Source organism: Streptomyces sp. NBC_00414, assembly GCF_036038375.1.
GTDB lineage: Bacteria > Actinomycetota > Actinomycetes > Streptomycetales > Streptomycetaceae > Streptomyces.
Map to the genome: position 1 here is coordinate 4,363,535 of NZ_CP107935.1, position 115,343 is coordinate 4,478,877.

A 115,343-nucleotide genomic window follows, 5' to 3' on the forward strand; every position below is an offset into this window, starting at 1 on the left:
TCGACGCCGAAGCGCTGCTCCTCGTCGACGACGACGAGTCCCAGGTCCTTGAACTTGGTCTCCGAGGAGAAGAGCCGGTGGGTGCCGATGACGACGTCCACCGAGCCCTCCCGCAGGCCCTCCAGGGTGGCCTTCGCCTCGGTGTCGGACTGGAAGCGCGACAGGGCCCGTACGTTGACGGGGAACTGCGAGTAGCGCTCGCTGAACGTCCCGAAGTGCTGCTGCACCAGCAGCGTGGTGGGCACGAGGACGGCGACCTGCTTGCCGTCCTGGACGGCCTTGAAGGCCGCGCGGACCGCGATCTCCGTCTTGCCGTAACCGACGTCGCCGCAGATCAGCCGGTCCATCGGAACCGTCTTCTCCATGTCGTCCTTGACCTCGGCGATGGTCGTGAGCTGGTCGGGCGTCTCGGTGTACGGGAACGCGTCCTCCAGCTCGCGCTGCCAGGGCGTGTCGGCTCCGAAGGCGTGCCCGGGGGCCGCCATCCGCGCCGAGTACAGCCTGATCAGGTCCGCCGCGATCTCCTTGACGGCCTTCTTGGCGCGCGCCTTGGTCTTCGTCCAGTCGGCGCCGCCGAGGCGGTGCATGGTCGGGGCCTCGCCGCCCACGTACTTGGTGATCTGCTCCAGCTGGTCCGTGGGGATGTAGAGGCGGTCGCCGGGCTGGCCGCGCTTGGCCGGCGCGTACTCGACGACGAGGTACTCGCGGGTCGCGCTCTGCACGGTCCGCTGGACCATCTCGATGTAGCGGCCCACGCCGTGCTGCTCGTGGACGATGTAGTCGCCCGTCTCCAGGGTCAGCGGGTCGATGGTCTTGCGGCGGCGGGCCGGCATCCGGGCGCCGTCCTTGCCCGCGGCCTTCTGCCCGGTGAGGTCGGTCTCGGTGAGCACGGCGAGTCTGAGCGCCGGGTCGACGAACCCGTAGTCGATGGAGCCGCACGCCACCTGCACGACCGAGGGCGCCAGCGCGCCGAGGTCCGACTCCAGGCGGGCCGCGATGCCCTCGCCGCCGAGCACCTCGACCGTACGGGCCGCCGGGCCGTGGGCCTCGGTGACGAACACCGTGCGCCAGCCGTCCGCGAGCCAGCCCTTGGTGTCCGCGAGGGCCTTCGCGGTGTCGCCGCGGTAGGTCTCGGGCGCGTGCATCCCGAGCTTCAGGGTGTCCGCGTCCAGCTCTTCGTCCGCCGCGAACTGCGACACCGACCACCACATCATGTCCAGCTCGCGGGCCCGCTCCCGGACGCCCGCGATGGACCACAGGGACGCCGCGTCGACGTCGATCGGGGCCTCGCCGCCGCCCGCCGTCGCCGCCCAGGACGCCTGCAGGAACTCCTGCGAGGTCGCCACCAGGTCCGCCGCGCGCGTACGCACCCGCTCCGGGTCGCACACCAGGGCCATGGACCCCTTGGGCAGTACGTCGATGAGCAGCTCCATGTCGTCGACGAGCACCGGCGCGAGGGACTCCATGCCCTCGACCGCGATGCCCTCGGCGATCTTGCCGAGCAGCTCGCCCAGCTCGGGGTGCTCCTCGGCGAGGGCGGCGGCCTTCGCCCGTACCTCGTCCGTGAGCAGCAGTTCCCGGCAGGGCGGCGCCCACAGTCCGTGCTCGGCGACCTCCAGGGAGCGCTGGTCGGCGACCTTGAAGTAGCGGATCTCCTCGACGTCGTCGCCCCAGAACTCCACACGCAGCGGATGCTCCTCGGTGGGCGGGAAGACGTCCAGGATCCCGCCGCGTACGGCGAACTCGCCGCGCTTCTCGACCAGCTCCACCCGGGCGTACGCCGCTGCCGACAGGCCCTTCACGATGTCGCCGAGGTCGACGCTCTGGCCGGACCGCAGGGCGACGGGCTCCAGGTCGCCGAGGCCCTTGACCTGGGGCTGGAGGACCGATCGCACGGGGGCGACCACCACGGAGACCGGGCCGGTCTCCGGGTCGTCGGGGCGCGGGTGGGCGAGCCTGCGCAGGACGGCGATGCGGCGGCCCACGGTGTCGCTGCGCGGGGACAGCCGCTCGTGCGGCAGCGTCTCCCAGGACGGGTACTCCACGACGGTGTCGGGCGGCAGGAGTGAGCGCAGGGCCGCCGCGAGGTCCTCGGCCTCTCGGCCGGTGGCCGTGACCGCGAGTACCGTGCGGCCCGCCTCCCTGGCCAGGGCCGCCACCGCGAAGGGCCTGGCGGCGGGCGGGCCGACCAGGTCGACGTGCATGCGGTTGCCGTCGCCGGCGGCCTTCACCGCTTCGGTGAGTGCGGCGTCCTTGACGACGGCGTCGAGCAGACCGTGCAGGCTCATGAAGGGTTTCCGTCCGAGGAGCTGGGGGCTTGGGGGGGTGGGATGGGCAACGCGAGCCGCCCGACACGTCTGACGGGCCGGGGGTGTCCAGGGTACGACGCCGGGGTCCTCCCCGCCCGCCCCTGTGGACAGCGGGGCCTTTTCCCGCCCCCGCCGCCCCTACCCTCCCCGTCACTGCATGAGGGCTCCGCCCCCTCGCCCCCGATTGCGCGGTTCCCCGCGCCCCCAAGGACCTGGGCACTTAGGGGCGCGGGGAACCGCGCAGTCTTTTGCGCCCGCCCTCACCGGCCCGCAGACGCCGAACAGCCCGGTGCCGCCGAGTCCGAAGACTCGGCGGCACCGGGCTCCCCCGTTTCCCCCGGCCCGCGCAGCTACTCCGTCGCGATCGCGTTCAGGACGTTCATCCGCCCCGCCCGGAACGCCGGCACCAGCGCCGCGAACAGTCCCACGAAGGCCGAGCCGATGAAGACCCCGATGATCGTCGGCCACGGGATGTCGAGGACCTTCAGGCCCTCCAGGGCGAGGAGCTTCTGGGCGGTGGCGCCCCAGCCCATGCCGAGGCCCAGGCCCAGCAGCGCTCCGAAGAGCGCGATGACGACCGACTCCAGGCGGATCATGCGGCGCAGCTGGCGGCGGGAGAGGCCGATGGCGCGCATCAGGCCGATCTCGCGGGTCCGCTCGACGACCGAGAGGGCCAGGGTGTTCACGACGCCCAGCACCGCCACGATGATCGCGAGGGCCAGCAGGCCGTAGACCATGTTCAGGAGCTGGCCGATCTGGTCCTTGAGCTCCTGCTTGTAGTCGGTCTGGTCACGGACCTGGTACTGCGGGTAGGCGTCCAGGGACTTCTTCAGCGACGCGTACGCCGTCTTCTCCTGGCCCTCCTTGGCGGTGGCGAACATCATGTCGTTCGGCGGCATCCTGTCGGCCGGGACGTACTGCTCCAGCGTGGTGATGTTCAGGTAGCGCGAGCCCTTGTCGAGGGCCGTGTCGTCGTTCGTGATCGCCGCGACCTTCAGCTTCGCGCTCTGCCCGCCCTTGAAGGCGACGGTCATCGTGTCGCCGACCTTCACACCGTGCTTCTCGGCGTAGAGGGAGCCGATCGACATCGCGTTCCTGCCGTACGCCGCCGACAGGTCACCGGCGATCGTCTCGCGGCGCAGGTCACTGGCGTACGTCGGGTCGGCGGCCGTGACGTCGCTGTCCTCGGTCTTGCCGTCGGGCGAGGTGAGCTTCGCCTCGACGATCTTGTAGCTGGTGACGTGCTCCAGGCCGGGCGTGTCCTCGATGGCCTTCTGGGCCTGCGGGACGATCCGCTGGTTGCCCTGGACGATGAAGTCCGTGCCGACCGACTTGTCGAGTTCCTCCGTCGCGGAGGCGACCATCGAGGAGCCGACCACGGAGAGGCAGGCGACCAGTGCGAGGCCGATCATCAGGGCCGCGCCGGTGGCGCCGGTGCGGCGCGGGTTGCGCAGGGCGTTGCGTTCGGCGAGGCGTCCGACGGGGCCGAAGCCGCGCAGCAGGAACGCGCTGAGGAACCGGACCACACCGCCCGCGAGCAGCGGGCCGATGATGACGAACCCGATGAGCGAGAGCACCACACCGATGCCCAGCATCGACGCGCCGTCGCTCGCCTTGTCGGCGCCGGCCGCCGTGAAGAGGGCCGCGCCTCCGGCACCCGTGAGGGCCAGGCCGATCAGTCCGCGGATCCAGCCGGCCTTGCCGTCGGCCGGCGTACCGGCGTCGCGCAGTGCGGCCATCGGGGAGACCTTGCCTGCGCGGCGGGCCGGCAGGTAGGCGGCGAGGACGGTGACGACGACGCCGAGGACCAGTCCGATGACCGGGGTCGTGGCCTTCACGGTGAGGTCGTCCGTGGAGAGGTTCATGCCCGCCATCGACATGAGCTTCATGAGGCCGATCGCGATGCCGACGCCGGCGGCGACGCCCAGGATCGAGCCCACGACGCCGAGGAACAGTGCCTCGATGAGTACGGACCGGTTGACCTGCTTGCGGGAGGAGCCGATGGCCCGCATCAGGCCGATCTCCCGGGTGCGCTGGGCGACCAGCATCGAGAAGGTGTTGATGATGAGGAAGATGCCGACGAGGAAGGCGATTCCGGCGAAGCCGAGCATGGCGTACTTGATGACGTTCATGAACTCGCCGACGCCCTCGCGGCTCTCGTCCGAGAACTCCTTCTGCGTCTGGACCTTGAACGTCCCGTCGGCGGAGGTGAGCTGCGCGGACACGTTCTGCTTGAGCTGCGTGTCGGTCACGCCGGCGGCGGCCGAGACGTTGATCTGCGTGAACCGGCCGGTGGAGCCGAGCAGTTCGCGCTGTGCGGTGGCCGTGTCGAAGTAGACGACGGCGGCACCGGGGTTGGTGATCTTGAAGGTGGCGATACCGACGATCTTCGCCGTGAAGTCACCGGTGACGGCGATCGTGCGCAGCTCGTCACCCATCTTGAGGTGGTGCTTGTCCGCGGTGTCGGCGTCGACCATCACCTCGGTGGGACCGCGCGGGGCGTGCCCGGAGGTGATCTCCATCGAACGCAGGTCGTTCTTCGTCCAGTTGCCCGCGATGGTCGGGGCGCCGGTGCTGGACCCCATGTTCTTGTTGTCGCTGTTGACGACGGTCACGTTCATCGAACTGACCGCGCCCTCGGCGGACTTGACACCCTCCGCCTTCCGCGCCCGCTCGACGACCGAGGCGGGCAGCGACTCCGGCTTGCCGTTCTGCGGGGTGTCGTCGGCCTTGGCCGCCTTGGGCGAGACCGTGACGTCGGACGAGGTCGTCGCGAAGAGCTTGTCGAAGGTCGTGTTCATCGTGTCGGTGAAGACGAGCGTGCCGCACACGAAGGCCACCGACAGCAGGACCGCCACGGCCGACAGGGCCATCCGTCCCTTGTGCGCGAAGAAGTTGCGCATCGAGGTCTTGAAGACGGTCATGACGTGCGCCCCCGGGCGTCGAAGTCCTTCATGCGGTCGAGAACGGCGTCGGCCGTCGGCCGGTGCATCTCGTCGACGATCCGGCCGTCGGCCAGGTACAGCACGCGGTCCGCGTAGGAGGCGGCTACCGGGTCGTGCGTCACCATCACGATGGTCTGGCCCAGCTCGTCGACCGAGCGGCGCAGGAAGCCCAGTACCTCGGCGCCGGCCCGGGAGTCGAGGTTCCCGGTCGGCTCGTCACCGAAGATGATCTCGGGCCGGGCGGCCAGGGCGCGGGCCACGGCGACGCGCTGCTGCTGGCCGCCGGAGAGCTGGTTCGGCCGGTGCTTCAGACGGGAGGACAGGCCGACGGTCTCGACGACCTGCGCCAGCCACGCCTTGTCCGGCTTGCGGCCCGCGATGTCCATCGGGAGCGTGATGTTCTCCAGGGCGCTCAGCGTCGGCAACAGGTTGAACGCCTGGAATATGAAGCCGATGCGGTCCCGGCGGAGCTTGGTGAGCTTCTTGTCCTTGAGCCCGGTGATCTCGGTCTCGTCCAGGTAGATCTTTCCGGCGGAGACGGTGTCGAGACCGGCGAGGCAGTGCATCAGTGTGGACTTGCCGGATCCCGAGGGGCCCATGATCGCGGTGAAGCGGCCCCGCGCGATGTCCACGTCGACCTGGTCCAGGGCGACGACACGGGTCTCACCGGACCCGTACGCCTTGACGACCTGCCGCGCCCGCGCGGCAACGGCCGTACGCTCTCCAGTGCCCCCGTGCCTGGGAATGGTTACAGCCGATGTCACGGTATGTCTCCTAAGTCGGCCACTGTCAGGACAGTGACGGTCTGCGGTACGTGGTCTGCGGTACTGGTCTGCGGTTGCCCGCGTCGAGCGGTCGAGCCCTGCTGGTACGTCGTGCGGTCGAGCCCTGCGAGTTCGTCGTGCGGTGCGGCGGTGCGGTCACGCCGCCCGGTCACAGCACCAAGTCTGGTGGCGGAGGGCGGCCCCCGCGCTGGTGCCCAGCGCAGTCTTCTGCTGGGGAAAACCCCACCCCCGAAGGTGCGGGACACCGCCCCCGAAGGTGTGGACCACCGCCCCCGCACCGCCCTCAGCGGCATAAAGCCAGGTTAAGTTCCGCCCCCGTACCGTCTCGTCCTCCGCCGGTACGAACCCTCCCCGAGCCGAACTACGGATCTCCCCCTAGGGGCTGTCCACCCGTCGGTGGAGTCCCTCTCGGGGACGCCTCCACCCTCGGGCGCACCCAGCGTCCACCCTCCCGCGACGTGAGGCTCAAGTGGGAGAGTGGCCACGGCAGATAGATGCAAGGGGAAGGAATCCTGTGGGCCAGGGGGACACCGAGATACCGGCCGTCACGGAGGACGGGCCCGCCGCGGCGCGGGCCGGGGCCCGCAGGCGCCGGGCCGTCGTCGCCTCGCTCATGCTCTGCATGGGTCTGGCCGCGCTCGACTCCACGATCGTGTCGACCGCCGTCCCGCAGATCGTCGGCGACCTCGGCGGCTTCTCCGTCTTCTCCTGGCTGTTCTCCGGCTATCTGCTCGCCGTGACCGTCACGCTGCCCGTCTACGGCAAGCTCTCCGACACCTTCGGCCGCAAGCCGGTCCTGATCGCCGGTTCGATCCTCTTCCTCCTGGGCTCCCTGCTCTGCGCGCTCGCCTGGAACATGGCCGCGCTGATCGCGTTCCGGATCGTCCAGGGCCTCGGTGGCGGCGCCCTCCAGGGGACGGTCCAGACCCTCGCCGCCGACCTCTACCCGCTCAAAGAACGGCCCAAGATCCAGGCGAAGTTGTCCACGGTGTGGGCGACCGCGGCGATCGCGGGGCCGGCGCTCGGCGGAGTGCTCGCCGCGTACGCCGACTGGCGCTGGATCTTCCTCATCAACCTGCCGCTCGGCGCGGTCGCCCTCTGGCTGCTGATCCGCCACCTCCACGAGCCCGAGCGGGCCGCCCCCGCGCGCCGCCCGCGCATCGACTGGGCGGGCGCGCTCACCGTCTTCGCCTGCGGCGGCGTACTCCTGACGGCCCTGGTGCAGGGCGGAGTGGCCTGGCCCTGGCTCTCGGCACCCTCGATTGCCTTGTTCTGTACGGGACTCGGCCTCATAGCCGTTCTCGTACTCGTCGAACGCCGGGCGGCCGAACCGATCATCCCCGGCTGGGTCTGGCGCCGCCGCACCATCGCCGCCGTGAACCTGGCGCTCGGCGCCCTGGGTCTGCTCATGGTCGCCCCGACGGTCTTCCTGCCCACGTACGCGCAGTCCGTGCTGGGCCTCGCCCCCATCGCCGCCGGATTCGTGCTCTCCGTCTGGACGTTGAGCTGGCCGGTGTCGGCGGCCCTCAGCCAGCACGTCTACCGGCGTATCGGTTTCCGCAACACGGCGATGCTCGGCATCGGCACAGCCACGCTGATCCTGTTCGCGTTCCCCTTCCTGCCCTACCCCGGCGAGGCCTGGCAGCCCACCGTGCTGATGCTCCTGCTCGGCGGGGCGCTCGGGCTCTTCCAGCTGCCGCTGCTCATCGGGGTCCAGTCGACCGTCGACTGGGCGGAGCGCGGTACGACCACCGCGTCCGTCCTCTTCTGCCGTCAGACCGGCCAGACGGTCGGCGCCGCCCTCTTCGGCGCGGTCGCCAACGGCGTACTGGCCTCCCGGCTGGGCGGCGCGGGCGACCTGGACTCGGTGACCACGTCCCTGGAGTCGGGCGCGCCGGCGGAACACGTACGCCGGGCACTCGCGGAGGCGGTCCACGCCGTCTACTTCGGCGCGGCCTGCGCCGCCGCGCTCGCCTTCCTGGTCCTGCTGTTCGTGGCCCCGCGCCGCTTCCCGGTACTGAAGAGCCCCGGGGACTGAGGGGCGTCACTTCTCCCGGTCGAACCAGGCCGTGGTCTCCGGCAGGAACAGCAGCACCAGCACGGGCACTCCCAGCGCGATACGCGGAGCGGCGTCCAGGAAATCCTCGGGCTCCGTGGCCCCGAAGGCCTGACCGGCCGCCCCCACGACGACGAACAGCATCACCACGAACGTCGTGAGCCGCGTGCCGTTGCGCGCACCACCTTCGTACGTCAGGGCGAGCAGCGCGCACACCCAGACCAGGAGCCACGGGCCCATCAGGTTGCCCATCCCGTAGTACGTCAGCCCCTCGGACCGCGCGAGCATGACGACCAGCCCTACGAACGCGAGTGCGAACAAGAGCAGTTGGGCCGCACGGACCTGAACGGGCAGCACGGATTCACGTACGCCACTCACCGGTTCCCCCCTGTTGAACTTGTCAAAAAGACGCCGCCGTACAAGTTAACGCGGGTAACACCCCAGGTCACAGAAGTAAGCGCATACCGACCAGCCAGTTTGGCGAAACCCTCGCTTTGCTTGCTACCTACGAGTAACGTGCGTCCCCGCTCACCCCCCGCTCCCTGCGGCCCACACCGGGCCCGAGCCACGCAAGGAGAACCGGGATGTCATACGACACGTCCCCGTCGTACCCCGTTCCACCGCACCAACCGCCACATCAGCCATACCAGTCACACCAGCAACCACACAGTTCATCCCAGTCCTATTCCACCTACCCCTGGGCGCCGCAGCAGCCGGAGCCCGGACCCGCGGGGCCGCCCCGCCCCCGGCACGCCCCGCTCGGACAGCACAGCGACATCCGTGTCCTGCGCTCCGCGTACCGCCTGCAGCGGCGCGTGGCGACCCTGGCGGCGCTCGGCTACTTCACCCTGTTCCTCGTGCTGTCGGCGTCCGCGCCCACGCTGATGGCGGGCGAGGTGACCGGCGGCCTGACCGTCGGCCTGCTCCTCGGCCTGCTCCAGGTCCCCGTCACCTGCGGGGCGATCGGACTGTACGAGTACACCGCCCGCGGGTCCGTCGACCCGATCGCCGAACGCCTCAGGAAGCAGGCCGATCTGGACACCAAGAGGGCGGAGGCGCACCGGTGACCGGCTTCAGCAGTTCCGCCCAGGCGATGTCCCTGGTGGCGTTCACCGTCGTGGCCACCATCACCCTGCTGCTCTGTGTGATGACCGGCCCCGACCGGGACGACCTCGACGAGTTCTACACCGGCTACGGCAGCCTCTCCCCGATGCGCAACGGCCTCGCCATCGCCGGTGACTACATCTCCGCCGCGACGGTCCTCGGCACCGGCGGCGTCATCGCGCTCTTCGGGTACGACGGCGTCGTACTCGCCCTGAGCACCGCCCTGTCCCTCATGCTCCTGATGTTCCTGCTGGCCGAACCCCTGCGGAACGCGGGCCGGTTCACCATGGGCGACGCCCTGGCACGGCGGATGCCGGGCCGGGCGGTACGGATCACGGCGTGCGCGGCGACCCTGACCGCGCTGCTCCCGCTGATGCTCGTCCAACTGGCGGGCACCGGCGACCTGCTGGCGTTCATCCTCGGCTTCTCCAACGAGGGGCTGAAGACGGGCTGCATCATCGGCCTCGGCCTCCTGATGATCAGCTACGCGGCGATCGGCGGCATGAAGGGCACCGCGCTGATCCAGATCCTGAAGATCGTGATGCTGCTCGGCTCCGGCGCCGTCGTCGCCCTGCTCATCCTGAACAGGTTCGACTGGAGCCTCGGCAACCTGTTCGACCAGGCGGCCCAGAACAGCGGGGCGGGATCCGCGTTCCTCAGCTCCGGCCTGCAGTTCTCGGCCGGGCCCAGCCCGCGCCTGGACATGATCACCTCGCAGCTGACGGTGGTGCTCGGCGGGGCCTGCCTGCCGCACATCACCATGCGCATGTACACGGCGGGCAGTGCCCGTCAGGTGCGCCGGTCGATGTCCTGGGCGGTGCCGGCCGTGGCCCTGTTCGTCCTCGTCATCACGGTCGTCGGCTTCGGCGCGACGGCCCTGATCGGGCGGGAGACGATCGCGGGCGCGGACCCGCAGGGCAACACGGCGTATCTGCTGGGCTCCCGGGCCGCGTTCGGGACGGACGTCTCCACCGCGGAGACGTTCCTCTTCACCACCGTCACCGCCGCGCTCTTCCTGACACTGCTCGCCTCCGTCGCCGGCATGATCCTCGCCTGCGCCAACTCCCTCGCCCATGACGTCTTCGCCCACCGCAAGGAGCAGCTCTCGCCGCGCCGCGAGATGACGCTGGCCCGGGCGTCCGCGGCGGCGGTCGGCATCCCGGCGATCGTGCTGGCCACCCTGGTCCAGCACCACAGCCTGCAGCCGCTGGTCACGCTGTCGTTCTGCCTGGGCGCCTCGGCCATCGCCCCCGCGCTGGTCTACAGCCTCTTCTGGCGCCGGTACACCAAGGCCGGGCTCCTGTGCACGCTCATCGGCGGCTCACTCGGCACGCTCATCCTGATGACCGGCACGAACCTCGTCTCCGGCTCCCCCATCTCCGCGTTCCCCGACCACGACTTCACCTGGTTCCCGTTCACCACGACCGGCCTCGTCTCCATCCCGCTGGGCTTCGCGCTCGGCTGGCTCGGCACGGTGGCCTCCGGCCGGCGGAAGGCGGAGGAACACCGGAAGCAGTACGAGGCCGTGGAGGGGTGGATCCTGGCGGGGGCCGTCCGCGAGGACTGAACGCCGCGCCGGGGCCTCCGGGTGCCGGGCACGCTGTGGGCCGGTGGGGGCTGAGCGCGCAGTTCCCACCGGCCCGCAGAGGGACTACTCCGCCGCCGCCCGACCCGTCAACGCCGCGAGGCTGCTGCGCACATGGTCCATATGCGCCTGCACCTCGTCCCACTCCTCGCCGTGTTCGCGCAGCACCCGTTCCGTCTCGCGGGCGACGCGCTCCTCCCGGACCCGGGCCTCGGCGAGGAGTTCGGCGGCGCGGGCGTCCGCGTCCTCCTGGAGGTGGCGGGTCGTCTCCCGCGCCTCGGCCAGGTCCCGCCCCGCTTCCGCAAGGCTCTCCTCGGCGCGCGCGACGAGATCCTCGTGGCGCGTGTCGAGGGCGGCCTCCCGCTCGGCGGCCTCGCGCCCGGCCCGTTCCCAGCGCTCGGCGTGCTCCTTCTCCTGCTCGGCCAGCAGGTTCTCGCCGCGCCGCCGCGTCTCGCGCAACGCCGCCAGCGACTCCCCGCGGCCCTCCTTCACCTCGCGCCGCGCGGAGATCCGCATCTCGTCGGCCTCGGCCTGCGCGGCGAGCAGCCGGTGCCGGGCCCGTTCGTCGGCCTCGCCCCGCACCTCGTCGGCGTCCGCCCGCGCGGCCTCGCCCACCCGTTCGGCCGCCGCCCGCGCCTCCTCCACGACCCGGCGCGCCTCGTCCAGCGCGTCCTGGCGCAGCGCCGCGGCCTCCTCCTCGCCCAGCTCGAAGAGCCGCCGGGCCCGGTCGCCGAGCGTCTCGTACGTCTGGGGGGCGAGCCCCGCCACGACCTCGCGCAGCCGCAGCGCCTCGCTCTCCATCTCCCTGGCCAGCACGGTCAGCCGCGCGGCCCGCTCCCAGGCGGCGTCACGCCCTTCCGAGAGCGCCGCGGCGTACGCGTCGACCTGTTCGGGGCGGTAACCACGCCCCCGTACGGCCTCGAAGCCCTGAGACGACACCGGTGAGCTGCTCATGCCGCACATCTTGGTGGATCAGACGGAAGTGTTCATAACGCGACACTCCGCGCATTCAGCCGACCGGATCCGGACACCTGAATCCAAACGAACCCGGACTGACCCAGAAGAATCCGAATGAACCCGGGGGAATCCGGACCGACGAGAGGGCCGGGCCCGGTCGGTCGACCGGGCCCGGCCCTCTCGCTCCGCTCCGCGTCAGTGCCGCGCCGTCAGAGCAGGCCGTCCCACATCTGCTCAAGCAGCACCGACCACCAGCTCTCCGGCGACCCGAGGGCCGCCGGGTCGGTCGCGGCCAACTGCGCCTGGAAATCGACGGTCCAGCGCCCCGCCTGCTCCTGGTTGAGCCCGAAGCGAAGACGCCACATCCGGCCCAGCAGCGCGAGGCTGCGCGCGAACTCGGGCAGCCCCGTGTTCACGAACTGCGGCGGTACGGGAGCACCGCCGGGACCCGATTCCACCGGCACGGCCACGATGTTCGCGGTGCCGTACTGGACACAGATCGCCTTGCCGAAGTCACTGCCCATGACGAGGTACGAGCCCGCGTCCGCGCTCGGCTGCACCCCGCGCTCCTGCGCCAGTTCGGCGAGCGTGGGCACCGGACGGCCCGGCTGGGCCTGCGCCCAGAAGAACGGGTTCATGTCCACGGGCAGCCCGGCCACCACCAGGGTGTGCGCCACGATCGGCGGTACGCCCTGCCGGGACACCGCCGCCTGGTCGAACCGGAACAGGCCGGGGCCGAACGCGGCGGCCAGCTCCTGCCCGATCGCCTCCGGCGGGATCGGCGGCGCGGACTGCACCGGCGGCAGCGGCGCCCGTACGGGTGCGGGCCGCGCCGGACCGTCGGCGACCTGGTGCAACTCGCCCTGATGGGCGAGCAGTTGCGCCATGCCCTGCTGACGGCTCGCGTGGTCGGTGCCGTACGAGGCGATGCTCGTGATCCGCGCCTGCGGCCAGCTCTCCCGGATCATCCGCGCGCAGTACGCGCCCGGCAGCTCACAGGACTCCAGTTCCGTGTGCAGTTCGAGGACCTGCTGCGGCGGCACGTTCATCGCGCGCAGCTCGTGCAGGATCTGCCACTCCGGGTGCGGGGTGCCCGGCGCGGACCGCCGGATCAGCTGCTGCTCGCTGCCGTCCTGGGCCCGGTAGCGCAACACCGCCTGGTAGCCGGGTCCGACCGTGGGCTGGGCGTGCTGCGGATAGCCGTAGGCCGGCGGCTGCTGACCGGGCATCGGCTGCCCCGGGAAGGGCGGCTGTCCCTGCTGGCCGGGGAAGGGCGGCCGGCCGCCCATGTGCGGTGCGGGCGGCGGCATCCCGGGGGCCCCGGGAGGCGTTCCGGGCGGGCCGGGGGCGGGCGGCGGCGGAGCCGTACCCGGACCACCGACCGCGGGACCGGCCAGCATGGTGGCGGCATGGTGCACACCACCGGGCGGCGTACCCCCCGGAGTACCGGACCCACCGGGAGCACCGGGAGCTCCAGGAGCACCCGGGGCGCCGGGCGCACCAGGGGGCTGCGGAGCGCCGGGGCCGCCGACCGCAGGACCGGCGAGCATGGTCGCCGCATGGTGGACACCACCGGCGGGCGCACCACCGGGAGCACCAGGGGTGCCAGGAGCACCGGGAGGCTGGGGAGCGCCAGGACCAGCCGCCCCACCGGCTCCACCCGGCGCGCCGGGCCGGCCCGGCGTCTCCGGCCCGTCGGGGCCGAGCTGCGAGACGAACTGCGTCGGTACGTATCCGGCGGCGGGGGCGCCCGGAGCACCGGGGCCGGACGCCGGAGCGGGACCACCCGGAGCCGGACCGCCCGGCCGCGCACCCGGCGTACCGGGCGCCCCGGGAGGCGGCGGTGTACCGGGCGCACCCGCACCCCGCGCGCCACGCGGCGGAGCCTGCGCCTTGCTGGTCGCCGCGTCCGCGATGTCACCGGCGTTGGGCGGCAGCGGCCGGCCGGGCGCACCCGAGGCGGGCGGCTGCGGCGCGGCGGGGGCGGGCGGCTGCGGAGCACCCTGCGGATAGCCGTACGACGGCGCGCCCGGCGGAGGCGTCCCGGGGCCGGCGTTCTGCGGATGGCCGTACGAGGAGGGCGCGGCCGGTGCCGCACCGGGCGCACCCGGACCCTGTGGGGACGCGGGCGGCGCCGGCTCGCTCAGCGCGGGCGCGACACTCGTCCGCGGCAACTGGCTGCCGCCCGAGATCAGCTTGGTCCTGGCCTCGGGCTCCGTCCCGGGCGGGGGCGGCGGTGTGGCACCGGGCCCGACATCCCGTATCTGCGGCGCGTACACCGTCGCGGGCAGGGGCACGGAACGGTCGTCCCCCGCCTCGGCGTTGGTGTCGGTACCGGCCCACGGAGTCGCGTCGGCGGGCACGGCGGCGCCACCGGGCGCGCTCCCGCCCGCGGCGGGCCACGCCGTACCCCCACCAGGGGCGCCGGGCGCCGGCGAACCGGCGGGCGGCCCCGGCAGAGTCTCGGGCAGCGAACCCCCGGGGCTCCCGGAACCGCCGTGGGCGGCGGGGGCGGCAGGGACCGCGTCGGCCGGCGGAACCGCGTCGACCGGGGAAGCTGCACCCGCCGAAGGAACCGCGTCGCTGACCGCGGCGGCGGGGCGGGACCCGGCACCGTCCGACGGCCGGCCCGGAGCCCCGCCGGACGTGCTGTCCCGGCGGTCCGGGATCCCCATCCGGTCCGCCGCCTCCTGCAGCCACTCCGGCGGAGTGAGCAGGAACGACGTCTGGTTGAGATCGACGCGCGCGGGAGGCGGCGGAGGCGCGTCGTCCACCGCGTCGACGAGCCCGTACTCCTCCTCGTACCGGCGGATCACCTCGCCCACCGGCAGCGAGGGCCACAGCGTGGCCTCCCCGCTGTCGCGCGCGATGACGAGCCGCTGGGCACCGCCGTCGGACCGCGGACCGTCGGCCCGGTCCTCCGCCCACACCACGAAGCCGAGTTCGAACTCCCGGACCCGCACCTCACGGTGCTGATAACCGGGCACGTCCCCGTTGATCCACTCTTCCGCGCGCTCCTGCGCCTGCGCGAAGGTCACCATCGGACGCTCACTCCCCCACCGAAGACACGGCGGACACCGGCACCGCCCGCGCGAAACCGCCGTCCACCATCAGGTTCGCCACCGTCTCCAGCTCGGGCGGATTGCCCGCGAGCCGGGACAGGAACTGATCGAAGTCGTCACCACAGGGCAGCAGCAGCCGCTGTACGCGCTCGGCGGGCGGCCACTCGTCCTGGTCACGGGCGTCGTCGAACGCGCAGAACCACACCGAGCCGATGCGGTCGCCCTTCACCTTCACCGCGAGCAACCCGCCCTGCACGAACCCGACGCCCAGGTAGTCCTTGGTGAGATGGTCCCGCAGGCACTTGTTGACATAGACGAGGTCGTTGACGGCCGCCTCGTCCCGCACGGTGAAGAACGGCTGGTCGACCAGCAGCCCCAACTCCGCGTCCAGCGCGGCCCCGAGCGGCGCACACCCGCCGGCGGCCTTCAGGAAGGACCGGTACGCCCCGGGCAGCCGGTACCCGAGATCCTCCTCGACCCCCTGCACCTGCTGCTCGGTCACGGCGACCGACGCCTTCGGCAGTACGAAGTGCGCGGGCCTGGTCTCCTGCAACGGCCGCGTGCCCCGCTTGTCCTGGTCGACCACCGCGGTGGCGAGACCGCCGTGATGCCGCAGCAACGCCTTCACCTCGACCGGCACCAGCTCCAGCCGGCGCGAGCGCGGCACGTGGTGCCACGTCCAGCCGTGCGGGGTCGCCACCGCCGGGATGGTGTCCCACAGATCATGTCCGGAAGCCGCCATGGCGGCGTTCGCCGACACGTAGTCCGTCAGCCGCAGCTCGTCGACGCCGAACCCCTCGGGCGGCTCGGCGATCTCGGCGGCCGCACGCGCATAGAACGAGAAGTCGGGATAGCCGCCCTCGTCCACGCGTACCCCTCTCGGGTGACGTGCCGCCCGAACCGGATCCGGGAAGTGCACGACCTGCCCGGCATAGGCCGCGTTCGGCGGCGCGGCTTGTTGCCCGAGCCGACCTGTCGTCATGGCGGTTGCCCCCTGCGGCGTAATGAAGGATCGCGGATGTCGACAGCCTATGCGGTGGAACGACACCGGTCACCGGGCCTCCTGTTCCATACCGGCCAAGGGTCCTCCGGTTCCGTGACCTGCCGTCATCGAGCCGTGACGGTACGACGAAGACCGCGCGTGTCGCACCGCCCCAGCTTCCGCACGGGCCACGGAGTTTGGCACTCTGTCGGAGCACCGGGGGATGCAGTAAGGGGAGGAAACAGGACGATGAGCGCGACACAGACAGGTACGTCCGGAGATCCGCGGGTCGGCTGGAGCAGCACCGAGGTGCCCGCCGCCCCGGTCCTCCTCCACCGCCGCGACGGCATACTCCCGACCATCGCCGCCGCCCTCTCCGTACGGGGCGCGACCCTCACCGGCACAGCGGGCCGCGGCGACCAGCCGCCGCCCCTGCACCCCCTCGTGCGGGACTTCCTCGACACGCTCACCAGCGGCCAGCGCGACCGCTTCACCGGCCGCTGCGCCGAGGCGATCCTCATCTCCCGCCACCTCGCCGCGGCCGACACCGCCCGCTCCAAACGGGCCACACGGAAACCCATGACCAACGGCGAGGCCAGGAAATCCCTCAAGCAGGCCAAACTCACCGCCCGCCGCATCCGCGAGGACGGCGACCCGCTGCACGGCAGCTTCGCGCCGCCCTGCCGCGCCTGCACCGCACTCAGCGCCCACTTCGGCGTACGCATCGTCGACCCGACCGCACCGGAGAACTGACAGGGACCTCCCACCCGCACGAAGGCGCCACCGACGCCACCAGAAGCCGCCGGCCGGGAATCCGCACGGCGGCTCAGACCGATCGCGAAGGGCAGATGCACACCGACCGCACCGCCACCTCCACCACCCGCTTCTCCGTCCAGGTCGACGCCTCGCTGCGCGACGCCGGATGGCAACCGGGCCGCTGGGACATAAAGCAGGCCGAGTTCTGGGCCGACGCCCTGCGCGGCCACGAGTCCCCCGCAGGGCACCGCCACGCCGTGTTCCCGGCGGCGGTGGAGGCATGGGCGGAGTTCGGCGGGCTCCACATCAGCACGGCCGAGGCCGGCCGGCAGATCGCCTCGTCCCCGCTGCACCTGGACCCCCTGCACGGCCTCCACATGGCCCGTACCCTCGCCGACCTCGGCAGGGCCCTGGACACCGAAGTCGCCCCCCTCGGCGAGGAGACCGACAGCCGGGCCCTGCTCGCCATCGACACGGAGGGCCGCGTCTACACCCTGGACCACACCGGCGACTGGTACCTCGGCCCGGACATCGACCAAGCCCTGGCGACCCTCATCGCGGGCCGGGAGCCGGTACGCCTGACAGCGGGCTGAGCCGGCCGGACCGATCGATCCGGCTGAGCCGACAGCGCCGGGCCGCCGACACCGGCGCCGTCACGGGCACAGGTACCGACGCCGTCACGGGCACGGGTGCCGAGGCCGTCACGGTCGCCGACAGCGATGTCATGGCAGGCACCGGCACCGTGAACGCCGGCTCATCCCCCGGCCGGGATGACCGCCGACACCCGGAACCCGCCCGCGTCCGTCGGCCCGGACACGAACACCCCGCCGAGGCCGACGACCCGCTCCTTCATCCCCAGCAGGCCGTTCCCCCCACTGGGCAGCCTGGCGTCGGACGCGGCACCCGGCTCGGGCGGCGGCCCGTTCTCCACCTGCATCGCGATCTCGGCCCCCCGGTGTGCCAGCCGCACCCGGGTCTTCGCCCCCGCAGCGTGCTTGTGGACGTTCGTCAACGCCTCCTGCACCACGCGGTAGGCGGTCTGCTCCACCATCGCCGCGTACACCCGCGCCTCCCCCTCCACGGAGAGGTCGACGACCATCCCCGCGGCGGCGGACTGCCCCACCAGCTCGTCGAGGTCGTCCAGGCAGGGGCCGTCCCCCGCCTCCTCGTCGGCGGCCCGGGACGCGGCGGCAGCGGCGGCGGCAGCCGCACCCACCGCCGCCAGCGGTACGGACTGCACCGGAGCGGACCCGTACCCCACCCCCCGCGCCGACCCGTCACCCGTACGCAGAACCCCCAGCATCTCCCGCAGCTCGGTCAGCGCCTGCCGTCCCATGTCGCCCACCAGCGACGCGTTCTTCACGGCCTTCTCGGGATCCTTGCGGGCCACCGCCTGCAACGCGGCGGCGTGCACGACCATCAGACTCACCCGGTGCGCGACCACGTCGTGCATCTCCCGGGCGATCCGGGTCCGCTCCTCGTTGCGCGCCCACTCCGCCCGCTCCTCGGCCCGCTCCGCCAGCAGCTGCAACTCCCGCTCCAGGGAGTCGGCCCGCTCCCGCAGGCTCTCCATCAGCCGGCGCCTGGCTCCCACGTACAGGCCGAGCAGCACCGGCGGGGCCGTCATCCCGAGCGAGGTCGTGATCGACACGAAGGGCACGAACCAGTCCCCCAGCGTCACATCCCCCTGCACCATCCCCTGGTGCGCCCGCACATAGGTGACGATGAGCATCCCCACCATCGACATCCCGGCCAGCGCCCCGATGATCCGCCTCGGCAGCTCGGACGCCGCCAGCGTGTACAGCCCGACGAGTCCCATGAGGAACCCCATCTGGGCCGGCGTGATGGCGATGGACACCAGCACGACGGCGATCGGCCACCGCCGCCGGAAGAGCAGTACGGACCCGGCGGCGGCCCCGAAGAGCATCGCCACGGGCACCGGCACCCCCGCCGCCCCCGCGAACGGAAATCCCTCTATCGCGCACTCCACCGACGACACCAGCGCGAGGCTCCCGTCGAGCACCGCGCTGCGCCACCTCGCCCACCACCACGGCCCCGTCAAGGCCTCGGTGTGGTCTTCCCCCGTCGTGGTCATGACTCCAGCCTACGGTCGCGCGCCGCCCCTTTTCCGGTGAGTTTCCGGGACTGGCCTACACCACTCCCCGTAATCGAACAGAAGCGAAACGGCCCGTTATCCCTCGAACTGCTGAATCGCTGACCGTTCGACACCGGACCTCCACATTCCGCCGACCCGGGACGCCACCCGGACGCCACTCGGGACGCCTCCCGGGGAGGCCCCGTGATCCAAGTCCTTCGGAGTGCCGATCTGTACCGTCGCGTCGAAGGGGCTCGGTGCGGCATAGTGTTGGGTGCCAACTCGACGGCCGACCGAATGTCCGGCTTTATTCGGGTTCCATCCCCCGTGGTGTAATTGGCAGCACTGTGGCTTTTGGTGCCATCTGTCCGGGTTCAAGTCCTGGCGGGGGAGCCCTCCACGTCCGGGCCCTGACAGCGCTGTCAGGGCCCGCTCCCATGTCGCTCCTGAAACGCCCCGGTATCCTGCGGATGTCCGCACCCCAGACACCAGTAGCCGAAGGGCATATCCGTGAGCGCCAACCTTCCCCAAGCTCTCGGCTCCGGAGCAGGGGAGACCCCACCCGCAGCCGTCGTCGTTCTCGCAGCGGGTGAGGGCACCCGTATGAAGTCGGCCACACCCAAGGTCCTGCACGATCTCTGCGGCCGTTCCCTCGTCGGCCATGTGCTCGCCGCCGCGGGCGAGTTGGATCCCGAGAACCTGGTCGTCGTCGTGGGTCACGCCCGCGAGAAGGTCACCGCGCACCTCGCCGGAACCGCTCCGGGTGTCAGGACCGCCGTGCAGGCCGAGCAGAACGGCACGGGGCACGCCGTGCGGATGGGCCTGGAGGAGCTGGGCGGCGTCGTCGACGGCACCGTCGTGGTCGTCTGCGGCGACACCCCCCTCCTCACCGGCGAGACCCTCCGGAAGCTCGCCGCGACGCACACCGGCGACGGCAACGCGGTCACCGTGCTGACCGCCGAGGTGCCGGACGCCACCGGCTACGGCCGCATCGTCCGGGACAGCGCCTCGGGCGCCGTGACGGCGATCGTCGAGCACAAGGACGCCTCCGACTCCCAGCGCGCGATCCGTGAGATCAACTCCGGCGTCTTCGCGTTCGACGGACAGCTCCTCACGGACGCCCTCGGCAAGGTCCGCACCGACAACAGCCAGGGCGAGGAGTACCTGACCGACGTCCTCGGCATCCTCCGGGAGGCCGGGCACCGCGTCGGCGCCGCCGTGGCGGGCGACCACCGCGAGATCGCCGGCATCAACAACCGGGTGCAGCTCGCGGAAGCGCGCCGCATCCTCAACGACCGCCTGCTGCGGGACGCGATGCTCGCCGGTGTGAGCGTCATCGACCCGGCCTCGACCTGGATCGACGTCACGGTCACCTTCGAGCAGGACGCGATCGTGCACCCGGGCACCCAGCTCCAGGGCGCCACCCACCTGGGCGAGGGCGCCGAGGTGGGCCCCAACTCCCGCCTGAGCGACACCACGGTGGGCGCGGGCGCGCGGGTCGACAACACGGTCGCGAACGGCGCGGAGATCGGCCCCCAGGCGAACGTGGGCCCCTACGCGTATCTCCGTCCCGGCACCCGCCTCGGCCTGAAGGTCAAGGTGGGTACGTACGTGGAGACGAAGAACGCCTCGATCGGCGAGGGCACCAAGGTCCCGCACCTGTCGTACGTGGGCGACGCGACCATCGGCGAGTACACGAACATCGGCGCCGCGAGCGTCTTCGTGAACTACGACGGCGAGGCCAAGCACCACACGACCGTGGGGTCGCACTGCAAGACGGGTGCGGACAACATGTTTGTGGCTCCCGTCACCATCGGGGACGGCGCGTACACCGCGGCCGGCTCCGTGATCACGAAGGACGTACCGCCCGGTTCACTGGCCGTGGCCCGTGGCCAGCAAAGGAATATCGAGGGCTGGGTGGCCCGCAAGCGTCCCGGCGGCGCGGCCGCGAAGGCCGCGGAGGCGACATCCCGGGAGGCCGGCGGCGAAAGCTGACCGGAAAAGGTCGGGTCTGACTCGGCGTACCGTGATAGATGCACACACCCGCACATCCAGCTGAGACCGCAACTGAGAACTCAACTCATCTCGACATCCAGCTGAGACACCTCTGAGGAGACAGTGCTGTGACCGGGATCAAGACGACCGGCGAGAAGAAGATGATGTTCTTCTCCGGCCGCGCCCACCCCGAGCTTGCCGAGGAGGTCGCCCACCAGCTGGGTGTCGGGGTCGTTCCGACGAAGGCCTTCGACTTCGCCAACGGTGAGATCTACGTCCGCTACGAGGAGTCGGCCCGCGGCGCCGACTGCTTCCTGATCCAGAGCCACACGGCTCCGATCAACAAATGGATCATGGAACAGCTGATCATGATCGACGCTCTGAAGCGGGCCTCCGCCCGGAGCATCACGGTGATCATGCCGTTCTACGGTTACGCGCGTCAGGACAAGAAGCACCGTGGGCGTGAACCGATCTCGGCGCGCCTGATCGCCGACATGCTGCAGACGGCGGGCGCAGACCGCCTCCTGACGGTCGATCTGCACACCGACCAGATCCAGGGCTTCTTCGACGGCCCCGTGGATCATCTGTTCGCCCTCCCGCTGCTCGCGGACTACGTGGGCCACAAGGTGGACCGCTCGAAGCTCACGGTCGTGTCCCCGGACGCCGGCCGCGTGCGGGTGGCCGACCGCTGGTGCGACCGCCTCGGCGCGCCGCTGGCGATCGTCCACAAGCGCCGCGACAAGGACGTCGCGAACCAGGTGACCGTGCACGAGGTCGTGGGTGACGTCGAGGGCCGGGTCTGTGTCCTGGTCGACGACATGATCGACACCGGTGGCACGATCTGCGCCGCGGCGGACGCGCTGTTCGCGCACGGCGCGGAGGACGTCATCGTGACGGCGACGCACGGTGTGCTGTCGGGTCCGGCGGCGGACCGTCTGAAGAACTCGAAGGTCAGCGAGTTCGTCTTCACGGACACCCTGCCCACTCCGGGCGAGCTGGAGCTCGACAAGATCACGGTCCTGTCGATCGCGCCGACGATCGCGAACGCGGTCCGTGAGGTCTTCGAGGACGGTTCCGTGACCAGCCTCTTCGACGAGTAGCACGCGTAACGGATCCCGCGGCTCCGCACCGGGGCCCGCGTAGATCGATTTCTTGTACGGCCTCCCCGCCGCGTAAGCTGTCACAGTTGCTCGGCGAGGGAGGCCGCACTCTTTGGTGCGGCGGTCCGTTATCGACGCGCTCTTCGTAGCAGGCCGATGGTTCGGCCGGGTGACTCTCTTTCCCTGGCTTCCCTGTTCTACGAGGAGTGACCATGTCCGAGGTCAAGATCGCCGCTGAGACCCGCACCGAGTTCGGCAAGGGTGCGGCGCGCCGCATCCGCCGTGAGAGCAAGGTCCCCGCCGTCGTGTACGGCCACGGTGGCGACCCGGTCCACATCACGCTGCCGGGCCACGAGCTCCAGCTCGCCCTGCGTACCGCCAACGTCCTGCTGACCCTGGACATCGAGGGCAAGACCCAGCTCGCCATCCCGAAGGCCGTCCAGCGCGACGCCATCAAGGGCTTCCTGGAGCACGTCGACCTGCTCCTCGTGAAGAGCGGCGAGAAGGTCAACGTCGAGGTCTACGTGCACACCGAGGGCGACCTGGCCCCGGGCGCCTTCCTCCTTGAGCACGTGCTCAGCACGCTGACGGTCGAGGCCGAGGCCACGCACATCCCCGAGTCGGTCACCGTCTCCATCGAGGGCCTGGAGGCCGGCGCCTCCATCCTCGCCAAGGACATCCCGCTGCCCGAGGGCACCACGCTGGCCATCGACGAGGACGCGGTCGTGCTGCAGGTCCTGGCCGCCCAGTCGGAGGAGCCCGCGGAGGACGCCGGCGAAGAGTCCGCCGAGGCCTGATCCCGCACCGCATCACGTGTTCCACCGGCCGCCGCTCCTTCGGGGGCGGCGGTCGGCGCGTATCCGCTGAACGCCGGTAAGCCAATACGCCAGTACAGCCGGTCGAGGACCCATGGGAGTGACGGACGTGACCACGGAACCAGGCGCCCCCTGGCTGATCGTAGGGCTCGGTAACCCCGGCCCCGACTACGCCATGAACCGCCACAACGTGGGCTTCATGGTGGCCGACCTCCTCGCGGGGCGGATCGGCGGCAAGTTCAAGCGGGCGGGCAAGGCGCAGGCCCAGGTGATCGAGGGGCGTATCGGCCCGCCCGGTCCGCTGAACCGCCGGGTGGTCCTGGTGAAGCCGATGTCGTACATGAACCTGTCGGGCGGTCCGGTGACGGCTCTGCGGGACTTCTTCAAGGTGCCGACGGCGAACATCGTGGCCGTGCACGACGAGCTGGACATCGACCACGGGGTGCTGCGGCTGAAGCTGGGCGGCGGCGACAACGGCCACAACGGCCTGAAGTCGATGACGAAGGCGATGGGCCCGGACTATCACCGGGTGCGGTTCGGGATCGGCCGCCCGCCGGGCCGTATGCAGGTCGCGGACTTCGTCCTGAAGGACTTCTCCTCGGCGGAGCGCAAGGAGCTGGACTACTTCGTGGACCGGGCCGCGGACGCGGTGGAGGCTCTGATCATCGAGGGCCTGGAGCGGGCGCAGTCGACGTACAACTCCTGACGGGCGGAAAGGTCCGCACAACACGGGACTTGTCCCCCGCCGGAGTTGACCGACCGCATGGCCATGGCCAAGGATCGCCGCCATGCCCGCCCACGCCCATTCCCGCGCCTCCCGCCCGAAAGCGGCCGCGGCGCTGCGGTTCGGGCAGCTCGCGGCGATGGGTACGGTCGCGGCGCTGATCCTGATCGCGGGCGTCTGGGCCTCCTGGGGAACCGCGCAGCACGTGATGCTCACCAAGGGCCGTGAGCGCGGCACGATGACGGTCACCAAGTGCGCGGAGGACCACTGCACGGGCCCGTACCGGCCGACGTCGGCGGGTTCCACCGCCCGGGACCGCGTCGTACTCGACAGCGAGGTGGCCGTGGAGAAGGGCCGCACGTACACGGTCGTGGTGAAGCCCGGCAGCGACGAGGTCGTCCGCGCGGGCACCGGTGGCCTGCTCTACGCCTGGGTGCCGCTGGGCGGCGCGCTGATGCTCGCCTCCGTGGTGGTGGCGGGCGGCCTGGGCAGGACCCGGCTGGGCTGGGTGCTCGGCGGCGCGGGCCTGACGCTGGTCACGGCCGCGTTCCTGGCGCTCTAGTACGCGGCCGTGGTACGGGGAAGGGGGCCGGGCGGTCGTACGACCGCCCGGCCCCCTTCCCCGTACCGCTTGCCGGTCAGCCGGTGTTGCGCAGGCCCGCCGCCACGCCGTTGACCGTCAGGAGCAGCGCGCGGGACAGCAGCGGGTCGGGCTCGGAGCCGGCCGCCGCGGCGTCGCGCTGCCGCTTGAGGAGAGCCACCTGGAGGTACGAGATCGGGTCCAGGTAGGCGTCGCGGACGGTGAAGGTCTGCTTGAGCACCGGGTGGGCGTCGAGGAGTTCGGCCTCACCGGTGATGCGCAGCACCTCGCGGACGGTCAGTTCGTGCTCGGCCTCGATGGTGGCGAAGACGTGCTGGAGCTCCTCGGGGACGAGGGTCTCGACGTAGTGGCGGGCGATCCTGAGATCGGTCTTGGCGAGCGTCATCTCGACGTTGGAGATGAAGTTGCGGAAGAAGTGCCACTGCTCGTGCATCTCGTCCAGGACGCTGTCGAGACCGGCCTCGCGCAGCGCCTTGAGGCCGGCGCCGACGCCGAACCAGCCGGGCACGATCTGCCGGGACTGGGTCCAGCCGAACACCCAAGGGATGGCACGCAGGCCGTCGAGCGAGACGCCCGAGCCGGGACGGCGGGAGGGCCGCGAGCCCAGGTGCAGGTCGGCGAGCTGGTCGACCGGCGTGGAGGCGAGGAAGTACGTCGGCAGGTCCGGGTCCTCGACCAGCCGGCGGTAGGCGGCCTCGGCGGCCTCCGAGACGACGTCCATGGCGGCGTCCCAGCGGGCGAGCGCCTCGTCGGACTGGCGGGGCGAGGTGTGCAGCGCGGACGCCTGGAGGGTGGCCGCGACGGTCAGTTCGAGGTTCTCCCGGGCCAGCGACGGCACGAGGTACTTGTCGGAGATGACCTCGCCCTGCTCGGTCACCTTGATCTCACCCTCCAGCGTGCCCCAGGGCTGGGCGAGAATGGCGTCGTGCGACGGGCCGCCACCACGCCCGACGGTGCCACCACGGCCGTGGAAGAGCCGCAGCCGCACGCCGTACCGGTGCGCGACGTCGCGCAGTCGCCGCTGCGCCCGGTGGATCTCCCACTGGCTCGTCGTGATGCCGCCGAACTTCGACGAGTCGGAGTACCCGAGCATGACCTCCTGGACATCGCCGCGCAGGGCCACGAGCCGCCGGTAGGACGGGTCGGACAGCATGTCCTCAAGGATGGTGTCGGCGGCCTTGAGCTCGTCGGTCGTCTCAAGGAGCGGCACGATGCCGATCTTCGCCCAGCCGGCGTGCAGGTCGAGGAGTCCGGCCTCGCGGGCCAGCACGGCGGCGGCGAACACGTCGTCGGCGCCCTGGCACATCGAGATGATGTACGACTCGATGACCTCGGGTCCGAAGACCTTGAGCGCCCTCTTGACGGTCTCGAAGACGCCGAGGGTCTTCGAACCGGCGGCGTCGAGCGGGGCCGGGGTCGGTCCGAGCGGCCGACGCGAGCGCAGTTCCTTCGCGAGCAGCTTGTGCCGGTACTCGCGCGGCATGTCCTCGTAGCGCCAGGACTCCTCGCCGAGCCGGTCGAAGAGCTGCCCGAGCGCGTGGTGGTGGGCGTCGGCGTGCTCGCGTACGTCCATGGTGGCGAGCTGGAGGCCGAAGGCGGCGAGCGTGCGGATCGTACGGTTCATGCGGCCGTCGGCGAAGAGGGCGCCGCGGTGCTCGCGCAGGGAGGTCTGGATGAGGGTGAGGTCCTGCAGCAGCTCGGCGGTGCCGAGGTAGTCGTGGCCGTCCTCGTGCGGGATGCCCTTGGCCAGGCGCTGCTTGGTGTTCTCCAGCTTCTGCCGGATGCAGGTGGCCTTGAGCCGGTAGGGCTCCTCGGCGTTGAGTCGCTTGTAGCGGGGACTGATCTCGGGCAGCCGCTCCAGATCGGTCTGCAGCGAGGAGAGCAGTTCCTCGGTGGCGCCGGTGTAACGGATGGAGTTCGACAGGAAGCCGCGCAGCTCGTCGATCAGTTCCAGCGCGTCGTTGATGCCGTGCTCGTGCTGGAGGATGAGGACGTCCCAGGTGACCTGCGGGGTCACGTTCGGGTTGCCGTCGCGGTCGCCGCCGATCCAGGTGCCGAAGGTGAGGGGACGGGTCTCCTCGGGCAGCTGGACGCCGACGCGCTCCAGTTCCGCGGTCAGATCCTCCAGGACGTCCCCGACGGCGCCGGCGTGCAGCTCGTCCAGGTAGTAGATGGCGTTGCGGGCCTCGTCGGCCGGTTCGGGGCGCACGACCCTGAGCTCGTCCGTCTGCCAGACCAGGTCGATGTTCTCGGCCAGACGGGTGTCGTAGCGGCGCCGGTCGGCTTCGATGACCGGGGTCTCCAGCAGGGCGGCGATGCGACGCAGCTTGTTGAGGACCGAGCGTCTGGCCGCCTCGGTGGGGTGCGCGGTGAAGACGGGACGGACGTTGAGGTTCTTCACGCTGGCGCGCAGGTGCTCGGGGTCGGCGTCCTTGAGCCGGTCGGCCGTACGGGCGAGGAGGCCGCCCTCGGCGGCGCGCCTGGCACGCAGTTCGCGGCCGCGGTGCACCTGCTCGGTGACGTTCGCCAGGTGGAAGTAGGTGGAGAAGGCGCGGACCAGCTTGGCCGCGGTCTCCAGTTCGGTGCCGCGCAGCAGTTCGGCGGCGGCTTCACCGTCCTCCCGGGTGAGGCGGCGAACCTTCTCGACCAGTTCGAGGAGCTCGGGTCCCTCTTGCCGTACGAGGGTCTCGCCCAGCAGATCGCCCAGGCGTCGGATGTCGGCGCGCAGCTCACTGCCGGTTGTCGTGTTCTGGTCGTCGGCACTGCTCACAGGTGCGGCTCCTTGCAGTGTTGAAGCTCGTCTGGAGGGGAACCCGTCGGCCCGAGGCGGCTAGTGCCGCATCAGCGGCTGGGCATCCGGGAATGAAACAGAGCGGACCGCGCTGTCCGACCGAGACCAAGGATAGGTGTCCATCCGGACGCACAGTCTCTCGGGCTCTTGCCCCACGGCGACGCGCTGCCATACTTACGACGCCGTAGGTTACGGAACCGTAAGCGCTGTTTCCGGCTACGCACAGACACGCTTACCGGCCACACCCACACTCCTCGACCCCCCAGGGGACGCCCCATGCCCACAAGTCCCGATGTGATCGACGACGCCCCGAAGGCGCGCGACAACGATCCCGCAGCCCCCTCCGCCACCGTCCCCTCAGCCACGCTGGGCGGCGAGAAGAAGCGCTCGATCGAGCAGATCACCCTCCTGCTCTTCATCACGGTCCCGTTCCTGGCCGTCCTCGGGGCGGTCCCGCTGGCCTGGGGCTGGGGTGTGAGCTGGCTGGACCTCGGCCTGCTGGTGTTCTTCTACTACCTGGGCTGCCACGGGATCACGATCGGATTCCACCGCTACTTCACGCACGGGGCCTTCAAGGCGAAGCGCCCGCTGCGTATCGCGCTCGCCATCGCCGGCTCCATGGCCGTCGAGGGGCCGCTGGTGCGCTGGGTGGCCGACCACCGCAAGCACCACAAGTTCTCCGACGCCGAGGGCGACCCCCATTCGCCGTGGCGCTTCGGCGAGACGGTCCCGGCCCTGATGAAGGGCCTGTGGTGGGCGCACATCGCCTGGATGTTCGACGAGGAGCAGACCCCGCAGGAGAAGTACGCACCGGACCTGATCAGGGACAACGCACTCCGCGCGATCTCCCGCCAGTTCCTCCTCTGGGCGGGCCTGTCCATCGCGCTCCCGGCGCTGATCGGCGGCCTGGTGACGATGTCCTGGTGGGGCGCGTTCACCGGCTTCTTCTGGGGATCGCTGGTCCGGGTGGCGCTGCTGCACCACGTGACCTGGTCGATCAACTCGATCTGCCACGCGGTGGGCAAGCGCCCCTTCAAGTCGCGTGACCGCTCGGGGAACGTCTGGTGGCTGGCCGTCCTCTCCTGCGGCGAGTCCTGGCACAACCTCCACCACGCGGACCCGACGTCGGCCCGGCACGGTGTGGAGCGCGGCCAGGTGGACTCCTCGGCCCGCCTGATCCGCTGGTTCGAGCGGTTCGGCTGGGCCTACGACGTGCGCTGGCCGTCACGCTCACGTATCGATTCCCGCCGTAACCCGGACGGGAAGGGCGCCCGACGCAAGGCGGAGACGGCCGAGGCGGCATGATTGACGGCGTGGCCGACTCCAGCACTCCCAGCAATGAAAAGCCGCGGCGCGCCCGCCGCACCCGGATGACCGGGGCGGAACGGCGGGCCCAGTTGCTGGAGATCGGCCGCACCCTCTTCGCCCAGAAGGGCTTCGAGGCGACGTCGGTGGAGGAGATCGCGGCGAAGGCCGGCGTCTCCAAGCCGGTCGTCTACGAGCACTTCGGCGGCAAGGAGGGCCTGTACGCGGTGGTGGTGGACCGCGAGATGCGCCGCCTCCTCGACGGCGTGACCAGCTCCCTCACCGCAGGCCACCCCCGCGAACTCTGCGAACAGGCGGCCTTCGCGCTCCTCGACTACATCGAGGAGTACACGGACGGCTTCCGCATCCTGGTCCGCGACTCCCCGATCCCCCAGTCGACGGGCAGCTTCGCGTCCCTGATCTCGGACATCGCCACGCAGGTGGAGGACATCCTGGGCCGCGAGTTCAAGCGCCGGGGCTTCGACCCCAAACTGGCCCCCCTCTACGCCCAGGCCCTGGTGGGCATGGTCGCCCTCACGGGCCAGTGGTGGCTGGACGTCCGCCGCCCCAAGAAGGCGGAGGTGGCCGCCCACCTGGTCAACCTGGCCTGGCACGGCCTGGACGGCCTGGAGGCGAAGCCTCGCCTGATAGGGCGCCGAAAGAGTTAATACATAGCCCACAAGATGAACCTTGTGGTACCAATGCACCCATGACTGAGATCGCGATCAGCGCCGCCCGTTCCCAGCTCGGTGACCTCGTCCGGCGCGCGGCCCACGGCCGCGAGACCATCGCCCTCACCGACCACGGTCACGTGGCGGCGCTACTCGTCTCGCCGCAGGTCATAGAGGACTTGGAGGACGCGCTCGCAGCCGCCGACTACCAGCGCCGCAAGGCGGAGGGGACGCTGGGAGAGGGCGTAAGCCACGAGGAAGTCGGGCGCATGCTGGGGCTGCGGCCATGAACTACCGAATCACCTGGGAACCGAGCGCCACGAACGCGGCCGTGCGGTTCCTCAAGGACGATCCCGCGGGGCTCGCCGCCGTCTACGAAGCCGTCGACACCCTCGCCAAGGAACCGCGCCCCACCGGCTCCACCGCCTACGGCCCGAACATCCGCCGCCTACGCGTCGGCGACTACCGCGTCCTCTACGTGCTCGACGAGGACGTGATCCGGATCCTCGTCACCCACCTGGGCCGGACGCCTTGAGGCGCCCTCCCTCAACGGCCGTGGTGTACGGGATCCACACACTCGGCCTGAAGGGAATATGAAGGTCCCGATGGAGACGGTCTGCCGTGTCTGCGGGCTGGACGACGGGGTGACACCCCTCTGGAACGAGTACGGCGTGCCGCAGTACGTCATCTGTGCCTGTTGTGCCACGGAGTCGGGGATCGGCGACGACAACCTGCCCCAGGTGCGGGAGATCCGCGGGTACTGGGTGGCGCGCGGCGCCGAGTGGGACGATCCGCGACTTAAGCCGAAGGACTGGGACCTGCTGAAACAGCTCGCCAACATTCCGCCCGAGTGGCGCTGACGCACGACAGAGCTGTGGCGGGCCCGCGTCACCGCACACGGGCCCGCCACGGAAGCGGCCGGGTACGCCCTCGTGTGTCTCAGAAGGTCGGTAGCGGCTCCAAGAACTCCAGCCGGTTGCCCACCGGGTCCTCCGAGTAGAAACGACGGTGTCCGGGAAGCAGGTCGTCCCAGCCGACCGGTGCGCCCAAGGCGGCGAGCCGGTCCGCGTACGCCTCGATGCCCGTCACCCGCAGCCCTGGATGGGCCTTCCTCGCAGGACGGAAGTCCGCCTCGATCCCCAGATGCAGCTGAACCGCCCCGGCCCGGAACCAGCAGCCCCCGCGCGCGGCGAGCGCGGGCGGCTTGGGGATCTCCGTCATCCCGAGGACGCCGACGTAGTAGTCGCGCAGGACCGCCTCGGCCCCCGGCGGCGCGGCGAGCTGCACATGATCCACAGCGGTCAGCACCGGCTCAGCCGACCTTCCTCGCCACCACGAACAGCCGCCGGAACGGCAGAACCGTGCCGTACGGGGCCGTCGGATAAGCGTCCCGGAGCAGGTCCCGGTACTCGGCGGTGAAGGCGTCCCTGGCGTCCGGGTCGTCGGCGAGAGCCGTGAGAGCCGGCCGCATCCCGGTCCCCTTGGACCAGTCGAGAACGGCGTCCTCGCCCTGCAGAAGCTGCATGTAGGTCGTCTCCCACACATCCACCTCGCACCCGAGCCGCGCCAGCCGGTCCAGATAGACGAGCGGGTCGTGCACCGAGTCCGCGCCCCGGAGAACTCCGGCCAGCCGCCCCTTCCACCGCGGGGAGGCGGCGAGTTCGCGCATCAGGGTGTGCAGGGGCGCGTCGATGTTGTTCGGCACTTGGAAGGCGAAGGTGCCGCCCGGTGCCAGCGCGTCGAGCCACGGCCCGAACGCCTCCAGATGCCCCGGCACCCACTGCAGCGCGGCGTTCGAGACGATCAGGTCGTACGTCTCCGCCGGCGCCCACTCCGTGAGGTCCGCGTGGCCGAAGTCCAGGCGACCGCCACCGGCTGTCGGCCCCGCATGCTCCTCGGCCCGGGCCAGCATCTCCGGGGAGTTGTCGAACCCGGTGACGTACGCGGCAGGCCAGCGCTCGGCGAGCTGGGTGGTGACATTGCCGGGGCCGCAGCCCAGGTCGGCGATACGGGCCGGTTCGCCGGGCAGGGCGGGGACGCGGCCGAGCAGCTCCGCGAAGGGACGGGCGCGGTGCCCGGCGTGACGCAGGTACTGCCCCGGATCCCAGGTGGGAGTGGTGGTGGCGGACATCGGGAGCCTCCTAGGAGTCAGGACGAGCCGACCTCCACCCTCACATCCCCACTATCTCGCCGTCAAGATACTTGACATCAAGAGACTTCACATCGACACAACCACTACACTGATCGCCATGGAGGACGAGGTCGATCGGTTGGTCGCAGCATGGCGCCGGGAGCGCCCCGACCTCGACGTGGAACCGCTCGAAGTGCTCAGCCGCGTGAGCAGGCTCGCCCGGCATCTGGACCGCGCGCGGCGGATCGCGTTCGCCGAGCACGCCCTGGAGCCCTGGGAGTTCGACGTGCTCACCTCGCTGAGGCGGGCGGGAGCCCCGTACCAGCTCTCCCCCGGGCAGTTGCTCACCCAGACCCTCGTCACCTCGGGCACGATGACGAACCGTATCGACCGGCTCGCGAAGAAGGACCTGGTCGAGCGCCTCCCGGACCCCAGCGACCGCCGGGGCGTACTCGTCCGGCTCACCGAGGAGGGCCGCGACCGCGCCGACCAGGCACTCGCCGGACTCCTCGACCAGGAGCGGGCGATCCTCGCGGAACTCAGCCGGGCCCAGCGCGGTGAACTGGCCGGGCTGCTACGCCAGCTGACCGCCCCGTTCGACAACATCCCCGGCTAGGTCCACCGGACCGACCCCGGCCCGGCGGGCGAGCGCCACGGCCGCGAGGGTCGAGTGCACGCCCAGCTTCCCCAGCACGTTCTGCATATGGGTGCGGACGGTGTGCGGGGAGAGGAACAGCCGCTCGGCGACGGCCTTCCGCCCCAGCCCGGCCACCATGCAGCGCAGCACCTCGCGCTCGCGCGGCGTCAACGACTCCACCAGCCGCTCGCTCTCGGTGCGGTGCTTGCGGGCGGCGGTCAGCTCACGCAGGACGCCGGTGAGCAGAGCCGGCGGCAGATGCGTCTCGTCCCGCAGCACACCCCGGATGACCGTCAGCAGCCGGGACAACGAGCAGTCCTTGGCCACCCAGCCCGAGGCGCCCGCCTGCAGGGCGAGAGCCGCACGACGCGGATCGTCCTTCTCGGCGAGCACGACGGTACGGACACTGGGCTGGCCCGAACGGACGCCGGCCACCAGCGAGATGCCGTCGACCAGGCCTTCTTCGTTGTTGTCGTGCACGGGCACGGCCGGGCGGACACCCGGCACGTTGCCGCCGAGGTCGGCGTCGACGAGCAGCACGTCGAACCTCCGGCCTTCCGCGACCGCCCGTTCGAGGCAGCGCAGCGCGGCCGGGCCACTGCCCGCCGCGGATACGTCGACGTCGGGCTCGGCAGCCAGGGCGGCAGCGAGCGACTCGGCGAAGATACGGTGGTCGTCGACGACCAGAACACGGATGCGAACCACTGAAACCCCCACTGGTCGGGGGACGGACCGGCGCAGGTACGGCGCCCGAGGTGATCCCGGGCCTCCTGTCGGCCCGGAAAACGGGGTGCCGCAATCGCACGGCCGCCGCCGTGCTGGAACTGCTACCCCCACTTCGGGCGTCGTACCCGACTGTCTCGCCCCCTGATCAGCACCGGCCCCCACCGGTGCTGCTCATCAGAGTAAGGCCGTGCGGCAGGAGCGGAAGGTGATTTGCAGAACTGATTGGCCGACGCGTTTATGGTGAGCCGTATGTTTCGTATTGAGACAGAAGTCGACAAAGAGCGTAGCCAATTTCTACGGTCTCGGCTGCGGGAGGCCAATGTCGCGGCCTCACCGATGCTGCGCTCTCTGCGCGGAACGCCTGGTGAACGGGAAGTTCCGCTCCATGTCTGGGCATTGGAGGCGGACGGCTCGGTCGTGGGCGGGCTGGTCGGGCACACCTGGGCGACATGGCTGCATGTCGCCTATCTCTGGGTCGACGAGCGGTGTCGCGGGGGCGGACTCGGATCGCATCTGCTGTCCCGGGCGGAACATCTGGCTCGTACGTCCCGCGGGTGCCGCAGTTCCCGGCTGGAGACGTGGGACTTCCAGGCTCCCGGCTTCTACCTGAAGCAGGGGTACGAGGTGGTGTGCGTGATCCCCGACTACCCCCCGGGCATCACGGAGTACACCCTGACCAAGCACCTGCCCTGACGGACCTTTTCTCGCCCCCGCCGCCCCTACCCTCCCCCAGTCTCGGCTTCGCTCGACCGGGGGGACCCCATCGTCACTGCATGGGGGCAGCGCCCCCTCGCCCCCCTGTCGCGCTGCGCGCTCGTCCTCAAACGCCGGACGGGCTGGAGAGTCCGCGGCCGAGCCTCGATCTCCCAGCCCGCCCGGGGCATCTTCAGCCCGTCCGGCGTTCGAGGACCGGGGGTTCGGGGGCAGCGCCCCCGAGTACGTGACGATGGGGGAGGGTAGGGGCGGTGGGGCAAAAAAGGCCTGTCAGGCCACCCGGCGGGCGCCCTCCGACGGCACCGCCGGGAACACCCGCGGCGCGGTGTACCCCGCAGCAACGAACGCTTCCTCCACAGCCTTCGTGACCGTGTCGACGTCCGCCGCCTCGACCAGCACGACCGCCGATCCGCCGAAACCGCCGCCCGTCATACGGGCCCCCAGCGCACCGGCCTGGTTCGCCGTCGCGACGACGAGGTCCAGCTCCGCGCAGGAGATGCGGAGGTCGTCGCGGAGAGAAGCGTGGCCGGCCGTCAGGATGGGGCCGATCCCCCGGATGTCGCCCGCGTCGAGCAGGGCGATGACCTCCTCGACCCGGTGGTCGTCCGACACCACATGGCGTACGTAGCGACGCACCCGCTCGTCCGAGAGGCGGGCCAGCGCCGCGTCCAGGTCCTCGTACGCCAGGTCGCGCAGGAACGGGACGCCCAGCTGCCGCGCACCCTCCTCGCAGCCCTCCCGCCGCTCCGCGTACGCCCCGTCGCCCAGCGCGTGCTTGACGCGGCTGTCGACGACCAGGAGTTGCAGGCCCTGGGCCGGGAGGTCGAAGGGGACCTGCCGGATAGACAGGTCGCGGCAGTCGAGGTGGAGGGCGTGGCCCTCCGTGCAGCAGGCGGACGCCGTCTGGTCCATGACCCCGCAGGGCACGCCCACGAAGTCGTTCTCCGCGCGCTGGGAGACGCGGGCCAGCTCGGGCCCGGTGAGGCCGAGTTCGTACAGGTCGTTCAAGGCCAGGGCCGTCACCACTTCGAGCGCCGCCGACGAGGACAGACCCGCGCCCGTCGGGACCGTCGAGGCGAGGTGGATGTCCGCGCCCGTGATGGCGTGCCCTGCCGTGCGCAGGACCCAGACGACACCCGCGGGGTAGGCCGCCCAGCTGGTGTTCGTCAGCGGGGCGAGGTCGTCGACGTGCAGTTCTACGACCGGGCCCTCGATGTCGGCCGAGTGCAGGCGCAGTACTCCGTCGTCGCGGCGCGAGACCGCCGCCACCGCCGTGTGCGGCAGCGCGAGCGGCATGACGAAGCCCTCGTTGAAGTCGGTGTACTCACCGATCAGGTTGACCCGGCCGGGCGCCGCCCAGATCCCCTCGGGAGCGGTCCCGTACAGCTTCTCGAAGCCGCCGCGGACCTGCTGAACCGCTACCTGTGCCCCCACTAGTGCCCCTCCGCCTTCACATCGTTCCGCTGTGCGAACTCCCACGCGTCCGCGACGATTCCCGCGAGATCCGCGCGGGACGGGTTCCAGCCGAGCCGTTCGCGGGCCGTGGCGGCCGAGGCGACGAGGATCGCCGGGTCGCCCGCCCGGCGCGGGGCCGCGACCTCGGGGATCGGGTGTCCGGTCACCTCGCGGACGGTCTCGATCACCTCGCGGACCGAGAAGCCGTTGCCGTTGCCGAGGTTGCAGATCAGGTGCTCGCCGGGCTGCGCGGCGGCGACGGCCAGCAGATGCGCCTCCGCGAGGTCGGCCACATGGATGTAATCGCGGACGCAGGTGCCGTCCGGCGTCGGGTAGTCGTCGCCGTAGACCGAGATGGCGTCGCGGCGGCCCTGGGCGACCTGGAGGACGAGCGGGATGAGGTGCGACTCGGGGTCGTGCCGCTCACCGCTGCTGCCGTACGCGCCGGCCACGTTGAAGTAGCGCAGCGATACGGCGGCCAGCCCGTGCGCGGCGGCCTCGCCCGTGATCATGTGGTCGACGGCCAGCTTCGAGGCACCGTACGGGTTCGTGGGGGACGTCGGCGCGGACTCGGTGATCGGGGTCGTCTCCGGCTCGCCGTACGTCGCCGCGGTGGAGGAGAAGACCAGCTTGCGGACGCCCGCCTCGCGCATCGCGGCGAGCAGGGCCATCGTGCCGCCGACGTTGTTGTCCCAGTACTTCTCGGGCTTCACGACCGACTCGCCGACCTGCGAGAACGCGGCGAAGTGCAGCACGGCGTCGAAGGAGGGGTCCAGCCACTTCGCGGCGTCGCGGATGTCGCCCTCGATGAAGGCGGCCCCGGCCGGGACACCCTCGCGGAAGCCGGTGGAGAGGTTGTCGAGGACGGTCACCTCGTGGCCCGCCTCCAGCAGGTGCTGCGCGACCACGCTTCCCACATAGCCCGCACCGCCGGTGACCAGGTACTTCCCACTCATGAACTCGCTACCTCTCGCAGTCGCTGGGCCGCGGTCTCCGGCGGCACGTCGTTGATGAACACGTTCATGCCGGACTCGGAACCCGCGAGGAACTTCAGCTTGCCGGAAGTGCGGCGGATGGTGAAAAGCTCAAGGTGGAGCGCGAAGTCCTCACGCACCACTCCGTCGAACTCCTCCAGCGTGCCGAACGGCGCCTGGTGCCAGGCCGAGATGTACGGCGTCGGAGGCTCACCTTCGCCGAAGATCCGGTCGAAGCGCCTCAACAGTTCCAGATAGACCTTGGGGAACTCTGTGCGGGCACCCTCGTCCAGGCCCAGCAGGTCGGGCACGCGGCGGCGCGGGTACAGGTGCACCTCGTACGGCCAGTGCGCCGAGAACGGCACGAAGGCCACCCAGTGCTCGGTCTCCAGGACGACCCGCTCGTCGGCGAGCTCGCGCTCCAGCACGGCGTCGAAGAGGTTCTCCCCGCCGGTCGCCTCCTTGTGCGCCGCCAGCGAGCGGAGCATCAGAGCCGTCCGGGGGGTAGTGAAGGGGTACGCGTAGATCTGCCCGTGCGGGTGTCCGAGGGTCACACCGATCTCGGCGCCGCGGTTCTCGAAACAGAACACCTGCTCCACGGCGGGGAGATGGGACAGCTCCGCCGTGCGGTCGGTCCACGCCTCCAGGACGAGACCCGCCTGCTCCTCGGTCAGGTCGGCGAAGGACGCGTCGTGGTTCGAGGTGAAGCAGACGACCTCGCACCGCCCGGAGTCCCCGGCCAGCGACGGGAAGCGGTTCTCGAACACCGCGACGTCGTACGAGGAGTCGGGGATCTCGCTCAGCCGGTCGCCCTCGGAGGGGCACAGCGGACATTCGTCGGCCGGCGGGTGGTAGATGCGGCCCTGTCGGTGCGAGGCGATGGCCACCGCGTCACCGAGCAGCGGGTCCCGCCGTACCTCCGAAGTGGTGACCGTCCGGTCCAGCGGGCGCCGGTCCACCGCGTCGCGCACCGTGTCGTCGCGCGAGTCGTAGTAGATGAGCTCACGACCGTCGGCCAGCCGGGTCGAGGTCTTCTTCACGCCGGACTCCCCATCACTACCCGATCAAGGCAACAAATCAAGGCAACAAACAGAACCAAACACATCAAACCACAAATCCCCACGTCCGTCACCACCACAACCAAACAAAGAACACCAAAACTGAAGTGAGTGCCGCATGCAGACCCCCACATACCTGGCCGCGGAGCTGCGGCTCCCCACCAACTGGCTCGACTACACGATCCTGGCGATCTACTTCGTCGTCGTGCTCGGCATCGGCTTCGCCGCCCGGCGCTCGGTGAAGACCAGCCTCGACTTCTTCCTGTCCGGGCGTTCACTGCCCGCCTGGGTGACCGGGCTGGCCTTCGTCGCCGCCAACCTCGGCGCGACCGAGATCCTGGGCATGGCCGCGAACAGCGCCCAGTACGGCGTCTACACCGTGCACTGGTACTGGATCGGCGCGATCCCCGCCATGGTCTTCCTGGGCCTGGTGATGATGCCCTTCTACTACGGCTCGAAGGTCAGGTCCGTACCCGAGTTCCTGCTGCTGCGCTTCGACCGGGGCGCGCATCTGCTCAGTTCCGTGCTGTTCGCCTTCGCGGCGGTCCTCATCGCGGGCGTGAACCTCTACGCGCTCGCCATCGTCGTCGAGGCGCTGCTCGGCTGGCCGGAGTGGGTGTCGATCGTCGTCGCGGGCGCCTTCGTGCTCGCGTACATCACCCTCGGCGGTCTGTCGTCGGCGATCTACAACGAGGTGCTGCAGTTCTTCGTCATCCTCGCCGCGCTCATCCCGCTCACGCTGCTGGGCCTGAAGAAGGTCGGCGGCTGGGACGGTCTGACCGACTCCCTCACGGCGAGCCACGGCAGCGACTTCACCACCGCGTGGGGCGGCACCGGCATCGGCAGCGACAACCCGCTCGGCGCCAACTGGCTGACCATCGTCCTGGGCCTCGGCTTCGTGCTCTCCTTCGGCTACTGGACGACGAACTTCGCCGAGGTGCAGCGCGCCCTGTCCGCGAAGAACCTGTCGGCGGCCCAGCGCACCCCGCTCATCGCCGCGTTCCCGAAGATCTTCATCGTCTTCCTGGTGATGATCCCCGGCCTCGTCGCGGCCGTGCTCGTACCGAAGATCGGGACCTCCGCCTCCGACCTCCAGTACAACGACGCGATCCCGTACCTGATGGAGGACCTGCTCCCCAACGGAGTCCTCGGCATCGCGGTGACGGGCCTGCTGGCGGCCTTCATGGCGGGCATGGCGGCCAACATCTCGTCCTTCAACACCGTCTTCACCAACGACATCTGGGGCAAGTACGTGAAGCGGGACGAGGAGGACGCGTACTACGTGCGCTTCGGCCGTCTCATCACGGTGGTCGGCGTGGTGGCGTCGATCGGCACGGCGTTCCTGGCGTCGTCCTTCTCGAACATCATGAGTTACCTCCAGACGCTGTTCTCCTTCTTCAACGTGCCGATGTTCGTCGTCTTCATCGTCGGCATGTTCTGGAAGCGGGCGTCCATGAAGTCCGGGTTCTGGGGGCTGCTCGCGGGCACCACGGCCGCGATGGTCAACTACTTCGTCCTCTACAAGCAGGACATCATCGGCATCCCCTCCGACCAGGGCGCCAACTTCGTCTCCGCGATCGCCGGGTTCGTGGCCGGCGCGGTCGTCATGTTCGCGGTCTCCCTCTTCACCGCCCCGAAGCCGGCGGAGGAGCTGCGGGGGCTGGTGTACGGAACCAGCTCCCCCGGCATGGAGGAACCGGCCGGCGCGGGCGACGACGCCTGGTACCGCAGCCCCGCCCTGCTCGGCTGGGGTGCCATCGTCCTGGCCGCCGCCTGCTACATCCCGTTCTCGTTCTGACCACTGGAGGATCGACAGCCATGAGCGAGCACTCCGAGCGGGACCTCCAGCGCGAGGTCACCGAACTGCAGGGCAAGTCGGCCACCGCGGCCAGGCTCTTCGACATCCGCCGCATCATCGGCGGTCTCTTCGTGGTCTACGGGATCATCGTGACGATCGCCGGGATCACCGCGTCCGACGCCGACATCGACAAGGCGGAGGGCGTCAACATCAACCTCTGGACGGGCCTGGGCATGCTGGCCCTCGGCCTGTTCTTCCTGGCCTGGCTGCGGCTGCGGCCGGTGGCACCGCCGACCACGGCCGACGACGCGACCGAGTAGCCGGCCGGCCCGGGAGCCCGGGCCCTGGGCCCTGTCGTCGAATCCCCGCGTGCCGGGCGACTCCTGGCACGCACTCCGGGCGGACGTCGGCAATTTGGCGACAGGCCCTAGGCCTCCTGCCCCCCGCCCGGTACCGAGTGCTGCGACACCGGGCCCGCGCGGTCCAGGAGGCCCGTACGGGCCGCCAGGGCGGCCGCCTCAAGGCGGGAGCCCACGCCCAGCTTCATCAGGACCCGCTGCACATGCGTGCGGGCGGTGCTCGGCGCTATGCCCATGCCGGCCGCGATGAGCCGGGTGTCCTCGCCGTCGGCCACCCGCACCAGCACCTCGACCTCGCGGGGCGTCAGCATCTGGAGCAGCCGCTGCCCCTCGTCGTCGGGCTGCGCGGCCGGATTGAGAAGCTCGCTGAAGGCTCCCTGGAGGAGCTGCGGCGCCACCGCCGCCTCTCCCGCACGGGCCTTCATGATGGCGCGTTCGACACCCTCTATCCGCTCGTCGTGCCGTACGTATCCCGAGGCGCCGGCGGCGAACGCGGCGGCGATACCGCGCGGGTTGGGCACCGGTCCGAGGACCAGCACCGCGACCTGCGGCCGCTCCCGCTTGATCTTCACCACCGGGTCGAAGATGCCCGGTTCGGCAGGCGTGGCCGTACCGATCAGGCACACCTCCGGCGCCCTTGTGATCACCAGCTCCGCCGCTCCCGCGGCGGGTGCGGCCGCGGCCAGCACGCGGTGTCCGCGCAGTTTCAAGGCCGAGGCGAGCGCCTCGGCGAGCAGTCGGTGGTCGTCGACCACCATGAGCCGCACTCCCATCGAGCCCAACCCCCCAGTCCCCCCAGGTTCCCTACTGGTACCCCATGGATAGGAGCCCCCCGGCTCTCCATCCCCCGGAAGCTACACGCTTGTTCGACGTTGCGCTCCCCCCAGTGAAGAGAAGTGCCCCGGAATGCCTACATTCATCTCTTTCGCGGAACGGCGCATGGGAGACAACCTCCCTGGGCCAATACACGGGTATACACCCGGAGTTTCCATTGATCATGGGTCTCCGTCGAGCACGGCGGGGCAACTTGCCACACTCCGCAGCGAACACGCCTGACCCGGATCGCCGTTTGACCACCCTGTATCGACCTTGGACCATTTCCCGTTGTTCGCCGACAGCATCGCCGACGCCCCTGCCACCCGGGAAGCGGGCGGCAGGGGCGTTCTGTCGACACAGGGGCGTTCTGTTGACTTCAAGGGTCTTGAAGTGGTCTTCACGGGTGCCGCGTGGACCACCGGGTCGTGGGCCGTCGGGCACCGGCCCGTGGGCTATTCGGCGCCGAATCCGATCGCCACGTAGTCCTTCTCGTCCTTGGAGTACGGCGCGCTGACCAGATCCTCGGCCATGAAGAGCCGACCGCCGGTGTAGAGCATCTCCGAGGTCTTGGGCACCATGCCGCTGATCGCGCTGCGGACCTGGTCGGTGGCCGGGGTCTCCAGGAGCTTGGTCTCCTTGAAGGACTTGCCGTCGATGGAGACGACCTGGGAACCCTTGTCGTAGGGGCCGCTCTTGTACGCGAGGACGTTGGTGCCGTCCATCCGGATCGGGAAGATCTCGTAGCCCTCGCCGGCGTCGGCCCGGTCGCTCGTGGACTTGCCCGTGGCCAGCGAGAAGGACACGATCTCGTTGACCCGGCTGTACTGCTCTGCACCCTCGTGCTGCTTGGTCGGCACGTACAGCTTGTCGTTGCCGACCGCGATCGACTTGCAGTTGTGGACCTTGTTCACACCGCAGTCGTGCTCGTACTTGCCGTCCTCCAGCGTGATCTTCGCGCGCAGCTTGCCGCTGTCGTCCAGCGAGAAGACGTCGGTCGCGCCGGACGCGGTGATCTCGCCGGAGTCCACGCCGAAGACGACCGGCTTGGTGGAGATGACCTTGGCGTTGTCGATGCCGGAGGGGAGCTTGTAGCTCCACTTGACGGTGCCCGACTTCGGGTCGAGCAGCTGGACCTCGTACTTCTCGTTGCCGTAGTCACCGCACTTGCGGACCGCGACCAGCTGCTCGCCGCCCGCGTAACCGACGTCCTCGCACGTGCCGACCTTCGGCTGCCACAGGACCTTGCCGTCGGCGATGTCGAAGGCGGCACCGCCGTCGAGGCCGGAGCCCGCCGCGACCGTGGTGCCGGTGATGCTGACCTCCTTGAACTTGGCCTTCTCACCGCCGCCCGGAGCCACGGACTTCGTCCAGAGCGCCTTGCCGGTGTTCACGTCGAAGGCCGTGACCTCGGTGCACTGCGGGTACGGGTCGGCCTTGGTGCGCTTGGCGGCCTCCGCGACCACCACGGCGACGCCGTCCTTGGTGACCTCGGGCGAACCGGCACAGGTCAGGCCCGTCAACGGCAGGGACCAGGACTCCTTGCCGGTGTCCGGGTCGTGGCCGACGATCTCGCGGACGCCCGCCTTGGCGTACACCTTGTCCGTCAGCCAGGAACCCTCCACGCTCCAGACGTCCTTCTTGGGGACCTCGGGCGCGGGCAGCTGGAAGAGGAGCTTCGCGCCGGTGCTCGACGGCACCTTCTCCGAGCCGCCGCCACCACCCGCGTCGTCGCCGCTGCCGTCGTCCTTGCCGCCGTCGGTGCCGCCGGGGCCCGCGGAGGTGTCCTTGTCGTCGTCCTTGCCGGACGAGCTCGCGTACCAGACACCGCCGCCGACGATCAGCGCGATCGCCACCACGGCCGCGACGATGATCGCCGCCTGGGCGCCGAACTTCCTGCCACCCTGCGGGACCTGCGGCTGCATCGGCAGGGTGCCCGGCTGCGGATAGCCGTACTGGGGCTGCTGCCCCGGGTAGCCGTAGCCCTGCGGCGGCTGCTGGCCCGGATACCCGTAGCCGGGCACGGTCGGCGGCTGCGGGGCGCCCTGGGGGGCGCCGGGGGCCTGCGGGTAGCCGTACGGCTGCTGCGGCGGTCCCTGCGGCGCGGCGGGCGGGCCGGCCGGGGGCGGGGTCTGGGGTGCCTGCGGGTAGCCGTAGCCCGGCTGCGGGGGCCCGGCGGGCGGACCGGCCGGCGGCGGTGTGGGCGGGCCGAACCCGCCCGGAGGCGGGTCCTGCGGGGCGCCGAAACCGCCACCCTGGGGCGGCTGGTTCGGCGGCGGGGGCGGGGGCGGCTGGCTCATGGCGTGAGTACCTCGGATGCGAAGGGGACGAGGATCGGGCGTACGCACACAAGACGGACGTACGCGGGGCGGGCACGGGGGCCGGGAGCAAAACCGGCCGGGTGGAGGGCTGGGAGGAGGAGCGGAGCCGGCCCGGTCACTTGCCGTAGGCCAGCATCAGCTTCTCCTTCGACTCGTCGTTGCCGGTCAGCCGGGTGGTGGAGAGGTAGAAGCGCCCGTCCACCCAGTCGACGGCCTTCGAGAAGAAACCGTTCTCCACGTCCGCCGCGCCCTGCGGGTTCTGCAGCAGCGTCTTCGGCGTGTGCGAACCGCCGCCGGTCGGGATCGAGACGATCCGCCCGCCCGCGTCGTACGAGGGCCCCACGTACGCGACGAGGTCCGTGCCGTCGGTCTTCAGCGGCACCATCGAGTCGTCCGCCGGGGACTTGACGCGCCACTTCTCCTTGCCGCTCTCCAGGCTGATCGCGACGATCTCGTTGGCGCCGCTCTTCGCCTCGGTCGGCAGGTAGAGGGTGTTGGCGTCGGCCGCCACGCCCTCGCAGCCCTGGAGGTCACGCGAGAGGATCGCCCAGCCGCACTCCGGCGCGAACGACTCGTCGACGTCGACCTGCGAACGGGCCGTGCCGTCGTTCTTCAGCGCGGTGACGTTCCACTGCTTCTTGTCCGCGTTGGTGAGGTAGAGGACGACGGGATCGACGGAGTACGCGCGCTCGACGCGCCAGCCCTTGGGGATCTTCCTGGTCCACTTGGCCTTGCCGGTCGACGGGTCGAGCTCCTGCACCTCGTCGTGCTCGTCGTCGCCGCCCGCACCGCAGGAGGACACGGAGAGCAGCTTGGCGCCGCCGGCGAACGCCGACGGGAAGCAGGCGCTGCCGTACTTCTTCTTGTCGAAGAGCTTCTCGCCGCTGCCGGTGTCGTAGCCGACGCCGGACATGGAGCGGCCGACCAGCAGCGTGTCCCCGGAGATGTTCAGGCTGAGGGTGAGGGAGCTGTCGAACAGGTCACCCTTCGGGATCTCCTTCGTCCAGCCCTTCTTGCCGGTGGCGAGGTCGATCTCCACGACCTGATTGCACTCGGCGGTGTCCTTGGTGCCTTCCTTGTACGCCACGAAGACCTTGTCGTCGGACGTCTTCTGGCCGGAAGCGGCACAGATCGGCTGCGGGAAAGTGATCGCGGGCCAGCTGACCTTGCCGTCGCCCACGTTGTAGCCGAGGACCTGCTTGTACGCGGCCTTCACGGCGACCTTGTCCGTGATCCACATGCCGGGGGCGTCGGCGCCGGAACCGGGCGCGTCGGGCGCCTCCTTGTACCAGAGCACCTTCGACTCGCCGGCCTGGCGGCCCTCGTTGAGGTCCTCGGAGCCGTCGTTGCCGTCACCGTTGCCGTCGCCGGGGTTGACCGGCGCGTCGGATCCCGAGGGCTTGGCGTCCTGGCTCTTGTCCGCGACGGGCTTCTTCTTGCCACCGTCGTCGTCACCGCTGGTGAGGGCGAACACGGTGCCGCCGACGACGAGCACGGCCGCCAGCGCCGCCCCGATGATCACGAGGGGCTTCCCCTTGAAGGGACCGCCCGAGCCGCCGCCGGGCGGAGTGCCGGGCCCGCCCGGGAACTGCGGCTGCGCCGGGTAGCCGTAGCCGGGCTGCTGACCGTAGGGCCCCGGCTGCTGCTGACCGTAGGGACCGGGCTGCGCGTACGGACCCGGCTGCTGCGGGTAGCCGTACGGCCCCGGCTGCTGCGGCTGCCCGTACGGGCCGGGCTGCTGCGGGTAGCCGTAACCGGGCGCGGGCGGCGGCGGGGTTCCCGGCGCGCCCTGCGGCGGAGGCGGTGTCTGCGGAGCGCCCTGCGGGGGCGGCGGGGCCGCCGGCGGCTGGGCGGGCGGTGGCGGAGTGGCTCCTCGCGGGTCCTGCGGAGGTCCGAAGCCGCCCTGCGGCGGCTGGTCCTGCGGCGCTCCGAACCCGCCCTGCTGCGACGGCTTTTCAGGCGGCTGAGTCATCAGCGCGTTCCCCCTCTTCACTGATTTTTAGCCATGCCCTGCAGTACGCACCGCAGCAGGCGATGCACTCACAGTGGTTGTCATGCGGCCTGAGAGTGTTCCCAGAAGCCTCTTTGTATCACCCTGGAGTGCTCGAACACCGGGCCGGTTCTCCCCTGTTTCCAAGGGAGGACCGGCCCGTGATGCCCCCGTTACGCTCCTTCACGCGCTCTTCACGCGTCTTCTGCGAGCTCCAGCCAGCGCATTTCCAACTCCTCGCGCTCGGTGGCCAGTTCACGCAGGTCGCCGTCCAGTTTCGCCACTTTCCCGAAGTCCGTGGCGTTATCGGCGATTTGGGTGTGGAGCTTCTTCTCCTTCTCGGAGATCTTGTCCAGCTGGCGCTCGATCTTCTGGAGTTCCTTCTTCGCGGCGCGGTCCTCCTTGGCGGACGCGGCGGCCGGGGAGGCGCCCCTGTCCGCGGCGGGAACCGCGGCCGCGGCGGCCTCCTCCATCTTGTGGCGCCGCTCCAGGTACTCGTCGATTCCGCGCGGCAGCATCCGCAGGGTCGCGTCGCCGAGAAGCGCGAACACCCGGTCGGTCGTGCGCTCGATGAAGAACCGGTCGTGGGAGATCACGATCATGGAGCCCGGCCAGCCGTCGAGGAGGTCCTCCAGCTGGGTGAGGGTCTCGATGTCGAGATCGTTCGTCGGCTCGTCGAGGAAGAGGACGTTCGGCTCGTCCATCAGGAGCCGCAGGATCTGCAGCCGCCGCCGCTCACCACCGGACAGGTCGCCGACGGGCGTCCACTGCTTCTCCTTGTTGAACCCGAAGGTCTCGCAGAGCTGGCCCGCGGTCATCTCACGGCCCTTGCCGAGGTCGACCCGGTCGCGGACCGCCTGGACGGCCTGCAGCACCCGCAGTGTCGGGTCGAGTTCGGCGACCTCCTGGGAGAGGTAGGCGAGCTTGACGGTCCGGCCGGTGACGACCCGGCCCGCGGCGGGCTGCGTCTCACCCTCGGAGCGGGCGGCCTCCGCCATGGCCCGCAGGAGGGAGGTCTTGCCCGCGCCGTTCACACCGACCAGGCCGATCCGGTCGCCCGGACCGAGCTGCCAGGTCAGGTGCTTGAGGAGCACCTTCGGCCCGGCCTGCACGGTGACGTCCTCCAGGTCGAAGACCGTCTTGCCCAGCCGGGACGAGGCGAACTTCATCAGCTCGCTGCTGTCCCGGGGCGGCGGCACGTCCGCGATCAGCTCGTTGGCGGCCTCGACACGGAACCGCGGCTTGGACGTACGGGCCGGGGCGCCGCGTCGCAGCCAGGCCAGCTCCTTGCGGACCAGGTTCTGCCGCTTGACCTCCTCGGTGGCGGCGATGCGCTCCCGCTCGGCGCGCGCGAAGACGTAGTCGGTGTAGCCGCCCTCGTAGTCGTAGACGGCACCCTTCTGCACGTCCCACATGCGGGTGCAGACCTGGTCGAGGAACCACCGGTCGTGGGTGACGCAGACGAGCGCGGACCGGCGCTCGCGCAGATGCCGGGCGAGCCAGGCGATGCCTTCCACGTCCAGGTGGTTGGTGGGCTCGTCGAGGACGATCAGGTCCTGCTCCTCGATGAGCAGCTTGGCGAGCGCGATGCGCCGCCGCTCGCCGCCGGAGAGCGGTCCGATCACGGTGTCGAGGCCCTGCGGGAAGCCGGGCAGGTCGAGCCCGCCGAACAGGCCCGTCAGTACGTCCCTGATCTTGGCGTTGCCCGCCCACTCGTGGTCGGCCATGTCCCGGATGACCTCGTGCCGGACGGTGGCCGCGGGGTCCAGGGAGTCGTGCTGGGTGAGCACGCCGACGTTCAGCCCGCCCGAGTGCGTGACGCGCCCGGTGTCGGCCTCTTCGAGTTTCGCGAGCATCCGGATGAGCGTGGTCTTGCCGTCACCGTTGCGGCCGACCACCCCGATCCGGTCCCCTTCGGACACACCGAGGGAGACTCCGTCGAGCAGCGCACGGGTTCCGTACACCTTGCTGACCTGCTCGACATTGACCAGATTGACGGCCATTGCACTCCTGACAAGGGGGATCGGTCGACCTTCCAGGGTAGTCGCCCGGAAGAGTGATCCTTCCGCACGCCCGGACAGGAACAGCGGCACAGCTTTTCGCCCCGAGGGGCGCGGGGAACGGCGCAGTCCTTCGCCCTTCAGGGGCGCGGGGAACGGCGCAGTCTTTCGTCTTCGAGGGGCGCGGGGAACGGCGCAGTCCTTCGCCCTTCAGGGGCGCGGGGAACGGCGCAGTCCTTTAGGGGCGCGGGGAACGGCGCAGTCTTTCGTCTTCAGGGGCGCGGGGGAACGGCGCGACCAGCCCCCACCGGACCCGCACCCGCCCCCCACCCGCCGACCGCCGAGGTCACAGCACAACAGCCCCAGCCACCGGCCCCACAGCCACGCGCGCAGCGCGACACGTCCCAGAAGCCACAAGCCCCGCCGCGACCTTCCCCGCCGACTCCCCGTCCGGGACAAGGAACGCCGTGGTCGGCCCGGACCCGGAAACGATCGCGGCCAACGCCCCACCCTCGACCCCGGCGGCCAGCGTCGACGCCAAGGACGGCCGCAACGACAACGCGGCCCCTTGCAGATCATTGGACACGGCCCCGGCAAGCGCCGAAACGTCTCCCGAGGCCAACGCCTCAAGAAGCCCCTCGGAGGCAACCGGCTCAGGCACCGCGACCCCCGCGTGGAGCCGGTCGAACTCCCCGTACACCGCAGGCGTCGACAACCCCCCGTCGGCGACGGCGAACACCCAGTGGAAGCTCCCCCCGACCGGCAGGACCCGCAGCTGCTCCCCCCGCCCGGTCCCGAGGGCCGCCCCGCCCACCAGGCTGAACGGCACGTCGCTGCCCAGCTCGGCGCAGATCTCCAGCAGCTCGTCCCGCGAGGCCCCCGTACCCCAGAGCGCGTCGCAGGCGACCAGCGCGCCCGCGCCGTCGGCGGAGCCGCCCGCCATGCCCCCGGCGACCGGGATGTCCTTCGCGATGTGGATGTGCACATCGGCCCGGCGCCCGTACCGCGCGGCCAGCTTCTCCGCCGCCCTGGCCGCCAGGTTCGTACGGTCCAGGGGCACCTGGTCCGCGTCGGGCCCCTCGCAGGTCACCCGGAGGGTGTCGGCGGGGGTCACCGTCACCTCGTCGTACAGCCCGACTGCGAGGAAGACGTTGGCGAGGTCGTGGAACCCGTCGGCCCGGGCGCCGCCCACGGCCAGCTGGACATTGACCTTCGCGGGAACCCGTACCGTCACACTTCCCGTCACGCTCACTGCTTGTTCTCCGCGATCCGTGCGAACTCCTCCACCGTCAGGGACTCCCCGCGCGCCTGCGGTGAGACCCCCGCGGCGACGAGGGCGGCCTCGGCCGCCGGCGCCGAACCGGCCCAGCCGGCCAGCGCGGCCCGCAGCGTCTTGCGGCGCTGGGCGAAGGCGGCGTCCACGACGGCGAAGACCTCGCGCTTGGAGGCTGTCGTCTTCACCGGCTCCGCGCGGCGGACCAGCGAGACGAGCCCGCTGTCCACGTTCGGCGCGGGCCAGAAGACATTGCGGCCGATCGATCCGGCGCGCTTGACCTCGGCGTGCCAGTTCGCCTTCACGGAGGGCACGCCGTAGACCTTCGAGCCGGGCGGCGCGGCCAGCCGGTCGGCGACCTCCGCCTGCACCATCACGAGCGTGCGCTCAATGGTGGGGAAGGCGTCGAGCATGTGCAGCAGGACCGGCACGGCGACGTTGTACGGGAGGTTCGCGACCAGGGCCGTCGGGGCGGGGCCCGGCAGCTCGGTCACCTGCATGGCGTCACGGTGGACGAGCGAGAAGCGCTCGGCGCGGTCCGGCATGCGGGCGGCGATCGTGGCGGGCAGGGCGCCCGCGAGGGCGTCGTCGATCTCGACGGCGACCACCCGGTCGGCCGCCTCCAGGAGCCCCAGGGTCAGGGACCCGAGGCCCGGTCCGACCTCGACGACCACGTCCTCGGGACGGACGTCGGCGGTCCGGACGATGCGCCGCACGGTGTTGGCGTCGATGACGAAGTTCTGACCGCGCTGCTTGGTGGGCCGTACGCCGAGGGCTGCCGCGAGTTCGCGGATGTCGGCGGGGCCCAGGAGGGCGTCGGAGGCGGGGCTGGTCACCCCCCAAGCCTACGGTGAGCCGACCACAGGCCTGTCCCGTGCCCCGCCCTGAGGGCTCCGCCCCCAGCCCCCCCGTCGTGCTGAACGCGCTCGTCCTCAAACGCCGGGCGGGCTGAAAGAAGAAAAGGTGGGACGCAGCCACAGCCGGCCCGCACCCGACGGCGCACCCCCCTACAACCGCCCACCACAGTGCGGCCACGGACTGGCCCCCCGCCGCACGTACAACTTCTTCGCCCGGAACGTCTGCTCCCCGGCGGAAGCCTCCTGCGGTCGCCCCACCCCGCCGAGGCTCTGCCAGGTCTGCGTGTCGAACTGGTAGAGCCCCCCGTACGTCCCGGACGGATCGACCGCCCCCGGCCGCCCACCGGACTCACAGTGCGCGAGCCCCTGCCAGTTCAGCTGGTCCGCCCCCCGCACGGACGTGGGAAGCGGCTTCGTGCCCACCCTCACCACCTGCGTCCGCGGCTCGTGCACCACCTCGGACCGCAGCCGCCGCGGCTTCTGCTTGACGCCGTTGACCGTCCGCAGGGAGTACGTGACGCGCCGCAGCCCGGGCCGCCCCGCCCGCTCCACGACCTCGGTGCCCCGGAACAGCTCGGGGTCCTGGGTCCGCTGCACCGCGAAGGGGAGCGGCTCCTCACGGACCTCCTTCATGCCGGTGATCCGCATGACCGTCACCGTCTGCCCGTCGCGCGGGAAACTCTCGGGCGGCACGGAGGTGGTGTCCTGTCCGCGCAGCGTGATCCCGGCCTCCTCGACGGTCTCGATGACCGTCGCCGCGTTCGTGCGGACCGTCCGTGCCTGCCCGTCGGCCATGACGGTCACGGTCCGTTCGGTACGGACGTCGAGCGCGAGCCCGGCCCGCCCGATCTGCCGGGCGCGCGGCACCGAGACGTACGCGCCCTCCGCGCGCACCCCGATCTCCCGCAGTGCCTCCTCCACCGTGCGCGCGGTCGTCCACACATGGCTCCGCTGCCCGTCGAGAGTGAGGCGCAGGGGCCGCCCGTACTCCACGGCGATCTCTTCACCGCTGGTCAGAGCGGTTCCGGGGGCGGGGGCCACCACGTCGTGGGCGCCCACCCGGACGCCCTCGTCGGCGAGCAGTTCGCGCACGTCGTCCGCGAAGGTGTGCAGGGTGCGCGGCTTGCCGTCGACGGTCAGTTCGATCGCCTTGTCGTCGGCGACGAACGCGGAGGTGCCACCCGCGAGGAAGGCCACGACCAGCGCCTGCGGCAGCAGTTTCCGTACATCGGGCCGCTCCGCGCTCCTGCGGCGCCGGGCGGCCTTCCGGGCTTCGGCGCGTCCGCCGGGCCGGGGCGATTCGGCGGGCGGCTCGACGGGCAGTTCGGCGGTCGGGGTGAGGGGCATCGCCTGCCGCGGGAGCGTCGGCGCGTCGGGGGACCAGGCCTCGCCGACGTACCCGTACCCGTGGCCGTGCGCGTGACCGTGTCCGTACTCGCGTTCGCGCTCGTACGCGGGCTCGCGCTCCGGCTCGTACGCGTACGCGGGTTCGTGTTCGCGCTCGTACGCGGGCCGGTACGTGTCGGGGTGTCCGTATCCGTGGCCGTACGGCTCGGAGTTCCCGTAGGCGGAGTGCCCGTGTGCCGGGTCATACGTCTCGTACTGCGAACTGCTCACGACGACACGCTCCAGAAAGACCGGTGGAGAGAGGTACGCCCGCAGGGCTCGTTCAGGGTGAGAGGGGCGGGTGGGGCGGCGAGTGGGAGGCGGGTGGGCGGACAGAACCTAGCGGAGCGTTCGTCACTCTCCAAAGCAGCGCGACCACACGGTGTCGCGAAGTGCCCCCGGCCGGTCCCCGGGAGCGCGATGTCCGTTATGCCTCAGTAATCGAACGCGCGGGCAGTGTTCGCCGAGACCGCCGTCGCCAGCGCGTCCTCGTCCAGGCCCCGCACGGCGGCCATGGCGCGGACCGTGACCGGAATGAGATACGGGGCGTTGGGCCGTCCGCGGTACGGCATGGGCGTCAGGAAGGGCGCGTCGGTCTCGACGAGGACGAGTTCCAGCGGTGCCACGGCGAGGGCGTCCCGGAGCGGCTGGGCGTTCTTGAAGGTCATGTTCCCGGCGAAGGACATGTAGTAGCCGGCGCGGGCGCAGATCTCCGCCATCGCCGCGTCACCGGAGTAGCAGTGGAAGACGGTCCGCTCGGGCGCGCCCTCCTCCTTCAGGATCCGCAACACGTCGGTGTGGGCGTCCCGGTCGTGGATGACCAGCGCCTTGCCGTGCCGCTTGGCGATCTCGATGTGGGCGCGGAAGGACCGCTCCTGGGCCGCCATGCCCTCGGGGCCGGTACGGAAGTGATCGAGGCCGGTCTCACCGACCCCCTTGACCTGGGGAAGCGCGGCGAGCCGGTCGATCTCGGCGAGCGCCTCGTCCAGCGCGCCCGCGCCACCGCCCGCCCTGGCCCCCTGCCGCGACCAGCCGTCGGGGTCACCGTGCACGATGCGCGGCGCCTCGTTGGGGTGCAGCGCGACGGTCGCGTGGACGGCGTCGTACGCGGCTGCCGTCTCGGCCGCCCAGCGCGAGCCCTTCAGGTCGCAGCCCACCTGCACCACCGTCGTCACGCCGACCGACGCGGCCTTGGCGAGACCCTCCTCGACCGTGCCGGACTGCATGTCGAGATGGGTGTGCGAGTCGGCCACCGGCACCCGCAGGGGGTCCGGCAGCGGCGGGGCTTCGGCTTTGGAAGGCATACCCCGATCCTACGAAGGGCCCCCCGGGGCAGCGGAACGCCGGGTCCCGCCTCACGGGGGAGCGGTCCGCGAGGCGGGACCCGGAGGGCCGGAAGGTCAGCCCGCCTTGCGGTGGTGGAACGGGTGCAGCAGATCGGACAGGTGCCAGTGGTGGCCGTGCCTGGGCAGCGCCGCCGCCTCCGACAGCTGGGCCGTCTCCGGCAGTTGTGCGGGCTCCGGCAGCCGCGCCGCCTCCGGAGACTGGGCCTTCTCCGCCACCGCGGGGGCCGCGGCACGCTTCATCGGCGGTACGGACAGCTGGCGGCGCATCGAGTTCTGCGCCGACGACACCTGGCCCGCCCGCATGATGCGTACGACGTGCCCGTCGCAGTTCACGCAGCTCGGCCGGCTCAGCGGCGACGGCACGACCAGGCCGTCGGCCACGTACGTCACGAACTCCGCTCCCTCGGCGTCGATGTGGTGCTCGATCTCGTACGACTGCTCCCAGCCGTGCCCGCAGCGCATGCAGGCGAAGGAATACGACTCGTGGACGGTGTCGGTGGCCGTGACGCGGTGTGCGGGCCCTCCGGTGATCCGACCGGTCTGCCCTGCGATCTCACTCATGCCAGCTCCTCTTGTCCGCTGGACGAGGACGGGTGTGTCCTTCCTCCAGTGGACGCCTCCGCCGACGTGAACGCACCGGACCTGTCGAGTGTTGGAAGCGTCTTGGCCGTTCCTTGTCGGAGGGCCCTCGATACCCGGTCCGGGCTTTGCCTTGGACGGCGGTCCTTTGCTCGCGCATGGGCCCGTGCGCTCCCCTGTGAAATCGTGCGCTCCCCTGAGAGCCGTACGCTCCCTCAGCCGGGCGGGTTACGCACTCGCGCAGCAGGTCAGGCCGTCACGCAGGGGGTCGCGCGTGCAACTTTCAGGGGTCGCACACGCGGCAGTCACACGCGGCGTTCACGGGGTCGCGCGTGCGGCATTCACGGGGTCGCGCGTGCGGCGTTCTTCGCCGCGACGACCGCGTCGAAGACCTCCCGCTTGGGCAGCCCCGCGTCGGCGGCGACGGCGGCGATCGCCTCCTTGCGCCGCTCCCCCGCCTCCTCGCGCACCTGCACCCTGCGCACCAGTTCCTCGGCGTCGAGCGACTCGGTGACGTCCGGGGCGCCTTCCACGACGACGGTGATCTCGCCGCGCACGCCCTCGGCGGCCCAGACGGCGAGCTCTCCGAGAGGGCCCCGCTTGACCTCCTCGTACGTCTTCGTCAGCTCGCGGCAGACGGCGGCCCGCCGCTCGGCGCCGAACACCTCGGCCATCGCGGCGAGGGTGTCGTCGAGCCGGTGCGGCGCCTCGAAGAACACGAGCGTGCGGCGCTCGTCCCCGACCTCCCGCAGCCGCGAAAGACGCTCGCCGGCCTTGCGCGGCAGGAATCCCTCGAAGCAGAACCGGTCGACGGGCAGCCCGGACAGGGCGAGCGCGGTGAGCACGGCGGAAGGCCCGGGTACGGCCGTGACCTTGATGTCCTTCTCCACGGCGGCGGCGACGAGCCGGTATCCGGGGTCGGACACGGACGGCATCCCGGCGTCCGTCACGAGCAGCACGCGCGCGCCGCCGACCAGCGCCTCGACCAGCTCGGGCGTACGCGCCGTCTCGTTGCCCTCGAAGTACGAGACGACCCGTCCGGTCGGCTGTACGTCGAGGCCCTGGGTCAGCCGCCGCAGCCGCCGGGTGTCCTCGGCGGCGATGACGTCGGCCCCCGCCAGCTCCGCCGCGAGCCGGGGCGGTGCGTCCGCGATGTCCCCGATGGGCGTGCCTGCGAGTACGAGGGTTCCTGCCGCGGTTCCATCGGTTCCTGTCACGGTTCCATCCTCGCAGGGGCGGCCCGCGGGACTCACACAGACCTGTTCCCTACGATGGCGCGGTGACAAGTACCGCGTCCTCCACGGACACCCGGCAGGGACAGGGCGTCGAAGAGCAGCGGCCGTCGTGGCAGCAGCGGCTGCGCAGGTTCGGCTACACGGCCGGATCCAGAGACGACGTCCGCGACCGCCTCGTGCCCGCGTACACCGAGCCCGGCCCACGTCTGTGGGCTGCCGTCGGGCTCCGCCAGGAGGCCGCCGAACGCATCGTCCGCTGGTCGGCGTGGGGCGGCCCGCTGCTCATCACGCTGATGGCGGGCCTGATGCGGTTCTGGAACCTGGGCAGCCCCAAGGCGGTGATATTCGACGAGACGTACTACGCCAAGGACGCCTGGGCGCTCATCCACCGCGGGTTCGAGGTCAACTGGGCCAAGGACGCCAACGACCTGATCCTGCAGAGCGGCGGGAACGTCAAGATCCCGACGGACGCCGCCTATGTGGTGCATCCGCCGGTCGGCAAGTACGTCATCGGGCTCGGCGAGTGGATGTTCGGGTTCACGCCGTTCGGCTGGCGGTTCATGACGGCCCTGCTCGGCACGCTGTCGGTGCTGATGCTGTGCCGGATCGGCCGCCGCCTGTTCCGCTCGACGTTCCTCGGCTGCCTGGCCGGCGCGCTGATGGCCGTGGACGGCCTGCACTTCGTGATGAGCCGCACCGCGCTGCTCGACCAGGTGCTGATGTTCTTCGTCCTCGCGGCCTTCGGCTGCCTGGTCGTCGACCGCGACAAGGCCCGCGAACGCCTGGCCGCCGCACTCCCGCGGGACACCGACGGAACCGTGCGCCCGAACGCGGAAGCAGCCCAGAACACGCTCCTGGGCCGCCGCCCCTGGCGCCTTCTCGCGGGCCTGATGCTCGGCCTCGCCATCGGCACCAAGTGGAACGGCCTCTACGTCCTCGTCGCGTTCGGCCTGATGACGGTCCTGTGGGACGTCGGCTCACGCCGGGTGGCGGGGGCCCGCCGCCCCTACCGCGCCGTCCTCAAGCACGACGTGGGCTGGGCGTTCCTCTCCACGGTCCCGGTGGCGATCGCCACCTACCTCCTCTCCTGGACGGGCTGGTTCCTGTCGGCCACCGACGGCAAGGGCGGCTACTACCGCAACTGGGCCACGGCCGACGGCCGCACCAGCGACTGGTCCTGGCTGTTCCCCGACTGGTGGCGCAGCCTGTGGCACTACGAGACCCAGGTGTACGACTTCCATGTCGGCCTGCACTCCCCGCACACGTACCAGTCGAACCCGTGGAGCTGGATCGTCACCGGCCGCCCCGTCTCGTACTTCTACGAGTCGCCGCTGCCCGGCAAGGACGGCTGTCCGACGGACGCGGGCGAGAAGTGCGCCCGCGAGGTCCTGGCCCTCGGCACCCCGCTCCTGTGGTGGGCCGCGGCCTTCGCGGTCGCCTACGTCCTGTGGCGCTGGCTCTTCCGCCGGGACTGGCGCGCGGGCGCGATCGCCTGCGGCATCGCGGCGGGCTACCTCCCGTGGTTCCTCTACCAGGAACGCACGATCTTCTTCTTCTACGCGGTCGTCTTCCTCCCCTTCCTTTGCCTGGCGGTGGCGATGATGGTCGGCGCGATGCTCGGCCCCCCGGGCGCCACGGAACGCCGCCGAGTGGTCGGCGCGGCGGCCACCGGCGTCCTGGTCCTCCTGATCGCCTGGAACTTCATCTACTTCTGGCCGATCTACACGGGCCAGGCGATCCCGATCGACAACTGGCGGGCCCGCATGTGGCTCGACACCTGGGTCTAGCCGGGCGGACGTACCGGGAGGGCGCGGCAATATGCCGCGCCCTCTCGGCCGTTGTCGGCCGTCAGTCGCGAGGCGCTGTACCCGGGCGCCCGGGTACCGGGGAGGGCCCAGGTATCCGGGCGCCCGGATAGCTGGGCCCTCCCCGCCATTACCCCCGACGTAATCGACCGCTCCCCCGCCCCCCGGCAGGATCAGGCGCATCGGCGGAAAGCCCCGCCGGGATCCGGTCGCGGTAGTGAGGAGAGCGTCATGTCTGTCAGGGCCAGTGCGGAAACGGTCGTCGACGGTGAAGCCACCCGGGGTGTCGTGCGGGAGTTTCTCGCCGCCCGGGCCGCCGGGGACACCGGGCGGCTCGTCGAACTCTTCGCCGATCGGGTCGACTGGGTGCTCGCCGAGAATCCGGGCGTTCCGTGGATCCGGCCGCGGTCCACCGGCGCCGAGTGTGCGGCCCAGTTCACGGAGTTGAGCGAACTCACCGTGCCCGAGGACGCGCGTGTCTCTGTCACGGCCGTCCTGGTCGACGGCACCGACGCCGTGCTGACGGGGCACCTGTCCGGGACCGTGCGGGCGACGGGAAAGTCCTTCGAGGGGCCGTTCGCGCTGCGTCTCACCGTCGAGGGCGGGCGGATCACCCGGCACCACCTCTACGAGAACAGCCTGTCGATCGCCGAGGCCTGCGCTGTCTGAGAGCCGCCTAACAATCGGGGAACAGCACCCCCATCCGTCACTCTCCCCGCATACAGTGCGACGCAGGGACACCGTTCTGAACGCGTTCAGAACGGTGCACGGGGAGGATCGGGAGGGGACGCGGGATGCGGAGCGGCGTCAAGGTCGGCATCGTCGGTGGGGTGTTCGCCGTGATGGTGGGGGGCGCCGGGTACGGCGCGTACAACATCGTGAGCGCGGTCAGCGGGGACGGGGGCTCGGCGGGGGCCGGGACGAAGAAGACCGGGCCGCCGTCGGGCGACGAGGTCCGGGAGACGTCGAAGAAGTTCTTCGCCGCCTGGGAGCAGGGTGACGCCGCCACGGCCGGGAACCTGACCGACAACTCGGTGGTCGCCAAGGACCTGCTGGTCGCCTACGGAGGGCAGGCGCACATCGGGAAGGTGAAGATCACTCCCGGCGCGGCGTCGGGCGCGACCGTACCGTTCGAGGTGTCGGCCACCGTGTCGTACGAGGGGAAGAGCAAGCCGCTGACGTACAAGAGCGAGCTGGCCGTCGTGCGGGGGAAGACCACGGGCCGGGCGCTGGTCGACTGGCAGCCGTCCGTTCTGCACCCGGATCTCAAGACCGGCGACACGCTCGTCACGGGTGAGTCGGCGAGCCCGCCCATCGAGGCGGTGGACCGCAACGGCGTGGTCCTGACCAAAGGCAAGTACCCCTCGCTGGGGCCCGTGCTCGACGCCCTGCGCGAGCGGTACGGCAACAAGGCGGGCGGCACTCCCGGCGTCGAGCTCGCGATCCACCACGAGAACGAGAACGCGGGCGACAGCACGCTCGTGACCCTCGCCAAGGGTGAGACCGGCAAGCTGCGCACGACGCTCAGCGCGGGCGCGCAGGCCGCCGCGGAGAAGGCGGTCACGCGGTACGCGGAGTCGTCCGTGGTCGCCGTGAAGCCGAGCACCGGGGAGGTGCTGGCGGTCGCCAACCACCGCGAGGACGGGTTCAACGCGGCGTTCCAGGGCAAGGCCGCCCCCGGCTCCACAATGAAGATCGTCACCGCGGCGATGCTCATCGACAACGGCGTGACCGCGATGAACAGCCCGGCGCCGTGCCCGGCGACCGCCGTCTGGCAGAGCCGGACCTTCAACAACCTCACGGGCATGGAGCCCAACGAGAAGGCGACACTCGCCAACAGCTTCATGCGCTCGTGCAACACGGCGTTCATCAAGCTCATCGACGGCTCCGACGAGCGGCCGCTCACCGACGAGTCGCTCACCACCGAGGCGCAGGAGCGGTTCGGTATCGGCAAGGACTGGAAGACGGGCATCGTCTCCTTCGACGGGAGCGTCCCCGCGTCCGGCGGTCCGAACCGCGCCGCCAACGCGATCGGCCAGGGCGAGGTCCAGATGAACCCGCTGAACATCGCGTCGGTCACGGCGACCGCGATCACGGGCGCGTTCCGTCAGCCCTACCTCGTATCGCCGAAGCTCGACGACCGGCAGCTGGCCACCGCCCGCGGTCTGCCGTCCGGCACCTCCGCCCAGCTGAAGCAGATGATGCGGCTCACCGCGACGAGCGGCACCGGCGCCCAGGCCATGTCCGGGCTCGGCGGTGACATCGGCGCGAAGACCGGCTCCGCCGAGGTCGACGGCCAGGAGACGTCCAACAGCTGGTTCACCGGTTTCCGGGGCGACATCGCGGCCGCGGCCATGACGGAGGCGGGCGGCCACGGAGGGGACGCGGCGGGTCCGATTGTCGCAGCTGTGCTACGGACAGGTGGCTGAACTCACCCTCACAGGGCGGGACTCTAGGGTGGTCACTCTCGTTCTATGAGAGCCAGCAGGGACTCGGGGGCTGAGCTAAGGATTCGGAGACCGGGCAGGGGCTCGGAGAGCGAGCAGGGACTCGTGGAGCCGGCCCGGACTCGTGGAGAGCCGTTGAGGGCGTCGGGGAAGCAGCGAAGGAACGGAAGCCGTGGGGAACAGAAGGCGCGCACCTGAGCGCAGCAGGACGAAGACGAAGCCCGCCGTCATCGGCGGGATGATCGCCGTTGTCGTCGGCGGTGCGGGGTTCGGCGTGTACGCCCTGTACGGCGGCGGAGCGGTGGCCGACGCGGGCTCCGCCTCCGGCGGGAAGGCCGTGAAAAGCGGCCCGCTGTCGGCGGCCGAGGTGAGGTCCACGGCCACGGCGTTCCTCAAGGCCTGGCAGAGCGGTGACGTGGAGAAGGCCGCGGCGGCGACGAACGACTCCACCGCGGCGCGCACCCTGCTCACGGGGTACGGCAAGGAGGCGTACATCGAGGATGTGACGCTCACCGCCAAGAAGCGCTCCGGGGACGCCGTGCCGTTCTCCGTCAAGGGCACGGTCACGTACAAGACCCTGACCAAGCCCCTCGCGTACGAGTCCGAGCTGAGCGTCGTGCGTCGCGTCAAGGACGGGAAACCGCTGGTCGACTGGCATGCGGCGGTCGTGCACCCGGAGCTGGAGGACGGCGACAAGCTGGTCACCGGCGAGGCGGGGACGCCCCCGGTCAAGGCCCTGGACCGGGACGGCGGCGAGCTGACCACCGCCAAGTACCCCTCCCTCGGGACGGTCCTGGACGGCCTGCGGGAGAAGTACGGCAAGAAGGCCGGCGGCAAGGCGGGCGTCGAGCTGCGGGTGGTCCGCGCCGGCTCCGAGGGCGCCGACGACAAGAGCAAGAAGGACACGAAGAAGACCGGGTCCTCCGACAAGAACCCCGACAAGACGCTGCTGGAGCTGAGCGAGGGCACGCCGGGCACGGTCCGTACGACGCTCAGCCCGGCCCTCCAGGCGACCGCCGAGCAGCAGGTGGCCGCGAAGTCCAAGGCGTCGGCGGTCATGATCAAGCCGTCGACCGGCGAGATCCTGGCCGTCGCGAACTCGGGGCACGGCTTCAACACCGCGTTCCAGGGCTCGCTGGCCCCCGGCTCGACGATGAAGATCGTCACGGCCTCGCTGCTCATCGACAAGGGGCTCGCGTCGGTGAACAAGGTGCACCCCTGCCCCAAGTACTCGACGTACGGCGGCTGGAAGTTCCAGAACGACGACAAGTTCCAGATCAAGGGCGGCACCTTCAAGGCGAGCTTCGCGCGCTCCTGCAACACGGCCTTCATCAGCCAGGCGAAGGAGCTGAGTGACGACGATCTGACCAAGCAGGCTCAGCAGGTGTTCGGCCTCGGCATGGACAACTGGGCGATCGGGGTGCCCACCTTCGACGGCTCGGTGCCGGTGCAGTCGCAGGCCCAGATGGCGGCCTCGCTGATCGGCCAGGGCGGGGTGCGGATGAACCCGCTGAACATGGCGTCGGTCGTCGCCACGGCCAAGACGGGCACGTTCCACCAGCCCTACCTGGTGGCTCCGACGGTCGACGACCGGACGCTCGCGAAGGCGACCCGTTCCCTGTCGGCCTCGACGCAGTCGCAGCTCAAGGAGCTCCTCCAGTACACGGCCGCGGCCGGTACGGCGGCCGAGGCCATGGCGGGGCTCGGCCCCGACTTCGGCGCCAAGACCGGTTCCGCGGAGGTCGACAACCAGAAGAAGCCCAACGGCTGGTTCACCGCCTGGAAGGGCGATCTGGCCGCCGCGGGCGTGGTCCAGCAGGGCGGCCACGGTGGCGAGACGGCGGGTCCGATCGTGGCGGCGCTGCTGAAGGCGGGCAGCTGACGGTGCGGGCGGGCGGCTGAACCGGTCGGCCCGGCCGGCCCGGTCAGGTCGGCCCGGTCAGGTCGGCCCGGCCCGCTCAGTTGGCCACGGGGGTGGCCGTGTACGTCCGGCGCAGGAAGCGGATCAGCGTCTTCGCGTCGAACTGCACGACCGCCACTCCCTTCGCCGAGTGGAACTCCATGACGGCCTGGACCCGGCCGCAGGGCCAGATGCGTACGTCACCGGCGGCGGCCGGCGCCCGGAGCCCCTGTTCGAGCAGGTCACGGGCGAAGACCCACTCGTGATGACCGGGCAGCATGATGTGCACCTGTCGAGGGTCGGCCTCGGGGTCGTATCGAAGGGCCACCGGCACGGCGGGCGGATCCTGCGCCTCGTCCGTCACGATATGGGCGCGCGCGTACTGCTCAACGGCGGACATCGATCGCTCCCTCTTTGTGCTTGTTCTCCTCTAATGTCGCATATTTCCCGATATGCGCTCCCAGGCGAGTCGTAGTCGTATTCGAGGACACCTCGCTCTTGCAAGCTGTTCGCATTAAGCGCCTATCATCGAACGGTTAGAGCCAGCCGGCCTGCCCCCGGAAGCGGAGCCCTCCATGCACGTGCCCGACGGATTCATCAACGCGCCCGTCTCCGTCGCCGCCGGCGTCGTGGCCGCCACGGCGGTCGCGGTGAGCCTGCGCGGCGCCCGCCGTGAACTGGACGAGCGCACGGCCCCGCTCGCGGGCCTGGTGGCCGCGTTCATCTTCGCCGTGCAGATGCTGAACTTCCCGGTCGCGGCCGGGACCAGCGGACATCTGCTCGGAGGCGCGCTCGCCGCGATACTCGTGGGCCCCTTCACCGGGGTCCTCTGCGTCTCGGTCGTGCTCCTCATGCAGGGCATCCTCTTCGCGGACGGCGGCCTCACCGCGCTGGGCGTGAACATCACGGTCATGGCGGTGGTCACCACGGTCGTGGCCTACGCCGTCTTCCGCGGCCTCGTAAAACTCCTGCCCAGGAAGCGTCGGTCCATTACCGTCTCGGCCTTCGTCGCCGCTGTGATCTCCGTCCCGGCCGCCGCCGTGGCCTTCACACTGATCTACGCGATCGGCGGCACCACGGACGTCCCGATCGGTCAGGTCTTCACCGCCATGGTCGGCGTCCACGTCCTCATCGGCATCGGCGAGGCCGCGATCACCGCCCTCACGGTCGGCTCCGTCATCGCCGTACGACCGGACCTCGTGTACGGGGCCCGCGGTCTGACCACGCCCCTGAAGCTGCGGGTCAACGGCGAACTGGTCGACACCCCCGCCGCCGAGCCCGTCCCGGTCGCGGCCCGGTCCCACCGCAAGGTGTGGCTGGCGGGGCTCGCCACCTCCCTCGTCCTCGCCGGCTTCGTCAGCTTCTACGCCTCGGCGAACCCCGACGGCCTGGAGAAGGTCGCCTCCGACAAGGGCATCGACGCCAAGGTCGAGGACCACGCCGCCGCCGACTCGCCGCTCGCCGACTACGGCGTCGAGGGGCTCACCGACAGCCGGCTCTCCGGCGGCCTCGCGGGCGTGATCGGCGTGGGCGTCACGATCGTCGCGGGCACGGGCGTCTTCTGGGCCGTCCGCAGGCGTCGTACGCCCGAGACCCAGGGCGGGCCCGCCCAGAGCGGGCCGTCCCAGGTCGGGGAATCCGTCTGACATGGGTTCCGGCCACGCGCACAAGCTCTACCGGCACGGGCACTCGCCCGTGCACGCCCTGCCGCCGCACACCAAACTCGCCGCCGTCTTCGCCTTCGTGCTCGTCGTCGTCTCGACGCCGCGCGAGGCGATGTGGGCGTTCGGTCTGTACGCGCTGCTGCTGGCGACCGTGGCGTACGCGGCCCGGATCCCCGCCGGCTTCGTACTGAAGCGCCTGTTGATCGAGGTGCCGTTCGTGGCCTTCGCCGTGCTGATGCCGTTCGTGGCGCAGGGCGAGCGGGTGGACGTGCTCGGCCTGTCCCTGAGCGTGAACGGCCTGTGGGGCGCCTGGAACGTACTGGCCAAGGGCACCCTCGGCGTCGCCGCGTCCGTCCTGCTCGCCTCGACGACCGAACTGCGCGAACTCCTCCTGGGACTCCAGCGCCTGCGGCTGCCACCTCTCCTCGTGCAGATCGCGTCCTTCATGATCCGGTACGGGGACGTCATCGCGGACGAGATGCGGCGGATGCGGATCGCGCGGGAGTCGCGCGGCTTCGAGGCCCGTGGCGTCCGCTCCTGGGGCGTCCTCGCCAAGTCCGCAGGCGCTCTGTTCATCCGCTCCTACGAGCGCGGGGAACGGGTGCACCTCGCCATGGTCAGCCGGGGTTACACCGGTTCGATGCCGGTCATCGACGAGGTGACCGCGTCGCGCGCGCAGTGGTCGTACGCCTTCGCCCTGCCGTGCGCCGCACTCGTCGTTTGTCTGCTGGGATGGACCCTGTGACCTCGCCCTCTCCCGTGCCCCTGTCCCCCGCCCCCTCGCTTGAGGTGGCCGGGCTGGCCTTCGCCTACCCGGACGGCCATCAGGCCCTGTTCGGCGTGGACTTCACCGTCGCCCGCGGCGAGCGCGTGGCCCTGCTCGGTCCGAACGGCGCCGGCAAGACGACCCTCGTCCTCCACCTCAACGGCATCCTGACCGGCGGCGCCGGGACCGTGACGGTCGCCGGGCTGCCCGTCGGCAAGAAGCACATGGCGGAGATCCGGCGGAAGGTCGGCATCGTCTTCCAGGACCCGGACGACCAGCTCTTCATGCCGAGCGTGCGCGAGGACGTGGCCTTCGGGCCCGCGTCCGCCGGTCTGAAGGGGCCCGAGCTGGAGGCCCGGGTGCGTACGGCGCTGGAGCGGGTCGGCATGGAGGACTTCGCCGACCGCCCGCCGCACCACCTCTCCTACGGCCAGCGGCGCCGGGTGGCCGTCGCGACCGTGCTGGCGATGGAGCCGGAGATCCTCGTCCTCGACGAGCCGTCGTCCAACCTCGACCCCGCCTCACGGCGTGAACTGGCCGACATCCTGCGCTCGTTGGACGTGACCGTGCTCATGGTCACGCACGACCTGCCGTACGCCCTCGAACTGTGCCCCCGCGCCCTGATCCTCAGCGAGGGCGTGATCGCGGCGGACGGCAGGACCGGGGAACTGCTCTCGGACGACGAGCTGATGCGCGAGCACCGCCTGGAGCTGCCGTTCGGCTTCGATCCGCGCTCGGTGACAATGGGCGCGTGACGCTCGCGCGGCGAAGGGTACGGACGTGGTGAAGGTGAACGGCACAGTGGCCGAGGGCTTCGAGCCGGTCAGGACGGCGTTCGTACGGAACTTCGAGACGCTCGGGGACCGGGGCGCGGCGGTCGCCGTGTACCGCGACGGCCGCAAGGTCGTAGACCTGTGGGCGGGCACGAAGGACATCGACGGTACGGATGTCGTGGATGCCACGGATGCCACGCATGCCTGGACGGCCGGTACCGCGCAGATCGTGCGCTCGGCGACCAAGGGCGTAGCGGCGGCGGCTCTGCTCCTCCTCCACCAGCGGGGGCTGCTGGACCTGGACGCGCCGGTGGGCGAGTACTGGCCGGAGTTCAAGGCGGCGGGCAAGGAGCGGGTGCTGGTCCGGCACGTGCTCTCGCACCGCGCCGGGCTGCCGGTCCTGGACCACCCGCTCACCCCGGAGGAGTCGCTGGACCCGCTGCGGGGCGCCGAGGCCGTCGCCCGCCAGGCCCCCGTGTGGGAGCCCGGCACGGACCACGGGTACCACGCGCTGACGTACGGCTGGCTGGTCGGCGAGCTGCTGCGGCGCGTCACGGGCAAGGGCATCGGCGACTGGATAGCCGAGGAGATCGCCGGGCCGCTGGGCGCGGACCTGTGGGTCGGACTGCCGGACCGGGAGGCGTCCCGGGTGGGTCGGGTGGGCCGCGTGGAGACTCCGGAGAACGGTGGCGGGGGCCTGCGGGCGCGCCCGAAACGATCGGTCACGGAGGCTTACGAGGACCCGGACTCCCTCACCCGGCGGGCCTTCGCCGCGATCACCCCGTTCCCGGACCAGAACGACCCGGCGTACCGGGCGGCGGCGCTCCCCGCGACGAACGGCATCGCGACGGCGGACGGGCTGGCCCGCTTCTACGCGTCCCTGATGGGCGAAGTCGACGGCGGTACGCGCCTGTTCACCCCGACGACTCTGGCGGTGGCCCGCGCCGAGGAGTCCGCGGGCCCGGACCGCGTCCTGGTGATCAACACCCGCTTCGGCCTCGGTTACATGCTGCACGGCTCGGCCTCACCGTTCCTGGCCGCCGGTTCCTTCGGCCACCCGGGCCGCGGCGGCTCCCTGGGCTTCGCCGACCCGGAGTCGGGCATCGCGTTCGGCTACGTGACGAACGGCTTCCGCAAGACGGTCACGGCGGATCCACGGGCGCAGGCGCTGGTACGGGCGGTACGGGCGGCGTTGGCATCCTGACCGAACTCAGGGGCCTTGTCGGTGCCCCGTCAGCTACCGTCTGCGTATGACGGTCGAACGGGTGGGGGGCGTGTTCTTCGCGTCGATCACGGGCATCCTGTGCCTGCTCTTCGCATCCGCGACGCTGGTCCGCTGCCTGCTGAGGCGGCGCGGTGTCAGCACGACGGCGGAGCTGGTGAGGTTCCGCACGAAGGTGGCGGAGGACGGCGAGTTGCTGTACTTCCCCGTGGTGACCTTCACGCTCCCGAACGGCGAGAAGGTCAGGGCGGAGGGGGAGCGCATGTCACATCCGCCCCGCGGCACGGGGGAAGGGGACCACACCGAGGTGGTGTACGACCCGGCGGTCCCGAACAGCGTGACCCTGCCCTCCCTCCAACCGGGCAGGCTCAAGACGACCGAGATCCTCTCGCATGGCCTCGCGTCGATCGCCTTCGCGTACATCACGTACCGGATCCCCGCCGACACGTTCTGACGAGGGCCGCCGGTTCACGCGCGCCGCCAACGGAGCTTGTCACCCCGCGGAGCGCCGCGCGCCAGAGACCGTCGCCTCGGGGCGCCCTACGGTTCCGTGTGGCGCGTGGGAGAACCCGGGTTCTTCGCCCCCTCGATGACGACCTCCCGCTTCATCCGGTGAGCCACCCGAAGATCCACCTCGCTGTCGGGGAACTCCGGATTCACGTAGGCGAAGAGAGCCCGGGCGTAGTCCTCGGTCCGGAACAGTCCCGGCACATGAGTGACTGCCGCGCCGCGGGTGCTGTGGGCGGCGGGTGTGCTGCGGATCGGGGCCTGGGATGCCGATCCGGAGCCGCCCGGGCCGCCGCCGTCCGAGCCGCGACCCGCCCATCGGCGCACCTCACGACCGGCGTGGCGAAGGCGCACCAGGACACCCCCGCGACCCTGGCACGCCTTCGTCCCACCCGTCCCGAAGTTCCCCCCTCGGGCCCGCGTCTGTCGCGGTGGTCACAAGGATGCTCGGCGGGCGCCCGTCTGTCGTTGGCCCACGGTCCACGCCTACTTGGCGGAGCGTCCACGGCCCCGCGGATCCGCCTCCGCGCCCGCGGACAGCGCCTGTCTGCGGAACTCACCCGGCGGGAGGCCGTACGCGGCGCGGAAGGCCCGCGTGAACTCCGGAGCGCGGGGGAAACCCCAGCGGGCCCCGACGGCATGGACCGGCATCGGGCTCAGGGCCGGGTCGGCGAGATCCCGGCGGGCGTTCGCCAGTCGCCGGTCGCGGACGTACGCGGCCACGGAGACGTTCTCGGCCCGGAAGACGCGGTAGAGGTGACTGCGCGAGACGTGGTGCGCGGCGGCGATCCGGGCGGGGGTCAACTCCGGGTCCGCCAGGTGCCGGTTGACGAACGCCTTGACGCGCAGGACCAGCGTCCGGTCATGGGTCTCGGGCGGCAGCCGGAGGTCGTCGTCCACCGCGTGCGCGAAGACGGCGGTGACGAGGTCGGCGACGACCGTCCCGAGGCGGGGCGCGTCGGAGGGCCGGTACGGGTTGGTGTCCGCCGCCAGTTGGACGAGGAACTGGGCGAGCAGCGCGCCCGTTCCCTCACGGCCCGATATCCGGCGCCCGATCGCCTGGTCGGCCCGCCCCGTGGGCAGCGCCACCAGCGCCCGCGGGATCTCGACCCCGACGATGGTGACCGGGTCGGGGCCGGTGGTTATCTCGTACGACCGCGAGGAGCAGTTGATGTGGAAGTCGCGAATCCCGTACGCGGCCTGCTGTCGGCCCCAGGCGGCTTCGCCCTCGCCCCGCAGCAGCAGGGAGAGGTGGAAGGCCTCGGGGTCGGACTGGCGGACGAGTTTCGGTGTCCGCCGGAAGACGAGGTGGTCGAAGGTCGCCGGCCACACGCTCACGCCGCCCAGCCCGATCACGCGCTGGTGCCCGCGGTAGTCCGCCGCGCGGTCGCTGGCCAGCTGCATGGGGGCGTGCGTGTGCCCCAACTGCTGTGTCCACGCCTCGAACCGGTCGGCCACCGGCAGATCCAGAGTTCGCAGGACCGACTCGTGTAGCACGCAGGTAGTCAATCACACGGGTTCCGCGGGGCCGGGGCTGAGTTTTCCGACCGCACGCGGTCCGGGCTCCCCGGGGGGACGGTCGCGTGTCGGGTGCCGGTCCGGTGGGGGCTGGTCACGCAGTTCCCCGCCCCCTGAGGGGCCCGCCCTGTACGCCTAACCGGCGTGCAGCATCAGGCCTATCCCGACCACCAACAACCCCGCCGCCGCGATCCGCGGCGCCCCGAACCGTTCCTTGAAGAACACTGCTCCTATGGCCGCGCCGACGATGATCGATGTCATACCGGGCTCGTACCGTGTTCGGCATGAGCCGACCCAAGTTAGGCAAGGCCACCATCACACCGGGTGAGCCTGCCGCGATCTACTGCCGCTTCTCCCATACCCGCGACGAGGACCAGACCGGGGTGGACCGCCAGGAGCGCATCTGCCGGGACATCGCCGAACGGCTGCAACTCCGCGTCGAGTCGACACACGTCTACGTGGACAACAACCGCTCGGCATGGCAGCGCATCCGCAAGCGGCCGGGCTGGGAGGAGATGCTACGGGCGATGACGGCTGACGAGATCCGGCACGTCATCGTCTACCACCCCGACCGTCTCATGAGGCAGCCCAAGGATCTCGAAGAGCTGCTTTCCATAGCCGACGACAAGCGCGTCCTGCTGCACGGCGAGGCGAACCGACGCGATCTGTCGGACCCCGACGACCGGTTCATCCTCCGTATCGAGGTGGCCCACGCGTGCCGTTCCTCCGACGACTCATCACGCCGACTCAAGGACGCTTTGAAGGACAAGGCCCGCGAGGGCAACCCGCATGTGGGCAACCGTCCTTACGGCTACACCAGGGACGGCCGCGCGATCGTCGAGGAGGAGGCGAAGATCGTTCGAGAGGTCTACCGCAGGTATCTGGACGGCGAGTCGCCGAACCACCTGGCACAAGATCTCGTCGCACGCGCCATCCCCACGTCCAAGGGCAAGGCCTGGAACCCCGAGAACGTCCGCCATCTCCTGTCGTCCCACTTCGTGGCTGGTTTGCGATTCCACCTCGGTGAAGAAGTGGCCGTTGGGACGTGGCCCGCCATCATCGATCGAGGGCAGTGGGACGAGGTCCAGCGGCTCCGGGAGTATCGCGCCCAGGCACACCAGGACACGAAGCAGCGCCCTATTCGGACCTACCTCCTGCGCGGAGTCGCCACCTGCTCGTGCGGCGCACGCATGGGCGGCACGAACAGCGGCCGATACGCCTACTACCGGTGCACCCGCTCCGACAACACCGACCAGCAGAAGTGCAACCGCGCCATCTCCGCCGGACCGCTCGAAGAGTTCGTACGGGACGTGGCGATCAAGGTTCTGACCAAGCTGGACACCTCTGGTTACGAGCCCGCCGCCACCACACGCCCCGAAGCCGATGTCGTTGCCGATGAGAAGGACCGGACGAAGCTGGAGGAACTGAAGGAACTGTGGCTCCACGATGACGATTTCACGACGGCCGACTTCCAGTCGATGCGCGCACCCATCCTCAGGCGGCTCAAGGAACGACAGCGGAGGACCGTCAAACGGCCGGTCGTGGTCCTGGAAGGAATCGCCGGCCCGGACGCCGAAGCGAGTTGGGAACGCCTGGAGTCAGCGGAGGACTACGCGCGCATGAACGCGATCTATCGGTTCCTGTTCGCCGCCGTGATCATTGGCCCGCCGAGGCGCAAGGGTGGCCCGGGGTTCGACACCGGCCGGGTGGAGATCGAGCCGAATCCGCTGGACTAAGGAGCATCGTGTGATGCTCAGTGCCTGCCAGTGAGGCGGAGCCCTTCCCCTACCCATGTGATCAACACGCTTGGCTGGAGCCGACGGACGCATCAGGGAACTCCAAACGTGTCTTAAGCTGCCGAGCCATGGATGCTGGAGTTGCGGCGCTGCTTGGTGCAACCGTTGGAGCCGTGGGGACCAGCGTTGCCGCTGCCGTGAACGGGTTCTTGAGTCGTAACCAAACTCGAATGCAACTTCGCGCTGAGCACGCACGATTACTACGCGAGCCACGGCGGGCTGCGTACGTGGCGTTCGCTCAGTGCTTCCAAGAGACGCACACCCTTCACGCTGAGGCAGCTAAATCCGCAGCGGAGGCAGTTCCGGAGGATCCGGTCCGAGGCGGTCTCCTGCGCGATGCCCACGAGGCCTACGACCAGGCTGGAGAGCGGCTGCACGGTGAGCTTCAGCAACGGCAATCAGCTGTGGCCGTCGAAGGTCCACCGAACGTCACGGCTGCCGCGCTGGAGGCACAGGATGCACTGCTTGCCTCGCGTATCGAGTTGTACCGCTGGATCCAGCACTTGGAGCGCGGAGAACCTGCGGATGAGCGGGAGCACGCAGCGGACAGTGCGCTGTTAGCCGTTCACCCACCGTTGGTGCGGTTTCTCAACGCGGCGTCTGGTGCTCTGGCGGACAACGGCTTCAACCCGTAACGACAGAACCGTCCCGTCACCCTCTGGTAGGAAGGCACGCTAAGGATCGTGTAACGAGCTCCAAGGACGAGCCGGTGCCTTGTGCCGCCCGAACGTAGATGGGAAACAACGACGTGACCGAACAAGCCGGAACGACAGGACGGACCGATGGTGAGGTTCCGCCCTCGGCCCACCCCACAGAGGTTGCAGCAGATCACCCGTTGTCCCAGTCGGACGTCGAAATTCTGCGCTTGATGGCTGCGGGGTGGTCGATCCGCGAGACCTCGGAACGGATGTGCCTCTCTTATCGGACCGCTATGCGGCGCATCCAGCAGCTCATGACCTTGCTAGACGCTCACAGCACCAAGGAGTTGGCGGCGAAGGCCTTACAGAAGGGGCTGATCTAAACGTGTTTGATAGCGTCTTGTTGTCGGCTCGTGAGCGAGCAACTCCCAACGCGTCCTAGGAACCTCGCGCAGGGCCGAGGAGCCTCGCGAGTCGCGCAGCCTTTTTATGCCCTACTCGTGTCGGAAACTTGGCTGCTTGGCGCTCGACAGCCCGAACCCACTGCTCGTTGCGGTTTCTCGTCACCGGGATGCCTCACGCTCTTCGCGCACGATCTCGCGGTTCTTGGCGAGGTCTTCGAAGACTCCAAAAGCCATGAGCGCGGCACCGGGGGTGTGACCGGAGCCCACGTAGTGCCACTGCCGATCGGTGACGGCATCAGGAAACTTGGTCTCTCCGACGTAGTCAGCGCGTTCGGCGCGTAGCGCCGCGTACGTGGTCGAGTAGGCGCGAGACTTGGTGAGGATGTGGCCCCGGTAGCCGAGGGTGTGTGTCCAGACACGAAGATGCAGAGGCTCGTACTCAGGCAGACCACCGAGGCGCCAGCAGACGCGCATGAGGCTGCGAACGTGGTCGGTGACCGGAGCCGTAGCTATATCAGCCCAGTTGGTCAGCTTGTGGTCCGTGCCAGCGCCGGTCTCGCTCGCTCCCTTGGCCACGTACTTGGCGACGTACGCGGCCACGGCGTCGTCATCCGGTCCGAGACCGTCGGCGCGGAGTGGTCGCGTGTCGACCTGAGTCCCCCAACGCAGAGCGAGTTCCCCAACTGCTGGGCTGTGGAGCGTGCGGACGACGACCCGACTCGCAGAGGCGCGCACCGCGTCGGTCAGTCGGGCGATCGTGCCCCAAGCCGGAGGTTCGTCGGTCGGTCCGTCCGGGCCGTCGAGGCGGACGACGGCATGAACGTGGACGGCACCGCGCCTCTGATACTCGGCGACGCGGGCGAAGGACAGCCGGGCGCGCTCGGCGAAACGGGACTGTACGAGACCCGCGGAGGAGGCGAGGTGTCGGCGGACGCCGATGACGAAGCGGTCCCACAGCATGCCCGCGTGCGCGTGCCAGAGCGCGTGAGCTGTGTAGTCGTAGCAGTCGGGGCAGAGGGGCTGGCCGACGAGGGATCCGTCTGTGTCATGGACCGCGCCGCAGCCGAAGGGACGGCCGTGTTCGCAGCTGGTCCGATCCCGTCGGGGTTGGCAGCGGTCGTCTCCGGCACGGTGCACCGGACCGAAGGACGGCGCGGTCAGCGTAACGAAGAGTCGGGGCCGATGGCGGACCGCGTCGGGGACGTTCTTGCCACCGATCAGGCCAGCGCGGACGAGGTGGAAGGTGTCGCCTGCGTGGAGGCGTGAGCATGGGGCGCAGACGGTGGCCCGTCTGTTGCGGCAGCGGACGGAGAGCCGCTCCCCCGGTTCGTCGCGAGTGTCGTAGTGGCGCAGGATCTCGCCGGTCGTCGCGTCCAGGGTGGTCGTCGAGCCGGACAGGTGCACAGGGTGAGCGCATCCGCCCGTGGCCATGAGCTGTCCGAGCCAGCGCGCGAACTGGGGATCTTGGGCGATGCGGATTGCGTCGCGGTCTGCTTCGGGAAGCTGACGCAGGCGCGCCGCGCGGTCGAGTGTGGCGCGCCTGTCAGCCGAGGTGTTCTCGGGTGTGATGGTGGTGACCTTCCGGGGTGGGCCGCCGTAGCGGCACGGGTGGTGGTGGGTGGCGCGCAGTCGGTCATGTGGATCACTCCTGTGGCTGGTCGGGGGTGGTTCGTGGGTTCAGCGGATGGTTCCGGCGCCCCGGCAGACGCGGCAGCGGCGCAGTCGTCCGGTCCAGGTCCTGCGGGCCCCGTCGCCCTTGCAGTAGGGGCACCTCACGCGAGGCATGGGCATGGCGTCGTGTCCTTTCTGATCAGGTGTGGGAGAAGCCGGTGACGAACCAGGTGACGAGTCCGTGGACGGTGAAGATCACGGGGGTCTGGCCGAGGTAGATGCCGAAGAGGCCGACGCAGACCGCTTCCCAGGCGCGTACGTCGCGGGAGCGGACGAGGAGGACGGTGATGATCCCGAAGATCACCGCGAACGTGAACGCTGTTCCTTCGCTGATCACTTGTCGTCTCCTTCCAGGGCCGCGAGAGCGCGGCGGACAAATGACATTTCCGGGGCCAGCGCGGAGTGCCGCTGTGCTGCCGCGATGGCCTCTTCGGTGGTGGTCAGGTGCGAGCGGGCCCGGCTCCAGCCGCCGTCCGGTCCGGTACACACGGCCACGCCCCGTTCCTGGGCGGTGATCGACTGAGCGACGGTCACCGCGTCCTTGTTGAGGTCGCCCAAGGTCATCTCTGCCGTGCCGGGGTCGTTGACGCGGTGGCAGATCCGGCCGCCGAGCTGGGCACGCAGTGCGGTGACGCCGGGGCCGAGGTCGGAACCGACGCGTTGGCCGGCGACGACCAAGTGCAGGCCGAGCGCGGCACCGAGCTGAGCCAGCCGCAGGAGGAGGACGGAGCACTGTTCGGCTTCCGCCTTGCTCTCCCGTCTGCCGTCCGACAGATACAGCTCCGCGATCTCGTCGACGATCACGACGACCGGCACCGGCCGCAGCGTCTCGGGGAGCTCCCAGATGGAGCGCGCTCCGGCCGAGCGGCACGCGTTCATCCGGTCCTGCATGTCGACCACCAGCGCGCCCAGGACCGCGACCGCTTCCCGTCGGCAGGTCGCGAGCACGCTCAAGCGGCTGGTGAACAGGCCCAGTTCCATGCCGCCCTTGCAGTCGATGCCGATCAGGGCGACGGGTTGCGGGGCGAGCTGGGTGATGAGCCGGGCCAGCAGGGTGGATTTGCCGGAGCGGGTGGCGCCCGCGATGAGCCAGTGCGGGATGAGCCGCAGATCCATCACCCATGCGCCGCCGCTCTCCAGGACGCCGACGAGCGCGGACAGCAGCGCGGCGGGAGCCGTCGCGAGCCCCGGCCGCAGGAGCGGATCCGTGGCGGTCGCCGTCAGCAGGACGAGTCCGCGTTCCGGCGAGGTGACCCGTACCGCGTGGACCTTCCAGGCGTGCACGAAGGCGTCAGCCGCCTTCAGGTACGTGGCCGGGGTCTGGCCCGCGTGCAGGCGCACCACCACGGTCAGGCCCAGGCGGGTGGCGCGCGGGAAGGAGATCCGCGGAGCCACCGGCCGCAGCGGGTCGCCCTTGACCACCAGGTCCCCGAGCAGCCCGCGGGGCGGGCGGCGGGAGACGGAGAGGTCGTTGAGCAGGGCGACCTTGCGCCAGGTGAACAGCACCCGGCAGGTGGTGGCCGGGTATCCGGTGAGGTACCAGTGCCAGGCCGGACGGTGCCGCCGCAGCAGGTCACCGACGACGAGCACCCACGCCAGTACGGCGAGTGCGAGGGCGAGCGCGATCGAACCGTTCATCACGCACCACCGGCCTTTAAGACGGTGCCGTGCACGGGCGTGATGGCGTCCGCGCGGAAGCTGATCCCGTGCCGGTCACCCATCGCCCAGGCGAACGCCACCAGCCCGGTGACCTTGAGGATCTGTCCTTCCTCGATGCCTTTCGGCTCGCCGCTCACCGCGATCTCGATCACGGAGATACGCCGCCGGTCCTGACGCACCGTGACGGCCACGGTGTAGACGGTCTGGCCGTCGCGGTCCTTCTTCACCTCCTGTGTCTCGGAGTTGCTGATCTTCGCTTCGGGCGCGATGGCGCACCGCAGTACGCCGAGCCGCGCCGTGTCCACGGGTATGGACTGCATTGCATGGCCTCCCTGGCCAGTCGGGACGTCCGACATATTCAGACGTCACTTGTCCTTACGAGTTACGACTATGGAGTTCTGTACAGCGGGGGTGCAACTACTTATGCTGACGAGTGATGTCGCGCGTGCGACGTGCCTACGACACCGACCCGAAGGTGCCCAGATGACGGAGATCCAACGCCCCGGAGCCCTCTATCAGCAGGTCGCCGCCGCCATCCGGGAGGCGATCCTGTCGGGCGAGTTCACTCCGGACTCCCTGTTGCCGTCCGAGGCTCAGCTCATGGCCCGCTACCAGGTCTCGCGTCCCACGGTCCGCAACGCCGTTGCCGCCCTGCGCGCGGAAGGCCTGATCGATGTCCGCCACGGCAAGGGCAGCTTCGTACGCTCCGACAGCCAACCCGCGCTCACGATCGAGCGCCGCATCAGCCGCACGTCCGATGGGCAGTTCGTCATGCCCAACGGCGACGTCTGGACCGAAGCCGAGAAGCCGAGCACCTACCGCACGCGCACGACCAAGACCACGGGCCACTTCCTCGCGCTGGACAAGGAGGAAGCGCTGTTCGGATGCGACCGCCTGCTCACCGACCCTGAGACCGGCACCCGTGCGATGCACCGCACGCTGATCCCCTTCGAGGTCACCGAGGGCGCCCCGGCGCTCGCGGAGGAGCCGGGCAAGACGCCGACCGAGGTCTACCGGACACTCACCCAGGCCGGGCACAAGCTGTGGTGGTCGGAGACCGTCCGCGCCCACATGCCGATGCCCGACGAGCGCACCACGCTCCAGCTCCCGGACGCGACCCCGATCCTGCACCTGTCCCGCGTCACGCACGGCGCCAACGACCGCCCGCTGATTCTCGAAGAGTTCCGCGTCGGTGCGGACCGCGCCGAACTCGCCTACCGGATCACCGCCGACAAGCAGACCACCCGACGCCGCCCGGCATGATCGGCAACGGCCATCGGTCAAAACCGTCTTCACTTCCTCAAGGGCGCGCCTGCGGCGCGCCGGGCAGCCCGGCCGCCCCGGCCGGGCGTGCGGCGTGACCGCCGATCCCGTCCGGTCGCCCGACTGCCCGCACCGCAGCACGCCAGAGGTTGTAAGACGTCGACTCACCGAGCCGGGCCGGGGCCCGCGTGGCTGGGGGTCGACGGCCTCCGAGACTTTAGGCAGCTCCCATGGGGCGAGCCTCGAAGACCAGGGGGCCGATCGGGCACACCAGCGGGCAGGTCCAGTACCTGCCCGATCCGCCGGGCGAGCGTAAGGCCCCCTGGTCACTCGCCCCATGGCAGCTACCGCCCAAAGTCTCTGCGGCCGGCGACGTGCCCACGCGCGCCGCCCATCCAGGAAAAAGCGGATCATGCGGCACCACCGTCGCCGCCCACGAGCGTCTCCAGGAAACCGGCGAGTCTCTCCACCGCATCCGGCCAACCAGCGACCCGTACGACCCCGCGACCGCCCCCGTCCGTCGAGGCCACAGCCCGGACGTCCGACAGTTCGAATCCGGAGCGCAGGAGCGCCCGATTCAGCCTGTCAGAGGCCTCCCGTGCCTCACGCCAGCCCGCCATGTAGTCGACGCCCGGCACCCACAGACCACAGTCCTCGCCTGCGATGTCGAGTCCGTCCCTCAGCCGGTCCTCATCCGCGCCAGTCACCTTGCCCACCTCTGCCCTGATCTAGGTAACGGATCGTCAACTTCCTTTGGCCCAGGGCAGAACGCAGAGCAACGGCCCCGGTACCATCAGGCACCGGGGACCGCTGTCCCCTTCCGGACCACCCCAGTTGCTGTCCAGGCGCGGGGGTGGTCCGGTCTCGGTATGAGGTTGTGAAGCGCGGCCCCCCGCCCGGGAGGGGGCCCCCGGAGGAGTGCAGGGGACCGCGCCCCTTTGGCCGGAGGAGTCACACCCCGGCCGGTTCCCGAGCCGCCGCCCACTCCCGATCGCGTGGGAGTTGAACGAACGGTGACGGCCCGGAGATCATCAGTCGGGTCTGTCCATGGCTTCGCGGTCAAGGTCGAAGCGGCACCAGACCGTCTTGCCGCCCCGATCTCTCGGTGTCCACCACACCGCCACCGCCAGACGCTGAACGATCAGCAGCCCGCGCCCTCTGTCGGGCACCACCGCTTCGGAAAGATCTCCCATCAGCCCCGGAGAGAACGGCTCGCCTACCGGGAGCACGGGAGGCGTCGAGTCCTCATCTGCCACACCGACGAACAGCCACTTCGGCCACAGCTTGAACGTCACATCGACGCGCCGCGCGCAACCGGGCTCCGCCAGGTGACGATCGGGCACCGCGTGGTTCACCACGTTCCCGACCAGTTCCGAGACAGCCAGCCGAGCATCGTCCACGACGTCTCGCACGCCAGCCCCACGCAAGAACGCGGCCGTCATGTCACGCGCCACGCGCACGGTGTCGGGGAACTCGGCAAAGAGCGTCAGCGCCAGGAAGCGCCCAGTAGAGGACGGGTCCGGCACCACATACCAGTGAGCGAACGCGTCCACTTCACTCATCAAGTGCGCAGACTTCTTGGCGTCCATCGGTCCCCTTCCGAAGCCCTCGACGGGCCTCTACGGCGCCGCTTGCTGTTGGCAAGCCAGTACACGACGCAGAGGGCGCAGCCGGGAGCGTTCACCAGGGGGTTCACGTGAACACCGGTAAAGGCAAAGGGGGTTCACCGATGAACCCCCTCAGAACGAGACTGCTGTGACAGGATGGATACTCGCCGTTATTCTCGGGCTGGGCAGGGGAGCATGAGCCGAGGGCCGAACGCGCAGTTAACCGCTGTCATGAGCGAAGCGAAGGTCTCCAACAAGGGCCTCGCAAGGCGGATGCGGGACGCCGCCACGCAACGCGGCACAGGGCTGGGAACAACGCACGTTTCCGTCCAGCGTTGGCGCAACGGCGGAGGCATCCAACCGCAAGCAGTGGCGATCATGGCGGACGTGCTCGGCAGCAAAGTGGGCCGCCGGCTCACACCCGGCGATCTCGGATTCCTCGACCACACCCAGCCAACAGCCCCGCAGCCGATCGGCTACCCCGGCACCGTCCCCGACGTACTCACCCTGCTGGACGGACTTGCCGAAGAACGCGCCGAGACTCCATCCCCGGATCAACTGGCCATCGCGGACGCCGACCTCAACTCCGCCGTCCTGTCGTGGATGATCGGCCGCCCCGACGGCGTCCAGGCCGACAGGCCCGCTCACCAACGCGTCGGCATGCGCGACGTGCGCGCGATCCGGGACGCAGGCAGCATGTTCATGCAGCTCGACTTCAAGTACGGCGGAGGCCACGGCCACAAAGCCCTGCGCCACTACTTCCGCCACGAAGTCCTGCCGCTCCTGGACGCCAGCTACAGCGAGAAAGTGGGCAACGCGCTCTTCGGCGCCGCAGCCGAGGTCTCGCAATTACTCGCCTGGACGGCGTACGACACGGGAAACCACCGACTCGCCCACCGCTACCTGACGTCCACGTTGCGGCTGTCGCAGGTCATCGACGATCGAATGTTCGGCGCCCGCATCCTCGGCAACCTCAGCCACCAGGCGAACTACCTCGGCAACCACGCCCAAGCCATCCAGCTCTCACGCGCCGCCGTCGAGGGCGCGAAGGGCCGAGCCACACCACGAGCCATGGCCCTGAACTCAGCGATGGAAGCCCGCGCACTCTCCAACGCGGGCGACCCGGTCGCGGCTGGCCGGGCCATGAACGAAGCGGAACGCCACTTCGAGCACGCCGACACAGGCGAAGATCCAGGCTGGCTCAGCTACTTCGACTCCGCGGAACTCACGGGCGAGATCTGCCACTGCTTCCGAGACCTAAAGATGCGCCGCGAGTCGGTCGAGGCCGCTCAGCGCGCGGTCGACGAAACCGACCCGAAGTACGCCCGCACCTTGGGTTTCTGCCGCATGGTGCTCGCCCAAAGCCATCTGCTGAACGGCGAACTGGAGGCCGCCGTGACCACTGCCAGCCTGGCCGTCGACGGTGGCGACAGCCTCCAGTCCTCCCGCTTCCTGCGCTACGTGACCGACTTCCAGGCCGAGGTGAGCACCCACGCGACAAACCCGACGGTGGCCGCCTTCAACGACCAGGTGCACGACGCTCTCGCCCGACTGGAAGACGACGAGTAGGAACTACCAGGGCCGCCAGTCCCGCGGACCGTCGTCATTACGCAGCCCAGTGATACGCCGGCGGTACTCAGCCGCCGTCTTCTCGTCTTCCTGCACGTTCTGCATCAGCCACGTCGTCATGCCGAACTCTTGGAGACCACGCAGCGTCTCGTACCCGGGCCAGTCGTACAGATCCCGCCCGTACGCGGCCACGAAGTCGGCGTACTGCTCATCCGTCTGCCACCCAAGGCTGTGATGCTCCACGGCCGTCACCATCAGATCCCACTCCGGATGATCGAAGCAGAAATTCTCGAAGTCGATCAGGATGACCTGCCCCTGATCGTCGACCATGAGGTTCTGCACGTGAGCATCACCGTGCACGGGCCCCTTGGGCGTCTCGAACCGCAGCTCCGCGTACTTGCCTTGGAGCTCCCGCCACCGCTTCCGCAGAAAGGCCTTGTCATCCTCCGGAACCACGGCGAGGTTCATCCGCAGCTCTTGCTTGTCGAAGGGCTCGAACGCGGGCAGCGCCAGCCTGGCCGGCACGGTCAAGGAGTGCAGGTCACGCAGGATGACCCCCAACTCCCCATACGTCGCCTTCCGATCACCCTCAACGATCAGATGCCAGAACGTCACCGGATGACCATCGACAAGAAGCGGCTGCTCAAGATCCTCAACGATGCGAGCAGCAGGAAACCCTTCCCCCGTCAGCCACCGCGAGACGGCCACTTCAACGCGCGCTTTCGGTAACCACTCTTCACCCCGGGCCACGCGGACGATAACCGGGGCCGCGGCCAGCCGGAACAGGGCGTTCTCCCCGAGACGGATCAACTCCGCGTCTCTGCCGTCCAGCCCCGCAGCCCGGCACGCGGCAACCATCACCCGCGTAGCCCCCGCCGACGTGAACCCTTCTTCCGCTCGAGCAGCGTCAACCGCCATGCCCGTACCAGCTCCCCTAGTCACATGCGATCAACCGACGCGCACCCATGGGTGACCAACCCGACGCACGTCAGACAGACCACGACGGTACCTAAGGGATTGGGGCGCAACCGAGTCGCATGCAACGCACGTCTTGACTGGTCAAAAGGTCTTGAGGTAAGTCGCGCGGGGCCCGAACCTCTATCTGTCCGATGCACAACCGCGATCCAGGGGCAGATGTCTGTTGTGAGCGCTATTCTGCATGAAGCAGACAGGCACTACGGGGGAAGGTAGATCCGCTTGCGCTTCATGTTCGTCCATGGCACCGGCGTGAGACACAAGCGTTTTGTGCAGTTGTTCTCGTTGATCGCGGGAGGGATCGTAGCGAGGTTCCCCGACGCCGAACTAATCCCGTGCTACTGGGGAGCCCAGTATGGCGCGGTTCTAGCTGCAGGCGGCGCTTCCATCCCTCGCCGTGGGGGAGCTCGGGGAGATATCGCCAACTTCGGAGATCCATTCGATCAGGAGTCTGCCGAATGGCAGCTTTTGCTGACTGACCCTCTTTGCGAGCTCCGAGTTTTGAGCGCCACCTTTTCCACAAGTAACGAGGAGCTTGGAATTCCTGGTGTCAGGTCTGAGGGAGAAGTTGTAGCCGACCGCCTATTCGAAGTGGCTCGGGGCATATCAACTAGTGATGACCTCAGCACCTTGCTGCACGCCACCGGAACCACTGACGTCTTTCTTGACGCAACCCAGAAAATTTCAGAGTCATCAGAGTTACTAAACGCCTGCCAAGCAGCATCCCACCCTTATGCAGTAAGTGAACTAGTCACAGCTACAGCTCGCGCAGTCGCGGCACAGACCTTACGCGATGCCGGTGATGAAGCTCTATGCACAGGCGGTGAACGCGATTCCATAGTCAATACAATAAATACCCGGTTAGGCGGATCCGGACGTGCTCCCGGAGGACGACCAGCAGAGATTCTCGGTAAGCTAGCTCTTCGGTTAACCACGCAGCCAATTCTAGATCACTGGCGCACTCCATTAACCAATGGAGGGGTTCCAGCAATGGGCGATATCTTGCGCTATCAAACTCGCGGGCGCCCTCTCCGGGAACACATACAAAATCTCATCACAGCCAGCGACAAGCCTACGGTCGCGATTGGCCACAGTTTGGGCGGCGTCGCCCTCGTAGACTGCCTTGCATTATCTGCCATTGAACAAGAACCGCTACTCAATATGCGACTCCTAGTGACCGTCGGATCTCAAGCTCCATTCCTCCATGAATTAGGCGCACTAACGGGACTCCCACCTACTGCAACCTTGCCACCAGGGTTCCCCAGATGGCTGAACATCTACGATCGCAGAGATCTCCTAGCTTACCGAGCGGAACCAATTTTTCCCAACCAAGATAGAGTCATCGACTATGAGGTTAACAGTAGGCAGCCGTTCCCTCTTAGTCATAGCGCTTACTGGAAACTCGATTCGGTGTACGATCGAATTGCCGAGGAGATTGAAGCTATCGAGTGAAAATCAATCTCTCCGATCAGGTGGATCCTCAAAGAGTCTATGGACTAATTGTAGGGATAGAATCGTACGCGATTAGCCCTAATTGGAATCTACCCGGCGCGACCCGCGACGCAATACGTTTCATGAAATGGTTGACAGAACGCGCGGCGGTACCGGAAAAAAACTTACACCTCATGCTATCTCCGCTCATTCAAGAGCGAACTAGCCAACTAAATTTCGAGTATTCCTTACCAACTCGAGAGAATATCGAGCAAATCCTCTTCAAAGAGTTGCCCGCACAAGACGGGGATCTTCTGTGGATCTATTGGGCGGGACATGGCTATCTAGACGCAAGTCATCAATTACTATTACCTTATTATGATGCGACTGCCGATTGGACGAAGCATCTCAATCTTGAAGCTGCTCTCCGCTGGTGGAAAACGGCCAGACCTGCAAAGGGCAGGTTTCCGCGGCAGATCATAATTGGAGACGCTTGCCGAGTTGACGCGAACGCAGCCCGAAACCTTACCTTTGGACAAACTGACTACGGAAGCGGACGCCCCGATTCAAAGCGTCGGCAATTTACGCTTTATGCGGCTCATGCCGGCGAGATGGCCCAAAACCTCGCTGACCGCGGGGCCGGCCAGTTCACGGACGTCCTACTACAACAGCTTGATAAGCGCACCCTTGATGACACCGTACGGCAACTAGTCAGCGTTGCCCAAGCCGTACAGGCCGACCTTCAGGTGTTGCGCGCCCAGAACCGAGCCTGGCAGCACCCTCAATTTGTCATCGATCGCGACTGGTCAGATTCCTCAATTTTTGGAGATCGTTGGATTATCCAGGAAACCGCTGAATCCGGAGCTATGAGATTAGACCAGATCGCCTGGCAAGGACTTGCACCTCTTCTTGCGGAACGTACTCCACCAGCGCATTCATATGACGCTTACAGATGGGCGTTTGAAATCTCAGATTGCATTTTCCCCGCACACCAGGGTTTACCAACGGGTGGCCTAGCTGGAATCACACGCGACCTGAATTCACGCCAAGGTAGGCATCGAGACATGCCTCTTGTTATGCCTTTCATGCGGTATCTCGCAGCGCGTTCCAGTGATGCTTCCTGGTCGCGGGTGGCCGACGAATGGATTACGTCCACATGCGAGCGGCTAAGAACTTCCGCTGTGCCTATACCACCCGGCCCCGAACCAGAGCCACCAAGTCTTCACGTACAGTTAAGAAGGGATGAACAGAGAAACGGTCAATATTGGCTAAGAATGTGGACCTACCACGGTAACGCCTTTGAGGCTGTTTGGGAATCGGACGATGCCGTCGACATTACTACCGTGAAGGCCCGCCTCGGCGAGCAGCTAATGACTAAACGTGCTTACGGATTGAGCCGGATCGAATTCCATACTCCATACGAACTGCTTGTGGAGGAATTTGAATCTTGGCGTCTACCAATCGGACGGCGCGGTAAACCGGTAGTTTTGGGGCATGTGTACGAAATCGTAATGAGATGTCCAGACGAGCGAGACGGCATAGCTGGCGAGCACTGGCGCCGCAAATGGGATTGGTTTAAGGTCCACGGTGGACTCCACCCGAAAGCGGTTCATAGCCTAACCGACGATCAAGTCTCTACGTCACTGAGCTTACATCTACAAGCTGACGCGCCGCCTGTTTGTATTCTCGCAGAAGTTTCTTCTGGGCATCTGATGGATACTCTTGATGCTGTTCTAGATTCGGGTGTACCGATTGCCGTATGGTCCAGAAGCTACGGCCAAGGAACAGCTGCCCGCTACGTTACACAAACGCTTAACGATGCTGGCTTGATGGACCTCAACCGATTGCCTCGCGTACTGAAGATGGCACGTATTCCACAATCTCCGGGATTAATCGATAGCAGTAGCAACACAATACAACCGATGGCATTGATGTGGGACGACCCCGAGCGTGTACCAGAGAGGAGACCTTTGACATGAGGGACTGGTGGATCTATCAAGGCCTTGGAAGCGTAAATGATAAGAATATCAGGCTAGCGGAGCAACAACCGCCTTGGCGGTCCTTTACTGGGGTACCGGACCCATCGTACGAACCTCCCGGAACTCACGGCGCAGCATGGGAAGAGACCTGCCGGCGAGGCTCAGGTTACGTGCCAGATGCCGCAGAGATCGATGCAGTAAACACAGCGCTCTACCTTCGGCGTCCGCTATTGATCACCGGTAAGCCCGGTACCGGAAAGTCCACACTCGCCTACAGTATTGCAGCAGACCTCCAACTAGGCCCGGTTCTTCATTGGCCGATTACTAGCCGCACCACTCTCCGTGACGGTCTTTACCAATACGATGCAATCGGACGTCTTCATGACGCAAATCTGCGTAGCTTCGAATCCGAATCTGCCTCCATTGATCCGTCCATCGGACGCTATCTCCGTTTGGGACCGCTTGGAACTTCGTTGATTCCTCATGATATGCCGCGCGTGTTGCTTATCGATGAGATCGATAAGAGCGATATAGATTTGCCGGGTGATCTCCTGACGGTTTTCGAGGAAGGATCTTTTGATGTTCCTGAGCTAGCGCGAGTTGCAGCCCGCCATCCCGAAGTTCGCGTCGGGACCGAGGACGACCCTGAAACTGGTGTGAACGTACCGCGAGGGAAGATTAGTTGCTCAACTTTTCCGATAGTAATTCTAACGAGTAACGGGGAGCGAGACTTCCCTCCTCCCTTTCTGCGTAGGTGTATCAGATTGCATATGGGTCCTCCAAGCAAAGAAAAACTGACACAAATTGTGCGCCAACGCATGAAACTCGAGAGCGATGATGCAATGGCCCAGTATCAGGACATTATTGATGCGTTCATTAACCGTCGCCTTGAGGGGGATCTTGCTACCGACCAACTTCTTAATGCTGTGCAACTCCGCTTGTCTGGCGCTTGGCAAGATGCCACAGATCAGTCTCACTTTCTAGAGACGGTACTACAACGTCTTACAGGTCCCACCCTGGGGTAGGTATGATTGATAAGCTGTATTCGGCTTTAATCGCTGCAGGTGTCGATGTGGGCCCTGAAGAGGTAGCAGAGATCCTTTGGCTAGCCACACGTACTATTAATGCTGAATCGAGTGAACCCAATGTTCCTCGTCGTGTTCCTGAGTATTCGAATTCCACGCTGCCAATCCCAGTCCCAGAAATTACTCGCGAGAACGGCACCGCCGCAGAGGTTAGGCGCTACTTTAATACTGATGCCGAAGCCAAGACACCTCATGCATCGCAAAGTCCGGCAGGCGGGCTAGTTCTTGTTCAACGTGCGCCCGCTCTGGATAACCCGCTAGAAATCATGCGCGCACTTCGACCGCTTGGGCGCCGAGCGCTGACTAACGGCGGCGTTACGGAGCTCGATGAAGAGCAAACCGTAACGACGAGTGTTGAACAACGCATGATGGTTCCTGTGTTCAAACCACAGAAGGGGCATTGGCTCGATCTTGCGCTGATTATTGATACTCATCATTCGATGTTGTTATGGAATGATCTTGTAGACGAGCTACGCCGGGCTTTAACCCTTACCGGTGTTTTTCGAGATGTGCGAGTCTGGTATTTAAGTCACGGAGACGGACAGGAAGCGCACACAGTTTCAAGAACTACACGCGGGGAACCTAGGCCGCCTCAGGAAGTATCTGACCCTGCCGGCCACCAACTCGTTTTAATTGTCTCTGACACAGTTGCTTCACGATGGAAAAGCCAGAGCTTGGCCAGTATCATGCGACAGTGGGCGTCTCATGGGCCGCTTGCCATTTTGAATGTTCTTGCACCACGTCTTTGGACACGGTGCGCTGTGCACCCTATCGGTGGTCTAGTTCGACCAGGTTACCCGGCTGCACCAAACACATCATGGCGGCTTACACCTCCACAAGGAAAACGACGACGATCTGAGAATTGGTCCAGATTTTTTGATAAAGTCGCCATCCCGGTTTTGGAAATTTCGCCGAAAGGTATTGCAGCTCTCGCCACAATTGTGGCTGGCTCCGGAGAGTGGAACCACGTCCCTTGCTTGATTCTAGAACGTGATATCTCGGCCACAGAACAAGGAGCCGCGGTGAATTCTCCTAACCAAGCGGTCTCTGACCCCGTAAGCACTTTTCGTAATTTTCAAGAAAACTCTTCTCCTGCTGCTCAAGAACTTGCGGGTTATCTATCAGCAGTGCCTTTGACGCTGCCAGTTATGACGCTTGTGCGCCGTGTAATGATGCCTCGCTCCGAGCATAGCCACCTAGCTGAAGTTGCGCTCGGTGGACTTTTTGAGTCATGGGCAGGAATTCAATCAGCTGCCGATATCGATCGATTCGAATTCCAGTTCCTTCCTGGAGTCCGGGAAGCGTTGCTTGGAGCGCAGCTTCGCGAGGATGTTACAGCAGTTCAAGAAATTGTCCGGCGTCAGGTAGCCGATTTTATCGAACGTTCCGCAGCGGTTAGAACGTTCCAAGCAGTGAAGGTCACAAGCAATGCCGTGAAAGACCTATATGTTAAGGAAGGCGCGATCCCATTTGCCGAAACTGATCGCACCTCCGAAACAGATACAATTGGTCGATTGGCTGGCATTCAAGCTGATGTGAGTTCGTCCGTTGCAAACGATGACGAGCAGTCAGCTCGTGTCGTGGCAGGAAGATTCCGTCTAGATCAGCTTCTGTCGTCGGGGGTGCGTGAGAAAAAATGGCAAGCTTGGGATCAAGAAGCACGTCGTCTGGTGTCCGTGAGCGAATTTCAATCCTTAGGTCAAGGATCAGATAGGGGCGCCTCCAACTGGGCAGAGAAATATCGACAAGCTCACCGAGCAGAGCCACAGCATTTAGTATCTCTGTATCATGTGGGTAGCGAGTATGAATCACTCTATGTTGCGACCGAGGAGCCAACTGGACTGTCCTTGCAGGACTATATGCAGGAACAGGGAAAGCTTGGAGTGGGATTTACCGAAGCGCTGGCGTTTCAAATCGATTCAGCACTATCCGCCTTGCACGGATCGGGCTTAGCTCATGGCGACCTTAAACCCGAAAATATCGTAATCGGCCCGACGGGTATTGCGAAGGTGAAAAGCTCTTTCTCTTCCACATGGAGTACACAGAGCATATCTCAGTATTCACCACCGGAGGCAGGCAAGGTTCCACCTAATAGAAACTCGGATTTATTCTCCCTTGGATGTATTCTGTTTGCGAGCCTAGCGGGTAGCGCTCCGTACTCCGCTGGATTCAGCGCGCTCGAGGAGATGCCGAGTAGCGTCTCACGAATGTTACGCCGCACAATTCTCGGACTTACTGCTTTAGACCCGGCAACGCGGGATTCTGGCGCTCGATCTCTAAGTAAACTTAAATCGGATCTGTTGAGGCGCGCGGAAACAAGTGGCGCGGACCTGGATGAGGCTTCTAGCTCTTCATACGCGCCAATCCAAGGATTTCGCCCCTATGTTCCCAGTGAGGACGAGAGGCATACGTCATCCCCGTCTGACGACGGGGATCCGCAGTTGCTTCGGCCTTACGCCATGACTGGAGGCCGCACAAGGTCGCGCTATGATCTTTCCATCGAATCTTTAGTCACCACTACAGCAGATCAAGAGCATCTAGTAGGACTACTTCCAGAACATTCGAGGATTTGCCGCCTCTGTGTGGAAAGTAAGTCTGTAGCTGAAGTTTCAGCCTTACTTTCAATTCCTCTTGGTGTTGCTCGCATTCTGGTGGCGGACTTGGCTGAAGCTGGCCTTGTTTCGGTCAATGATCCCAATTCTCGAAAAAGGGGAAAGCAGGAGCAAATTCACCTGCTTGGCGAATTGCGCGATGGATTGGAGGATTTATGACGATTGCCGCCGAGTCTCGCTTCGCAGGAAATTATTAGTCGAACAAGTTCGAGATACCATTTAAGGCTACCCTGGATAAGTGCTTTTCTTGAAGCACTGGAATCTCACGAAAATCGCACACATTTTTCATCGTTGTTACCGCTTGAACCTGACTTAATCAAAGAGGTCGAAGAGGCAGTCAGCTGACTGACCTGGCCTCCCACGGCTGAGGTGGCCTCCCGATCTCTCGTTTCCACCACTGACCCTCTGCATCCCGAAACCCGAAGACGATCACGATTCGTGCGTCAGGGACGGGACGGACTGCCTCGCCGGCTGGATCGATCAGTTGCACTCTCGCCGTCAGCGTCTGCTGTGGCTGAAGGACACATGCGATCTTTGCGTTCGGCCTGGTGTCGAGGTCCAAGCGCCAACCCACCGCATCGTGTGACGGCGACTGACGAACATCCAGGACCTCAACATCACCTATGGGGCTTGAACCTCCGTTGGTGATGCAGACGTCAAACGTCATACCGCTGGACCACGGAACTGACGCGATCACCAAGGAGGCTCGGCCATGAGCTGCTTTAGCCACTCGATCCGTGTCTTCTTGATCCGCCTTTACAGCCCGTCGGTGCGGTATCCACAGTGCCGCGACGGCAACACCCACACCACCAGCTGCGATCCCGGTGCTCACTATGTTCCAGACATCGGCCATGAACCCACCCCGCACGCGTCTATGCCGGGAGGATCGCAGACGTCTGGCTTGCTTCTCAACAGGCGCGGGGCCCAACGGACATCAGATTCCACAACTGGGGCCATGAGGCATGTTGAACAGCAGAGTTATTGCCGCATGAGCCAGACTTGACCGACGATTCGCGCAGGGCCGCGACCGGGGCCAGTTCCGCGCGGGTCTGGGCCCACAGGACCAGGCCGTACGCGGCGACGGACAGCGCGGCACCCAGGAGCCCCAGCCCGGCGAACGGCCGGAGTATGCCCAGGAGTTCGCCGCGCCGGCGGTACAGCGCGTACGCCGGGACGGCCACGCCCTCCACCGCCATCAGCCAGGCGATGTAGCCGAGGGAGGAGCCCGAGGCGCGTACGCCCAGGCCGTCCACGACCGTGTACGCCGCGATGGTCAGGCCGGTCGCGAACGCCGCGACGATCGCCGCCCAGTCGGGCCGCTTCCCGCGCAGGCCCCACAGGGCGACGCCGGTCAGCCCCGCGCACGACACGGCGATGCCCGCGGCCGCCCAGCCGTCGGGCACCTCGTGCGCGAAGAGGGCGGCGAGCAGCGTGACCACCAGGGGCGCGGTGCCGCGCGCGATGGGGTACGCCTGCCCGAAGTCCCCCAGCCGGAACGACCGCATCAGCAGCATGTAGTACACGACGTGGATGACCGCAGAGGCGAGCAGGTACGGCCAGGCCTCCGCCGCGGGAAACGGTACGAACGGCACCATGACCAGGCCGATGAGCGCCCCGCCGCCCGCTATCAGCGTGAAGCCGACGAGCTTGTCGGTGATGCGGTGGGCTATCGCGTTCCAACTGGCGTGGGTGATCGCCGCGAGCAGGACGGCCGCGGTGACCAGCGGGGTCACGCGGTCTGCTCGCGGACGTCCACCAGGGTGCCGCCGGCGTGGTCGATCAGGGTCCTGGGGGCCATCGGGAACACGGTGTACGGGGTGCCCGCCGCGGCCCACACGATGTCGTGGCCGAGCAGCGAACGGTCGGCCAGGACACGGGTCTTGCTGCGGTGCCCGAAGGGCGGCACGCCACCGATGGCGTACCCGGTCGTCTCCCGTACGAGATCCGCCCTGGCCCGGGTGACCTTCTCGGCGCCCAGCGCGTGCTGGACGAGTTCGAGGTCCACGCGGGACGAGCCGTCCATGAGGACGAGGACCGGAACGCCGTCCGCGGCTAAGATCAGCGACTTGCAGATCTCGCTGAGCTCGCAGCCGAGTGCCGCGGCGGCCTCGGCGGCGGTGCGGGTCGCCTCCGGGAAGCGGCGGATCCGCGGAAGCAGGTCGTCGAGACCCAGATTCCGCACGGCCTCGGCGAAACGGGGGTGTGCTCCGGACTCTTCGGTGCCGTCAGTGGCGCTCGTCGTCATACCCGGCACGCTAGCGGTGCGTGTACGAGGCATGCGAACGGGTTGCCAGGAACCGGCGCCCCCGCCCTCTCCGCCCTCTCCGAAATATTAGTAGCCATGAACATAGTAGCCATGTACTGTATTTCTCATGAGCGAGACCGGCAGCGAGATAGGGAGCGGAGCCGCGAGTGAGAGACCGAAGGGGCCTGCCCCCACCCCCGGCTATCTGGTCTGGCGCCTGGCCAACAAGTGGCGCGTCGCCGTGGACCAGGCCCTGGCGCCCCTGAATCTGACGCACGCCCAGTACGTGCTGCTGGCCTCCCTGTCCGGCATGGAGCGAACCGGCCGGCCGCCCAGTCAGAGGGAGCTCGCCGACCACACCGGCCTTGAGGCGCTGTACGTGTCCAAGCTGGCCCGCGCCCTGGAGTCGGCCGGACTCGTCGCGCGCACCAGGGACACCGAGGACACCCGGGTCGTGCGGCTGGCCCTCACCGAGGAGGGGCGCACGACCGTACGGCCGGCCATCGACGCCGTACAGGTGCTGCTCGATCAGCTGCTCGCCTCGCTCGGCGGGCTGGGCGACCCCCGCACCACGGAACTCGAACGCACCCTCACCGACCTGCTGGACACCCCACTCGACCCCTAGGACCCGCAGAATCCGACGGAAGGACGGCTCGACATGCCCGACACCCGTGTTCTCGACTCGGCGATGCACCACGAGGAGTCGGGCAGCGGAACGACGTTCGTCTTCCTCCACGGCAACCCGAGCTCCTCGCACCTGTGGCGGAACGTGCTGCCCGGCGTCGGCGCCGGACGCCTCCTGGCACCGGACCTGATAGGGATGGGGCGCTCCGGCAAGCCGGACATCGCGTACCGGTTCGCCGACCACGCCCGATATCTCGACGCCTGGTTCGACGCGCTCGGCCTGGACCGTGTGGTCCTCGTCGGCCACGACTGGGGCGGCGCACTGGCCTTCGACTGGGCGTCCCGGCATCCCCGGCGGGTGCTGGGGCTCGCCTTCCTGGAGTCCATCGTCAAGCCGATGGCCTGGGAGGACCTGTCCGAGCAGGCGCGCAAGCGCTCCGAGACGATCCGGGCCGCGGGCACCGGCGAGGAACTGGTGCTGGAGCGGAACCTGTTCGTCCGGCAGGCGTTCACCGGCGGTGTCCTCACCCCGGTGGCGGACGAGGTCCTGGAGACCTACCTCGCCCCCTTCCCGACCCCCGAGAGCCGCAGGCCCGTCCTGGAGTGGGCCCGGCAACTGCCGCTCGGCGGGGACCCGGCCGGGCTGATCACCCGTATCGAGGCGTACGACGCCTGGCTCGCGAAGAGCGAGGACGTACCGAAACTGCTCATGACGTTCGAGGGGTCGCCGACCCTGCTGATAGGCCCAGAAACGGCCCGCTGGTGCGAGGAGCACATCGCCTCGCTGGAGAGCGTCCACTGCGGGGCCGCGGGCCATCACGCGCCCGAGGACCGTCCCGCCGAGATAGCGGCCGCGGTGTCCGCGTGGGCCGACCGGCACCGGCTCCGCTGAACCGGCTGCGTCGAATGGGCTGCGTCGAATGGGCTGTGCCGCACCGGCCGCCACAACGAAGCAGCCGGTGAGGGCCGCCCGTCCCCACGGGGCCCTCACCGGCTGGTCATGGCCGGCTGCACCGGCCGCTCGTCACCGGTTCCACCGGCTGGTCATCGCCGGAGCCGTCGCGTCAGACGCGTACCAGCTCCCGGTCCTCGTCCGTGGCCGCGTCCTTCGCGGGGCCGTCGTCGAGGGCCCGCAGGCCCTCGCCCTCGACGTCCACGTTCGGCAGGGCGCGGTCCAGCCACTTCGGGAGCCACCAGGCCCGCTTGCCGAGCAGTGCCAGGACCGCCGGCACGATCGCCATGCGAACCACGAAGGCGTCGAAGAAGACGGCGATCGCGAGACCGAAACCGATCATCTTGATCATCGAGTCACTGGCACCGACGAAGCCGCCGAAGACGGCCATCATGATGATCGCGGCGGCGACCACGACCCGGGCGCTGTGCCGGAAACCGGTCACGATGGCCTGGCTCGGCGACTCGCCGTGGACGTACGCCTCCCGCATCCGGGTCACGAGGAACACCTCGTAGTCCATCGCGAGGCCGAAGACCACGCCCACCATGAAGATCGGCATCATCGACATGATCGGGCCGGTCTCCTCGACACCGATCAGTCCGGCCAGCCAGCCCCACTGGAAGACCGCGACCACCGCGCCGAGCGCGGCGAGCACGCTCAGCAGGAACCCGAGCGCCGCCTTGAGCGGGACCAGGATCGAGCGGAAGACCACGATCAGGAGGAGGAAGGCCAGCCCGACCACCAGGGCCAGGTACGGGACCAGCGCGTCGTTGAGCTTCTGCGAGAAGTCGATGTTCATCGCGGTGGTGCCGGTGACCAGCACCTCGGCGTCCGTGTCCGCCTTGATGTCGGCGCTCTGGCCACGGATGGCGTGCACCAGGTCCTCGGTCTGCGTCGAGGACGGCTTGGAGCCGGGGATCACGGTGATCGTCGCGGTGTCGCCCGCCTTGTTGGGCGCGGGCGGGGTCACCGTCACGACGTCCTTGAGGCCCTTGATCCCGTCGGTCACGGACGTGAAGGCGGCGGTCGGGTCGTCGCTGTTCTTGGCGTCGACCACGATCATCAGAGGGCCGTTGAAGCCGGGGCCGAAGCCGTCCGACAGCAGGTCGTACGCCCGGCGCTGCGTCGTGGACGTCGGCTGCGAGCCGTCGTCGGGCAGGCCCAGTTCCAGCTGGGTGGCCGGTACGGCGATCACGCCGAGGCCGACCACACCGAGCAGCAGCACGGCGGCCGGGCGGCGGATGACGAAGCTCGCCCAGCGGGTGCCCATGTTGGGCTTGGCCGGCTTCTCGGAGGTACCGGACGCATCGGATGGGCCGGACGTACTGGTGGCGCGCGCCTTGCCCTTGTCCTTCCTGGACGCGTTGTCCTTCCTGGACGCCTTGCCCTTCTCGCCCGCCGGCTTGATCTTCCTGCCGGCGTACCCGAGCAGCGCGGGGATCATGGTCAGCGCGATGAGGACGGCGACCACGACGGTGCCCGCCGCGGCGAGGCCCATCTTGGTCAGCATCGGGACGTTGACGACCGAGAGGCCCGCCAGGGCGATGACGACCGTGAGACCGGCGAAGACCACCGCCGAGCCGGCGGTGCCGGTGGCGCGGCCCGCCGCCTCCTCACGTCCGCGGCCCTCGGCCAGTTCCGCCCGGTAGCGGGAGACGATGAACAGCGCGTAGTCGATGCCGACCGCGAGGCCGATCATCAGCGCGAGCGTCGAGGTGGTGTCGCCGAGGTCGAACGTGCTGGCCAGCGCGGTGATGGTGGAGACGCCGATCCCGACGCCGATGATCGCCGTCAGCAGCGGCAGTCCGGCCGCCACCAGCGAGCCCAGGGTGACGACGAGGACGACCGCGGCGAGGGCGAGGCCGATGATCTCGCCGGTCGCGCCCATCTCGGCGCCGGCCTCCAGCGCGTCGCCTCCGACGTCGACGGTCAGCCCGGTGTCACGGGCCTTCTCGCCGGCCGCCTCCAGGGCGTCCCTGGTCGAGTCCGCGAGTTCCATGCCGGGGGCGTCGTAGCGCACCGAGGTGTAGGCGACCGTCCCGTCCTTGCTCACGGCGTTCGTCGTGAACGGGTCGGTGACGGAGACGACCTCGGAGCCGTCGCCCAGTGCCTGCACGGTCTTCGCGACGGTCGCCTTGTTGTCGGCGTCCGTCATCTTCTGGCCCTCGGGCGCCTTGAAGACGATGCGCCCGGTCGCTCCGTCGGCGCTGGCGCCGGGGAAACGCTGTTCCAGCAGGTCGAAGGCCTTCTGCGCCTCGGTGCCGGGGATGGAGAAGGAGGTGGTGCCCGCGGGGGGCGCGGAGGCCGCTCCGACGCCCGCGAGGGTCAGCAGCGCCACCCATATCAGGACGGCGAAGTGCCGTCGCCTGAAGGCGATTCGGCCGAGTTTGTAGAGGAACGTGGCCACGAGGGCGTACTCCCGGTCAGTCGGTGATGGCCGGCGTCGAGGCAGGCATCAGGGCAGGATCCAGGCATCAGGGCAGGATCGGGGCAGGGATCATCGGCCCGACGACGTGAGCGGTCGCGTCAGGTGCAGGTGCGTGTGTCAGTGCGCCGGGGAGGCGTGCGTGATGTTCGCGTGAGGTGAGCGAAAGGGCCGGGCTACGGAGTGGAGTGCGGGGGTCAGGCGACGAGGGCGGGGATGACCACTGCGTCGATGTACGAGGAGAGGAAGGCCTGCGTGGGTGGCTCGTCGTCGATCATCGTCCGGGCCGCGAAGGCCCCGATGATCATGTGCAGCAGGTAGCCGATCGCGGGGTTGTCGGCACGGACCTCGCCGCGGTCGACGGCACGCTGCACCACCTGGCGCATCTCTTCCAGTTCCGGTTCGACCAGCCATTCCCGCAGGGCGGCCAGCAGATCGGGGTTCGAGTGCACCGCCGTCCCCAGGGCGCGCATCAGGGAGGAGTTCTGCTCCATCTCACAGTCGTCCTGGCGGGTCGTCATCGCGTGGAGGTCGCCCCGCAGGGAACCGGTGTCCACGCTGGCGATGCCGACCGGTTTGTGATGCCGGACCGACCTCGCGACCAGTTCGGCCTTGCCGCCCCACTGGCGGTAGAGGGTGGCCTTGCTGGACCGGGTGCGGGTCGCCACGGCGTCCATGGTCAGGGAGTCGTAACCGACCTCCCGGAGCAGGTCGAGCACGGCCTCGTACAGCTCGGCCTCGCGCTCGGGCGAGAGCCGGCTGCGACGCGTCGTTGCTGTCTCAGCCATCCCGATTCACCGCTTCCACCGATGCGAAACTGTCTCGTACTCCTAGGAAGATACCCTGCATGTCAACGAAACGAAACCGTTTCGTACGTGTGCTGGGTCACGCGTTTCCCCGCGACCACGAGTTGCCGGGCCCCGCCCCCCGGAAAAGCATGGGGAGGTGAGCGACGAGTACGAGTACGAGCGCGAGAACGCGACCGAGGCCCGGCCCACCGCCCACGACCCGGCCGGGGGCGCCGACGGGCCCGCGGCCGGAGGCGGCAGGGGGCAGTCGGCCGGAGGCGGCGGCGGGCGGGCGGTCGAGAGCGGCGGCGGTTCCTATCTGCGGTTCCCGCATCTCAGCGGCGACCGCCTCTGCTTCGCGGCCGAGGACGACCTCTGGGTGGCCCCCCTCGACGGCCCCGGCCGCGCCTGGCGGCTGACCGTCGACCGTACGAAGGTGAGCCACCCGCGCTTCTCCCCCGACGGGCGGCACATCGCGTACACGACCTGGCGCAGCCTCGTACCGGAGATCCATCTGGCGCCGGTGGACGGCGGCCCGGCCCGGCGGCTCACCTACTGGGGCAACGCCGACACCCAGGTCTGCGGCTGGTCGCCCCCCGACGCGGAGGGCGGCTGCGACATCCTCGCCGTCGCCTCGCACGGCGAACCCTTCTCCTACTTCACCTGGGCCTACCGCGTGCCGGTCGACGGCGGCCCCGGCCTCAAACTCCCGTGGGGCCCGGTCTCCGACCTCGCGGTCGCGGACTTCGACGGCGAGCGCAAGACCCTCCTCCTCACCGGTACGCCCCCGCACGAGCCCGCCGCCTGGAAGCGCTACCGCGGCGGCGCCACCGGACGGCTCTGGCTGCACGGGCAGCGCCTCCTCGCCGGTCTCGACGGGCATCTGGACTCACCGATGTTCGTCGGCGGGCGGATCGCCTTCCTCTCCGACCACGAGGGCGTCGGCAATCTGTACTCGTGCCTGCACGACGGTTCCGACCTGCGGCGGCACACCGACCACGACACCTTCTACGCCCGGCACGCGTCGAGCGACGGCACCCGGGTCGTCTACCAGTGCGCGGGCGACGTGTGGATCGTCGACGATCTGGCCGCGGACGCCCGGCCCCGCCGCCTCGACGTACGGCTCGGCGGGCCGCGCGCGGGCCGCCGCCCCTACCAGGTGCCGGCCGCCCAGCACGTCGACGGGATCTCCGTGGACGAGACGGGCCGGGCCTGCGCGGTCGTCGTACGCGGCAGCCTGTACTGGCTCACGCACCGCGACGGCCCGGCGCGCACCATCGCCGACACCCCGGGCGTCCGTGTCCGGCTGCCGGAGATGCTCGGTTCCGGCGGGCAGGTGGCGTACGTGACGGACGCGGACGGCGAGGACGCCGTGGAGATCGCGTATCTGCCGCGCGCGACGGGCGAACGCGAGCCCCGCCGACTGGCCTCCGGGCAACTGGGCCGCGTCCAGGAACTCGTCTCCGACCCGAAGGGCGAACGGCTGGCGATCGCCTCGGAGGACGGCCGCCTGCTGCTGATCACCGTGAACGGAGACGGGAACGGAGGCGGGGATGAGGGCGGGGACGGGAACGCGGGGATGGAGGAGGCGGGCGGATCCGGTGCGGTCACGGAACTCGTCCGGTCCGTCAACGGGCCCGTGCGCGACCTCGCCTTCTCCCCCGACGGGACCTGGCTTACCTGGTCGCATCCGGGCATCGGCCGCACACTCCGGCAGATCAAACTGGCCCGCATCGAGGGACCCGGCGCCCGCACGGTCGTCGACGTCACCAACGGCCGTTTCGAGGACGAGAACCCGGTCTTCACCCGCGACGGCCGCTTCCTCGCCTTCCTCTCCTGGCGCGGCTTCGACCCGGTGTACGACGTCCACACCGGCGACCTCTCCTTCCCACTGGGCTGCCGCCCCTACCTCGTACCGCTGTCCTCGGCGACCCCGTCCCCGTTCGCGCTGACCCCCGAGGGCCGCCCCGCGGCGGGAGGCCTGGACGACGAGGGAGGCGGGGACGGGGTCGCGGTGGGCGGCACGGTGACCGTCGAGACCGAGGGGCTGGAGAGCCGGGTGACGCCGTTCCCGGTCACGGCGTCCAAGTACTCGGCGCTGTACCCGGTCGCGGGCGGCGGGCTCGTCTGGCTGCGCTGGCCGATCTCGGGGGCGCTCGGCGAGACGTTCGCGAACCCGGACGACACGAGCGGCCGGCCGACCCTGGAGTACTTCAACATCTCCAAGGCGAAGAAGTCCGAACTCGTCGGCCACCTGGACTGGTTCGCGCCCAGCGGCGACGGCAGCCGGCTCGTCGTGGTCGACGAGGGAGAGCTGCGGGCCGTCCCGTCCACCGAGTCGGGCAACGGCGACTCGACCGTCTGGATCGACCTGCGCCGCATCCTGCACGAGGCCGACCCGGCCGCCGAGTGGCGCCAGGCGTACGCCGAGGCGGGCCGTCTCATCCACGCGTACTTCTGGGAACCCGGCATGTGCGGCATCGACTGGCCGGGCGTCCTTGACCAGTACCGTCCGCTGGTCGAACGGGTCGCGTCCCCCGACGAGTTCGCCGACCTGCTCCGCGAGGTACTGGGTGAACTGGGCACCTCGCACGCGTACGTGGTCGCCGCGCGCCGCAACGAGGGCCCGGCGCACTATCAGCGCCCGCAGGGTCTGCTCGGCGTCAGCTTCGCGTGCCGGGACGGCGGTTGGATCGTCAAGCGCATCCTGCCCGGCGACTCCTCCGACTCCAAGGCGCGTTCACCGCTCGCGGGTACGGGGATTCGTGAGGGCGCGCGGCTCACGCATGTGGACGGCCGCCCGGTGGACCCGGTCACCGGCCCGTTCCCGCTGCTCGCGGGGGCGGGCGGTACGACGGTGGAGCTGACCTTCACCCCGGCGGAGACCTCGGAGACCCCGGAGAACCCGGGAGGCGAGGGGCGTGCGCGGCGGGTCGCGGTGGTCCCCCTCGTCGACGAACGCCCCCTGCGCTACCAGGACTGGGTGGCCAAACGGCGCGAGGTGGTACGGAAGTTGAGCGGCGGGCGGTGCGGATACCTGCACATCCCCGACATGGGCGGCTCGGGCTGGGCCCAGTTCAACCGCGACCTGCGCATGGAGGTGTCACGGCCCGCCCTCATCGTCGACGTACGCGGCAACGCGGGCGGCCACATCAGCGAGCTGGTCATCGAGAAACTCACCCGTACGATCATGGGCTGGGACCTGACCCGCAACGCGCAGCCGGTGTCGTACACGTCCAACGCCCCGCGCGGGCCGGTGGTCGCCCTGGCCGACGAGATGACCTCGTCGGACGGCGACATGATCACGGCGGCCTTCAAACTGCTGAAGCTGGGGCCGGTGGTGGGGCAGCGCACGTGGGGCGGGGTCGTGGGGATGACCGGCCGCCATGTGCTGGGGGACGGGTCGGTGATCACGGTCCCGATGAACGCGGCGTGGTTCGACGCGTACGGGTGGTCCGTGGAGAACCACGGTGTCACTCCTGACCTCGAAGTCCTCCGCACCCCACTGGACTGGGCGGAGGGCCGCCACGCCCAACTGGACGACGCGGTCCGCCTGGCCCTGGACCTCCTGTCCACCCACCCCGCGGCCACCCCGCCCCCGTACACGGATCTCCCCGACAGATCCCGCCCGCCACTCCCACCCCGAACGTAACCGCCTCCCGGCGGGGGGGGAACTGGCCGACGCGTATTGAACCTGCGGCACCGTCGTGGCTGGCCGCGCAGTCCCCCGCGCCCCTGACGGGGCCCACCCGCCCCAGCCCCCACAGGGGTGCGGGGAACGGCGCAGTCCTTCGCCCTCAGGGGCGCGGGGAACGGCGCGGCCGGCCCCCACCCACCCGCACCCGACAACCCACCGCCACCTACGGCAACAAGAAACGTGGGGCGCCCCAGAGAAGTAAGGGCACCCCACGTCAATTCCGGCCAAGGCCGAACAGAAGCGTCAGCTCAGACGTCGAACTCGTCGAGCCGCTCCCGCGCACCCTGGGAACGCTGCGCGTCCTCAGGCGTACGCCGCTCCGTGCGCTCGGCACGCTCCGGCCGCTCACGGTCCGGCCGCTCCCGCTCCGCGGGCCGCTCACGCTGCGGCATCTGCTGACCACGCTCGCCCGCCTGGTCGCGCCGCTCGCCGAGCTTCTGCTTCGCGTTGCGCTGAAGCTCTTCGGTCTTGTCCTGGAACTGGTCCTTCATGGCCATGAGGTTCACTCCCGTTTGTGGGTGAGGGGGTTGGGCCTCGACCAGAGTTACATGCACAGACATTGCGCGCATTTCGATCAGTTACGGTCGGTGACGCACCGTGTCCCGCCCGGCCTGATCAGCCTCCCCACCTGCACCGACGAGCCCTTTCGCGACGCTCCCCAGCCGCGGCCCGAACCGTCGCATCTCCCGCTGCCCGACCGTCCCGATGAGCGCCGGAAGGTACCCGCGCACCCCCTGCATCCCCCGCAGCCACCACTGTCCGTACACATGGCTCGCCCGCCTCTCGATCCCGGCCACGATCCGGTCGACGGCCGGCCCCAGCGGGTACGTCTTGTTGGCGGGCCACGGCAGCCGCTGCCGCAACTCCCGCATGACGTCGTCCTGATCGGCCCCGCGCACCATGTCGGTGTCGGTCCACGACAGATACCCGACCCCGACGCGTACGCCCTGGTACCCGACCTCGGCCCGCAGGCTGTGCGCGTACGCCTCGACGCCCGACTTGGACGCCGTGTACGCGGTCATCATCGGCGCGGGCGTGATCGCGGCGAGCGAGGCGATCTGGAGCAGATAGCCGCGGCTCTCCAGGAGGGCGGGCAGGAAGGCGCGGGCGGTGACGGCCGACCCGATGAGGTTCACCTCGATGACCCGCCGCCAGGCGACCGGGTCGGAGTCCACGAACGGCCCGCCGTTGGCGACACCGGCGTTGGCGACGACGATGTCGACCTTTCCGAACCGCGCCTTCACCTCCCGCGCGACCTCCGCCATCGCCTCGTGGTCGGTGACGTCGGCGTGCCAGTACCCGCTCTCGCCGTGCAGCCGCTCGGAGACACCCTTCAGCTCCTCGGGCTCCAGCCCGACGAGCGCGACGGTGGCGCCGCGGGCGGAGAGCTTGCGGGCGAGGAGTTCCCCTACACCCCGCGCGGCCCCCGTGACGACGGCGACCTGTCCTTGAAGACCGACCCTGCTCATGCGCCCTCCTTGATCACTGCGTATGTGGCGACGAGTTCCCGTATCCGGGTGGTGACCAGGTCCGGTGCCTCGATGGGCGTCATGTGCCCGATCCCGGGCAGCTCCGTGGAGCCCACGCAGTTCGGCAGCGCGGCGACCAGGGAGCGGGCGTGCACGGCGGGCGTCAGCCGGTCGGCCGTCCCCACGACGACCGCGGTGGGCACGGTCAACTCCCGCACCGCGTGGTCGAGATCGAGCAGGTCGAGCACCTTCGACCAGGAGTACCGCACCTGCCGGGGACACGCGTGCACGATCCGCGCGCACGCATCGACCATCACCGGCGCCGAACCGGGCCCCATCGTCCCGTACTTGAGGATCCGCCGGGCGAGCGGTGTGACCGGTCCGAGCGGCGCCCGCGACCCGAGGATCTGCTTCGTGAGCCAGGTACGCGGCCGTCCGGCCCGCATCGGCAGCACCAGCGACTCGGCGACCAGCCGTGAACTGCCCGTGCTGCAGAGGAGTACGGCCGCGGCGTGCGCCCGGAACCCGGCCCGCCCGGACGCGGCGATCAGCGTCATCCCGCCCATGGAGTGCCCGGCCAGGACCGCCTTCTCGCCCGGCGCGAGCGTGGCCACGAGCACCGCCTCCAGGTCGTCGGCGAGCCCGTCCGTGCTGCACGCGGGGCTCGCGGGGCTGCGCCCGTGCCCGCGCTGGTCGTAGACGATCACCCGGTGGTCGGCGGCGAGGTCCCGTATCTGCGCCGCCCAGAAGGCGGTCGAGCACGTCCAGCCGTGCGCGAGCACCACCGTGGGGGCCGCGGGGTCGTCCACGGCTCCGTGCACCTCGACGTGCAGCCGTGCCCCGTCGGCGGAGACCGCCGTCAGCTCGCGCGCGGGCACGGGCGGCGCGTAGGGACCGGAAGCCTCGCGCGTCAGTCGGCTCATACGTCTGCCTCGGCCTTCTTCTTCGTAGGGTTCGTGGGGTTCGTGGGGTTCGCAGGGTTCGTGGGGCGGCCGGCGGGTTGCGCGGCGGATGCGGATTCCGGTTGCGGTTCCGGTTCCGGCTGCGGTTCCGGCTGCAGTTGCGGTGACGGGGCCGGTGCGGGTGCCGGTCGCCGGATCAGGTCGTACTCCGCCAGGTCGACGCGACGGGTGGCGCCGCGGAACTCCGTGGTCGTGCCCGGCCAGACCGTCGTGTTGACGCCGTTCTCGTCGAGGTACCAGCTGTTGCAGCCGCCGGTGCTCCAGACCGTGCGCTTCATGCGCTCCTGGACGCGGTGGTTCCAGGCGTCGACCGCGGCGGGGCGTGCGTCGAGGGCGGCCCGGCCGCCGAGCACGTCCAACTGCCGTACGTAGTCGGCCAGATAGTTCAGCTGGGACTCGATCATCAGGATCATGCTGGAGTTCCCGAGGCCCGTGTTGGGCCCGATGATCGTCATCCAGTTGGGGAACCCGGCCGCGGTCGCGCCCCGCAGCGACTTCATGCCGGTCGACCACGCCTCTGCGAGCGTCCTGCCGTCCGCGCCGACGACCCGCTCGGCGATGGGCATGTCGGTGACGTGGAACCCCGTACCGAAGACGATCGCGTCGACCTCGGCCTCGCTGCCGTCGGCGGCGACGACGGTGGAGCCGCGGATCTCACCGAGTCCGCTCGCGACGACGTCCACATTGGGCTTCGCGAGGGCCGGGTAGTACGTGCTGGACAGCAGGATGCGCTTGCAGCCGATGCGGTAGGACGGGGTCAGCCTGGCCCGCAGCCGCGGGTCCTTGATGGCCCGGAACATGTTCCGCTTGGCGATCTGCTCGACCAGGCCCAGCTCGTTCGGACGCTTCGTGAACGCCTGGACCTGCAACTCCCGGATGCCCCACAGGAGTCCGCGCCGCAGCCGGGCGGTGGCGGGCAGCGTCCGGTGCAGCAGGCGCTCGGCGCCGCTGATCGTCCGGTCCACGCGCGGCATCACCCAGGGCGGGGTGCGCTGGAAGAGGGTGAGCTTCGCGACCTCGGGCTGGATGGCGGGCACGATCTGGATGGCCGAGGCCCCGGTGCCGACCATCGCGACCCGCTTGCCGCGCAGGTCGTAGTCGTGGTCCCAGCGGGCCGAGTGGAAGACCTTGCCCGGGAAGGTGTCGAGCCCGGGCACGTCCGGCACCTTGGGATCCGAGAGCGGCCCGGTGGCGGACACGACGAGGTCGGCGGTGAGGGTGCCGCTGCTGGTCTCGATCACCCAGCGCAGCCGCTCGCCGTCCCAGGTCATCAGCTTCACCTCGGAGTTCAGCCGCAGGTGCGGCCGCAGCCCGAAGGTGTCGGCGACGTGCTCCAGGTAGGCGCGGATGTGTCCCTGCCCGGAGAAGGTGCGCGGCCACTCGGGGTTGGGCGCGAAGGAGAACGAGTAGAGGTGGGACGGCACGTCACAGGCGCAGCCGGGGTAGCTGTTGTCCCGCCAGGTGCCGCCCACGCTGTCGGCCCGTTCGAGGACGACGAAGTCGGTGACGCCCTCGCGGCGCAACCGCACGGCGGCGCCCAGCCCGCCGAAACCGGAGCCGATCACCGCCACCCGTACATGCTCGTGCTCGGTCATCCCGATGCCTCCATGCCGCGTGCGACCGCGCCAGTGAACACTGGCGCAATTGGGAGGGTAGAGCAGCTCCGTACTGATGGGTAGGGGTTGCACGCAGGAAAGTTACCGGCGGTACGACATAGGGTGCCGGTGTGGCGGACAAGCGGGAGTACCGAATGGAGGAGCTGGCCAGGGAGGCCGGCATCACCGTGCGCACGCTGCGCTTCTACCGCGAGCGGAAGCTGATCCCGCCACCGCGCCGCGAGGGCCGCATCGCCTGGTACGACGAGGACCACCTCGCCCGGCTGCGCACGATCGCCGCACTCCTGGAGCGCGGCCACACACTCAACGGCATCGCGGAGCTGGCCGAGGCCTTCGACCACGGCCGTGACGTGGGCGAACTGCTCGGGCTCGGCGCGCCCACCGAGGAGACCCCGGTCCGCCTCTCCCCCGAGGAACTGGCCGACGTCTTCGCGGGCCAGGCGACCCCGGAGAACCTCGCCGCGTCCCTCGACCTCGGCTACCTCGCCACCGACGGATCGGACATCGTCCACATCAGCCGCCGGCTCCTGGAGTCCTCGGCGGCCCTCGTCCGCGAGGGCATCCCGCTCGCGGACATCCTCTCCGCGGCCCACCGCGTACGCGAACACGCGGACGCCCTGGCCGAGTTGTTCACCGACCTGGTCCTCACCCCGGAACGCACCCCGGAGGACCTCCGACGCCTGCGCCCGCTGGCGAAGAGCGTGGTGGAGGCGGAACTGTCGATGGCGCTGGACCGACGCCTGCAGAAGCGGCCGTAAGCGCCACAGGCACCCACGGCCGCCGCGGCCTCAGCGGGCCGCGCCCCGCCGGTCATCGGTCATCGGTCACCTGTCGTAGACCACGGTCACCGGGGCGTGGTCCGACCAGCGCTCCCCGTGGGTCGCCGCCCGCTCCACGAACCCCTTGACGGCCTGGGCCGCGAGACCGGGCGTGGAGACCTGGTAGTCGATCCTCCACCCCGAGTCGTTGTCGAAGGCCCGCCCCCGGTACGACCACCACGAGTACGGCCCGTCCACGTCCGGATGCAGCGCGCGTACGACATCCACGTACCCGCCCCCGCCCTTCGCCGTGTCGAAGACCTGCCCCAGCCACTCCCGCTCCTCCGGCAGGAAGCCGGAGTTCTTCCGGTTGGCGCGCCAGTTCTTGAGGTCGGCCGGCTGGTGGGCGATGTTCCAGTCGCCGCAGACGACGACCTCGCGTCCGTCGGCGGCGGCCCGCACGCGCAGCCCCTTCAGGTAGGTGAGGAACTCGCCCATGAACCGGACCTTCTCGTCCTGCCGCTCGGTCCCGACCTCACCGGAGGGCAGATAGAGACTGGCGACGGTGACGCCGGGCAGGTCGGCCTCGACATAGCGACCGCTGCCGTCGAACTCGGCGGATCCGAAGCCGACCTGGACGCGGTCGGGCTCGCGGCGCGTGTAGAGGGAGACGCCGGCCCGGCCTTTCGCGGCGGCGGGCGCGTGCACGACATGCCACCCGTCCGGCTGCCGTACGTCCTCCGGGAGCTGCCCGGGCTCGGCCCGTACCTCCTGGAGGCACAGGACGTCGGCGGACGTCTCCGCCAGCCACTCCACGAAGCCCTTCTTGGCGGCGGCTCGGAGCCCGTTCACATTGACAGAGGTCACAGTCAGCACCCGGGCACGATACCGGCACACTGGAGGAGCACACCGCACCCCTCCAGTCCCTCCTACTGCATAGAAGTACGATACTTAGCATGGATATACGCCGGGTCACCTTCGACCACCCCGACGCCGTCAAGCTCAACGACGAGGTGCAGGGCGAGTACGCCGTGCGCTACGGGGACGAGGGTGACGTCACTCCGCTCGACCCGTCGATGTTCGAGCCGCCGCTCGGCCTCTACCTGATCGCGTACGACGACCGGGACCGGCCCGTGGCCACCGGCGGCTGGCGCACCCAGGACAAGAACGACGACGGCTACTCGGACGGCGACGCCGAGCTGAAGCGCATGTTCGTGATCGAGGAGGCCCGTGGCAACGGCCTGGCCCGCCGCATCCTGGGGGCCCTGGAGGCCGACGCCCGCGCGGCGGGCCGCACCCGCATGGTCCTGGAGACCGGCAACAAGCAGCCCGAGGCCATCGCCCTGTACGCGTCCAGCGGCTACGAGCCCTGCGTGAAGTTCGGCCACTACCGCTTCCACGAGGACAGCCGCTGCTACGCGAAGCTCCTGTGAGGACGGACGATGTCCCGATCAGTGGATGCGCACACCGCCGACCCGTGCCCGCGGTGCTCCGCCGGGGCGGTCCGGCCGGGCAGCCCCGTGTCCATCGAGGGACGCGACTCGGTCGGCTACGCCTGCGACCGCTGCGGGCACACCTGGTCCCGGCCGGTCGAGACCGACGTGGACGTGTACGACATCGTAAGAGTGGACCTCCCGCACGCCACGCTCTACGGCACGGTCTGGCAGGTCGAGGCGGACCGCGTCCTGGTACGCGGCACGGCCGGCGAGTGGCTGCGGTGGGTGGAGCGCTGGAGGGTCATCACCTACTGACCCCGCCCACGGACAGGACCCGCTGACGCGCAGCCACACCCTTGGCCGCCGCCCAGCATCAACACCAAAGAACCCCCGCCGGATCTCCCCGGCGGGGGTTCTGAGCTGCGGTGGACCTGTGGGGATTTGAACCCCAGACCCCCTCGATGCGAACGAGGTGCGCTACCAGACTGCGCCACAGGCCCTTGCAACGAGTGAAACTCTAGCATCCCGGTCCGGGTGCTTGGAAATCCGTTCCCGGTGGCTCTCCCGCTGGTCAGGGGCAGGGCTTTCGGCGGACTTCTGAGGTGCCGTCACTGGTGTCGCCACTGGTGCCGTCACCGCTGTCGTCACTCGTTGGCGGCGCGTGGCCGGTCGCCGTCCTCGTACTGGTCGAAGAGCGGCGTGCGGCCCCGTTCGCGGGCCCGGCGGGCCGAGGCCGCGCGGCGGACGTCCGCGGCGTTGTCCAAGTTGTCGTCCCCGTCGGGCTCGCCCGGCTCCTCCTCCGCCTCGGCCGTCCCGGCCGCCTCCGTCGCCTCGGCGGTCGGACGGTCCGCGTTCGGCTCGACCGTGCTGGACCGGGCCGAGCTCCACGCGTCGGGCGCTCCCAGGTCGACGTCGGACGTCGCGCGCGGGGCGACCGGCGCCGTCACGTACGTCGGCAGGGGCACCGGGACGGGGTCCCAGCTCTCGCCGCGGGCGGGCCCGTTCCGGCGCTCGCGCTGCTGGTCGACCCACTCCGCGTGGTCGGTCTGCTCGACGAGCGCACGGCGGTCCGCCGCGAGCGCGGACATGCCGGGGTCGGTGTCGGCCTCGGGTCCGTCCTCCGGCTCGTCGGCGGCTCCCGGGTCGGCCGGGGGCCGCCGGCGCGGCTGCCGCTCGCGCAGGCGCTGCGCCGCGGCCTCGGCCTGCCTGCGGTCCATCACGTACGTGAAGCGCCGACGCTCCTGCGAGCGCAGATACGCGATGTAGATGCTCAGCATCACCGCGGGCACCCCGGGCGCCCACAGGAACGCGAGTCCGCCGACGGCCGCGACGACCGCACCGAGCGTGAAGGCGAAGAAGAGGACGACGGTCGTACGCCGTCGGCGCGCGAGCACCTTGGAGCGCCGGGCGCGAGCCGCTGCCTCCGCGGCGGCGGCCCGTCGCGCGGGAGACGACGCGGTCGCCCCGTTCGAACCGTTGGACCCCTTCGACCCCTTCGGCCCGTTCGGTTTCGAGCCGGTCGATCCGTTCGACGAGGGCTTGGCGCCCTGCTGGGGCACTGGCCGACCCCCCGCCGCGCGGCCCTGCTTGGGCGCGGGGTGGGCCGTGGCCTGGGAGCCGGGTTCGGGCGCCGTCGCGGCCGCCTGCCGTGACGCCTGTCTGAAAGCCTGCTGCGCCTGTTGTGCCTGCGCCTGGGCTTGCTGCGCCTGGGCCTGGGCCTGCTGCGCCTCGGAGCGCGCGTCCCGGGCGTCGCGCGCAGCACGCGCATCACGCGCGCCCCGCGAAGCTCGCGCCTCGTCGACGTCGGCCCGTACTTCCCGGCGCGTCGGAGGCATGGCGAAGGCCCGGACGTCCACCGAGTCGGTGACGCCGTCCGGGTCGGCGCGGTGCTCCCCCTCGTCGGTGGAGCGCGCCTGCAGGTCCTTGGCGTATCGGCGCTCCATGCCCGCCCGTCCGGAGAGAAGCCGGATGGCGGTGCTGAAGCGTTCCGTCGGACGGGCCTCGTTCAGCTCGTCCTGCCTACGGAGCCACATCGGCACCAAGTAGGCGGCCCAGGCCCCGACAATGACTGCGTAGATGAGGCCGCTGCTGCTCACGCCTCACACGGTAGAGGGGTTTGCATGAGGCCATCTGCCAATTGGGCCGGTGTGTCGCACGATCTGGCTGATATTTCGAGCTTTTTTTGTGACCGATGCGATCAGCTGGCCGCCGAGAGCACGAAATTAATGCCCGAGGATGGTCGATCCCCGATCATTTTCGAACACCTATTTCATTTACGCCGTGTTCCGAGGTGTGTCCCGAGGTGAGTTTTCGGACGCCTTCCTCGTGCGCGTCCGCCGCCAGCGGGCCAGCAGTCCTTCGGGGATCTCCTCGGCCGTGAGCGCGAAGACGAGGTGGTCGCGCCAGGCGCCGTCGATGTGGAGATAACGCGGACGGATGCCTTCGTCACGGAATCCGAGTTTCTCGACGACCCGTCGGCTGGGCCCGTTCTCGGGCCGAATGCAGACCTCGATGCGGTGCAGACCAACGGTTCGGAAGCAGTGGTCGGAGACAAGCGCCACAGCCGTCGGCATGACCCCGCGTCCGGCGACAGCCTCGTCCACCCAGTAGCCGATATGGCCCGAACACATGGAGCCCCAGGTGATTCCGGCGACCGTCAGCTGTCCGACGAGCCGCCCCTGGTACTCGATGACGAACGGCAGCATCCGCCCCGCGTTCGCCTCGGCGCGCAGATGCCGGACCATCTGCCGGTACGTCGGCCGGTGGGCGATCGGTCCGCTGGGCGTGGGCGGCGGGATGGTCGCCTCCCACGGGCGCAGCCAGTCCCGGTTGCGCCGGTTGACGTCGCGCCAGGCTCGCTGGTCGCGCAGCTTTATGGGCCTGAGGACCACATCGCCGTGCACCAGCTCGACCGGCCAGGATGGGCTGTTCAGCTCGCACCCCCACTGCCGCTGGGTCTGGGGTGGTCGCCGCCGCGGAGCTGGTCGACGGCGTGGATCAGGAGGGGTTCGAGGACGGCCAGGCCGTCCTTGACCCCACCGGTGGAGCCCGGCAGGTTCACGATCAGTGTCCCCTCCGCGACCCCGGCGAGACCTCGGGAGAGCGATGCCGTGGGCACCTTCTCCCTTCCGAACGCGCGGATGGCCTCGGGAATGCCCGGCACCTCGTACCCGATCACGTTCCGCGTGGCCTCCGGCGTGCGGTCGGTGGGCGAGATGCCTGTGCCGCCGGTGGTCACGATGACGTCGTAGCCGGCCCGGACGCCCACCCGCAGCGCGTTCTCGACGGGGTCCCCGTCGGGGACCGCCCAGGGGCCGTCGACGGCGAACCCGAACTTCGCGAGCCCCTCCGCGATCAGCGGACCGCCCCTGTCCGCGTAGACGCCCGCCGCCGCGCGGTTCGAGGCCGTCACCACGAGTGCGCTGTACGGGGCGGTGAGCGCGCCTCCGATCGGCGGCTCGGCCGGTGCCGCCGGTGCCGCCGGTGCCGCCGGTGCTTTAGGGGTCTCCGGAATCTCTGGGTTCTCCGGGGTCTTCGTCATGTCCGGCTCCAGGTGCCCGACTTGCCGCCGGTCTTCTCCTCCACGCGCACGTCCGTGATGACCGCCCCCTTGTCGACCGCCTTGACCATGTCGATCACGGTGAGAGCCGCCACGGTGACCGCGGTGAGGGCCTCCATCTCGACGCCCGTGCGGTCGGTGGTCTTCACGGTGGCCAGGATCTCGACGGCGTCGTCCGCGACCGACAGGTCCAGCTTGACACCCGACACCGACAACGGGTGGCAGAGCGGGATCAGATCCGGTGTGCGCTTGGCGCCCATGATGCCCGCGATGCGCGCGGTGGCGAGGGCGTCGCCCTTGGGCACCCCCTCGCCGCGCAGCAGCTCGATCACGCGGGGCGAGACCAGGACGCGGCCGCTCGCGCGGGCGGTGCGTGCCGTCACGTCCTTCTCGGACACGTCGACCATGCGGGCGGCACCCGCCTCGTCGATGTGGGTCAGTCTGTCCTGCGTACTCATGCCGTACTCATGCTGTGGCGGCGCTCCCGGTCGTGCCTGTCGTGCGCGACACGGTACCCCCAACCCGGCCCGGTCAGCCGAGGAGGACCACGTCGACCTCGGTGCCGGGCTCCACGGACTCGACGTCCTCCGGGACGACGATCAGCGCGTCGGCGTGCGCGAGGGCCGCGATCAGGTGGGATCCGGCGCCGCCGACGGGCGTCACTTCCCCGTCCGCGTACCGGCCGCGCAGGAATTGACGGCGGCCGGCGGGCGAGGTGAGTGCCTTGTCCGTGCGGAGCATCGCCCTGGTGGTGGGCCGGTGGATGTCGTCCAGGCCCGCCAGGGTGCGGATCGCGGGGCGCACGAACAGCTCGAAGGACACGTACGAGGAGACGGGGTTGCCCGGGAGGGCGAGCAGCGGGGTGTGGTCGGGGCCGATGGTGCCGAAGCCCTGGGGTTTGCCGGGCTGCATGGCGAGCTTGCGGAACTCGATGCCGCCGCCCGCCTCGTCCTCGTCGCCGACCGAGGAGAGCGCCTCCTTGACGACGTCGTACGCGCCGACGCTGACGCCGCCCGTGGTGACCACGAGGTCTGCGCGGATGAGCTGGTCCTCGATGGTGGCGCGGAGCGTCTCGGCGTCGTCGGCGACGGCGCCCACGCGGTAGGCGATCGCTCCGGCGTCGCGGGCGGCGGCGCACAGCGCGTAGCTGTTGGAGTCGTAGATCTGGCCGGACTCCAACTCACCGTCGGGCTGCACGAGTTCACTGCCGGTGGACATGACCACCACGCGCGGGCGGGGGCGGACGCGGACGGTTCCGCGGCCGATCGCGGCGAGCAGGCCGATCTGCGGGGGGCCGAGGACCGTACCCGCGGACAGGGCGCGGTCGCCCGCCCGCACATCGCTGCCCTTCGCGCGTACATGCGCGCGTGCTCCCGCCGGGCGGTGGACGTGCACCTGTCCCGTGGCGCCCTCGGGGGACGTGCTGCGGGCGCGCATCCCGGAGACGGGGCCCTCGCCGAGGCCGCCGTCGGTCCACTCCACGGGGACGACCGCCTCGGCGCCGGGCGGCAGCGGGGCGCCCGTCATGATGCGGGCGGTCTGGCCGGGGCCCACGTGCAGCAGCTCGGACTGGCCCGCCGCCACGTCGCCGACGACGGTGAGGACCGCCGGGTACTCCTCGCTCGCGCCCGCCACATCGGCGACCCTGACCGCGTACCCGTCCATCGAGCTGTTGTCGAAGGGCGGCAGGGACACCGGCACCATGACGTCCTCGACCAGGACGCAGCCCTGGGCGTCGAGGAGCTGCAACTGGATGGGGTCGAGGGGCCGCACGGTCGCGAGGATGTCCTCAAGGTGCTCGGTCACCGACCAGAGGTGGTCCTTGCCGGTGACACGGGTCGCGGCGGTGCTCAAATTGCTACATCTCCTCGGTGACGTAACTGCGAAGCCAGGCCCGGAAGTCCGGGCCCAGGTCTTCACGTTCGCACGCGAGTCGGACAATGGCACGCAGGTAGTCCCCGCGGTCACCGGTGTCATAGCGGCGGCCCTTGAAGACGACGCCGTGCACGGGGCCGCCGATCTTCTCGTCGTCCGCGAGCTGCTGGAGGGCGTCGGTGAGCTGGATCTCGCCGCCGCGGCCGGGCTCGGTCTTACGGAGTATGTCGAAGACGTGGGGGTCGAGGACGTAGCGGCCGATGATCGCGTAGTTGCTCGGGGCGTCCGCCGGGTCGGGCTTCTCGACGAGGCCGGTCACCTTGACGACGTCGCTGTCCTCGGTGACCTCGACGGCCGCGCAGCCGTAGAGGTGGATCTGCTCGGGCTCGACCTCCATGAGCGCGATGACACTGCCGCCGTACTGCTCGTGGACGTCGACCATGCGCTTGAGGAGCGGGTCGCGCGGGTCGATCAGGTCGTCGCCGAGGAGTACGGCGAAGGGCTCGTGACCGACGTGCGGGGCGGCGCACAGCACGGCGTGGCCGAGGCCCTTGGGGTCGCCCTGGCGGACGTAGTGCATGGTGGCGAGGTCGCTTGACTCCTGCACCTTGGCGAGCCGGCCGGCGTCACCCTTCTTCTGAAGGGCCGACTCCAGCTCGTAGTTGCGGTCGAAGTGGTCCTCAAGAGGGCGCTTGTTGCGGCCTGTGATCATGAGGACGTCATCGAGGCCGGCGGATGCGGCTTCCTCGACCACGTACTGGATCGCGGGCTTGTCCACGACCGGCAGCATCTCTTTGGGAGTGGCCTTGGTGGCCGGCAGGAACCGGGTGCCGAGACCTGCTGCGGGGATGACAGCCTTGCTGATCCTTGGGTGCGACTGAGTCATGCCCGACACCATATCCGGTGCCTTTGTAGGGAATCTGTGGCTCCGGTTAATTCGCTCTCATATGAGCGCATTATGAAGGGTACGGGACAAGTCTATGAGTGACCTGGGGCCCGAAGAGGACTCTGGCAAGCCATTGTTGCGACGCGGGATCCTCACGGTGAGGAACCGGTTGACAGCCGATGACGTGCGGGAATCGGGGACCGTGCTCGCCGCCCGCGCGCTGGAGCTGCCCGAACTGGCGCACGCGCGCACCGTGGCGGCGTATGTCTCCGTGGGGAGCGAACCGGCCACCCGCGCGCTCCTCGACGCACTCCACGCGCGCGGCGTGCGCGTCCTGCTCCCGGCGCTCCTCGCGGACAACGACCTCGACTGGGGCCCCTACGAGGGCCAGGACTCGCTCGTGCGCGTCCGGCACGGCGGAAAAATGACCCTCCTGGAGCCCGCGGGCGGCCACTTGGGCCCGGAGGCCGTACTCGGCGCCGACGCCGTGCTGCTGCCCGGCCTGGCGGTGGACGGGCGCGGGATGCGGCTGGGGCGCGGCGGCGGATCGTACGACCGGGTGCTCGCGCGGCTGGAGCGGGCGGCTGCGGATCCGGCCCTCGTGGTGCTGCTGTACGACTCCGAAGTGGTGGGCCACGTCCCCGAGGAGCCGCACGACCGGCCGGTGCACGCGGCGGTGACCCCGTCGGGGGTGCACCGCTTCCGCTGACCCTCCGGAGCACCCCGGTGTGCGAAAGGGCCCTCCACGCGTGCGTGGAGGGCCCTTTCACGGATGCTTCTCAGGGTTGCAGTACGAGCGTGTCCGACGTGGCCTTGTCCACGGCCCGGCTCGTGGAGACCCACGGCAGCAGTTCGCCCTTGACCCACTTGCTCGTCTGGTCGATGTAGTGGGCGCTGTACGCGTGCCCGGAGGCTCCGGTGAGGTTGATCCACTTGGACTTGTCGAAGTCGGCGAGGTTCACCACCATGCGCATCGACGGCACCCAGACCACCGAGTAACCGCCCGCCGCGTTCCAGCCGGTGGCGTTCACCGCCGCCTCGCCGCCGCCCATGTTGTACGGGCCGCGGTTGAGCATGTACTGCAGGAAACCGGGGCCTTCGGTACCGAGGGTCTGGTTCTTCAGGTACAGCCGGTGCAGCCGGCCCCAGCTCCAGGTGTCGAGGTCCTTGCCGAGCTTGGCGGTCAGCTCCCAGCGGGCGTCCGCGAGGGCCCGGGCGAACAGCTCGTCACGGGTGTCGACGGCCTTGTCGGTGCGCGTCTTGGGCGCCGACCACCAGTCGTTGTCCTCGTCGTCGAGGATCTTGCGGACCACCTCGAACCAGCGGTCGCCGCCGTCCGGCTGGGCGCTGTCCGCGTCGCGCTGGCCGCACTCGCGGACCTTGTCGTCGTCGTCGTCCACAGGTCCGGTGGAGTCGGCCGGTTCGACGTACAGGCACTGGCCCTTGACCCGCAGTTCCTTGGGCAGCTTGTTGCCGAAGGCGAGCTTGAGGATGTTGCGCCAGGTCGCGTTGAAGTACGCGGCGGCGGCCGAGTCGGCGTCCTGGGTGTAGTTCCAGCCCTCCAGGAGCTTCTGCGCCTCGCGGACGTCCTTGTCGGGCACGTCGATCTTGAGCAGCTTGGGCACCAGCAGCTTGGCGATCTCACTGCTGTTGTCGAGCTGCATCTGGCGCATGTCGTCCGTCGAGATCTTGCCGCCGTTCTTGATCTTCGACGCGACGAGGTCGGCGATCCGCTGACTGCGGGTGCCGTAGCCCCAGTCCGTGGTCAGCGTGTACGGGTACTTGTCCTTGTCGACCACGGCCTGGTTGGCGGTCACGATGTAACCGCGCTCGGGGTTGTACTCGTACGGCAGTTCGTCCTGGTCGATGTAGCCGGTCCAGCGGTACTTGGAGTCCCAGCCGGGCGACGGGAGCGAGCCGTCGCCCTCGTTGCGGATCGGGATCCGGCCCGGCAGCTGGTAGCCGATGTTGTTCTCGGTGTCCGCGTAGACCAGGTTCTGCGAGGGGACGTCGAAGAGGGCGGCCGCCTTGCGGAAGCTCGTCCAGTCGGTGGCCTTGTTCATCGCGAAGACGGCGTCCATCGAGGTGCCCGGGTCCAGGGCGGTCCACCGCAGGGCGATGCCGTAGCCGTCACCGCGGTCGGGGGCCGCGCTGTCGACACCGGCCTTCTTGCCGACTTTCACGAGTTCGTCGTCGCGGTCGGACAGCAGCGGTCCGCTGTTGGTCTCCCGGACGACGATGGTCTTGCTCGCACCGCCCGCGACGTCGATCCGCTCCTTGCGGGTGGTGAAGGGCAGCACCTTGTCGTCGTACTCGTAGCCGTCCCCGGTGAGCTTCTCCAGGTACAGGTCCGTGACGTCGGCACCCGAGTTGGTCATGCCCCAGGAGATCTCCTTGTTGTGGCCGATGACCACACCGGGCATGCCCGCGAAGGTGTACCCGGAGACGTCGTACTGGCACTTCTCGGAGACGCTCTTGCAGTGCAGGCCCATCTGGTACCAGACCGACGGCAGCGAGGGCGACAGGTGCGGGTCGTTGGCCAGCAGCGGCTTGCCGCTGATGGTGTGCTTGCCGCCGACGACCCAGGAGTTGGAGCCGATGCCGTTGCCGTTCACGCCGACGGCCTCGGGAACGTCGTCCAGCACCTTGTAGAGGCCCGACAGCTGGCTCTCCAGTCCCGTGGGGGCCTCGGTGCCGTTCGTGAGCCCGGTGCCCGCCGTGGACTGCGTACCGGCGGTGCCTGTGCCTGTGCCTGTGCCGGTACCTGTGCCGGTGCTGTCCTGCGAGTACTCGCCGGTGACGGTGTCGTACTGGCCCTCCCGCACGATCGGCTTGTTCCGGTCGTACGGGTACTCCGGGTACAGGTCGGCGATCTGCTTGGGGCCGAGACGGCTGGTCATCAGGGACCGGTCGATCTCGTCCTGCATGTTGCCGCGCAGGTCCCAGGCCATCGCCTTGAGCCAGGCCACGGAGTCGACCGGCGTCCACGCCTTGGGTGTGTAGTCGTTGGTGAAGCCCAGGGCCGCGTACTCCAGGGAGATGTCCGCGCCGTCCTTGCCCTTCAGGTAGGCGTTGACCCCCTTGGCGTACGCCCGCAGATACTTCTTCGTCGAGGCGGACAGCTCGGTCCTGTACTCCTTCTCCGCCACCCGTTCCCAGCCGAGCGTGCGCAGGAACTCGTCGTTGTCGACCTGGCTCTTGCCGAACATCTCGGAGAGCTTGCCGGCCGTCATGTGGCGGCGGACGTCCATCTCGTAGAACCGGTCCTGTGCCTGGACGTAGCCCTGCGCCATGAACAGGTCCTCGTCGGTCGAGGCGTAGACCTGCGGGATGCCGTAGCCGTCCCGTTTGACGTCCACGGGTCCCGACAGACCGTCGAGGGTGATGGAACCCTTGGTCTGCGGGAAGGAGGCGCGGACGGTGCTGATGCTCCAGAACGCCCCGTAGGCGACACCGCCGATGATGGCCAGAACCAGGACGATCAGGACCAGACGGGCTCTGCGCCCCTTCTTCCTGCCGGACTTGCCGGGCTTTTGACCGGAAGATGCGGTGGTGTTGGGGGGCATCGCTGTCCTTGCTGTCCTCACGCGAGCGGCAGACGGGCTTGTCCAGTTGACTGAACGCTGGAGCAACCATAGGCGCAGGGCCAACCCCGGCTTGACGCGGTGTCGGGAACCCGAGCGGACGAAAGTTCGATCTTGCCCTGGCAAGTGTCAAGAAAGCGTCAAGAGTTAGGTAAGGTAACGAAGTAGTTGAATCATCGAAGTAGTTGAAAACCGGGCTACTCGTGACAGCGAGAAAGGACCAGCCGCTGACTGTCCACCACCTCAACCAGCTCTTGCTCGTCTGCTCGCTCGTTCTGCTCGTCGCGGTGGCAGCGGTTCGGATCTCTTCGCGCAGCGGGCTCCCCAGCCTGCTCGTCTACCTGGGCATCGGCGTCGCCATGGGCCAGGACGGCATCGGCGACGTCCACTTCGACAACGCCGAGCTGACCCAGGTCATCGGATACGCGGCCCTCGTCGTGATCCTCGCCGAGGGCGGTCTGGGCACGAAGTGGAAGGAGGTCAGGCCGGGACTCCCGGCCGCCTCCTCACTGGCCATCGTCGGCGTCTCGGTGAGCGTCGGCGTCACGGCTACGGCGGCCCACTATCTGATCGGGCTGGAGTGGCGGCAGGCGCTGATCATCGGCGCGGTGGTGTCCTCCACGGACGCGGCAGCTGTGTTCTCGGTCCTGCGGAAGGTGCCCCTCCCCTCGCGCGTGACGGGCATCCTGGAGGCCGAGTCCGGGTTCAACGACGCCCCGGTCGTCATCCTCGTCGTCGCGTTCTCCACGGCCGGGCCGGTGGACCACTGGTACCACCTGATCGGCGAGATCGCGCTGGAGCTGACCATCGGAGCGCTCATCGGGCTCACGGTGGGCTTCCTGGGGGCGTACGGGCTGCGGCACGTGGCACTGCCCGCCTCCGGCCTCTACCCGATCGCCGTCATGGCGATCGCGGTCACCGCGTACGCGGCCGGGGCCCTGGCCCACGGCAGCGGGTTCCTCGCCGTGTACCTGGCGTCGATGGTGCTGGGCAACGCCAAGCTGCCGCACTGGCCCGCCACCCGCGGCTTCGCCGACGGGCTCGGCTGGATCGCCCAGATCGGCATGTTCGTGCTGCTCGGCCTGCTCGTCACCCCGCACGAGATGGGCGACGACATCTGGCCGGCGCTCGTCATCGGCCTCGTACTCACCATGGTGGCGCGACCGCTGAGCGTCGTGGTGGCCCTGCTGCCGTTCCGTATGCGCTGGCAGGAACAGGCCCTGATGTCCTGGGCCGGGCTGCGCGGCGCCGTGCCCATCATCCTGGCGACGATCCCGATGGTGAGCGGCATCGAGGAAAGCCGTCGCATCTTCAACATCGTCTTCGTCCTTGTCGTCGTCTACACCCTCGTCCAGGGACCGACGCTCCCCTGGCTGGCCCGGAAGCTGGGCCTGTCCAAGTCCGACTCGGAGACCGCCGACCTGGGGATCGAGTCGGCGCCGCTGGAGCGGCTGCGCGGGCACCTGCTGTCCGTGGCCATCCCGGACGGTTCGAAGATGCACGGCGTCGAGATCAACGAGCTGCGGCTGCCCGCGGGGGCCGCGGTCACACTCGTCGTGCGCGGTGGAGAATCGTTCGTCCCCCTGCCCACGACCGTGCTGCGGCGTGGGGACGAGCTGCTCGTGGTGGCCACGGACCCCGTCCGGGACGCCGCCGAGCGGCGCCTGCGCGCGGTCGGCCAGGGCGGAAAACTGGCGGACTGGCTGGGGACCGGCGGGGATCGCTGACCGAAGGGCGGGGCGGGGCGGGGCGGGGCTGAGGTCGGGGTCGGCGCGTTGTGAAACCCAGGCGGCCGACTGGAAAGTGCTGGTTTTCACAGGTCGGACCTCGTTCGGCCCTGTATCATCAAGGCACACTTGATCGAACCAACTCTGCCTGACGCAGTGCTGGCGCGACCGTATGGCGGCCGCGGTGCCCCTCCCCGTGGGCGGCCCGGTATCTACCGCAGTTCCGCGCAAGAGGACAGCTCTCGGCGCCCCGCGCCCCACCACAGGGGCCGCGCTACCAGGCGGCAGAAAGGCACGGCCGTGGCATCCACGGTCACCCCGGAGACCACCGGGACTCCGGTCTCCAAGCGCCCGGGATACGGACAGCTGCTGCGTACGCGCGGCGCCTGGACGTTCCTGCTCCCCGGTTTCGCCGCGCGCCAGCCGTTCGCGATGCTGACCATCTCCATCGTGCTGCTCGTGCAGCACACCACCGGCTCGTACGGAACGGCCGGCGCCGTCGCCGCCGTGACCGGGGTCGCCATGGCGCTGTTCGCGCCCTTCACGGGCCGTCTCGCCGACCGGCACGGCCAGCGGGCCGTGCTGCTCCCCGGCGTCGTCGTCCACACCCTGGCGGGCCTCTCCCTGACCGCGCTGGCCCTCGCCGACGCTCCCCTGTGGGCGCTGTTCGTGGCCGCCGTACCGACCGGTGCCTCGGTGCCGCAGGTCGGGCCCATGGTGCGGGCCCGCTGGGGCATGAAACTCCAGGGCTCGCCCCTCATGACGACCGCGGCGGCCTTCGAGTCCGTCACGGACGAGCTGACCTTCGTGTTCGGGCCGCTCGTCGCCACCGCGCTGTGCACCGCCGTGGATCCGGCGGCGGGGCTGGTCACGGAGGCCGCGCTGACGTTGGTCGGCGGCCTGCTGTTCGCCGCTCAGCGGGGCACCCAGCCTGCCGTGGGGGTCGCGGGCGTGAATGGCGTGGGCGGTGGCTCAGGGGTCGGTGACGGTGGGCACGCGCGCGTGAAGCCCGTTTCCGCGCTGGCGGTGCCCGGCGTGCGGGTGCTGATCGTGGCCTTCCTCGGCATCGGCGCCGTCTTCGGCGGCATGCAGGTCTCGCTGGCCGCGTTCAGCGAGTCGATCGGCGAGCCCGGCCTGAACGGCGTCCTCTACGGGACGTTCGCCGCCGGCAACATGCTCTCCGGCATCGTCTGCGGAGCGATCGCCTGGAAGGTGGCCCCGCGCCGCCGCCTCCTCATCGGGTACGCGGCCCTGGCGCTGACCGCCTCCGGACTGTGGGCGGCGCAGTCGGTGATCGTCCTCGCCGGAACCGGTCTCCTCGTCGGCATGTGCATCGCACCCGCCCTGATCACCGGTTACACGCTGGTCGAGGCGCTGGTGCCGACAGGCGCCCGCACCGAGGCCTTCACCTGGCTGACGGGCGCGGTAGCACTCGGCCAGGCGGCCGCTGTCATGATCGCCGGGCAGCTGGAGGACCGCCTGTGGGACGGGGCCGGTTTCCTGGTCCCGATGGGCGGCACACTGCTCGCCCTGGGGACCCTGGTGGCCCTGCGTTCACGGCTCGCTCCCCCCGCCGTGAGCCGTACCGTCGCACGTGGCGTGGGTCACCGTGTGCCGGTGGCAGTGGACTGATCCCGAGGAATACGTCACTATGGACCGTCGTTAGCACTCACTGAGTGAGAGTGCCAGGAGGAAGACAAGTGCCGACCTACCAGTACCAGTGCACCGAGTGCGGCGAAGGCCTTGAGGCGGTGCAGAAGTTCACCGACGACGCCCTGACCGTGTGCCCCGAATGCAGTGGCCGCCTGAAGAAGGTGTACTCCGCAGTAGGCATCGTCTTCAAGGGCTCCGGTTTCTACCGCAACGACAGCCGCGGTTCGTCGTCGAGCAGCAGCCCTGCCACGGCCTCGAAGTCCTCGGGCTCGTCGTCCGACTCGAAGCCGTCCAGTTCGTCGGACTCCAAGTCTTCGTCGTCCTCGTCGGATTCGAAGTCGTCGTCCTCGAAGTCGTCGTCCACGAGTTCGTCCTCCGGCAGCAACGCCGCCTGACGCCTTCTCGCGCCCTATTTCTTACGGGACCCTGTCGTCGCGCCTCACGCGCACGGCAGGGTCTTCGGCGTTTCCGGGCCCCGTTAGGGTGCCGTCCATGGCGAACACGGAGAACGTCGAGATCGGCGTCATCGGCGGGTCGGGTTTCTATTCGTTCCTCGACGACGTGACCGAGATACAGGTGGACACCCCCTACGGGCCGCCCAGCGACTCCCTCTTCCTCGGCGAGATCGCCGGGCGGCGGGTCGCCTTCCTCCCCCGCCACGGTCGCGGGCACCATCTGCCGCCGCACCGCATCAACTACCGGGCCAATCTGTGGGCGCTGCGCTCCGTCGGGGCGCGGCAGGTGCTCGGGCCGTGCGCGGTGGGCGGGCTCCGCCCCGAGTACGGACCCGGGACGCTGCTCGTGCCGGACCAGTTCGTGGACCGTACGCAGTCCCGGGCGCAGTCGTACTTCGACGGGGTGCCGTTGGCCGGGGGCGGCACGCCGAACGTCGTGCACGTGTCGCTGGCCGATCCGTACTGCCCCGTCGGGCGGGAGGTCGCGCTCGCTGCGGCGCGCGGGCGGGAGTGGGAGGCCGTCGACGGCGGGACGCTCGTGGTGATCGAGGGGCCGCGGTTCTCGACCCGTGCGGAGTCGCTCTGGTACCGGGCGCAGGGGTGGTCCGTGGTGGGTATGACCGGGCATCCCGAGGCGGCGCTCGCCCGTGAACTGGAGCTCTGCTACACGTCGATGACGTTGGTCACCGATCTTGATGCGGGGGCCGCCGCGGGGGAGGGCGTCTCGCACGACGAGGTGCTGAAGGTGTTCGCGGCGAATGTGGGGCGGTTGAGGGGCGTTCTGTTCGACGCGGTTGCCGGGCTGCCGGACGGTGGCTCGCGGGACTGCCTGTGTGCTTCGGCGTTGGGCGGGATGGATCCGGGGGTTGCTTTGCCGTAGTGGGGTCTCGTCGGCGCCTCGGGGGTGTGTGGCCGGGGCGGGGGCCGGGGGGTGCGGCGGGGGCCGGGGTGGGGTGCGGCGGGGGTGGGAGCGGGCCGTGCCGGTACGTCGAGCCCGCCGCCCCCGGGTGTACTGCTCTTGGTCTTGTCGGGCGCCCCTTCCTGGAGGAGC

96 protein-coding genes, 2 tRNA genes and 3 pseudogenes (1 of these 101 cut by a window edge) are annotated in these 115,343 nt (G+C 69.3%); 48 read left to right on the top strand and 53 right to left on the bottom strand.

Annotated features, from left to right (window positions below; genetic code table 11):
* From mfd to OHS59_RS18705, 3 genes are all read right to left on the bottom strand, one after another.
* Positions 1-2,288 carry the 5' portion of a transcription-repair coupling factor gene (gene mfd, locus OHS59_RS18695; RefSeq protein ID WP_328494547.1) on the bottom strand. It extends 1,243 nt beyond the left edge of the window, so 2,288 of the gene's 3,531 nt are visible here — the first part of the coding sequence; it begins with the start codon at positions 2,286-2,288; its stop codon lies off the left edge, out of view.
* 371 nt (positions 2,289-2,659) lie between these two features.
* Positions 2,660-5,233, bottom strand: a complete 2,574-nt coding sequence (locus OHS59_RS18700; protein ID WP_328494548.1) for an ABC transporter permease — start codon at positions 5,231-5,233, stop codon at positions 2,660-2,662.
* Entirely contained in the window at positions 5,230-6,018 is a 789-nt protein-coding gene (locus tag OHS59_RS18705; protein ID WP_328494549.1) for an ABC transporter ATP-binding protein, read from the bottom strand. Before OHS59_RS18705 ends, OHS59_RS18700 begins: the two co-directional genes overlap by 4 nt.
* 535 nt (positions 6,019-6,553) lie before the next feature.
* Here OHS59_RS18705 and OHS59_RS18710 point away from each other — a divergent pair.
* Entirely contained in the window at positions 6,554-8,077 is a 1,524-nt protein-coding gene (locus OHS59_RS18710) for an MFS transporter (protein ID WP_443061466.1), read from the top strand.
* A gap of 6 nt (positions 8,078-8,083) precedes the next feature.
* Here OHS59_RS18710 and OHS59_RS18715 read toward each other — a convergent pair whose 3' ends face one another.
* Complete coding sequence (locus tag OHS59_RS18715) at positions 8,084-8,473, bottom strand: hypothetical protein (RefSeq protein ID WP_328494550.1); 390 nt, start codon at positions 8,471-8,473, stop codon at positions 8,084-8,086.
* A gap of 206 nt (positions 8,474-8,679) precedes the next feature.
* On the opposite strand from OHS59_RS18715, the gene OHS59_RS18720 reads away from it, so the two are divergent.
* Together OHS59_RS18720 and OHS59_RS18725 are read left to right on the top strand one after the other, a co-directional pair.
* Entirely contained in the window at positions 8,680-9,162 is a 483-nt protein-coding gene (locus OHS59_RS18720; protein ID WP_328494551.1) for a DUF485 domain-containing protein, read from the top strand.
* A gap of 26 nt (positions 9,163-9,188) precedes the next feature.
* On the top strand, positions 9,189-10,766 hold the full coding sequence (locus tag OHS59_RS18725) for a sodium/solute symporter (protein WP_328499267.1): 1,578 nt from the start codon (positions 9,189-9,191) through the stop codon (positions 10,764-10,766).
* A gap of 84 nt (positions 10,767-10,850) precedes the next feature.
* Here OHS59_RS18725 and OHS59_RS18730 read toward each other — a convergent pair whose 3' ends face one another.
* The 3 genes from OHS59_RS18730 to OHS59_RS18740 form a co-directional block, all read right to left on the bottom strand.
* Positions 10,851-11,738: a cellulose-binding protein gene (locus tag OHS59_RS18730; RefSeq protein ID WP_328494552.1), complete on the bottom strand. Its 888-nt coding sequence runs from the start codon at positions 11,736-11,738 to the stop codon at positions 10,851-10,853.
* 212 nt (positions 11,739-11,950) lie between these two features.
* Complete coding sequence (locus OHS59_RS18735; protein WP_328494553.1) at positions 11,951-14,782, bottom strand: SUKH-4 family immunity protein; 2,832 nt, start codon at positions 14,780-14,782, stop codon at positions 11,951-11,953.
* Between the two features lie 7 nt (positions 14,783-14,789).
* A complete protein-coding gene (locus tag OHS59_RS18740; protein WP_328494554.1) occupies positions 14,790-15,785 on the bottom strand; it encodes an SMI1/KNR4 family protein in 996 nt (331 codons plus the stop codon).
* A 249-nt stretch (positions 15,786-16,034) separates the two neighbouring features.
* On the opposite strand from OHS59_RS18740, the gene OHS59_RS18745 reads away from it, so the two are divergent.
* A complete protein-coding gene (locus OHS59_RS18745) occupies positions 16,035-16,538 on the top strand; it encodes a YwqJ-related putative deaminase (RefSeq protein WP_328494555.1) in 504 nt (167 codons plus the stop codon).
* A 95-nt stretch (positions 16,539-16,633) separates the two neighbouring features.
* Positions 16,634-17,134, top strand: a complete 501-nt coding sequence (locus OHS59_RS18750; RefSeq protein WP_328494556.1) for an SUKH-3 domain-containing protein — start codon at positions 16,634-16,636, stop codon at positions 17,132-17,134.
* 161 nt (positions 17,135-17,295) lie between these two features.
* Here OHS59_RS18750 and OHS59_RS18755 read toward each other — a convergent pair whose 3' ends face one another.
* The gene (locus OHS59_RS18755; protein WP_328494557.1) at positions 17,296-18,636 is read right to left on the bottom strand and encodes a sensor histidine kinase; all 1,341 of its coding nucleotides are present in this window, start codon (positions 18,634-18,636) and stop codon (positions 17,296-17,298) included.
* 321 nt (positions 18,637-18,957) lie between these two features.
* On the opposite strand from OHS59_RS18755, the gene OHS59_RS18760 reads away from it, so the two are divergent.
* From OHS59_RS18760 to OHS59_RS18785, 6 genes are all read left to right on the top strand, one after another.
* A tRNA-Gln gene (locus tag OHS59_RS18760) sits at positions 18,958-19,029 on the top strand.
* Positions 19,030-19,146: 117 nt separating this feature from the next.
* Positions 19,147-20,631 carry a bifunctional UDP-N-acetylglucosamine diphosphorylase/glucosamine-1-phosphate N-acetyltransferase GlmU gene (gene glmU / locus OHS59_RS18765; protein WP_328494558.1) on the top strand — a complete coding sequence of 495 codons (1,485 nt, stop codon included), beginning with the start codon at positions 19,147-19,149 and terminating at the stop codon, positions 20,629-20,631.
* Between the two features lie 128 nt (positions 20,632-20,759).
* Positions 20,760-21,731, top strand: a complete 972-nt coding sequence (locus OHS59_RS18770; protein ID WP_328494559.1) for a ribose-phosphate diphosphokinase — start codon at positions 20,760-20,762, stop codon at positions 21,729-21,731.
* A gap of 212 nt (positions 21,732-21,943) precedes the next feature.
* Positions 21,944-22,528 carry a 50S ribosomal protein L25/general stress protein Ctc gene (locus OHS59_RS18775; protein ID WP_328494560.1) on the top strand — a complete coding sequence of 195 codons (585 nt, stop codon included), beginning with the start codon at positions 21,944-21,946 and terminating at the stop codon, positions 22,526-22,528.
* A gap of 112 nt (positions 22,529-22,640) precedes the next feature.
* Positions 22,641-23,252, top strand: coding sequence for an aminoacyl-tRNA hydrolase (gene pth, locus OHS59_RS18780; RefSeq protein ID WP_328494561.1), 612 nt, complete (start codon positions 22,641-22,643; stop codon positions 23,250-23,252).
* A gap of 82 nt (positions 23,253-23,334) precedes the next feature.
* Positions 23,335-23,832: a hypothetical protein gene (locus tag OHS59_RS18785; RefSeq protein ID WP_328494562.1), complete on the top strand. Its 498-nt coding sequence runs from the start codon at positions 23,335-23,337 to the stop codon at positions 23,830-23,832.
* A 76-nt stretch (positions 23,833-23,908) separates the two neighbouring features.
* Here OHS59_RS18785 and ppc read toward each other — a convergent pair whose 3' ends face one another.
* Positions 23,909-26,641, bottom strand: a complete 2,733-nt coding sequence (gene ppc, locus OHS59_RS18790) for a phosphoenolpyruvate carboxylase (RefSeq protein ID WP_328494563.1) — start codon at positions 26,639-26,641, stop codon at positions 23,909-23,911.
* Between the two features lie 297 nt (positions 26,642-26,938).
* On the opposite strand from ppc, the gene OHS59_RS18795 reads away from it, so the two are divergent.
* The 5 genes from OHS59_RS18795 to OHS59_RS18815 are packed head-to-tail and all read left to right on the top strand — an operon-like array spanning position 26,939 to position 29,498.
* Positions 26,939-27,967 (top strand): acyl-CoA desaturase, encoded by a 1,029-nt coding sequence (locus OHS59_RS18795; protein ID WP_328494564.1) that lies wholly within the window; start codon positions 26,939-26,941, stop codon positions 27,965-27,967.
* Positions 27,964-28,635 (top strand): TetR/AcrR family transcriptional regulator, encoded by a 672-nt coding sequence (locus OHS59_RS18800; protein WP_055617961.1) that lies wholly within the window; start codon positions 27,964-27,966, stop codon positions 28,633-28,635. Before OHS59_RS18795 ends, OHS59_RS18800 begins: the two co-directional genes overlap by 4 nt.
* A gap of 41 nt (positions 28,636-28,676) precedes the next feature.
* Complete coding sequence (locus OHS59_RS18805) at positions 28,677-28,928, top strand: type II toxin-antitoxin system Phd/YefM family antitoxin (RefSeq protein ID WP_107015610.1); 252 nt, start codon at positions 28,677-28,679, stop codon at positions 28,926-28,928.
* Positions 28,925-29,173, top strand: a complete 249-nt coding sequence (locus tag OHS59_RS18810) for a type II toxin-antitoxin system RelE family toxin (protein WP_328494565.1) — start codon at positions 28,925-28,927, stop codon at positions 29,171-29,173. Before OHS59_RS18805 ends, OHS59_RS18810 begins: the two co-directional genes overlap by 4 nt.
* 58 nt (positions 29,174-29,231) lie before the next feature.
* Positions 29,232-29,498, top strand: coding sequence for a hypothetical protein (locus tag OHS59_RS18815; RefSeq protein WP_328494566.1), 267 nt, complete (start codon positions 29,232-29,234; stop codon positions 29,496-29,498).
* A 79-nt stretch (positions 29,499-29,577) separates the two neighbouring features.
* Here the strand turns inward: OHS59_RS18815 and OHS59_RS18820 are convergent, their stop codons facing one another.
* Together OHS59_RS18820 and OHS59_RS18825 are read right to left on the bottom strand one after the other, a co-directional pair.
* Positions 29,578-29,946, bottom strand: a complete 369-nt coding sequence (locus OHS59_RS18820; protein ID WP_328494567.1) for a glyoxalase — start codon at positions 29,944-29,946, stop codon at positions 29,578-29,580.
* A gap of 4 nt (positions 29,947-29,950) precedes the next feature.
* Positions 29,951-30,769 carry a trans-aconitate 2-methyltransferase gene (locus OHS59_RS18825; RefSeq protein ID WP_328494568.1) on the bottom strand — a complete coding sequence of 273 codons (819 nt, stop codon included), beginning with the start codon at positions 30,767-30,769 and terminating at the stop codon, positions 29,951-29,953.
* Between the two features lie 118 nt (positions 30,770-30,887).
* On the opposite strand from OHS59_RS18825, the gene OHS59_RS18830 reads away from it, so the two are divergent.
* Entirely contained in the window at positions 30,888-31,385 is a 498-nt protein-coding gene (locus tag OHS59_RS18830; protein WP_328494569.1) for a MarR family winged helix-turn-helix transcriptional regulator, read from the top strand.
* Here the strand turns inward: OHS59_RS18830 and OHS59_RS18835 are convergent.
* Positions 31,344-32,111 carry a response regulator transcription factor gene (locus OHS59_RS18835; protein WP_328494570.1) on the bottom strand — a complete coding sequence of 256 codons (768 nt, stop codon included), beginning with the start codon at positions 32,109-32,111 and terminating at the stop codon, positions 31,344-31,346. The two genes, OHS59_RS18830 and OHS59_RS18835, sit on opposite strands and share 42 nt — an antisense overlap.
* A 258-nt stretch (positions 32,112-32,369) precedes the next feature.
* Here OHS59_RS18835 and OHS59_RS18840 point away from each other — a divergent pair, with 258 nt between their 5' ends.
* Positions 32,370-32,825 (top strand): GNAT family N-acetyltransferase, encoded by a 456-nt coding sequence (locus OHS59_RS18840; protein WP_328499268.1) that lies wholly within the window; start codon positions 32,370-32,372, stop codon positions 32,823-32,825.
* Positions 32,826-33,116: 291 nt separating this feature from the next.
* Here the strand turns inward: OHS59_RS18840 and galK are convergent, their stop codons facing one another.
* The 3 genes from galK to galT are packed head-to-tail and all read right to left on the bottom strand — an operon-like array spanning position 33,117 to position 36,315.
* Entirely contained in the window at positions 33,117-34,280 is a 1,164-nt protein-coding gene (gene galK / locus OHS59_RS18845) for a galactokinase (RefSeq protein ID WP_328494571.1), read from the bottom strand.
* A complete protein-coding gene (gene galE, locus OHS59_RS18850; protein WP_328494572.1) occupies positions 34,280-35,257 on the bottom strand; it encodes a UDP-glucose 4-epimerase GalE in 978 nt (325 codons plus the stop codon). Before galE ends, galK begins: the two co-directional genes overlap by 1 nt.
* Complete coding sequence (galT, locus tag OHS59_RS18855) at positions 35,254-36,315, bottom strand: galactose-1-phosphate uridylyltransferase (RefSeq protein WP_328494573.1); 1,062 nt, start codon at positions 36,313-36,315, stop codon at positions 35,254-35,256. Before galT ends, galE begins: the two co-directional genes overlap by 4 nt.
* Positions 36,316-36,451: 136 nt before the next feature.
* Here galT and OHS59_RS18860 point away from each other — a divergent pair, with 136 nt between their 5' ends.
* Complete coding sequence (locus OHS59_RS18860; protein WP_328494574.1) at positions 36,452-38,131, top strand: sodium:solute symporter family protein; 1,680 nt, start codon at positions 36,452-36,454, stop codon at positions 38,129-38,131.
* A 20-nt stretch (positions 38,132-38,151) separates the two neighbouring features.
* Positions 38,152-38,451, top strand: coding sequence for a hypothetical protein (locus OHS59_RS18865; RefSeq protein WP_328494575.1), 300 nt, complete (start codon positions 38,152-38,154; stop codon positions 38,449-38,451).
* Positions 38,452-38,558: 107 nt separating this feature from the next.
* Here OHS59_RS18865 and OHS59_RS18870 read toward each other — a convergent pair whose 3' ends face one another.
* The 10 genes from OHS59_RS18870 to rsmI form a co-directional block, all read right to left on the bottom strand.
* On the bottom strand, positions 38,559-39,263 hold the full coding sequence (locus tag OHS59_RS18870; RefSeq protein ID WP_328494576.1) for a helix-turn-helix transcriptional regulator: 705 nt from the start codon (positions 39,261-39,263) through the stop codon (positions 38,559-38,561).
* A gap of 495 nt (positions 39,264-39,758) precedes the next feature.
* A complete protein-coding gene (locus OHS59_RS18875) occupies positions 39,759-41,603 on the bottom strand; it encodes an outer membrane protein assembly factor BamB family protein (RefSeq protein ID WP_328494577.1) in 1,845 nt (614 codons plus the stop codon).
* A gap of 136 nt (positions 41,604-41,739) precedes the next feature.
* A complete protein-coding gene (locus OHS59_RS18880; RefSeq protein WP_328494578.1) occupies positions 41,740-43,596 on the bottom strand; it encodes an outer membrane protein assembly factor BamB family protein in 1,857 nt (618 codons plus the stop codon).
* A gap of 212 nt (positions 43,597-43,808) precedes the next feature.
* On the bottom strand, positions 43,809-45,617 hold the full coding sequence (locus tag OHS59_RS18885; protein ID WP_328494579.1) for an ABC-F family ATP-binding cassette domain-containing protein: 1,809 nt from the start codon (positions 45,615-45,617) through the stop codon (positions 43,809-43,811).
* A gap of 343 nt (positions 45,618-45,960) precedes the next feature.
* On the bottom strand, positions 45,961-46,860 hold the full coding sequence (locus tag OHS59_RS18890) for a 4-(cytidine 5'-diphospho)-2-C-methyl-D-erythritol kinase (RefSeq protein ID WP_328494580.1): 900 nt from the start codon (positions 46,858-46,860) through the stop codon (positions 45,961-45,963).
* 2 nt (positions 46,861-46,862) lie between these two features.
* The gene (gene rsmA, locus OHS59_RS18895; RefSeq protein ID WP_328494581.1) at positions 46,863-47,723 is read right to left on the bottom strand and encodes a 16S rRNA (adenine(1518)-N(6)/adenine(1519)-N(6))-dimethyltransferase RsmA; all 861 of its coding nucleotides are present in this window, start codon (positions 47,721-47,723) and stop codon (positions 46,863-46,865) included.
* 171 nt (positions 47,724-47,894) lie between these two features.
* A complete protein-coding gene (locus OHS59_RS18900) occupies positions 47,895-49,361 on the bottom strand; it encodes a ubiquitin-like domain-containing protein (RefSeq protein WP_328494582.1) in 1,467 nt (488 codons plus the stop codon).
* Between the two features lie 203 nt (positions 49,362-49,564).
* A complete protein-coding gene (locus OHS59_RS18905; RefSeq protein ID WP_328494583.1) occupies positions 49,565-50,434 on the bottom strand; it encodes a TatD family hydrolase in 870 nt (289 codons plus the stop codon).
* 96 nt (positions 50,435-50,530) lie between these two features.
* Complete coding sequence (locus tag OHS59_RS18910) at positions 50,531-51,037, bottom strand: hypothetical protein (protein ID WP_328494584.1); 507 nt, start codon at positions 51,035-51,037, stop codon at positions 50,531-50,533.
* Between the two features lie 359 nt (positions 51,038-51,396).
* The gene (rsmI, locus tag OHS59_RS18915; RefSeq protein WP_328494585.1) at positions 51,397-52,272 is read right to left on the bottom strand and encodes a 16S rRNA (cytidine(1402)-2'-O)-methyltransferase; all 876 of its coding nucleotides are present in this window, start codon (positions 52,270-52,272) and stop codon (positions 51,397-51,399) included.
* Between the two features lie 62 nt (positions 52,273-52,334).
* Between rsmI and OHS59_RS18920 the strand changes: the two genes are divergently transcribed.
* The 4 genes from OHS59_RS18920 (at position 52,335) to OHS59_RS18935 (ending at position 58,424) form a co-directional block, all read left to right on the top strand.
* The gene (locus tag OHS59_RS18920; protein ID WP_328494586.1) at positions 52,335-54,077 is read left to right on the top strand and encodes a dolichyl-phosphate-mannose--protein mannosyltransferase; all 1,743 of its coding nucleotides are present in this window, start codon (positions 52,335-52,337) and stop codon (positions 54,075-54,077) included.
* A gap of 249 nt (positions 54,078-54,326) precedes the next feature.
* Positions 54,327-54,764, top strand: a complete 438-nt coding sequence (locus tag OHS59_RS18925; protein ID WP_328494587.1) for a nuclear transport factor 2 family protein — start codon at positions 54,327-54,329, stop codon at positions 54,762-54,764.
* A gap of 125 nt (positions 54,765-54,889) precedes the next feature.
* Complete coding sequence (locus tag OHS59_RS18930; RefSeq protein ID WP_328494588.1) at positions 54,890-56,524, top strand: penicillin-binding transpeptidase domain-containing protein; 1,635 nt, start codon at positions 54,890-54,892, stop codon at positions 56,522-56,524.
* A gap of 190 nt (positions 56,525-56,714) precedes the next feature.
* Positions 56,715-58,424, top strand: a complete 1,710-nt coding sequence (locus OHS59_RS18935) for a penicillin-binding transpeptidase domain-containing protein (RefSeq protein WP_328494589.1) — start codon at positions 56,715-56,717, stop codon at positions 58,422-58,424.
* Between the two features lie 76 nt (positions 58,425-58,500).
* Here the strand turns inward: OHS59_RS18935 and OHS59_RS18940 are convergent, their stop codons facing one another.
* Entirely contained in the window at positions 58,501-58,842 is a 342-nt protein-coding gene (locus OHS59_RS18940; protein WP_328494590.1) for an SsgA family sporulation/cell division regulator, read from the bottom strand.
* A gap of 175 nt (positions 58,843-59,017) precedes the next feature.
* Here OHS59_RS18940 and OHS59_RS18945 point away from each other — a divergent pair, with 175 nt between their 5' ends.
* The 5 genes from OHS59_RS18945 to OHS59_RS18965 are packed head-to-tail and all read left to right on the top strand — an operon-like array spanning position 59,018 to position 63,321.
* The gene (locus tag OHS59_RS18945; protein ID WP_328494591.1) at positions 59,018-60,088 is read left to right on the top strand and encodes an energy-coupling factor ABC transporter permease; all 1,071 of its coding nucleotides are present in this window, start codon (positions 59,018-59,020) and stop codon (positions 60,086-60,088) included.
* 1 nt (position 60,089) lies between these two features.
* Positions 60,090-60,851, top strand: coding sequence for a cobalt ECF transporter T component CbiQ (gene cbiQ / locus OHS59_RS18950; RefSeq protein WP_328494592.1), 762 nt, complete (start codon positions 60,090-60,092; stop codon positions 60,849-60,851).
* A complete protein-coding gene (locus OHS59_RS18955; protein ID WP_328494593.1) occupies positions 60,839-61,627 on the top strand; it encodes an energy-coupling factor ABC transporter ATP-binding protein in 789 nt (262 codons plus the stop codon). Before cbiQ ends, OHS59_RS18955 begins: the two co-directional genes overlap by 13 nt.
* Before the next feature lie 28 nt (positions 61,628-61,655).
* A complete protein-coding gene (locus OHS59_RS18960; protein WP_328499269.1) occupies positions 61,656-62,849 on the top strand; it encodes a serine hydrolase domain-containing protein in 1,194 nt (397 codons plus the stop codon).
* A 46-nt stretch (positions 62,850-62,895) separates the two neighbouring features.
* Positions 62,896-63,321, top strand: coding sequence for a DUF3592 domain-containing protein (locus tag OHS59_RS18965; RefSeq protein ID WP_328494594.1), 426 nt, complete (start codon positions 62,896-62,898; stop codon positions 63,319-63,321).
* 86 nt (positions 63,322-63,407) lie between these two features.
* Here the strand turns inward: OHS59_RS18965 and OHS59_RS18970 are convergent, their stop codons facing one another.
* Positions 63,408-63,578 carry a Scr1 family TA system antitoxin-like transcriptional regulator gene (locus OHS59_RS18970; RefSeq protein ID WP_328499270.1) on the bottom strand — a complete coding sequence of 57 codons (171 nt, stop codon included), beginning with the start codon at positions 63,576-63,578 and terminating at the stop codon, positions 63,408-63,410.
* A 10-nt stretch (positions 63,579-63,588) separates the two neighbouring features.
* Between OHS59_RS18970 and OHS59_RS18975 the strand changes: the two are divergent.
* A pseudogene (locus OHS59_RS18975) lies at positions 63,589-63,669 on the top strand (ATP-binding protein); the annotation flags it as partial.
* A 191-nt stretch (positions 63,670-63,860) separates the two neighbouring features.
* Here OHS59_RS18975 and OHS59_RS18980 read toward each other — a convergent pair.
* Together OHS59_RS18980 and OHS59_RS18985 are read right to left on the bottom strand one after the other, a co-directional pair.
* On the bottom strand, positions 63,861-64,871 hold the full coding sequence (locus OHS59_RS18980; RefSeq protein ID WP_328494595.1) for a helix-turn-helix domain-containing protein: 1,011 nt from the start codon (positions 64,869-64,871) through the stop codon (positions 63,861-63,863).
* 156 nt (positions 64,872-65,027) lie between these two features.
* A pseudogene (locus tag OHS59_RS18985) lies at positions 65,028-65,150 on the bottom strand (EamA family transporter); the annotation flags it as partial.
* A 26-nt stretch (positions 65,151-65,176) separates the two neighbouring features.
* Between OHS59_RS18985 and OHS59_RS18990 the strand changes: the two are divergent.
* Positions 65,177-66,628: a recombinase family protein gene (locus OHS59_RS18990; RefSeq protein ID WP_328494596.1), complete on the top strand. Its 1,452-nt coding sequence runs from the start codon at positions 65,177-65,179 to the stop codon at positions 66,626-66,628.
* A 1,261-nt stretch (positions 66,629-67,889) separates the two neighbouring features.
* On the opposite strand, the gene OHS59_RS18995 is transcribed toward OHS59_RS18990, so the two are convergent.
* The 4 genes from OHS59_RS18995 to OHS59_RS19010 all read right to left on the bottom strand — a co-directional run bounded on the left by OHS59_RS18995 (position 67,890) and on the right by OHS59_RS19010 (position 71,380).
* The gene (locus OHS59_RS18995; protein WP_328499271.1) at positions 67,890-69,242 is read right to left on the bottom strand and encodes a replication initiator; all 1,353 of its coding nucleotides are present in this window, start codon (positions 69,240-69,242) and stop codon (positions 67,890-67,892) included.
* A gap of 298 nt (positions 69,243-69,540) precedes the next feature.
* Positions 69,541-69,738, bottom strand: coding sequence for a hypothetical protein (locus OHS59_RS19000; protein WP_107015575.1), 198 nt, complete (start codon positions 69,736-69,738; stop codon positions 69,541-69,543).
* Positions 69,735-71,039 carry an FtsK/SpoIIIE domain-containing protein gene (locus tag OHS59_RS19005; protein ID WP_328494597.1) on the bottom strand — a complete coding sequence of 435 codons (1,305 nt, stop codon included), beginning with the start codon at positions 71,037-71,039 and terminating at the stop codon, positions 69,735-69,737. Before OHS59_RS19005 ends, OHS59_RS19000 begins: the two co-directional genes overlap by 4 nt.
* The gene (locus OHS59_RS19010) at positions 71,039-71,380 is read right to left on the bottom strand and encodes an SCO3933 family regulatory protein (RefSeq protein WP_328494598.1); all 342 of its coding nucleotides are present in this window, start codon (positions 71,378-71,380) and stop codon (positions 71,039-71,041) included. The genes OHS59_RS19005 and OHS59_RS19010 overlap by 1 nt, the downstream gene beginning before the upstream one ends.
* A gap of 163 nt (positions 71,381-71,543) precedes the next feature.
* On the opposite strand from OHS59_RS19010, the gene OHS59_RS19015 reads away from it, so the two are divergent.
* Positions 71,544-72,323, top strand: a complete 780-nt coding sequence (locus OHS59_RS19015; protein WP_328494599.1) for a GntR family transcriptional regulator — start codon at positions 71,544-71,546, stop codon at positions 72,321-72,323.
* A 410-nt stretch (positions 72,324-72,733) separates the two neighbouring features.
* Here OHS59_RS19015 and OHS59_RS19020 read toward each other — a convergent pair whose 3' ends face one another.
* The gene (locus tag OHS59_RS19020) at positions 72,734-73,030 is read right to left on the bottom strand and encodes a hypothetical protein (protein WP_328494600.1); all 297 of its coding nucleotides are present in this window, start codon (positions 73,028-73,030) and stop codon (positions 72,734-72,736) included.
* A gap of 324 nt (positions 73,031-73,354) precedes the next feature.
* Positions 73,355-73,912, bottom strand: coding sequence for an ATP-binding protein (locus OHS59_RS19025; protein ID WP_328494601.1), 558 nt, complete (start codon positions 73,910-73,912; stop codon positions 73,355-73,357).
* Positions 73,913-74,125: 213 nt separating this feature from the next.
* On the opposite strand from OHS59_RS19025, the gene OHS59_RS19030 reads away from it, so the two are divergent.
* Positions 74,126-75,499, top strand: coding sequence for a sporulation protein (locus OHS59_RS19030; protein WP_328494602.1), 1,374 nt, complete (start codon positions 74,126-74,128; stop codon positions 75,497-75,499).
* A 3-nt stretch (positions 75,500-75,502) separates the two neighbouring features.
* Here the strand turns inward: OHS59_RS19030 and OHS59_RS19035 are convergent, their stop codons facing one another.
* Positions 75,503-76,417, bottom strand: coding sequence for an aminoglycoside phosphotransferase family protein (locus OHS59_RS19035; RefSeq protein ID WP_328494603.1), 915 nt, complete (start codon positions 76,415-76,417; stop codon positions 75,503-75,505).
* Between the two features lie 1,505 nt (positions 76,418-77,922).
* On the opposite strand from OHS59_RS19035, the gene OHS59_RS19040 reads away from it, so the two are divergent.
* From OHS59_RS19040 to OHS59_RS19055, 4 genes and pseudogenes are all read left to right on the top strand, one after another.
* On the top strand, positions 77,923-79,884 hold the full coding sequence (locus tag OHS59_RS19040; protein WP_328494604.1) for a VMAP-C domain-containing protein: 1,962 nt from the start codon (positions 77,923-77,925) through the stop codon (positions 79,882-79,884).
* A gap of 170 nt (positions 79,885-80,054) precedes the next feature.
* Positions 80,055-80,909 carry an AAA family ATPase gene (locus OHS59_RS19045; protein WP_328494605.1) on the top strand — a complete coding sequence of 285 codons (855 nt, stop codon included), beginning with the start codon at positions 80,055-80,057 and terminating at the stop codon, positions 80,907-80,909.
* Positions 80,910-80,911: 2 nt separating this feature from the next.
* Positions 80,912-83,131 (top strand): annotated as a pseudogene (locus OHS59_RS19050) (SAV_2336 N-terminal domain-related protein); the annotation flags it as partial.
* A 201-nt stretch (positions 83,132-83,332) separates the two neighbouring features.
* Positions 83,333-83,740, top strand: a complete 408-nt coding sequence (locus tag OHS59_RS19055; RefSeq protein ID WP_328499272.1) for a DUF742 domain-containing protein — start codon at positions 83,333-83,335, stop codon at positions 83,738-83,740.
* A 749-nt stretch (positions 83,741-84,489) separates the two neighbouring features.
* Here OHS59_RS19055 and OHS59_RS19060 read toward each other — a convergent pair.
* Entirely contained in the window at positions 84,490-85,314 is an 825-nt protein-coding gene (locus OHS59_RS19060) for a DMT family transporter (protein WP_328494606.1), read from the bottom strand.
* Positions 85,311-85,826: a YbaK/EbsC family protein gene (locus OHS59_RS19065; RefSeq protein ID WP_328494607.1), complete on the bottom strand. Its 516-nt coding sequence runs from the start codon at positions 85,824-85,826 to the stop codon at positions 85,311-85,313. The genes OHS59_RS19060 and OHS59_RS19065 overlap by 4 nt, the downstream gene beginning before the upstream one ends.
* A gap of 127 nt (positions 85,827-85,953) precedes the next feature.
* Here OHS59_RS19065 and OHS59_RS19070 point away from each other — a divergent pair, with 127 nt between their 5' ends.
* Together OHS59_RS19070 and OHS59_RS19075 are read left to right on the top strand one after the other, a co-directional pair.
* Positions 85,954-86,451 carry a MarR family winged helix-turn-helix transcriptional regulator gene (locus tag OHS59_RS19070; RefSeq protein WP_328494608.1) on the top strand — a complete coding sequence of 166 codons (498 nt, stop codon included), beginning with the start codon at positions 85,954-85,956 and terminating at the stop codon, positions 86,449-86,451.
* 33 nt (positions 86,452-86,484) lie between these two features.
* Positions 86,485-87,342: a haloalkane dehalogenase gene (locus OHS59_RS19075; RefSeq protein ID WP_328494609.1), complete on the top strand. Its 858-nt coding sequence runs from the start codon at positions 86,485-86,487 to the stop codon at positions 87,340-87,342.
* Positions 87,343-87,514: 172 nt separating this feature from the next.
* Here OHS59_RS19075 and OHS59_RS19080 read toward each other — a convergent pair whose 3' ends face one another.
* Together OHS59_RS19080 and OHS59_RS19085 are read right to left on the bottom strand one after the other, a co-directional pair.
* Positions 87,515-89,809 carry an MMPL family transporter gene (locus tag OHS59_RS19080; RefSeq protein ID WP_328494610.1) on the bottom strand — a complete coding sequence of 765 codons (2,295 nt, stop codon included), beginning with the start codon at positions 89,807-89,809 and terminating at the stop codon, positions 87,515-87,517.
* Positions 89,810-90,024: 215 nt separating this feature from the next.
* Entirely contained in the window at positions 90,025-90,615 is a 591-nt protein-coding gene (locus OHS59_RS19085; protein WP_328494611.1) for a TetR/AcrR family transcriptional regulator, read from the bottom strand.
* A 319-nt stretch (positions 90,616-90,934) separates the two neighbouring features.
* Between OHS59_RS19085 and OHS59_RS19090 the strand changes: the two genes are divergently transcribed.
* The gene (locus OHS59_RS19090; protein ID WP_328499273.1) at positions 90,935-94,267 is read left to right on the top strand and encodes a S41 family peptidase; all 3,333 of its coding nucleotides are present in this window, start codon (positions 90,935-90,937) and stop codon (positions 94,265-94,267) included.
* Positions 94,268-94,560: 293 nt separating this feature from the next.
* On the opposite strand, the gene OHS59_RS19095 is transcribed toward OHS59_RS19090, so the two are convergent.
* The 4 genes from OHS59_RS19095 to OHS59_RS19110 form a co-directional block, all read right to left on the bottom strand.
* The gene (locus OHS59_RS19095; RefSeq protein ID WP_328494612.1) at positions 94,561-94,809 is read right to left on the bottom strand and encodes a hypothetical protein; all 249 of its coding nucleotides are present in this window, start codon (positions 94,807-94,809) and stop codon (positions 94,561-94,563) included.
* Between the two features lie 81 nt (positions 94,810-94,890).
* The gene (locus OHS59_RS19100) at positions 94,891-95,781 is read right to left on the bottom strand and encodes an SDR family oxidoreductase (protein ID WP_328494613.1); all 891 of its coding nucleotides are present in this window, start codon (positions 95,779-95,781) and stop codon (positions 94,891-94,893) included.
* On the bottom strand, positions 95,778-96,704 hold the full coding sequence (locus OHS59_RS19105; protein WP_328494614.1) for an alpha/beta fold hydrolase: 927 nt from the start codon (positions 96,702-96,704) through the stop codon (positions 95,778-95,780). Before OHS59_RS19105 ends, OHS59_RS19100 begins: the two co-directional genes overlap by 4 nt.
* Positions 96,701-98,338 carry a flavin-containing monooxygenase gene (locus OHS59_RS19110; protein ID WP_328494615.1) on the bottom strand — a complete coding sequence of 546 codons (1,638 nt, stop codon included), beginning with the start codon at positions 98,336-98,338 and terminating at the stop codon, positions 96,701-96,703. Before OHS59_RS19110 ends, OHS59_RS19105 begins: the two co-directional genes overlap by 4 nt.
* Positions 98,339-98,493: 155 nt before the next feature.
* Here OHS59_RS19110 and OHS59_RS19115 point away from each other — a divergent pair, with 155 nt between their 5' ends.
* Positions 98,494-99,117 (top strand): MerR family transcriptional regulator, encoded by a 624-nt coding sequence (locus OHS59_RS19115; RefSeq protein ID WP_328499274.1) that lies wholly within the window; start codon positions 98,494-98,496, stop codon positions 99,115-99,117.
* 66 nt (positions 99,118-99,183) lie between these two features.
* Here the strand turns inward: OHS59_RS19115 and OHS59_RS19120 are convergent, their stop codons facing one another.
* Positions 99,184-100,014, bottom strand: coding sequence for an exodeoxyribonuclease III (locus OHS59_RS19120; protein WP_328494616.1), 831 nt, complete (start codon positions 100,012-100,014; stop codon positions 99,184-99,186).
* A 59-nt stretch (positions 100,015-100,073) separates the two neighbouring features.
* Between OHS59_RS19120 and OHS59_RS19125 the strand changes: the two genes are divergently transcribed.
* Both OHS59_RS19125 and OHS59_RS19130 read left to right on the top strand, forming a co-directional pair.
* Positions 100,074-100,550: a GNAT family N-acetyltransferase gene (locus OHS59_RS19125; RefSeq protein ID WP_328494617.1), complete on the top strand. Its 477-nt coding sequence runs from the start codon at positions 100,074-100,076 to the stop codon at positions 100,548-100,550.
* A gap of 9 nt (positions 100,551-100,559) precedes the next feature.
* The gene (locus OHS59_RS19130) at positions 100,560-100,868 is read left to right on the top strand and encodes a hypothetical protein (RefSeq protein WP_328494618.1); all 309 of its coding nucleotides are present in this window, start codon (positions 100,560-100,562) and stop codon (positions 100,866-100,868) included.
* A gap of 111 nt (positions 100,869-100,979) precedes the next feature.
* On the opposite strand, the gene OHS59_RS19135 is transcribed toward OHS59_RS19130, so the two are convergent.
* The 7 genes from OHS59_RS19135 to galU all read right to left on the bottom strand — a co-directional run bounded on the left by OHS59_RS19135 (position 100,980) and on the right by galU (position 106,873).
* Positions 100,980-101,053 (bottom strand) — tRNA-Ala (locus OHS59_RS19135).
* Between the two features lie 144 nt (positions 101,054-101,197).
* Entirely contained in the window at positions 101,198-102,649 is a 1,452-nt protein-coding gene (locus tag OHS59_RS19140; RefSeq protein WP_328494619.1) for a gephyrin-like molybdotransferase receptor GlpR, read from the bottom strand.
* 177 nt (positions 102,650-102,826) lie between these two features.
* Positions 102,827-103,456: a GNAT family N-acetyltransferase gene (locus OHS59_RS19145; RefSeq protein ID WP_328494620.1), complete on the bottom strand. Its 630-nt coding sequence runs from the start codon at positions 103,454-103,456 to the stop codon at positions 102,827-102,829.
* 26 nt (positions 103,457-103,482) lie between these two features.
* A complete protein-coding gene (locus OHS59_RS19150; protein ID WP_328494621.1) occupies positions 103,483-104,094 on the bottom strand; it encodes a MogA/MoaB family molybdenum cofactor biosynthesis protein in 612 nt (203 codons plus the stop codon).
* Complete coding sequence (moaC, locus tag OHS59_RS19155) at positions 104,091-104,570, bottom strand: cyclic pyranopterin monophosphate synthase MoaC (RefSeq protein ID WP_328494622.1); 480 nt, start codon at positions 104,568-104,570, stop codon at positions 104,091-104,093. Before moaC ends, OHS59_RS19150 begins: the two co-directional genes overlap by 4 nt.
* Positions 104,571-104,643: 73 nt before the next feature.
* The gene (gene glp, locus OHS59_RS19160; protein ID WP_328494623.1) at positions 104,644-105,966 is read right to left on the bottom strand and encodes a molybdotransferase-like divisome protein Glp; all 1,323 of its coding nucleotides are present in this window, start codon (positions 105,964-105,966) and stop codon (positions 104,644-104,646) included.
* A gap of 4 nt (positions 105,967-105,970) precedes the next feature.
* Entirely contained in the window at positions 105,971-106,873 is a 903-nt protein-coding gene (gene galU / locus OHS59_RS19165) for a UTP--glucose-1-phosphate uridylyltransferase GalU (protein ID WP_328494624.1), read from the bottom strand.
* Between the two features lie 94 nt (positions 106,874-106,967).
* Here galU and OHS59_RS19170 point away from each other — a divergent pair, with 94 nt between their 5' ends.
* Positions 106,968-107,582, top strand: coding sequence for a 5-formyltetrahydrofolate cyclo-ligase (locus OHS59_RS19170; RefSeq protein WP_328494625.1), 615 nt, complete (start codon positions 106,968-106,970; stop codon positions 107,580-107,582).
* A 70-nt stretch (positions 107,583-107,652) separates the two neighbouring features.
* On the opposite strand, the gene OHS59_RS19175 is transcribed toward OHS59_RS19170, so the two are convergent.
* Positions 107,653-110,439, bottom strand: coding sequence for a penicillin acylase family protein (locus OHS59_RS19175; RefSeq protein ID WP_328494626.1), 2,787 nt, complete (start codon positions 110,437-110,439; stop codon positions 107,653-107,655).
* Positions 110,440-110,660: 221 nt separating this feature from the next.
* On the opposite strand from OHS59_RS19175, the gene OHS59_RS19180 reads away from it, so the two are divergent.
* The 4 genes from OHS59_RS19180 to OHS59_RS19195 all read left to right on the top strand — a co-directional run bounded on the left by OHS59_RS19180 (position 110,661) and on the right by OHS59_RS19195 (position 115,172).
* Positions 110,661-112,184 carry a potassium/proton antiporter gene (locus OHS59_RS19180; protein ID WP_328494627.1) on the top strand — a complete coding sequence of 508 codons (1,524 nt, stop codon included), beginning with the start codon at positions 110,661-110,663 and terminating at the stop codon, positions 112,182-112,184.
* 300 nt (positions 112,185-112,484) lie between these two features.
* Positions 112,485-113,816, top strand: a complete 1,332-nt coding sequence (locus tag OHS59_RS19185; RefSeq protein ID WP_328494628.1) for an MFS transporter — start codon at positions 112,485-112,487, stop codon at positions 113,814-113,816.
* Positions 113,817-113,884: 68 nt separating this feature from the next.
* Entirely contained in the window at positions 113,885-114,232 is a 348-nt protein-coding gene (locus tag OHS59_RS19190; protein ID WP_328494629.1) for an FmdB family zinc ribbon protein, read from the top strand.
* 97 nt (positions 114,233-114,329) lie between these two features.
* Positions 114,330-115,172, top strand: coding sequence for an S-methyl-5'-thioadenosine phosphorylase (locus OHS59_RS19195; protein ID WP_328494630.1), 843 nt, complete (start codon positions 114,330-114,332; stop codon positions 115,170-115,172).
* The last annotated feature ends 171 nt before the right edge of the window (positions 115,173-115,343 follow it).

Bases quoted from the DNA above. Each gene is read 5' to 3' on its own strand.
- OHS59_RS18700 (WP_328494548.1), bottom strand. From the start codon at position 5,233: ATGACCGTCTTCAAGACCTCGATGCGCAACTTCTTCGCGCACAAGGGA.
- OHS59_RS18720 (WP_328494551.1), top strand. From the start codon at position 8,680: ATGTCATACGACACGTCCCCGTCGTACCCCGTTCCACCGCACCAACCG.
- OHS59_RS18725 (WP_328499267.1), top strand. From the start codon at position 9,189: ATGTCCCTGGTGGCGTTCACCGTCGTGGCCACCATCACCCTGCTGCTC.
- OHS59_RS18730 (WP_328494552.1), bottom strand. From the start codon at position 11,738: ATGAGCAGCTCACCGGTGTCGTCTCAGGGCTTCGAGGCCGTACGGGGG.
- OHS59_RS18735 (WP_328494553.1), bottom strand. From the start codon at position 14,782: ATGGTGACCTTCGCGCAGGCGCAGGAGCGCGCGGAAGAGTGGATCAAC.
- OHS59_RS18740 (WP_328494554.1), bottom strand. From the start codon at position 15,785: ATGACGACAGGTCGGCTCGGGCAACAAGCCGCGCCGCCGAACGCGGCC.
- OHS59_RS18745 (WP_328494555.1), top strand. From the start codon at position 16,035: ATGAGCGCGACACAGACAGGTACGTCCGGAGATCCGCGGGTCGGCTGG.
- OHS59_RS18750 (WP_328494556.1), top strand. From the start codon at position 16,634: ATGCACACCGACCGCACCGCCACCTCCACCACCCGCTTCTCCGTCCAG.
- OHS59_RS18755 (WP_328494557.1), bottom strand. From the start codon at position 18,636: ATGACCACGACGGGGGAAGACCACACCGAGGCCTTGACGGGGCCGTGG.
- OHS59_RS18775 (WP_328494560.1), top strand. From the start codon at position 21,944: ATGTCCGAGGTCAAGATCGCCGCTGAGACCCGCACCGAGTTCGGCAAG.
- pth (WP_328494561.1), top strand. From the start codon at position 22,641: ATGGGAGTGACGGACGTGACCACGGAACCAGGCGCCCCCTGGCTGATC.
- OHS59_RS18785 (WP_328494562.1), top strand. From the start codon at position 23,335: ATGCCCGCCCACGCCCATTCCCGCGCCTCCCGCCCGAAAGCGGCCGCG.
- OHS59_RS18795 (WP_328494564.1), top strand. From the start codon at position 26,939: ATGCCCACAAGTCCCGATGTGATCGACGACGCCCCGAAGGCGCGCGAC.
- OHS59_RS18800 (WP_055617961.1), top strand. From the start codon at position 27,964: ATGATTGACGGCGTGGCCGACTCCAGCACTCCCAGCAATGAAAAGCCG.
- OHS59_RS18805 (WP_107015610.1), top strand. From the start codon at position 28,677: ATGACTGAGATCGCGATCAGCGCCGCCCGTTCCCAGCTCGGTGACCTC.
- OHS59_RS18810 (WP_328494565.1), top strand. From the start codon at position 28,925: ATGAACTACCGAATCACCTGGGAACCGAGCGCCACGAACGCGGCCGTG.
- OHS59_RS18815 (WP_328494566.1), top strand. From the start codon at position 29,232: ATGAAGGTCCCGATGGAGACGGTCTGCCGTGTCTGCGGGCTGGACGAC.
- OHS59_RS18825 (WP_328494568.1), bottom strand. From the start codon at position 30,769: ATGTCCGCCACCACCACTCCCACCTGGGATCCGGGGCAGTACCTGCGT.
- OHS59_RS18830 (WP_328494569.1), top strand. From the start codon at position 30,888: ATGGAGGACGAGGTCGATCGGTTGGTCGCAGCATGGCGCCGGGAGCGC.
- OHS59_RS18840 (WP_328499268.1), top strand. From the start codon at position 32,370: ATGGTGAGCCGTATGTTTCGTATTGAGACAGAAGTCGACAAAGAGCGT.
- galE (WP_328494572.1), bottom strand. From the start codon at position 35,257: ATGAGTGGGAAGTACCTGGTCACCGGCGGTGCGGGCTATGTGGGAAGC.
- OHS59_RS18860 (WP_328494574.1), top strand. From the start codon at position 36,452: ATGCAGACCCCCACATACCTGGCCGCGGAGCTGCGGCTCCCCACCAAC.
- OHS59_RS18865 (WP_328494575.1), top strand. From the start codon at position 38,152: ATGAGCGAGCACTCCGAGCGGGACCTCCAGCGCGAGGTCACCGAACTG.
- OHS59_RS18870 (WP_328494576.1), bottom strand. From the start codon at position 39,263: ATGGGAGTGCGGCTCATGGTGGTCGACGACCACCGACTGCTCGCCGAG.
- OHS59_RS18875 (WP_328494577.1), bottom strand. From the start codon at position 41,603: ATGAGCCAGCCGCCCCCGCCCCCGCCGCCGAACCAGCCGCCCCAGGGT.
- OHS59_RS18880 (WP_328494578.1), bottom strand. From the start codon at position 43,596: ATGACTCAGCCGCCTGAAAAGCCGTCGCAGCAGGGCGGGTTCGGAGCG.
- OHS59_RS18885 (WP_328494579.1), bottom strand. From the start codon at position 45,617: ATGGCCGTCAATCTGGTCAATGTCGAGCAGGTCAGCAAGGTGTACGGA.
- OHS59_RS18905 (WP_328494583.1), bottom strand. From the start codon at position 50,434: ATGCCTTCCAAAGCCGAAGCCCCGCCGCTGCCGGACCCCCTGCGGGTG.
- OHS59_RS18910 (WP_328494584.1), bottom strand. From the start codon at position 51,037: ATGAGTGAGATCGCAGGGCAGACCGGTCGGATCACCGGAGGGCCCGCA.
- OHS59_RS18925 (WP_328494587.1), top strand. From the start codon at position 54,327: ATGTCTGTCAGGGCCAGTGCGGAAACGGTCGTCGACGGTGAAGCCACC.
- OHS59_RS18930 (WP_328494588.1), top strand. From the start codon at position 54,890: ATGCGGAGCGGCGTCAAGGTCGGCATCGTCGGTGGGGTGTTCGCCGTG.
- OHS59_RS18940 (WP_328494590.1), bottom strand. From the start codon at position 58,842: ATGTCCGCCGTTGAGCAGTACGCGCGCGCCCATATCGTGACGGACGAG.
- OHS59_RS18945 (WP_328494591.1), top strand. From the start codon at position 59,018: ATGCACGTGCCCGACGGATTCATCAACGCGCCCGTCTCCGTCGCCGCC.
- cbiQ (WP_328494592.1), top strand. From the start codon at position 60,090: ATGGGTTCCGGCCACGCGCACAAGCTCTACCGGCACGGGCACTCGCCC.
- OHS59_RS18955 (WP_328494593.1), top strand. From the start codon at position 60,839: ATGGACCCTGTGACCTCGCCCTCTCCCGTGCCCCTGTCCCCCGCCCCC.
- OHS59_RS18965 (WP_328494594.1), top strand. From the start codon at position 62,896: ATGACGGTCGAACGGGTGGGGGGCGTGTTCTTCGCGTCGATCACGGGC.
- OHS59_RS18990 (WP_328494596.1), top strand. From the start codon at position 65,177: ATGAGCCGACCCAAGTTAGGCAAGGCCACCATCACACCGGGTGAGCCT.
- OHS59_RS19005 (WP_328494597.1), bottom strand. From the start codon at position 71,039: ATGAACGGTTCGATCGCGCTCGCCCTCGCACTCGCCGTACTGGCGTGG.
- OHS59_RS19010 (WP_328494598.1), bottom strand. From the start codon at position 71,380: ATGCAGTCCATACCCGTGGACACGGCGCGGCTCGGCGTACTGCGGTGC.
- OHS59_RS19015 (WP_328494599.1), top strand. From the start codon at position 71,544: ATGACGGAGATCCAACGCCCCGGAGCCCTCTATCAGCAGGTCGCCGCC.
- OHS59_RS19025 (WP_328494601.1), bottom strand. From the start codon at position 73,912: ATGGACGCCAAGAAGTCTGCGCACTTGATGAGTGAAGTGGACGCGTTC.
- OHS59_RS19030 (WP_328494602.1), top strand. From the start codon at position 74,126: ATGAGCCGAGGGCCGAACGCGCAGTTAACCGCTGTCATGAGCGAAGCG.
- OHS59_RS19035 (WP_328494603.1), bottom strand. From the start codon at position 76,417: ATGGCGGTTGACGCTGCTCGAGCGGAAGAAGGGTTCACGTCGGCGGGG.
- OHS59_RS19065 (WP_328494607.1), bottom strand. From the start codon at position 85,826: ATGACGACGAGCGCCACTGACGGCACCGAAGAGTCCGGAGCACACCCC.
- OHS59_RS19070 (WP_328494608.1), top strand. From the start codon at position 85,954: ATGAGCGAGACCGGCAGCGAGATAGGGAGCGGAGCCGCGAGTGAGAGA.
- OHS59_RS19075 (WP_328494609.1), top strand. From the start codon at position 86,485: ATGCCCGACACCCGTGTTCTCGACTCGGCGATGCACCACGAGGAGTCG.
- OHS59_RS19085 (WP_328494611.1), bottom strand. From the start codon at position 90,615: ATGGCTGAGACAGCAACGACGCGTCGCAGCCGGCTCTCGCCCGAGCGC.
- OHS59_RS19095 (WP_328494612.1), bottom strand. From the start codon at position 94,809: ATGGCCATGAAGGACCAGTTCCAGGACAAGACCGAAGAGCTTCAGCGC.
- OHS59_RS19100 (WP_328494613.1), bottom strand. From the start codon at position 95,781: ATGAGCAGGGTCGGTCTTCAAGGACAGGTCGCCGTCGTCACGGGGGCC.
- OHS59_RS19105 (WP_328494614.1), bottom strand. From the start codon at position 96,704: ATGAGCCGACTGACGCGCGAGGCTTCCGGTCCCTACGCGCCGCCCGTG.
- OHS59_RS19110 (WP_328494615.1), bottom strand. From the start codon at position 98,338: ATGACCGAGCACGAGCATGTACGGGTGGCGGTGATCGGCTCCGGTTTC.
- OHS59_RS19115 (WP_328499274.1), top strand. From the start codon at position 98,494: ATGGAGGAGCTGGCCAGGGAGGCCGGCATCACCGTGCGCACGCTGCGC.
- OHS59_RS19125 (WP_328494617.1), top strand. From the start codon at position 100,074: ATGGATATACGCCGGGTCACCTTCGACCACCCCGACGCCGTCAAGCTC.
- OHS59_RS19130 (WP_328494618.1), top strand. From the start codon at position 100,560: ATGTCCCGATCAGTGGATGCGCACACCGCCGACCCGTGCCCGCGGTGC.
- OHS59_RS19150 (WP_328494621.1), bottom strand. From the start codon at position 104,094: ATGACGAAGACCCCGGAGAACCCAGAGATTCCGGAGACCCCTAAAGCA.
- moaC (WP_328494622.1), bottom strand. From the start codon at position 104,570: ATGAGTACGCAGGACAGACTGACCCACATCGACGAGGCGGGTGCCGCC.
- galU (WP_328494624.1), bottom strand. From the start codon at position 106,873: ATGACTCAGTCGCACCCAAGGATCAGCAAGGCTGTCATCCCCGCAGCA.
- OHS59_RS19170 (WP_328494625.1), top strand. From the start codon at position 106,968: ATGAGTGACCTGGGGCCCGAAGAGGACTCTGGCAAGCCATTGTTGCGA.
- OHS59_RS19175 (WP_328494626.1), bottom strand. From the start codon at position 110,439: ATGCCCCCCAACACCACCGCATCTTCCGGTCAAAAGCCCGGCAAGTCC.
- OHS59_RS19195 (WP_328494630.1), top strand. From the start codon at position 114,330: ATGGCGAACACGGAGAACGTCGAGATCGGCGTCATCGGCGGGTCGGGT.